Raw genomic sequence first — 115,343 nt, 5'->3', positions numbered from 1 at the left:
TCTCACCTCAGTTATCCACCTGCACTTGTATAACTTCTTAGCATTCGATTCCAATACAGCATACCAAGCAGCAGAAAAGCGGCAGCCGGCAGGAGGGCCCATAATCCACTCCAACCACTTCGCCCAAGCAGCGCTCCTGCAGGAACAAAGGCGATCAGACCAATAGGCAGAACGTAGGTCAAAATATTTTGCAGCGACTTCGAGAAAATTGTCCCCGGGTACATGCCAAAGCTTGTGAAGGCGTCGAAGATATCAAACACGCGGCTGCTTCCCACCCACCGGAACAACATGCCGGACAAGAACAGCGATACAGCGCACAGCATCGTTACCGATGCGAGGAATAACAAGAAGAACTGCAGCCATGCCCCTCCACCTGGCATAGCCATTCCACTAAGTGCGTAAATGAACAGCACCGCACCACTAAACAACCGGCCGAAGTCATCTGGATCAAAGCCCGTAATCATGGCCATCACCATAACTGGACGAGGCCGGAGCAGCAGCAAATCAAACGTTCCTTCCCTTACATGACCAAGCGTTGTACCAACCATCCCGAAAAAGAATGGGAAGGCAATCCCTTTAGACAACGCAAACACCGCTTGAATGAGCAGCGCTTCATGCATCGTCCATCCCGGGAAAGAAGCCCCCGACTTGTACACGAGTAAAGTAACCAATGGAACAACAAGATCGCCTACGATAAGCATAAGGACGCTGATGATAAAATGACTGCGATAAGCCATTTGCTCCGCAAACTTCGTTCGCATGACTGCACCTAGCAAGGTCTCTCTCATACGCCCACCCCCGTGAATCTTCTCATGGCGGCGTTATACATCAGACCCATCGTAAGCGCAGTAATCGCGACGGCGACCACTTGAAGGCCAACGGCTTGAGCAAGGGATAAATGAATGCCTGCAAGCTCATATTCTCCCCCATACACTCTTGTCGGGAGATAGGTAATGAACTGGAATGGCAGGAAGAACAAGATCTTCTGCAGGACTTCTGGGAAAAAGGACAGCGGAATAAACACACCAGCGCATATATCTTTCAATAATAGAAAGACCCGCCGTATGCCCTCCGCACGGACAAGCCAGAAGGCGGTTAATCCAACACAATAATTGACCATGAAATTCATTAAGAAGCTCAGCGCAATAGATAGGATTGCCCAGCCCGGAGCTGCCGGCTGCAGATTAACACCAAAGACAAAGATGAATAGCAAGAGTACTGGCAGCACTTCCACCCATAGTGCTAATGAGCGATGACCAATCTTCTGAGCGAGGGCAAACAGCCAATGCGGCAGCGGCCGAAGTGCGAAGGTGACAAATTTGCCGCTGCGCACAAGCATCTGCAGATTCCAATCTGCAAAATCAAACGAAATATAATGAATGAGGCTGGATACACCATAATAGGTGAGCATCTGTTGATAGGTTAGCCCATTTATCGTGTCATGCCCCTCGTAAATCGCCTTCCAAATAAACACCTGGACGAGAAACATAACAGGACCCACAAGCAGTGAAGCCGCCATATGCGACCGGAACGCCGCCCACTCCTTGTAGGTAGCGAATCCGATCGCTTGAATGACGGCGGTCAGCCGCCTCACAGCCAGCCGGAACCGATAATTGAATTCGTGCCATTAATCGACTCCGGTGACCAATCCATGTTAGAAGGGACAAAGTAAACCACAACGGAATGATGAAGCGGATCAATGAGCAGCTTGCAGCGACCAGCGCCTTCATGACCATAGGAGCCTTCTGGAAGCCATTCATCCTGTCGAATAAGCGACACTCCAAGTCCATAGGTTAAATCCTTGAGCCTGCTGCCCCAGCAAAAGCCTTCAAGATCGCGGCCAAGAACATTTGAAGTCATCTTCTCAACGGACTTGCGGGATAATATCTTCACGCCGTCAAGTGTACCTTTATTCAGCAGCATTTGGCCAAATCGGTACAAATCATCAAGCGTTGAATTCAGACCTCCGCCAGCTCTTGGCGGACTGTATTTCCGGTCCTGCACCTTCGTAATCCGCTCCCGGTCATATTCATTAATCCAGCAAACTTCATCATGAAGCTCCTTCGGAATGTCGAAGAAGGTCCGATTCATTCCAAGTGGCTGAACAATTTTCTCCATAACATACTGTTCGTATGGGATTCCACTCACGCGGGTGACGATTTCACCAAGTATTGCGTAGCCTGCGGAGGAGTAGACCCACTCTTCACCCGGTGCAGACAACGGTTGTCCAGATAACACAGCCCGAATCCACTGGCTGCGCCGCTGCTTGTCGAGTTCTTCCGGGTCGGTTACTGCATCAGGACCCTCATTCTCCGGCTCAAAAGCGAAAAGGAAGTCCCACCAGCCTCTTGCAATAGGCTCATTATAGTAGCCAGGATCTGCTTGAATACCAGAGGTATGCGTCAGCAAATGCCAGATTTGAATCTTATTATAGGTAGGATTCTTGAATTCCTCGATCCAATCAGCGACGGACTGGCGAAGAAACAGCTTGCCTTGCTCAATTAATTGGAAGATCGCCGCCGAAGTAAACAGCTTCGTCACCGATGCTATTTTACGGATCGTATCCTCTCTATACAGTGAACCAGGGTTATCGTATTGCAGTTGGCCAAACGCGCCTTTGGCAAAGACTGCACCGTGGCTGGATATTAAATAAGAGGCACATTGGATTTGTTTCTGTTCAATCAGCTTCTCGAAATGCCGCTCCAGCCGATGCCGCGCATCCGGATCAAATCCGGTCTCCTGCGGCTGTACTTCCGTGTATACACCCGATGTTGTCATGGGCTTCCCTCCATTATATGGATATGATTTATTCCAATCCCGACCACACGATCGCACGCGGCGTGATAACCGATTCATTCGTATATCCTTTTTGACTTAGAACGAAGAAGGCAAACACCAGCTCTTCAACCGGATCTATATATAGCCCGCAGTGGCCAAAGCCTTCATGCGAGAACGTTCCCGGACTTGATAGATCATAATGATCTACCGACCAGCCAAGACCATATTTGAAATCCTTCTGGTGACTTCCCCAGCCTTTATTCGTAATACCATTCAAATGATTCCTGGTCTGCAGCTCAATAGAGCGTTTCGACAGGATGCGGCTGCCATTGCCGATACCGCCATCCAGCATCATCTGACCAAACCTCCATAAATCCTCGAGTGAGGAATACAAGCCGTTGCCAGCCACATTCGGCATATCCGCCTTACGCTCTCGAGGCTTATAGATCTGTTCTTTCTCCCAGACATTCGTGCAGCATACCTCGTCCATTCGTTCTTCCGGTACTTTAAAGAACGTGCTCGTCATGCCAAGCGGCGTTAAAATCTCATCATGTATGTATTGTTCATACGATTTGCCGGATATTCTCGCAATCACTTCACCTAGCAATACATAGCCGCTTGACGAGTAAATCCACTCTTTGCCCGGCATACGCTGCAATGGGCCAGACAATAAGACCTGCAGCCAATTCACATCCGGATATGCCTTCTTAGCTTCACGCGCCATCCACTCATACCACGGGAGTCCATAAGGCTCCTGATAAAAGCCAGGATCACCCTGCAAGCCTGAGGTATGGGTTAGTAATTGAAAGATCGTAATGGCACGATGTTTATCATTATTAAATTCCGGAATAAAACGGCTTACGGAGTCCATTAATGAAAGTTGCCCCCGGTCAATCAGTTGATGAATCGCCACGGCAGTAAACACTTTGGTAATGGAATATACTTTCCGGATGGAATCCGGCAGCAGATCCATACTGTCTGCTTCATTCCGAAGCTTGCCTAGCGAGCGCTGTGCAAATACTTTCCCTTTTCTCGCAATAAGATAGCTTGCTGCTTGTATCGTACCGTTAGAGATAATTGCGGCATAATGGTCATCTAACCGGCGAAGGTTCTGTCTGTCGAAGTTGGCTTCCTCTGGGCTTGCATTCGTCCAGCCTTCATGAATATGAATCGTATTCTGCATTTAATTCGTCATCTCCCTTTATTAGAGATACATGGAAAAATGTAACACTTTCTTATTTTAAGGGTACGAATGTTCGTATGTCTATGCCTTTTTCGTGTAAAACAAAATTATATTTTGCATTTTGTTTAAACCTTTGTATTTCTCTCTAGTCATAAAAAAAATGCAGACCAAAGCACAAAAGTGCCTTGATCTGCATTCCTTTTCCTTATAAACTCTGCTCGATTACTCCAGCCTCTGGATCGAAGGTGAGCATCTTCGTCCCAATCTTATCGATAAAGAATCGATCATGACTCACCGTAATAACCGCACCCGGGAAATGAATTAACGCCTGCTCCATCACCTGAATACTCGTTAAATCCAGATGATTGGTTGGTTCATCTAAAATAATGACTGCAGCACCAGAGAGAAGACATTTGGCCAGTGCCACACGAGCCTTCTGTCCACCAGACAGATTGCCAATAAATTTGCTTAAATCCATCTCCGAGAATTGAAGCATGGACAGGAATTTATTTACCTTTTTCCGTGGTGCATCCAGTCCTAGTCCATACGTGTTCACCGCGTGACTGACCGTATCCTTCGGATCAAGCTCTTCCCACATCCGGTTGAAGTAAGCGTAGCTGACGCCTCTCTCCCAGACAACTTCACCAGACTCCGGCTTTTCCTGTCCTGTCAGTACTTTAATCAGTGTCGATTTTCCGCTGCCGTTAGGACCAACGATGACAAGACGGTCTTCCTTCTGAATATCAAAGCTGACATGCTGGAAAATCTGTCTGCCATCATAGGTCTGACTAATTTGCTTCACTTCACATAATTTATCTGGAAAACGCAGCTTCTCGTAAATATCGGTGATGAGCACATTAACAGGATGCGGCTCGATCTGTTTCTTGTTATCGGCCAGTTGGCGAGAAAGCCGATCTTTCGATTTTGCTTTGCTGCTGCGGCTGTCGATGGCTTCAGACTCCATAAGGAGAAGCTCCTCTTCCCACTCGAACTGGCGGTCCAGCTCCTTCTTGCGCATTTTCTTCTTACGTACATAATCGGTATAATTGCCGTCGTACTCCTGGAAATGATAATTCTCAATTTCAATTGTTTTCGTAACCACTTTGTCGATAAACTCCCGATCATGGGATACCAGAATCATCGCGCCCTTGAATCGGTACAGCCACTGCTCCAGCCACGCAATACCTTCCATATCCAAATAGTTCGTAGGCTCATCGAGCAGAACAACATCCGGCAATTGAATAAGCATTTTGGCCAGCGCCGCGCGGTTTCTCCAGCCTCCAGACAACTCATCTACCGGCTGATTCCGCGAATTATCATTAAAGCCAAGCTTCGTAAGCACCGTGTTAATCTCGACAGACACATTCCAGCCGTCCAAATGATCCATTTGCTCAAACAGCTCAGCCTGCCTCGTCAGCAGCTTGTCCATCTCGCCGTCATCCGTGACCGTCCCCAGCTTCTCTGCCACCTCTTGAAGCTCACGTTCAATAAGGGCTACTTGCTCAAAGCACATCTCCAGCTCCTGCTGGACGGATAAGCTGCCGCTCAGCTCCGAGAACTGCGAGAAGTATCCAATCTTCACCTGAGGATCGATCTCTACTTTCCCGGATGTCGGCTCTTCTTTCCCCATAATGAGCCTGAATACCGTCGATTTACCGGCACCATTCCGTCCGATCAGGCCAACTCGTTCCCCTTGACTTAAGCGAAAATAAATATCGCGGAAGATCATGGCATCTTCATATTTTTTCGTTACATTTTCCAGCCTAATTACGCTCATCGCTATCATCCTTCCGTTCGTCTAACGATTATAACACTATCAGGAGCGATTCCGAGTATAATGGACAAGTATATGTAGAATGTTCGGTGGCAATCTGTATGTATAGATAATACGAAAATCGTGTAGAAGAGGTTGAAAATGACAGCATTTAAAAAATTAAGCAAGGAAATTACGATGGCATTAACTAGCTTGGGCTTCGACACCCCAACAGAGGTACAATCGAAGGTCATTCCGATTGCACTTGAGAAAAAAGATTTGGTCGTCAAATCGCAAACCGGCAGCGGTAAAACAGCCGCCTACGGCATTCCGCTCTGTGAGCTTGTGGAATGGAACGAGAATAAGCCGCAGGCTTTAATCTTAACGCCAACCCGTGAGCTTGCCGTTCAGGTTACGGAAGATATCACGAATATCGGGCGGTTCAAGCGAATTAAAGCAGCAGCCCTATACGGGAAATCCCCTTTTCATATGCAAAAAGCTGAACTGAAGCAAAGAACACATATGGTTGTTGGTACGCCAGGACGTGTTCTCGATCATATCGAGCGTGGTACACTTGCATTAGAACGTCTCGCTTATCTCGTCATTGATGAAGCTGATGAAATGCTGAATATGGGATTCATCGAGCAGGTTCAAGCGATCATTCAAGCCCTGCCAAGTGACCGGGTCACGATGTTATTTTCTGCCACCTTCCCTGAGGATGTAGCCAAGCTGTCACGCCGATATATGGACAACCCTGCTCAGATCGAGATCCAAGCAAGCGGGTTAACGACAGCAACCATTGAACATTCCCTTATTGAAGTAAGAGAAGCGGACAAGCTGGCCTTGCTGCAAGATGTTCTTATTGTGGAGAATCCGGACAGCTGTATTATTTTCTGCCGGACTCAGGAGAATGTCGATAAGCTGTTCCGGGCGATGGCTGAGCTCGACTATCCATGCGACCGTATCCACGGCGGCTTGGAGCAGGAAGAGCGCTTCGAAGTGATGAATGCGTTCAGAAGAGGTCAATTCCGTTATCTGATTGCAACAGATGTTGCGGCAAGAGGTATCGATATTTCGAATATTACCCATGTCATCAACTACGATATCCCGCTTGAGAAGGAAAGCTATGTTCATCGTACAGGCCGTACAGGTCGTGCTGGCAAGAACGGAACGGCAATTACCTTCCTTGCACCTAATGACGGCAGACGTCTCTCCGACATTGAAGACTATATTGGATTTGCGATCCCGAGAGTGAAAGCTCCTTCCGAAGAAGCTGTTGACCGCCGCCGGGAAGATTTTGAACGCAAAATTAATGTTGGGGTTGAGCTTAAAAAAGATCGGCGCGAGCAGCTAAACAAGCAGATTATGAAGCTGAACTTTAATGGCGGGAAGAAAAAGAAATTCAGAGCTGTAGATTTCGTGGGGACCATCGCTAAGCTTGAAGGGGTAACCGCTGACGATATTGGGATTATCACCATTCTTGATCATGTGACCGATGTTGAGATTCTGAACGGCAAAGGATCGCTTGTCCTGGAGCTTATGAAGAATACAACGGTTAAAGGCAAGCAACTAAAGGTTCGCAGAGGAAATAAATAATAAAAAGCCGCTTAAAGCTCTATGTTGAATGACATAGCTCTTAAGCGGCTTTTTTTGTTACATAACGCGAGGACGAAGGGTCTCTCTTTTTTCACCGAATACACGTTGTTCCAGATCTTCAAGGCGGCGTTTAACCATAAAGTAATCGAAAGCTTCTTTGTCCTTCATCAATTCCTTATGTATATTCGCCAGGTCAGCCTCAAATTTCACAATCAGTTCCTGCATACGGCTGTAGTCCTTAATAATCTCATCGAGGAACTCGTCAACCTGCTCTTGGTTGTAGCCTCTCATCTTCTTCTCGAACTGCTTAGCATGTATCGTTTGCGCCGTTAATTGAATACCGTAATGAACCAACTCGCTCATTGTTATGAATGCTCCTCTCAGGCCTTAAAAAATAACATTGAATGATATCTAATCTATATAATACGACGAAATTCGACTTTCTGCAAAGCGGAGCATTGAAGCATGAAAAAAGGACCGCCGTTCGCATCCCGCGTCAGGCCGTCCATATACGTTCTTATTTATTTCAAATAGAAGACTTCCCTCAAAGGTTTGATCGGTTCAGCTTCCTTGAAATCGAAGGAGCCTTCCACCATTTGTGAGGTGATTGCATTCCAACGGTTGCAAGGTTCGCTCTCAGCTATAATGCTGAATGCCTTCTCGACATCATCACATTCAAAGCAGTAGAAAAACTGGTTGCCATTTTGAAAAATCGAATAATTCCGAAATCCTGCACGTGTATGCTCTTCCATAATTTCAGGCCAAGGTGCCAGATGCATGGCTATGTATTCCTCAAGCAGTTCCTCTTTAATCTTCCAAGTCCACGCAAATTTATTGCTGTTTTCCATGTGTTTCCTCCCACTCCTCATGAAGACGTTTTCAAGAAATGCTGACAGGTTCAAATATAAATTATCCAGAGAAAGGTGTAAAGAGAAGATTTTTCACGCGATATTCCGTGCCGCCAGCGGGCAATCTAATCTCGCCACAGGATGTAGGCGCCATTCTATCGCAGGGAGGAATGAATTCCATGTCGCATAATAAACGACGGTCTTTCCAAGGTAAAATGCATGCACTGCAATTCAACTCATTAGAAGCTGAAAATAATGTGGCGGGCTCAACAGACCGAAACCGCAACCAAAAGGGTCATGTTCCGAACAGCCCATCTACAGGCTAGACTTCCGTAATATGAAGCACAAGTGGCCGGAAACATCTTGCTTAGCAAGGTGGCCGGCCATTCCTCTTTTATTGATAATCAATCACTTCGCTCCAATTCATTCTGCCGTAATAATCAGAGGCAACGGTCAGCTTGGGAATCCAAGTTAAGGGACGCCTAGCTCGATCTCTAAAATATTTCACCTCAGCAAAGCCTTGTCCAGCTTGAATCCAAGCGAGCATCCCGTTGTTCACCAATGATGGAGCATAATCCCCATATCCATCAAGCGAACGGGTTATATTTTTTTGTTTTCCAGATTGAAGATTTGCATGTACTAATATAGGAAGCGTTCGATCCTCTTCATCACTGGACCAATTGGATTCTTTCCGTCTGGAGACGATGATGGCTTCATCACGGTCCCATGTAAAATCATTATCTGCATATCCCGCAGGGGTTATGACTCGTTTGTTCAATGAGGCGATATCATCCACAATCGTCAGCTTCTTATTCGAGGTCGCTTCCCTTCCCGTCCCCTCGATGAAGGCTAGTTGTCCACTAGTTGGCGCCCACTCGAACCAGTTCGTATAAGCAAGCATCTGTCCGGCTTTCAGAAAGCTCTTCCCATCTGTAGATAATAAGACCAGCGTATTCGCATCCGCAGACAACGAAGCTGTTGGCTTAGCAATAAAGGCGATCCATCTTCCGTCAGGCGACCATTTGAACGGGCTTGTCTGTACGGCGAACCATTCATCCGATTGAGTTGGCAATCGATAAAACAACTGTTTTACCCAAGCGCCCGAAGCATCTTGTTTCAGGATGTACAGCTCAACAGCTGACCATTGACCGTCAGGCATGAGCTCTGCGGCCGTCGAAACAAGAAGTCCGCTGCCGTCCGGGATCCATGAAAACTCTCCTACATTGTCCATAATTCGATCCTGGGAATGATCTGTTGGCTTTTCTGCCGAAACCACACTAAGGTATCTGCCTGACATTATCGCTAACCGATGACTGTGTGGATCCCATTTTGTATCGCTGCCCTCTTCAATTTTGCGCATACCGCCAGTCGCCGCCTCGTATGTCCAAACTTCAGGACGATTCTCATTCCGAAGGAACGTCAGCCATTTCCCGTCACTCGACCAATTCGGGTATCGAATGAACTCCCCCTTGGTAAGCGGTTTTTGCACCTCCTCGTTTGCAAGCCATAGATCATTATTACGGATAAAAGCAGCCTGCAGCGCTTCCCGCTCGCCTTCTGCCGCCACGTCTGTTGGAGTGAACGCTTGTAAACCAACAACAGTAATGCCAACCAGGAGTCCCAATAACCTTCTTCTCATGGCATAATCCCCATCCCTTCATCTGCAAAACGATCCACATGCTGCAATTTGAATACAATTTCCTCAGGCAGTTTCTTCGACATACTTGGGATAACCCGATGCTTGTACTCAATAAGCTCGGAAGAATAAACGGATACAAAGACGCGTCCACTGCCTGCAAATGCTCGAATAAGAACAGGCTGGTTATATTCATTCCGAAATACGAAATCAGGTCCATCCCAGCTGACGGTTGCATCACGTCCGGGTAACACATAAGGAACATGACGGCTATGAGAATACCGTTGGACAATCTTGAGGCCAGCGCTGTCAATGGCATTAAACAAGGTTGAGGATACTTGGCATATGCCACCGCCTACTCCTTCTGACAGCTCTCCCCTTACAATAATCGGTGCACTCAAGTAGCCTTTTTCCACCGTTCTTGGTCCAACGATTTGATTAAACGAAAAGGTCTCTCCAGGGAACACCACAGCGTTCGAGATAGCCTTAGCAGCAAGTGAAATATTATGGGAGCGGTTCTTATTGTTGCTGTTATAGTAAGTGACGTAATGACCAATCGGCTTCTCTTTAATGCTGGCAAGTAATTCACTGTCCACCTTCGCATGAACTTGGGCAAGAGGGACAACAATGTTAGAGGGCTTATTATTGAAAAAATAAGCGTAAAATAGCTTCGCAAATTGATCATGATCGAGCATATAACCCGGTTTCTCAGGAACGATATTCCCTCGATCAGCGATATAAGCGTTAGCCGGCGGAACGTTCACGATTTTCTCCAGCTTTGTTTGCAGCTGGTTATATTTCGTAATGTTCAGAAATGATGTCCCTGGGAGCCCGTAGTCTTGCCTATCTATAGAAGCAAGCTGCTTCCCTTGATGTTCAATCGTTAATTGGCCAGAAGTAGTTATTGGCGTTACTGGCTGCTGCAGCAGGATAGCAAGGCCAGCTATCCATATTCCGTTCAATCCCATTCCTCACTTCTCCTATCTTCACATAAGCACTATTACAGCCGTGAATAATAATGGACAAGGGATAGTATGGTTCGCTTACGCTTCAATTATTTAGAAATAGGAGGATATTATGTTTATGCGACTTAGCCGCAGCCTATCTGCCGGTCTGATCATGCTCCTCATGAGCCTTGCTTGGTTACCGATGAATGTCCTCCATGCGAGGTCAGCGGTATTGGATGAAGCCAGGAAGGAATCAGGTCTGGTATTATCTGTCCGAACAAGCCCAACAGCCCTCTTCGAAAACCATCAGCTCATCACAGATCCCGATATGATGAACGCTGTTACAAATCCGAAGTGGCAGCAAACAAGTGAGGTGCCACGCTTTAGCGATCTGTACGTGAATGAGCAGCGCTTAAGCGCCCCATTGCTTCGTCTCGATACCAGCGGCCAGTTATGGGACGAAACCCACAAGAAGAGGCTTGAACTGCCCAGCAAGGCAGTTGTGAAGCTAAGACAAGCTGCCGATGCGCTTCATGAGCTTCATTACGGCAAATTACTGGATTGGCAGGAGGCCGAGAAGCTCTTTTCCCGCAAATCAATTTTTGTGATTAAGGATATGGAGACTGGGCTGACGTTTCGGGTGCAGCGCAGAGCCGGACATGATCATGCCGATGTCCAACCAGTTACGAAAGCAGACACAGAAGTGATGAAACAAATTTACAACAAGGGCTGGACCTGGGATCGGAAAGCAATTATTGCCGAGAAAGACGGCAAACAAATTGCTGCCTCAATGAATGGGATGCCCCATGGTGGAGACGGGATTCCGGAGAATGGTTTTTCGGGGCATTTTTGCGTTCATTTCCTGAACAGCTCCACGCATAAATCGGATGCTCCGGATTTGCCGCATCAGCTCATGGTATACAAAGCTGCCGGGATGTTGAGAAGTTATTTTGCAGACTCCTCCCCTCTTCAGTTAGGCCAAAGTCTCATTGAAGCCCTGCATCATGATGATTCGGAGATGGTTCAGATACTGACAGAGGGATTGTCCCAGGAGCAATCTGCAGCGCTGCTCCAGCACAAACAAGATTGGAGCTCCATCAGGCGGAAAGATGGCCGCGAGCTGCCACAAGAGGAATCATTGCTCTCTGATGTTCGGCTCGAAGCAGAAACGATTCATATAGCCCGTGGTAAAAGGCTGCTGCAATTACAATCTCATTTCGTAAGAACAAGTCCAATCAGTCCATGGGAGCTGAAGGAATTAAATCTCTCCTAACAAATAACGACCACCTCCCTTCCCCAAGTAAGAAGGTGGTGGTCGTTATTTGTTTTTTAGTGGCCCATATGCATATTCGGATTAGCCATATTAGGATTAACCATGTTTGGGCTCACCATGTTCGGATTAACCATGTTTGGACCAACACTGTTTGGGCTTACCATGTTGGACTGAACATTTGGGTGTACATTGCTTTGAGCAGTTGATTGGTTAGCAGGCAGATCCATGTACGTTTTGTGGCAATACATATTAGAGATGCGTGGTATAACAACTGTTTCGCCATGTTTAAGTGATTTTGGACTGGAAAGGTGGAGATTAGCTTCTTCTAAGAGTGTGCTTGGAATATTGTACGCATGGGCGATTTGCTCCATCGTATCCCCTGCCTGCACTTGATGATGAGCATAATAGTAGTTACGGTCATCTTCCCGGATGAAGGGAGAGAAGAATGGCGAGAAGAAGAAGAACGGGAATAAGAAACGGCCTGGGAAGAACGGATGGGGGAATGGCCGGAATGGAGGACGGAACCCTCCGTGAAAGCCACCACCAAAGCCACCGCCACCAAAACCTCCGCCACCAAAAGGAACAAATCCACGGTTATCCATCGAGTTACCTCCGTTACATAGTCATTTGACTATATAACTTATTGAATCATGGGCGAAAAGGTTCCTCTCTTCAAGCAAGTTGTTTTTATAACTTCTTATAATCCTTTTTCATAATATTCATCACAAGACTCGCCCACTTTGGATTTGACGGACAATACTTTCTCGCTATCTTATCGATCGTCGTAAATCCTTTGTCTACGTAGTTCTTGGCGAGCAGCTGTCCGAATTTACGGACACTGTCTCCCTTCGTCTCAAAGGAAAAGGCCCTGTTATATTTGTCGCTGTCGATTGCATTGAGACCAAACAGATTGTTTTTCTTCTTCGCGAGTGTACTCTTCCCGTTACCGCTCTCCAGCTTCATAACCGCTATCGTGAAGTACGCGTTAATGCCGTATTCCTGTTCTATATCGAGAACAGCCTTCTCCAATCCGTGGTTGGCAAGAGCTGTTTTCTCAAATAGCTTGGCGATATGTTCTTCCGTTAAGCCGGAATCTGACTCTACAGCAGATGTTGGTTTCTCTGGATCTGACGGTTCTGGTTCTGGAGTCTGTGACGGTCTAATCTTTAACGTATCGTTAAGCGGCACTTCTGCCACTATTGTATTCGCTTTCGCTAAAACTTCCGGTACTGCTGCAGCCTCAGCAGCTACGGCTCCGCTCTCTTCTATCTTTTCCGCATAACGACCGTGGACAAAGCCTTTATCCTTCAACGCAAGCCATCCATTATCTAATGTTTGACCAACCTCGATTGTATCGCCTTGCTTAAGTACTTCGATAATATTGGAGTTTGCATCCGGCTGTTCGCGGACATTGAGATAAAACGCGGTTACTTCATATGTATAGATCGGTGGTTCTTGCACAGAGGGCGGCGCGATCGCGCTATGTATTTCGAGGGAGGAATTCGTAATAGGCTCAGACACTTCTTCTTGCAGGGCAGGCTGGATCAAATCTGTTGTTTCCGGTAATTGCGGTGAGAATAGCTGTAAGGTTTCGCCCATGATAACATTGCCGTCCGTAATGGTCAGAAGACTTGCCGATAAGTTGTCTGTCACGTCAGCTGAGACTTTATTTGAAGGTAGAAAACGCGTGCTCAAGGTCATGAACAAAGCTATACAAAGTACATAGACAAGCACTTGACGATTAAGTTTTGTATGCATCGTTACACCTCTTCCATCGTTTTGTAAATCAGACATACCTGTGTTTCGGTATAGGTTAGATTGTACATAGGAGGAATTGAAAAACGTGTCAAATATCCTGTGCGGGTTTCTTGTTTCTTTGTCGGACAAAAGAGTTGTAATTTGGCTGAAAAAGAGGATTATCGACAAATGCCGTCCGTTCGAATCGTTTGATCAGTAACTTACCCGAAAAAGCTTCGCTAATATGACCCCATACGAGTAAATAAGGTAAATAAAAACAAATGAAAAACAAAAGAACCGCACAACTGTGCGGTTCACTAGCCTTAATTGTATTATTCTTCCGACTTATGTGGTTTGCTGAGGGTCCGAAGATACTCCTCGATCTGCTCAGGAGTCCAAGTTGTACCTTGCAGCAGTTGACCACTTCTTGCTTCTTCGATTAACTCAAGGAGCCATTCCTTTTCTGTCTCGCCAAACTTCATGATCCCGCGGATCATCATGTTAGATCCTCTTGGAAGAATATCCCCTTTGAATGCCAGTACGGCTTCCATTCGTTTAATGCGTTCTTCGCAAGCCTCCAGCTGCTTTTCCAGCAGCTCAATAACCTGTTCCTGATCTCCATGACGAACAAATGGCAAGGTTAGAAATACAGGATGCTGAGGATAAGATACCTCGCTAAACTGATCATACAGCAGTTTATGGAAGGCAGCCTTCCCTTTCTCCGTTATGCGGTAAATCGTTTTGTCTGGGCGATTGTCCCCCGGAACTGTTACGATCTCCGCTGCTTCAATTAATTGCTTATCGCGCATTTGATCAACCGCATAATACAAGGAGCCATCCCGCAGCCTGAAGCATTCGTTCCAGTTCCGCTGCTTAATCGTTTGTCGAATATCATATGGATGTCTGTCTCTTTCCATCAGAAGCCCAAGGATTAACAGCTTCATCGGCATCATCCTTTATCTCCCGGAGTAGGATGGTTCCGGCTTCCCCGCTTCTTCACCAGATGGAGCCGCCTTAGGCTTCGGAGCTAATTCAAGGCGAGCACGACCCATGAGGATCGCGAAAACGAAAGCCAGAATTGGCAGCAGAACGTTCCATTGGAAAATAAACAGGATAGAGTCGGACAGCTTACCGAGCAATACATTTACAAAATCAGCTGGCAGCCCCATTTGCTCTTGTACTTTTGGATTAAGCAATGCCTGCCCACCTTTGATTTGTGCAGCCATGTCAGGGTTGATGTTTGGCATTTCCTGCAGCGAGTTTTGGAAATGAGACTTCTGCATGGTGCCAAATACCGTAATGCCAAGCGCTGAGCCAATCGTACGGAAGAAAGTGATTAGCGACGATGCCGAACCCTTATACTGCGGAGGAACGGAGTTCAACGTCGAGATGTTAAGCAAGGAGAAGGATACACCAATCCCCAGACCAACGATGACCATAAACACAGTAATCAAACCGCGGCTGGACGATGTGTCCATCACATAGCCAAGCAGATAAGTCCCCACCATAAGTATAATGGACGATACGATCATCACATCACGGAACCGGAATTTATTTGCAATCCGGCCGCCAACCTGTGCGCTGACTACAACACCAAGCATCATTGGAGTAAGGACCGTACTTGTGCTAGTCGCAGACAAATGGAATACGCCTTGCATGAACAGTGGAATATAAGTAGCAACAGCGATCATAATACCGCCATACAGAAGGCTGATCATCATGCTGCTTGTAAATAACTGCTTCTTGAACAACGTAAGCGGTATAATCGGATCCTTCGCTGCTTTCTCAACAAAGAGGAATACAACGGCAAGGATAACTGCTCCAGCAAGCAGCGAAATCGTCTTCGCCGAATCCCAAGCCCAGCCATCCGTACCGCCAAGCTCAAGGCCAAACATCAGAAGCAGAACGGCAGCCATCAGAAGAATAGCACCCGCCCAGTCAATGGCTTGCTTCCGATAACTTTTCGATTCCTGATAACCTTTCATAATGAAGATCAACGACAAGATGCCGATCGGTACATTAATGTAGAAAATCCAGCGCCAGCTCATATTATCCGTAATAGCGCCGCCCATAATCGGACCAAATACGCTGGAAATACCAAATACGGCGCCAAACAGACCCATCATTTTGCCACGTTTCTCCGCCGGGAACAAATCGAAGATAATCGTAAATACGATTGGCATAATAGCACCGCCGCCAATACCTTGGATCGCACGGTAAATAATGAGCTGATTCATATCTGTAGCTGTACCACACAAGATCGAACCAATTAAGAAGAAGATTAAACCTGAGATGAAGAAACGTTTGCGTCCGTACATATCGGACAGTTTACCAAAGATTGGTGTTGCCACCACCATCGCGATCATATAAGCGGAATAAACCCATACGAATTTATCCATCCCGCCCAGCTTCTCAATAATATTGGTCATAGCGGTAGATACGATCGTTTGATCCAATGCCGACATGAACAGACCAAGCAGCAGACCCGCGATAACTAATTTAACACTGCTTTTTTTCGCGTCCATAAGAACTTCCCTTCTTTTATCAATTAGCCGTACTCAAATTTGAATACCCTTCGCCTATTATACTCAAATTTGAGTATTAATCAATCTAAAAATGTTTAGAGGTTTTGTAAGTTTTCTGGTGTATAATGGCAAGGAGATCTTAGGATAAGGTGGGATTACATATGTCATATTTATCGTTAAGTACTTGGAGCCTTCACCGAAATTTAGGTCCACTTCGTTGGACCATCTGGAATGAAGAAACACGCCAGCACGACACTTCCGTTCAGGAACAGCCATCGATTCACACGCTGCTTGAGCTCCCTGCAGAAGCTGCCCGACGCGGTTATCAGGCAGTTGAAGTATGCCACTTCCACTTCCCTTCCACGGAACCGGCATACTTGGCGGAAATCAAGCAAGCTTTCGAGACAACTGGCTTGTCCTTCGACACCCTGCTGCTTGACTATGGCGATATCACTTCATCAAATGAAAGCCGTGTAGCCGCCGATCTATCTTTAATTCGAGAATGGATTGATATCGCATCCCTTTGCGGTGCCAAACAGATCCGGGTCGTAGCTGGCGAAGCATTGCCAACGGATGACGAGGCAATCCTGGCTTCAGCCTCAAGATTGTCAGAACTCTCTGCTTATGGACGAACAGTTGGAGTAAAGGTTGTAACGGAAAATTTCAAATCACTGACTTCAACCGGAGCGAGCTGCATGAAGCTGCTCGATGCCTGGGGTGAGCATGCCTCAACCATTACGGACTTCGGTAATTTCCATGGCGCTCATAAATATGAGGAGCTGGCACTCACAACACCATTTAGCGTATCCATTCATGTGAAGCCTCAATATGATGAGAATGGCTATCCGGATGAAACGGAGCTTCGCAAATGTCTAGACGCTGTCTCTTCATCCGGATTTAACGGCGCATTTGTCCTGATCTACGATGGCCCAGGCGATATGTGGGAAGGCCTCGAACGGGTGAAACGAATCGCGGCATCATATGGTTAATTATCAAACTGCGCATTTGAATGTTCTTCCGATCGCCATTGCTCGGGGATTCCTTTGAATTAACGAAATAAGGTTGGATTCCCCGAGCAAAAGCGAACGCTTAAAAGCTTTCTGAAAGAAAGCTACTTCGTAAGCATACTCTTTGCTTCTCCAGAATCATTCAAAATGCTCCGTTTGCCATTAACCTAATCAATAGAAATTTTAAAATAAATGTGGATTTCACAGAACTCTGCTTCAATCTTTTACAAAAACAAGATAGAGATCAAATCACAAAATAGCGGTGCAGGAGTTATTCCTGCACCGCTATTTATGATTACATCGCCAATTTACTTATTTCAGCTTCCGAAGCTTTGCCGCGCGTGTACCAAGCATGCTTGGAAAGAACTTATCATTCTGCTTCCTAAACAGATACTGGCAGTAGTCCATCATAAGAAGATCGGATTTTCGGTGAAGCGGCTTAAGCAACTGATGCTTGAATATATGTCGACCCGGAGCGCTATTCGCTTCGAAAATCCATACACGTCCATCCTTATCGACGCCAAGATCAATGCCTAGATCACCAAGCTCATGCCCATACCCTTTTTCCAGCACATACCCGATTCGTTTCGATACCTTTTTTATTTTATCCTCGATAACGCCAGCTTTCTGCCTGAATACTTCATTTAGCACATAAGGCCCTGTCTTAATCCAACCGCCATGTGTCGTAATTTTGCTGGGATGATTAATATTAGCCCCAATGGCTGCAACCACCCATTCGTTCTTGCCATTCTTATTAAGCTGAACACGCAGATCAAAGAAGTCTGCTCCGTAACGCTTCAGCTCCACACCTTGTTGGACCAAGTAGGATGACAGCTTCGGAATATGATTGTGAATCAATTGTGCCAGGGAAGAATATGGCTTACTGACCTTCGTCTTACCAAATATGGCTTCGCAATAGTACGGCCGTGAGCTTGTTCTTCGACTGATTTTATAGATGCCCTGGCCACCACTTCCTTTAAGTGGCTTGAGAAAGACGGATGTTGATATCTTTAACAGCTCTTCAATTTGATGAATGGACGGCGAAATATACGAGAGCGGCAAATGAGCTTTCAATTCTGTGTCATTCGATATAAACCTATACATGTCGCCTTTATTGAAGTAGTTATGATTAAAGATTGTGCTGCGCGTATGGTGGATATACTCGAATAACCGTTTATACAATGGCGTACTATAGATTTTTCTAGACTTAATTTGGTTGTAGATGACGTTCGGGAATGGAGCGGTTGCCTTGTGCCACCGCATTCCTTTACCAGATCGCTGCAGGAAGCTTCCGTTAACCTTCCGAGTCCTCCACTTAATATCCTCCGGCCTGAATTTATAGAGCAGCATCGGACGTCCCGTTGTATGGGACTGCAGAAAATGATTGCTGACCTCTTCAAATTTCGGGCTGCTGACAACTACGCCAACGACCGGCCCGAGCCGAATAGATTTATGATTATAGTAAGCATAAAGCTTGCAAGGCTTTGGAATGGACAGTTTATCGTTATGGGTCTTGGATAACACGATTTTTGGCGTATTACTATTAATCGGGATCACGTTCGCCAGTATCGCAAGATGCCCGATATTCACTTTTATTGTAGTAGAGGCCATTAATCCCCATTTATTCATAAGACTTCGACTTATGGCCACTTGATTCATGCCTTGCTTGCTGTTACTAGAGACTTCCACAAGGGCTTCATTATACAAAGGCGATCCCCCTCTTCCCCTACTATCATTAAAATATGGGGCAGAAGTCTATCGGACACGGTCAATGCCTATTCGCGCAAACAAAAAAGAGGCCGTACAGGCTTGGTGCCCGTACGGCCTCTTTTTGTAATGAACTACCTTTTCTTAAGTCCAGATGAGTGCGCTGCAATGATAATATCCATTTGCTTATTCCACTCTTCGTCTTCCGTACATCGCTCTGGTCGTGCTTCGAACCAATCGATCGTCCGCTTGATGCCTTCTGCAAAAGGTACCGTAGCCACAAACTCTGGTACCAGCTGCTTGATCTTACTGTTGTCGAACACGGCGCTGACTGCTTTGTCACCAAGTAATCCTCCAACAAGCTCCGGATCATACGAAATAAGAAATTCGGACGAAATATGTACTAGATTGGGCTTTACGCCAGCAGCAGCACCAATCGCATCATAGATCTGATCCCAAGTAAGCACTTCATCTGAAGTAATATGATAAGCTTCACCAATCGCAGACTGCTGGCCAAGCAGGCCAACAAAGCCTTTTGCAAAATCGCTGTTATGCGTCATTGTCCATAATGATTGGCCGTCTCCATGAACGATAATTGGCAGCCCTTTACGCATGCGCGCAGCAAGAGACCATGGATGAGACCAACTGTTCAGTGAGGCAGGAATCATTGTATCGCCGTATGTATACGAAGGGCGGACAATGGTTGCTGGGAAGCCGGCATTCGCATACTCTTTCATCAGCAGCTCTTCACAGGCTATTTTATCTCGAGAGTATTGCCAGTATGGATTTTCAAGCGGCGTATCCTGCTCGGTTATGATATAATGCTTCAGCGGCTTCTGGTAGGCAGATGCAGAACTGATAAAGATATATTGCTTCGTACGCCCCCGGAATAGATCAATGTCGGTCTGTACATGTTCCGGTGTGAAAGCGATCCAGTCCACAACTACATCGAACTCATAACCGTCTAGTGCAGCTGCAGCAGATTCCTTATCGCGGATATCTCCTACGATAATCTCTGCACCTTCCGGGACTAAGCCATCCCGATTACCACGGTTAAACAAATAGAGCTTAATACCTTTCTCAGCAGCAAGCTTCGATACCGCCTGGCTGATTAAGCCAGTGCCTCCGATAAACAATACTTTCATCTGAACATCGCTCCCTTCAATGAACAGTTTAAAGCTTTAAAGCAACAGGAGCAATGTTTACGGTATAATAGAAAGATAGAACAGAAGAATAGGAGACAAGTTATGGACATTGTACAAATTCCCCTAGCCATGATTGACGAGGATACGGACCAGCCGCGTTATCAGTTCGACGAGGAAGCACTTGTAGAGCTGATGCGCAATATTGAAGAAATCGGTCTTCTCTCTCCCATCAAAGTCAGAACCATTGAAGGCGGACGTTATAAGATCATTTATGGCAACCGTCGATATAAAGCATGCAAACGCCTTGACCTGCCAGCTATTCCTTGCATTGTGACGAGCATGACCGATGAGCAGGATATTTATATGGAGCAAATCGCGGAAAATCTCACTCGGCAAGGCTTTTCTCCAATTGAGGAAGCTGAAGCCTTTAATAAGCTGATGACAGATCCGAAGTTTAACCGCTCAGTCAAATTTCTGGCAAGTAAATTCGGTAAACCGGAATCCTACATAAAAAATAAATGTGAGCTTCTGAAATTCAGCAATGCCGTTCGCAAGCTAATTATTGGCGGTACAGAAATTCGCAAGGATCGTTTGACCGAAGATCAATTACTGCCGCTTAAGGATTTACCGATGGAGCATCGTGATCCGCTGGCGCTTATTATGGCCAAGGATGAGATGCCGCCAAGCGACGTGAAAAAGATCGCTAAGCTTTTCAAGGACAAGGATATTTCCGCCTCCACCAAGGACAAGCTGTTATACAAATCTGGCCCGGGACTGCTCGAAACCTGGTCTATCCAACAGAATAATAAAGCTGAGAAAGCTAAACCTGCCGAACCAAAGCCATCAAAAGCAGAAAAGGCGATTAAAATCGATGTCCCAACCGAAACAACGGCTGTCTCAGTAGAAGCTGCTCCAACACCAGAAAATCCTTACGCAGCCATGGATACGAAGCTGAATCAGCTGCTTTCCGCCCTGCCTGCTTTCTCTCCTTTGCCGGATGAAGCAGCTTTATCCTTACAGGAGATGGATGCAGAGCAAAGAGCTGAGCTTATTCGCCGAATGGATGCTCTATTAGAGCAATTGCGCTCCCATACCGAAGAATGGGATAAGCTGAAGTCCATCGCAGCAGCCAATTAACTGGCTGCACTTCGTTTGATCTGCCCCGCAGTCCAAATCAGAATTGGACAGATGATCCCAAAGATCATCGTATAATACGGCCAAATACGGTAGCTTGTAAGTAATACAGCCGTGTTTGGCCATAATACTCCCGCAATTACATACGATATTAACCCCAGCGGTATTAATAGCGTGCGATAATTCTCTAATTGGAATACCGCAGCTAGCCCCCTTACACTTACGTACATCAGCAAAGACAATCGAAAAAAAATCGCAATGAACCAAACGACAGACACTGCAACTTCAAACCGTTCGAAGAAATCGCTGAAGCTTATGGTCCGTACGACAAAATAACTCGAAAAAGTTAAGGTTGATACTACGCCCTGACTAAGAACGGCAATTACGACCAGCGTTACATACATAAATAAGACGCCTGAAAAAAGCGAGCTCTTCATAACAATGTTCCTCCATTTGTCCGGCTGAGTGGTAAAATAGAGGAACAATACACTCTCGATATATGGAAAAGCGATGGTCGTTAATGAGGCATGCACAATTGGCTTCCACCCAAACTCCAATACCGGTAGCAAATTAGAAACCTTTGCGGTCGGAATTAATGATAGGTAGCCTAAAACAAGCAGAGCCATTACAAGGAAAAACAACACTTCAGCCGCACGTCCAATTGTTGTAACACCGCAGTATACGACATAAATCACAGCCCCCAGCATCATGACAAATATAGCTTCCATCGGAGTTTCCGGCATAATGACCGTTGTAATATATTCACCCAGATCTCGTAGGGAAAGGCTCATGATCAGGAAAGGAAACATTAAAGTAAACAACAGCAAAAACAGCTTTCCTAACCATTTGCCGAATAGAGTCTGTATGTACTGCTCAAACGGAACTCCATTAAGGTGCTTTATAATTCCTGCATAGATCATAATCATCAGCATTTGAACAGCCAGAACTAGCAATAAAGAAATCCAGGCATCCTGTTTAGCAATAGAAGCGAGATTGGATGGCAAAACTAGAAATGCGCTGCCGAGCTGATATAAGATAAACCACAATGTCATCTGCCGGATCGTAAGCTTTTCGGAATTCATGCCATCCCACATCTCCCTTCTACGAATCTAGACTAACTAAGCAGCTTGGATACGAAAGTTTCAAAAGGTTTGAACATCGTTTCAATACCTGTCATCGGGCTGGGCAATGTCACCTCGAACTGTTTCAGCAATACAAGGGAGACGCCCACAACCAGAAAACAAGAGCTGATGACAATGTCACGGATAGCCCGCCGCTTCAGCAAGGCACTATATTGCAAATAAGCTCCAATCAGGAATAGCAGCAAAATCATCATGTTCACCACCCGTGCTGCCCCTCTCTTCATTATGGCTGCCTGTGAATGGTATTGATTATTTTACCAGTCTTGTGCAGCTCGCTCTTAACGATAACCTCAACCTTCAGCTCATTCTTAAACACTTCCGGCCATACCATTTTCCACGCTTGCCACTGTCTTGGATATTTCTCATGGAAATACTCCCCAAATCCAAAAATATCCGCTCCAAATTTCTGCTGAACATAAGCAATGCTGTCTTCAAGCGTCTTCTTCTGCTCTTGTCTTGCCGCCTCCTGCAACTGGTTAAATATTTGTTCATCTGCTAAATCAGCTTGGCAGTGATACTCTCCAATGTTTGCCTCACTTCGCAATTCAACCTTAATGAATGGGTTCCCGTTCTTAATAGAAGGAGTTATCTTGGCCTTTGATTTGTATACTTCTATCACAAAATTTTCCTTCGAGTTTGGACAAGATATATGGCTTACGGTGTTATGTACATTGTTCGTGATATAGCTGTAGCCCTTGCTTTTCGATTCATTAAGCCATCCAACTATCCGATCATCTAGCAGAACGCCGATCCCGGTATATTTGTACTCTGCATAAGAAGCTGGCTGCTTGACATTATCCATCTTCATTCCTTTTTTTCGATTGCCAATGAGAGTGATGCCTGTCAGCACGGGATCAATGCCATCCTTTGTCAACTTTTGCATCATATCAACAACGTTAACGGCCGAAGTAGGTGCCCAAGCATGCTCCGATACTTTAAGTGACTTATACAGATCCATTGCAGGCAGCACTTCCATGGGCGTAACAAAAGCAAGTATATCCTTTGCTGAACAGCCTTTCGCAATCGCCATGTAAAAATCCGGGCGGACCTCATGATCCCGAAACAAAAAGTCCAATGGATTACGGATTCCCCTCTCTGCCACAACCTCGTCAATAATGACGATTCGCATATGCGACAGATACATTCTTCTGGAAGCTTTCGTCGTAATTTTGCGTATCGCTTCAAAAATCGTTGGAGCACGCTCCGAGAAATTAATAGCTGGCGAACGCTGACCGGTAGATCGATTTATCGACATCTGTGAGGGATCAGATACTTGGACTGTTATTTCATATTGGTTGTCTACCCAATCTATGCCCATCGCAAGCACAACGGAGATGGCATTAAGTTCCCGTCGATTCCAGCAGCCAGATAAGAACATAATGATAATCAGAATGGCCGTTATTACAGCCCCAATCCGTTTGAAAGCATTCATGATGAGTTATCCTGCTTCGTTTGTCCTTGTGTAGACCTCCAAAACGGCATCCGGAAGATGGCATCGTTCTGATTGTTCGCCTGAAACGGTGCTGCTGGGCTTAAATAAGGAATGCCAAAAGACTGCAGATGGCTAAGATGTACGACAAGTATAATGATGCCGATCATTAGCCCGTAAATGCCAAATGAAGCTGATAAGGCCATAAACAAAAAGCGTATGATCCGAATCGGGATTGACATCGAATAAGCTGGAATGACAAAACTGGATATAGCCGTAATCGCTACAATAATCACCATTGCGGCCGATACAATGCTTGCTTCTACAGCAGCCTGGCCAATTACAATCGTTCCAACAATAGATACAGCTTGCCCAATCGTTCGCGGCATCCGAATGCCCGCTTCCCGTAAGATTTCGAACGTTCCTTCCATCAGCAATGCTTCAATAAAAGCCGGCAGAGGCACGCCCTCCCGCTGAGCCGCAAGACTGAGAAGCAGCTGTGTCGGCAGCATATCCTGATGGAATGTGGTGAGTGCGATATAAGCGGACGGCACAAGTAAACAGATGGCAAGCGCTACATATCGAAGCAACCGAATCAAAGTGCTGTACAGAGGCTGTTGATAATAATCCTCGGCCGATTGAATAAAATCAATGAATATTGCTGGAGTCATTATAACGAACGGTGTACCGTCGACGAACAGCGCAACCTTCCCTTCCATGATGCCGGCAGCTATCGTATCCGGCCGGTCTGTGTTGTAGATCGTAGGGAAGATTGTCCACTGCTTCTTTTCATGCAAAATCTCTTCCAGATACTCGCCTTCGAGCACACGATCCTGCTTGGAGGTTTGCAGACGTCTGATAAGCTGGCGAACCAGCTTATCATTAGCCAAACCATCCATATACATGACGGCCACATCCGTTTTCGTCATTTTGCCGACTTTTAGCGTGATCAGCCTTATTCTCTTGTCTTTCACGCGGCGTCGAACTAATGTCGTATTGGTACGCAACGTCTCTGTGAAGGAATCTTGCGGCCCACGCACAACGGACTGAGTCTTCGATTCTGTAATGGAACGATCTTCCCATCCTGGCATCGCAACGACTAGCCCTTCCGGCTCTCCGTCCAGCATAATCAATAAGCTGCCTGAGAAGATCTGCTCCAAGGCAGCATCAACCGTGTGAATCGGGGTCACCTCACCAGCATCCAAGACATGCTCTCGCAGAACATTGAGATTAACTGAATCCAGCGGTGTTCGATCAAGCAAAGCGGTTATAACACCACTTTGAAGTTCATTCTTGTCAACCATACCATCTAAATAAAAAATCGCAGTCTTCCGATTGTTCGAAATGACCAATTCACGAACGATAAAATCCGAGCTAAAGCCCATAATTAGCTTCATTCTCTCTATATTTGCATGCAAGAGAGGTGAAAATTCACTCGATGCCATTAACAGCCCTCCTTCATTCCTTAACGACGCGATCCGGATCCGTTCCCTTGGTCTCCACTCCAAAGAACAAGACCGTTAGTGCGCCTATAACAATCGCAACAAAGAACACCACAAACACGCTGGTTATAGATGTCCCCTTATCAATTAACATACCGACAAGATAGGGGCCGATGATGCCACCAATACGACCGAAAGCTGCGGCAAAGCCAACTCCTGTAGAACGAACGCTTGTTGGATACAGCTCAGGCGTATAAGCATACATCGCTCCCCATGCTCCAAGGTTAAAGAATGACAAGAAGATGCCTGCAGTCAGCAGCATCCCCGCTGTAGTAGCATTGCCAAACCAAATGGCACAGATAGCAGTCATAAGCAGATAGACAGCTAATACCCCTTTCCGCCCTACCTTCTCGATCAGATAAGCGGCAGTAAAATAACCCGGAAGCTGTGCTAATGTAATGATCAATACGTATTGAAAGCTTTTAACCAGCGTATATCCTTTCATAACCATCACAGTTGGCAGCCATAGAAACATCCCGTAATAGGAGAACACAACCGTAAACCATAAGATCCAGAGCGTAATCGTCGCCCGTTGATATTTGGCAGACCAGATGGATGCCATACGTTCGCTGAAGGTCAGTTTCGTCTTCCCTGCCTGCTCCTTATAACGCGGTGAATCCTCGATGCTTCTCCTTAGAAACAAGGCATATATCGCTGGTACAGCACCAATGACAAGCGCCATCCGCCAGCCAAAGTGCGGAATAAAGAAATAGGAGATTAGCGCTGCTAATATCCAGCCGCCTGCCCAGAAACTTTCTAAAAGAACGATCGCCCTTCCTCTTACTTTCTCCGGCACCGATTCGGATACCAAAGTCGAAGCTACCGGAAGCTCTCCACCTAATCCAAACCCAGCAATAAAACGCAGAATGCTAAGTACGAGTAGATTGGGTGCCAGTGCGGACAATCCGCTTGCCACAGAAAACAAGAGCAATGTCCAAAGCAAGACAGCTTTACGTCCATATCGATCGGCGAGTGATCCGGATACAGCTGCGCCAAATGCCATCCCCGTAGAATTAATTGCAGCAAGCAGTCCGATCTGCTGTGCGTTCAGGTTCCAGTCGACGCTTAATGCTGCTGCGATAAACGAGACCAGCCCCACATCCATGGCATCAAACAGCCAGCTGAATCCGGCGCTTAATAGCAGCTTCCGGTTTTTGGGTTCACGGAATAAAGTAGTCTCGCTCATGTTGATAGTTCCTCCAGCTTTTCATTACCTTCAATGTGCCCTGAATCGAATTCCATTATGTAACAACAGCACAAAAAACGGCCATCTTATCTGAGAATAAGATGACCGTTTCTTATCATGTTAACTAAACAATTCTAGGCAGCCGCCTCTACTTCTGTTTCCTCACGCTTTGTGAGCACTTCCTTCTTCAAGAACCAGCAGAGGACAAATGACACCGCTGCAAACCCCAAGGCAATAACAAAGATATGGTCAAAGGCATTAGCAAATACGGTTTGGATCTTGAACACCAGGTCTGAAGACAACCCAGCCGGTATGCCCCCTGTCTGAATCGTATCTATCGTTTGCGGATCAATTCCACTTGATAAGCTATTTACACCATCTTTAATATTTTTGGCCAGGACACTTCCGAGTACACTTAGTCCAACTGTAGCTCCAAGTGACTGGAACAACTGAACCGTACCAAGCGCTACACCGCTATGCTCCTTCGCTACCGACTCCTGCACGATCAGGTTATCACTGCCGAACAGCGCCCCCATGCCAAGACCCATAATAAAGAAAGCAATAATGATGTAAAGAACGGTTGTACTTACAGCGATCTGTGATAGCAGGTAGATCCCGACTAATGGCAATAAGAAACAAATAATAAATAGATTCCGGTAGGCGACTCGAGTAACTAAGAATCCGATAAGAATACTCGATGGGATCGCTCCAGCCATAAAGGCGAACATCAGATAACCGGCAGCCGTAGGCGTCAGCCCCATTACATTTTGCGCAAAGAACGGGAAGGTCGAAATTCCGCCCATTAATCCCAACATAAGGGTAAATACGAGAAGCGATAAGACAACGACATTCCGGTTACGGAACAGATGAAGTGGAATGATTGGCTCCTTCACCTTGGATTCTATCCGAATAAATAAGGCAATTAATAATGCCGACAGGACTAACAGACTGATAATAATTGGAGAAGACCAGCTCAAACCCTGATTGTCGATCAATACGGGGGCAAGCAGGAACGACAGCAATGCGGCTACAAGTGTGCCAGCGCCAGCCCAGTCAATCGTGTGTTTCTCTTCCCCTCTAGATTCATGCAGCCCCTTGAATAAGAAAGCTACAGCAACAATGGCTACCGGAATATTGATCAGGAATAACCAGTGCCAATTCAAATTACCGACAAAATAACCACCGATCGTAGGTCCGATCAGCTGCGGAAGAATCATCAATGGACCAATAAGGCTTTGCACCTTCGCACGCTGTTCGAGCGGGAAGGTCTCCCCTATAATAACCAGAGCGATTGGCATCAAACCACCTGCTCCAATCCCTTGAACACCTCTACCGATAAGGAGTTGTGCCATTGAGTCAGCAGAGCCGCAAATGATGGAACCTAGACAAAATAGAGCCATACAGCTCATGTATACTTTTTTTCGCCCAAATACATCCGCAAGTCTTCCCAGGATTGGCATAGCTATCGTCATGGTGAGCATATACACGCCAGCAACCCAGCCGTATAGTGATAAGCCGTGCAGTTCCCTGATGATCGTAGGCATAGCAGTTGATACGACCGTCTCATCCATCTCGGCAAAAATAAGACCAAGCAGCAAACCGATCAGGACAAGCGATTTACTATTTTGCTTCACTTTCAGCACCTCATTCGTTCGTTTAACTGGGATCATCATACCCTCCGAATTTAAACGGAATTTAAACGAATGGGACAAAGAGGACCTGAAATAGGATGAGAATTAGAGATTACTATGGTTGGAGGAGCTTTTGATGGGAAATAAACACAATATTGTTGTAGTCGTTATACCGATCGCAGAGGTAAAAAAGTTTATCCTGATTGACATTATTATTAGTACAGCAGCTTATTATACGCTCGTCATCTCCTTCCATTCAATGATAACCGCTAGCGCCGGCAGCATGGCTCTGCCAATGCTTATTCGGCGCTCGCTTAAATTACGTTTTCGCCGCTAGTTGTTCAGCCATTGAGCTAGGGTATGACGAAGCAAATAAACAAAGCTGCTGTTCTTTTGAAGAACCTCCCGGCATCGGTCTGGATAATCGGTATAGATGCCATCTACTCCCCAATTCAAAGCACGATCCATGTTCAGTTGATAATTAACCGTGTACGGGTAAATGCGCAGACCGGATTTTTGAACTTTTTTAACATATGCAGCATTGATCTTTGGAAAATTCGGACTAATCCCTTTTGCGTACTTCTTAATTTTGTGCAGCGAAGCACTGTTAATTCGGGCAGGAGTGTTATACCACATCAGTTGGTATAGCACGATCCGCTCGTTTAATCGATGAATTTTCTTCAAGCTTTTGGAATTAAACGACTGGATAATAACATGGTCTTCAAGGCGGAATTGCTCAATTAAAAGAAGCAGCCTCTCCTCAATTCCCGGATTAAATTCTGTATCTTTGATCTCAAGAATATAACGGGTGTCATGACCAAATGTAGTAAATATATCACGCAGTGACGGAACTTGCTGACTGGTGAACTCATCTCTGGCATACATCGGATGATGCTTATTGAACCAAGAGCCTGCATCAAGCTGCTGGATGGCAGCAAGGGTCATCATGGCTACTTTGCCTTTTGCATTTGTCGTACGATTGACGCTTTCATCATGCATGGCAATGATCTCGCCATCCTTCGTCTGTTGAAGATCTATCTCAATATAATCCGCCCCGGAATCAATTGCATTGCGGTAAGCGGCAATGGTGTGTTCAGGTGCATACCCTGATGCGCCGCGATGAGCAATAATGGACGCAGGTTTCGTGAAACGTTGCCCTGCAACAGCCGGATGTTCCGCTAAAGTCAGGATAAGGATCAGGACGACGGTAATAAGTAAGCCATGCAGCATATAGAAATAAAAGGATGATATCTCTTTCCTTCTCATTTGCATAAGCCTCCCTTCCGTTGCCCTTAACGTTTCACGTCATTTCCCTTTTTATGCGATTTGCAGTTAAAGGCAGGGACTGGAAAATAAAAAAAGCTGCTCCAATAACTTGGAACAGCTTCATCCTATTTAATAAGTTGCACCTTGTAAAAACTTAACTCGCTCGCCCATCGGAGGGATTTCGTTCCCCTCGACATTAATCTCGATAACGATTGGTCCTTGCGATTGATCAAACCACGACTGCGTCAGTTCAGGCTGAAGCTCCGCCAGCGAATTAGCCTGCGCATACCGAATGCCAAGTGCTTTGGCGACATCTGCAATGCTTGTCCTTTGCTGCGAGAAATCGTCCAAGCAGCGTTTGTACTGCATCATATGCCCGTGATACACCATGCCAAGCCGTGCATTATTAATAACAACAAACACAATCGGCAAATGATATTCTTTCGCTGTCAACACTTCGAGTCCATGCATAAAGAAGCAGCCATCGCCTGTAATACAAATCGTTGGACGCTCAGGCTCTGCAAGCTGTGCACCTAACGCTCCGCTAATGCCAGATCCCATCCCGCCAAAGTTGATGTTGATATCAAAGACTTGATCTTCACGGATAACGAGATTCTGAATCGAGTACGTCATAAATTCGCCGATATCTACATAATAACGTGCATGATCAGGAGCAATAAGATTAAGCTGACGGATTGCTGTCCGAGTATTCCAATCCTCTGATCCCAATTCATCTGCTTCAGAAGCTGCTGCAGCCTCCTTGTATGCCAAGGAAATCTCTTGGATCCCCTCTTCGCTCATGCCCATAGTCAATCGATCGATCAACTGCCAGACAACGAGCTCAATATCGCCATGTATCGGGTAGTCTGTCTCGAAGTTTTTGCCAAGCTCACGTTTGTCGTGATCAATGTGGATCAGCTGTTTGCCGTCCACCAGACGCTCATCCCAACTGCTTGTCGCTGACTCCCCTAAGGCTGAGCCAACAATCATTAATAAGTCATGTTGATCACCACGCAAATATTCAACGGCAGAATCATTACTTGCTAGACCATATACGCCAAGTGCAAGCGGATGATTTTCCGGGAAAGCGCCTTTCCCCCGTGGCGTTGTTGCCACATGCCATCCAGTAAGCTCTGCGAACCGCAGCATCGTATCTTTAAACTCCTTGGCGCCATGACCAAGCAATAACACCCCACGGCGGCCTGCTTGGGCAATTGCATCTGCTGCTGCTACAACGTCTTCCTGAGCGGGAGAAACGGGCTGTACCACCGAAGCCGATAACACTTCAGGTGTTCCGATGTCTGTCATTTGCATATTAATCGGAATCGTAATATGTACCGGGCCAGGTATTCCGCTAATTGCCGTATTATAAGCTTCAGCTATAACGCGAGGCAAGTCTTCTGGATTAGTTACGGTCTTGCTTAGTTTAGTTATGGAAGCGAATATTGGGTCAGCATGTAATTCCTGCCCGCCGCCCTTGCCGAATTTTGTCGTTGGAATAGCACCAGTAAGGAAAATAACCGGAAGCTTCTCGCGCCATGCATTAGCAGCAGGGGTTACCAGATTTGTTGCTCCAGGACCGCTGGAACCAACGCAAACGGATGGAATACCTGTAATTCTTGTATAGGCTGCTGCCATATAACCTGAACTTGACTCATGCTTAGCTACAATGGATGTTAATTCTGGAAGTTCATGCAAGCAATCATACAATGCATTAATAGAGCCCGCCGGGACTCCGAAAATATATTTGACTCCTTGATTAACTAAAAATCTTAATCCAGCTTCGATTGCTCTCATCTTACTCTCCTTTTTCTCTCATCGCTTATTTCTTTACCGTAATTTTGAATACTGAGCCTTCCCCTTCGGAAGATTCAAACGATATTTTACCTCCATGCATTTCGATCAGCTGTTTGGAGATAGCTAAGCCAAGCCCAGTTCCATTAATTTGATTATTGACTTGATAGAATTTTGTGAAAATATTTTTCTGCTTTTCGATCGGTATACCAATACCGCTATCGCCAACCTCGATCGTCATGCTGTTGTCTTCCATATACGCTTTAATCGTGATCTTACCCCACTGCGGCGTAAATTTAATGGAGTTTGAGAGTAAATTCAGCAAAATTTGCAGGATCCGCTCACGGTCAGCACGCATTGTTTTATCCCCGCCAGCATGAATCTCTACTACAAGCTCCAGCTTCTTCTTGTTTATGAGAGAGTCCACAATATGGGTAGCTTCACGAATCAGTTCTTCGAAATCAAATTCCGAATAGCTGAGCTCGAATTTGCCATTCTCCATCTTCGCGAAATCAAGCAGCTCATTTACCTGATTGAGCAGGCGTTCGATTGATTTCCCTGCGGTTTCGAGCAAATCCAGCTGGGAGTCATTCAGTTTGCCGAGCACTTCTTTACGCAAAATATCAACCGTGCCTTTTACCGCAGTAATAGGTGTTCGAAGCTCATGGGATAGCGTTGCAATGAAATCGCTCTTCAGCTCATTCAAATATTCCAGCTCTTTTACAAGACCTTCAAGCTTGAAATTTGCCTGCTGCAGCTCCATAGACCGAACATTAACAGAATAATCGAGATTCTCTGTATGAATAGCATTCGCAAGTGCTGTCGCAGTCACATCTGCTATTGATTGGCAAAATTCAATCTCACCCTGCTCATACTCACGGCAAACGCTCATTGTCGGGATGACAACATCACCAAATACGCGATCCTTCGCTACCAATGGGATGATAAGCAGACTCTTGATGTTAAACATCTCACAAGCCCGTTGGTCCGGGCGCGGATCTGCATAGACATCAGGGATAGCTACTGCTTTTTTCTCTGTTACAACCTCATAGAACAGCTTGTCTTTATCGATACTAAGCTTGATCTCTTCGCGATGCCGATTCTTCCATTCCTCTTCCGTTACACTGACAGAGGAAATATGATAAGGCTCAATTGTACGATCCTTTTCGTTGTATAGATGGATACCAACCTCGTCGGAGCCTGTTGCTCGTTTCATATAATGGAAGCAGGTTTTTAATACTTCGCGGACGGACAAAGATTTGGACAATGCTTTTGTCGCATCCAGCAGCAGCTGCTGCTTATCAACGAGATTTTTCGTATTTTCGAACATCTGGATATTATGAATGGCTACACTGACCATATTGACGAACGCTTCCGTTACTTCGATCTGCTCACGCGTCAAATTCATCGGCTTACCGAAATCATGAACAAATACAACGCCAAAGATGGAATCATTCACAATAACCGGAATACCAAGAATGGATTGAATCTTCATAAGCAGCTTCTTATCGTCATCGACCCGCTCATCAATATTTGTATCTCCGATGTATTCACTGGCTCTTCTCTCCAGAATATCTCGTACAAAGGCGTCCTTCTGCGGGTCGATCAAGAGCTCTGTAATATCAATGGACATCTTATTTCCTTTGTAGCCAGTAAAGGTTCCGTCAGGCTGTTTCAAGAAAAATCCGACCAAGTCTGCTTGGGTAATCTCGCTGGCAATCGCATCTACGAACACTTGAAGAATGTCAGAAAGCTCAAATTGTGAATTGATTACTTTCGTCATCAGAAACAATTTCTTGAAGCTCTTTAATTCCATCATAATTATCCACCTATCTGTCCGTTTAATAGATTGTGATTTGATTCTTACCGCCTTGTTTGGATTTCAGCAAAGCTTGATCGGCAAAACCTATCATATGCTCAAAAGAATGCTTATTCACTTTCTTCGTTATTCCGATGCTGACCGATGCATTCGCCCCCTGTTCAACCAGAGAGCCGATGGCCAGCTCATTCACCGTGCGAATAATCTCCTGTGCCATTTCTTCTGCACCTTCTTCTTGCTGCAGCAAGACCAGAAACTCGTCTCCGCCAAACCGGAATGCAAGATCACTCTCCGGCGTTATTGCTTTCTGAATGATGGATGCGATCGCTCTAAGTACCTGATCACCTACGAGATGTCCAAAGGTATCATTAATCGACTTGAAGTTATCCATATCGATCATGAGCATAGCTTGGAAGTCGTTTAACCGAACGGTTGACTCGAGAAGCACCTCATTTAGATACATACGGTTATATAGTCCTGTTAAAGCATCCGTATTCGCTCTCTCGGACAACTTTGCTTTTGCAGTCATCAGCCGATCAAGCTTTTGTTTCTGCTCTATAGCAAAGTTCACCTTCATCTCAAGAAGATCAAGATCATATGGCTTCGTTAAATAATCGAAAGCTCCAAGCTGCAGGCCCTGAAGAATATCTTTCTTCTGTACATTGGCAGACAAGAAGATGATCGGGGTATCAAAGCCCTCTCGGCTCATCCATTGCTTGTAGACATCAAAGCCCGACATATCTGGCATCATCACGTCCAGTAGAACGAGATCCGGACGAATCTCATCAAACATCGCAAGTGCCTCTGTGCCGTTTTCTGCCGTATGTATGCTGTAATTTAGAGAGTTCAAAAATATACGAAGAATTTGTACATTATGCGGTTCGTCGTCAACGATGAGAATTTTTTCACGCAATGACATGTTTCCCTCCGATTTATTCACCATTAATTAAGGTCCTCATCGTCATCTGCTCATCGATGATGTCAAGAAACTGGTGGACGAGCTGTTCGTCAAACTGGGTATTGGCATTCGTCACCAACTGTTTTCTTACTTCTTTTACATGCAGGGAACTACGGTATACACGGGTAGAGGTCATAGCGTCGAAAGCGTCCGCTAAGCTGACAATCCGGACAAGAAACGGAATTTCATCCCCCTTAAGGCCATCAGGATAACCTTTCCCATCTATACGTTCATGGTGCCATCTGACAATTGGAAGAATGTCATTCACTTCAGGCAGATCCTTTAATAATTCATAACCAATAGCAGGATGCTGACGAATCACATCAAACTCCTCATCGGTCAAACGTCCCGGCTTCATTAGAATATGATCGGGGATGGCCAACTTCCCGATATCATGCAGCAAAGCTGCCAGCTTCAGCTGCTCGAGATCTGCAGAGCTTATACCAATCTTCTCCCCTAACAAAGAGGAGTAAAAGGCTACATTATAGCAATGGTCCACTGTAAAGCTGTCTTTCATCCGCAGGGTATTAAACAAGCTTTCGTAGGACTGCTGTCTCAAAAATTGCTTACGGAAATAAATCTTGTCGACGAGCTGATCCATATGCAGTTTGATAATTCGGCAAATTTGTAGCTCTTCAGATGTTAACGATCGCTGTGACTGAAAACAAAGCAGGAGTGTACCATTCGTTGAGTTGCGATTAATATGGAAGGGATATATCGTGTGGAATGACGTTTCCTTCAAACAGGCTCCGTCTAACTTATCGTCTTCGCTAAGAGGTCTTCCATCCGGTATACGCTCAAAAAAATCAGCCTGAACAGCTATCTGCTGAAGCTGATTTATATCAAACTGCAGCATATTATACGAATACGCTGCAGGCTCCTGGCGCTGTGAATCTTCCATTAGAAATAAACAAATTTGCTCGCAGCCGATCGTATCTTTTAAATATTGGCCAAGAAGCCCCATTGAATCAAATAGCGAGTTTGAGTTAATGACACTCTTGAAAAACACCGAATTATGCATGTTCAACCTCTATTTCTCATGAATACATGAAGCTTTAATCTTGTTTTATTCGACATCTATTCATTTTCTCCTCTATTTGAACTATAAAAAATGTCGGTTTTTGCAAATAAAATAATCATTCTCTTTTTTCTTGTCTGAGAGGCATAGCGTCAAGCGGGATATGGCTTAGTGAAATCAGTTGCGCTTCAAAGCTTCATTCATAATGGAAAACAGTTCCAAACAAAGGGTTCGTAACAAGAACATGGATACGGAATTTCTTCCGTTCATCGTCATACCACTCCACAACCTCAGCGGTTCCGGTCAATTGCGGTGGAAAAGTAAATTGAAGGATTCCTTCATAAAAACGCTGATCACCCGACCGGATTCGGATTCCTCCATTGCTTGCTGGCTTTATGTCCAGGTCCACTGCCAAATGCTGCTTATTACCTAGATAATCTACAATCTGCCGTCTCTCCTCGCTGTAGATCATCGTTGCGTCGAAATGACGGATCGCCCGTTTGAATTGAAACTTGCGGATCCAGGTTACCGTCTCTCGTCCGAATTTATCTTGGTAAGCATAGTTCTCAATGGTGAACGGAATATGGCTCCCGCCTTGCGGAAACATGATATGACGTGAGGCGCCTAAGGCGAGTGGCAAAACTGCCCATTTGGCAAACCAGATTCTCTCCATGACACCTTGCCCGATTGAAGCTGCCTGATCTTTACTGCTGAATCCAAACCGCTCCTGAATTCGGGGATGAAGCTTATCAAATTGCGAGCCTAAAGCTTGTTCGTAGATCGATCTGGTCATTGTTCCTGTTCCCCCTTTGTTTTTGTTGGCACAGTCCGAATGCAATGTCCCGCTCTTGGCAAATCACGTATGGTTAAATGAGCAATGATACAAAGACCGATCATTCCGACACTTAAGATCACCGGGTTAAAAGGCTGGACAAACAAGGATGGCGAGCCAGCAATTGCACCCGCGGCAAGTACCAGCAACAAACCGATCTGTAAGTTGAACATGGAGCGCACACGGTGAAAGCCTACAAGGGAGAGACCCAGAATAATCTCAGCTGCTCCAAGCCATTTCAATAGTTCAGGCTCATAGCCTGCGAACACTCCAATACTCTGCATCACGTCCAGCTCACCAGCTCCTGGAAACATCCATTTCGGCACGATACCTTCGTATAACCAGAGGAAGCAAAGCAAGATTACGCTCAAGTAATGGATGATTGCTCGCTGAATGCTAACTGCTGGAGGAATTTGTTTTTCCAGCCACAGTCGCAGCACATCAAAGCTCCACGCGGTCGCCCATCCGAACAGCGGACGGAACAGGATTCGATCAAACCATTGACCAAGCAAGCCAAACCTTGTCTCATAGTTGTATTTGGTAATAAACGATATTGAGTCATCCGGCGGATTCGGACGATACTGCCAATAACCCGCACCATGCCGGATTAAAGAGATTGACTGATCAGAACCAAAGGCAAGCGTCGAGACTCGAACTCCCGTTGCTTCATTGATCGATGACCTGGTGAGTCCAGTTCCACTAATATGAAGTCCAAAACCAATACGAGTCTTATATCGAAAGGATTGTGGACTTGCCTCGGACTTGCGGGTTAGATAAGTAATACTTGAAAATCTTAAATCCCATTGCTGGTGAAGTTCAGCCTTTTGTGTACAAGCCCATATTTTATCCATATCCGTCTTCATTTTTAGTTCCACATAAATCGGTTTTCTTTTCATTGTTTGTTCGCTCCTTTCCCTTTCATTCTAGGGCGTGGAAGCGAGCGCGGTCAGTTCTAAGTTTTTTAGAACCCTTGATTGTTAAAAGTGATTGAGGGTTAAATTACAAACGGAAAATTCGAATGTTCTTCCGATCGCCATTGCTCGTGAATTCCTAGAATCAACGAAATAATGTTGGAATCCCAGAGCAAAAGCGAACATTACAAGCTTTCTGAAAGAAAGCTACTTCGGAAGCATAATCTTCGCTTCTACAGAATTATTCGAATGCTCCGTCATGATTAACCTGTCTATAAATATCCCTAAGAGAATTCAATAAAGGCATATTGGTGAGAACTAAATTTAATCAAAATGGGGATAGCCGACTGAAGAAATAACTCACATAGGCGAATATAGATAAAAATAAACCCAAAAATAGCGATGCAATGGCTATGCCTGCACTGCAATTTTTGGGTTTTGATCAAATGCGACTATACTCTAGTCAGTTAAAGCCTAATTAGTGCTGTGAGTTTGTGTTGTTAATGGTTGTAGCTTCCTCGACAATCACGGGGATAAGATTATACACTTTGTATATTCTATTTACATAAAGAAGCCTCTCCTTTGTTCTGATGTTGGATGGATCCGACATTTCAACAAAGATTGGCTTCTTTTTTGATTTCTTTTATGTAAGTAACAGAACCGGTTAACTGCAAACGGAGCAATTCGAATGATTCTGTAGAAGCGTCAGCGTTCGCTTTTGCTCGGGGATTCCAACCTTACCTCGTTAAATCAAAGGAATCCCCGAGCAATGGCGATCGGAAGAACATTCGAATGTGGAGGTTGCTGATTAACCATATTGGACCCGTTTCACTTTGGAGGAAGCAATCCTCTGCGGCGGACCTTTTCCACCGCTTGCTTCCGGCTGGATACGCCAAGCTTCTTCAGCATTTTGTTCACCTGATTTTTGAGTGTGCTTTCCGTCTTGTACAGCTTCTTCTCCATCTGCGGCTGCGTATAACCCTGCTCAATTAACTCGAACACTTCACGTTCAGCTGAGGTCAGCGCTTTGAGCTGTTCTTCCCGCTTCAGCCTCGCGTAATCCTTCAGCAAAGCGTCCATTGCACGAGGATGCTGGTGAGCGCTGCGGATGGCATGGGGCAAATCCTTATAGTTTGTCTTCTCCACATAGTTAACGGCCCCCGCCGTGAAAGCCTGCATGATGATGGATTCATCTTTCATGGAGGTCAACATAATAATCCTCGCAGGATGAATGTCATTCAATTCGATGGCAGTATAGATGCCTTCCTCGTTATAGTCCGTCAATTGGATATCCAGCAGGACCACATCAAACTCCAACTGATCCGCTTTCTCGATCGCTTCATGGGAGGAAGTCGCAGCACCTACAACTTCAAGATCTGGTTCGCTGTTCAGATAAGCCGTCATTGCTTTAATCCAGTCCGGATCATCCTCGACAAGAAAAATTTTAATTACTGTCATCCCTGATCCTCCTGTTACCTGCAAAATGAAAGACAACGGCAGTTCCTTCATTCACCTTGCTGATCACCTCTACAGAACCGCCGCTCTTCTTCATGACGTTATACACGTATGAGAGTCCAAGCCCAAAATTATCTGAACGGTTCTTCGTGCTGAAGAACGGTTCAAATACCCGCTCCAATTGCTGTGAAGGTATCCCTTTGCCATTATCCTGAATCGAGAGCCGGACTTTTTTCTTCACCTGCAGCAATTCAATGATCAGCTTCCCGCCTTCATGCATCGCTTCCACAGCGTTGGTTAATACATTGCTGATAGCTTCCGATAAATGTACGGGGTCACATTTTACAACGGACTCACCATTATAAATGGTTTGAACCTGGATGCCTTTCCTATTGAGCAGCCCCTGATTCAGACGAAGACAATTGTCGACCAGTTGATCGAGTCTAACAGGCTTTTCTATAAGGATTATATCTTTCATCTGGCTGTGAATCCGGTTCACCATGTCCAGCATATGCTCGGATGCGGCTTCAATGATTTCCAGATGCGATAACGTCCCCGTACCAGGCAGTTGAGCGCTCAGCTCTCTCTTTAAGTTATCTGAGCTAATGGCGATTTTGCCTATTTCGTTCTTAATCGAATGATTAAGCTGAACTGCTCCTGAACTGACTGCCTTCATCGTACCTTCGAGCGGATCCTTCTCAAAACGCAGCTTTACGCCAAGTACACCATAAATGAATGTGCAGATGAGTGCGACAGAAAGCGAATAAATAATAAACAATGAGACGTATCGGAAAGCATCGATATCCGGCGACAGAACAGCTGCTACATTAATGAATAAGAGCGCAGCAAGAATGGTTGGCACAATAATAATGGTGGCAATAAACCGGTTTCGACGTTTGCGGCGGTTCGTTTCTTTCCATAGAGAGATAATCAGAAGCAAACATGAGGCAATGTAATAAGGTGCCGCCCAGCCCAGCAGGAATCGGAAATTCACCGTTATCTCTGGCTGTAAGGGAGTGGTCAGCATCATCCATATAGGCAGAAGCAGCAAAGCCAGCTTAAGATACAGTCTGGCCCTGCTGCTCTTCATGAGCTCCGAATACACCAAGCTAAAGATCAGAATGCCATAAGGTGTTAACGTATGGTTAAGCAGCTGCTCGAGATTCGCCAGCTCTTTATAACCTCGGTCAATCAGTACATCTGTTAATCCACCAATCGCAGCTGAGCTTAAGAAAAAGGCCGCCCATCGGTTCATTTCGCCCCGGGGATTATTCGCAAGCACAATGACCGCAGCCGTCAGCAGCGCAAAGAAGTAATAAATCATACTTTAGGAGACGTTAAGTCCTAAATAAGCGAGCAGCAAGGCTGCCGTATTTACGATGGCCTCCGTATGTGTCCGTTCCATCGCATGAGACGCATGTACACCTGGACCGATGAGTGCCGCGCGAATATTACTTCCTCCCCGCAGCGCAGCAGAAGCATCAGAGCCATATTGCGGATATATATCTACTGCATAACGAAGCTGATGCTGCTTGGCAAGTTCAATCAGCCTTGATGTCATCTCATAATCATAGGGTCCGGACGAATCCTTTGCGCAGATGGAGACATCCCTTTCGGTCGTAGACAAATCGTCACCTATTGTGCCCATATCAACCGCAATAAGTTCCGTAACATCCTCAGGCATATACGAATTACCGTGACCAACTTCCTCATACGTTGAAATGATCAGCTTGAGTGTCCGCTCTGGTTGTTTGCCTGTACGCTTCAGCCATTCCAGAAGACCAAATAAAGCCGCGACACTAGCTTTGTCATCGAGATGACGTGATTTCACCCAGCCGTTAAGCAAAATCCGAACTCGAGGATCCCATGATACGACGTCACCTGGGGCAATACCCAGTCGCTCCGTCTCTTCTTTGCTGGAAGTCAGTTCGTCAATCCGGATCTCCATATTGGCTTCTTCACGCTTCCAGTCTCTAGCATCCGGGTAGACATGAACTGAAGTTTTCGTCGATAGGACAGTCCCCTCATATTGTCGTCCATCTCTTGTATGTACAAGACAATACTCTCCTTCGACCGTATGCATGTTATATCCGCCGATTGGTGTAATACGAAGCATACCATTTGGCTTAATCGAACGAACCATAGCGCCAAGGGTATCGACATGGGCGGTGTATGCTATTGCTTCAGTTGATGGTCCGCTTCCGGGAATAGTAATGATGCCATTGCCTTTCGGTGTTCGTTCCATCGTAAAACCAAACTTCTGTGCCTCCTCTTCGAGGCGTTTCATGATGGCCATACAGTAGCCGCTTGGGCTTGGAATCCGAAGCAATTCATCCAGCAGCCCTATGATATATTTCCGATTTAATGTTGCATTTAATTTGGTATCCATCTGAATGTCCTCCTTAACATGAATGATTCATTTTTTAGAATACGCTTTTTCATGAAAAGCGGTTATGTATCGGAATAGCTTTTTACCGCTTCCGTCTCCAAGCCAATCCATTTCTTGATTCAGCTGTATGTACATCGCGCGATATGGCTCAGGCACCCAAATGTAAGGATGCTCATAATCGGTAATGGTGAATCCATTCCGTTCCCAGAACCGGATACGCTGTTCATTCACTGGTGTCCGCTCGGACTCTACCTCAATCAATAGCCCGTCAAGCTGCTTTTCGTTATGAGCCCAATCTGTAATGGCTTCAATAAGCTGAGAACCAATCCCTTCTCCTCTTCTACGCTCAGACACGGCGATATAATCAACGAGCAGGATTCTCCCGCCGCCTGTTAGCCCGGATATCGCCATCGCCTCTACGGTTCCGCCATCTGTCAGAGTATGAAGAAAACAGGTCAATTTCGTAAACATCCCGGTGATAATGGGATCCGGTTTACGGCCTTCCTTCGGGAAGGAACGGTGGTACAACTCCTTGGCAAGCGGCCACAGCTGAGCATCCAGTTGGTCTAAGGTTGTAAACAACATGGTTCTTGCAGTCTCCTTTATCCACATCATCCAGTCCAGCACTCTTCCTCTAGTGTAACATTTCTTCTGCTTATTGACGTTATTTTCAAAATGTACGATAGTAAGTAAATACTTGTTCTCGGCTATATTCCCTTTAGTAAGGAGATTCACCATTCATGGCAAGCATTCTGAAAATAAACGTCAAACGACTAGCACTCGCTGCCCTCGTTGGAATAGGTACGGGCTCGGCATCCGCCTTATTCCTTACCACCCTCGAATGGGCTACTTCAACTTCGCTCTCGCATACTTGGCTCCTATGGCTCTTACCTTTAGGCGGGGCGCTTGTAAGCTGGCTTTATCTTCAATATGGCAAAGACTCTGCAAAAGGAAACAATCTGCTGCTCGATCGCATTTATGGCGGTGAAACGGCAGTCCCGTTTCGGATGGCACCACTCGTCCTCTTCGGGACCATTGTCACGCATCTGTTCAGTGGTTCGGCTGGGCGGGAAGGAACTGCCGTTCAAATGGGCGGCAGCTTGGCAGAGCTGGTAAGCAAAAGATTCGAACTTAGCTCAGCTGAACGGAAGATCATCCTGCTATGCGGTATAAGCAGCGGCTTTGGCTCTGTATTCGGAACACCTGCTGCAGGAGCGATATTTGCCCTAGAAGTAGCTGCTCTTGGCGCTATCTCACTCGAATCGATCCTGCCAATCTTTCTGGCAAGTTATGTTGGCCACTTCACCACTTTAGCTTGGGGTGTTCATCATCATCATTATTCGATTGGCCATGTCCCGGCTCTAAGTGGCATGCTGCTGCTGAAAATAGCTACCGCATCTGTCCTCTTTGGACTAGCTGCTCTCTTATTCGTAACCTTGACGCATCGTCTGAAAGCCTGGTTCACGAAGAAACTGCCTAATCCTATGATGAAAAGCTTTGTTGGCGGCCTAATCGTTATCGTACTTGTCTATATCATCGGATCCCGTGACTACTTAGGACTTGGCTTGCCGCTGTTAGAACACTCCTTCGAGGAGGCATCATCGCCATTTGCCTTCCTGTGGAAAACCATCTTTACTGCACTTACTCTAGGAACGGGCTTCCAGGGCGGTGAAGTTACTCCATTATTCGTTATTGGCTCCACGCTTGGCAGTGCCTTAGCGCAGCTGCTCTCTGTGTCTGTCCCATTGTTAGCCGGAATCGGTCTGATCTCCGTCTTCAGCGGGGCTACTAACACACCACTTGCAAGCTTTATTCTTGGTATAGAGCTATTTGGCCTGCATGATTACGACTGGCTGTACATGCTGATCGGGTGTGCAGTTGGCTACCTCTGTTCCGGTGTTCCAGCCATCTACTCCGCTCAACGTGCAAGACGATACTTCAAAGAATTAATGGACTAATCACCCTTAGGCAAATACCTTCATAGGATGAAGAAGTATGATGACGAAAAGGGGGCATACGGTTCATGAAACGTAAGGCTTCACCCAAAAAAGCTTCAGTCCGTGGCTTCCAACCGGCCCTTCCGTTGCCAGGCGGCGGAGGAGGTCTTCCTTCATTCCCTCCTATGCAGCCCGGTACAATGCCACCATCCGGAGGCGGCGTCCTACCCCAATTACAAGGAATCAATCTGCAAAATATATTAGTCCAGCGTTCACGTCCAGGGGCGTACTTGATTTTACAATCCTATTTGTATTGTGTTAAAAGAAAAACAGCCGTAAACGTATAACGTTCACGGCTGTCCGTATGTTCTCTTATTTGCCGAACCGCTGGCGGTAACCACACTTGCGGCAAAGCTCTTCAACGGCTTCTCTTCTTGAGAAGCCGTCTACCAGATTATTCGCGCGTTCACCTTCAACAATATCGGAGAAATGCTGATCATTAATGTTGCCCAAATTGATGACGCCTTCTCCATCCAGGCAACATGGCACTACTGTCCCGTCGATTAGAATTCCAGCTTGATTGCGAAGCCCGTAACAGAAGCCTTTGCCGTCATCCTCTTTCGCTCTAAGATCCGGCCATTCGAACTCATAGTCCTGATTCAAGTAGACACGATCGGCGATTTTAACACCGCTGCCTGGAACAACCTTCTCTTCGATGAAATAATCGAGTTCAAATTCCTTCTCAATCATTTCTAATATCTCACGATTCCGCTGCTTCTCTGCATTCGTCATATTATCTTGGGATAAATTCCAGAGACGGAATGAAGCGATCATATTTGTCTGATCCATTGCTTCTCGGACGAAGGATAACACACCGCCGATATACCCTTCTTTGTCTGTTGACCCTTCGTGTCCGTCAAAGCTATGAAGGGAGAAATTCATCTGACGCAGGGCTGGCTTCGACAGAAGCTTATGTTTGTTTTTCTGAAGCAGCGTTCCGTTCGTCGTAATATTCACCTTAAACCCATGTTCATGGCTAATATCGAGGAGCTGGTCAATCTTCGGATGAAGCAGCGGTTCGCCCTTCAGATGAAAATATATATAGTCCGTATGCGGTTTAATTTGCTCTAATCGCTTTGTAAAATCTTCTACGCTAATAAAACCTTTTGCACGCTCAGTCGGCGGGCAGAAAGAACAAGATAAATTACAGATACTCGTAATTTCGATATAAAATTTCTTGAATTTCTTCATCCTTCAAAGCTCCATTCTTCACGATGCTGACAGTCTATCCAACATTATACCATCAAAGTCAATCAGGAGGTTGATTGAAATGTTAATGCCAGGTCAAATGTCCATTCAGCAAAAAGCGATGATGCTGATCGGCCGCCCGGTCGGGATCTCTCTTCGCAACGGGCAAGGCATATCCGGCGTCATCTGTTCGGTGCAAGGCGGAGAGGTCTATATCATGCAATATATGTACGCCACGCAGTTCGCTACTTTCCACTATAGCTTTAATGATATCAATGACATCTTGCCTTATCCGGGTTGTTAGGCAAAACAAAAAAAACCGCGGGATTCGCGGTTTTTTGTTTGTTCCATTAACGAATGACTGCGGCAATAATTTTGTTAATAGCAACATAGATCGTTGCTTTAAATAATTTAAGTACAACGATACCATTTTTCACTTTAACAACTTTGCCAACGATCTCTTCACCAGAAACCGTCTTTAAAACAACAACTTTACCGTGAGCCAGTTTGATTGCTTCAACCATGGAATCCCCCCCTATCAACTCTACTACTCTATTAATATGAGGAGGAGAGAATAGGGTTCGGGCTAATCTAAAAAAACAGCGGTAGAGTCGGACCTTCGTCCAATTCTACCACTGATTACTGCAAATCTATTGTTTAATAACTGACTTGTTGATTGCTGCAATTAGATCCGGTGAATATTGGCGGAACAAGCCTAAGCGCCAAAGTGCTGCACCTTTTAACTGATAACGTTTCACCAGACCAAGTTTATCATCGATAGACTGCGGCGTTTCGGCTCTCAGATCGATACCAAGCAGCAGCTTGGATTTAGGCACACCGGCCTTCAAAGCTTGCTGAATCGCATCATTAACCTTGTTATTAGGCTCTGGCACCTGAGGACCAGTACCTGATGGATTATATTTGTATGCCATTAGAATAAGATCATCAGCAATGGAAGCAAGCGTCTTGTAATCATACCCTTGGTACGCGCTGTTAGGCGCATGAACGACAAGCGATAAAGCTGTACCTTGAGGCAAAGCATCCTTCAACTGCTTCGCATAGGCATTCAGAAGCTTCTGCTGCTCAACCTTATCGAGTTGAAAACCTAACCCTTCGAAGTCTAATACGACTCCGCCAAAGCCATAATCGGCGATTGCTTTCGTAATCCCATTGATGGAATTAGTACGCAGCGTCTCGTTACCCATCATTTTCGTTAATTCATTTTGCCCATCAAGCGAATACACCATCAAGTAAGGCTTAATCGATTTGGATGACGTATCACTGACCAGCGACTGAGGCGTAACATCCCCGCTAGGCTCCGGCACGCGATATTCAGAACCCTCAAGCGTGAAATGACCATCCCGGTCAATACGGCTCCAGCCAAATGCAACGGAGTTAGCGGAATCCACCAGATCCCGTTCTGCAAATGACGATAAAGCATAGAAAGTACGAAGATGGACCGCCTTTTGCGGCGATTTAATCGTTACGGTATTGGTCGCCTGACTCCAGCCTACCTGTGCACCAAACTGTGTACTGAAGAAGCTTAATGGAATGAGAACACGATTATTTTTCATCATAGGTGCTGCTGGCAGCTTAACGTTAGTACCGTTAACAACTGCTGTGCCGCTGCCGATTTTCATAGAAAGCTTAATAGCTTGCCCTTGCTTGGTACCTTCTGCTGTAACCGTCTGAGTAGCATCACTCCATACGACCTTCTGAAGACCAAGTGCCTCACCAATCGTGCGGAACGGTACAAATGTAACGCCCTTTACAATGATAGGCGGTGTGTCAAAAGGCAATTCAATATCATCTAATAGAATCGTCGTTTTTGCTGGAACAGTTGAAGCTGTTGTTGCTGTCGCAGCTGCGGCATTGGCCTGGTCTGTCGTCAAATTACTCGTCAGCAAAGCCAGCGCCAGCAGCGCAGCTGCTGATTTGATTCCCCATTGATTCATTCCTTACAAGCCTCCCATGCTCTATCCTTTATCTACCAACAAGTGGAAGTTTAGCATTTGTCTAGTATATCAACTTCTACTAGAGATCACAAATGATAGAATAATGACAGGGGAATGATAGGATAGCTTGTTTTTCATATTGGTTAAAATAGCAACCTGCGCATTCGAATGTTCTTCCGATCGCCATTGCTCGTGAATTCCTTTGAATGAACGAATTAGAGTTGGAATCCCCGAGCAAAAGCGAACGCTTCAAAGCTTTCTGAAAGAAAGCTACTTCGTAAGCATCAACTACGCTTCTCCAGAATCATTCGAATTGCTCGTAGAATTTTAACCACTAAATTAAAAATAATTATCCAATCATTCTAAAAGAGTGAGACTAATAAAAAAGTGGCCAAGCAGGTTTAAGGTTGCTCGGCCACTATACAATTTAATGATTTTAATTAATTAGAATTCTTTACTTATACCGTTAAATTCCGATGCATACCGTAGTAAATACCTTCCTTTTCCATCAATTCATGATGCGAACCCTGCTCTGCTATGGTTCCCTTGTCGATGACAAGAATGGTATCAGCATTCTGAATTGTTGACAGCCTATGCGCAATAATGAAGCTTGTGCGCCCCTCCATCATTTGCAGCATGGCTGCCTGAATCCGAAGCTCCGTACGGGTATCAATACTGCTTGTTGCTTCATCGAGAATGAGGATAGACGGCTCTGCTAGGATCGCTCTTGCGATGGCGAGAAGTTGACGCTGTCCTTGGCTAAGATTCCCCCCATTTTCCGTCAGTGGAGTATCGTATTGCTGCGACAGGCGGCGAATGAAACCATCTGCTCCCGCCGTGCGAGCTGCCCTTCTGACTTCCTCATCTGTAGCATCTGGCTTACCGTACTTCAAATTCTCTTTCACCGTACCGGAAAATAAATACGTATCCTGCAGCACGATTCCGAAGCTCCGGCGAAGACTATCTCTCGTATAATCCCGGATATCACGGCCATCAATCAAGATACGTCCACCCGTTACATCATAGAAACGACTTAGCATGTTGATAACCGTCGTTTTCCCCGCTCCTGTTGGACCTACGAGTGCTGTGCTGCTGCCAGCCTCTGCTTTGAAGCTGATCCCTTTTAGAATTTGTACATCGCTGCGATAACCAAACTGAACGTTATCAAAGACAACTTCACCCTTCGGATTGGTCAACTCAACTGCATGAGGACGATCTTCAACCTCTTCTTTCTCATCCAATACTTCAAATACCCGTTCAGCCCCTGCGATACCTGACTGCAAAACGTTAAAAGTATTCGCCAGATCCATCATAGGACGGACAAATTGACGGGAATAGCTGAGGAAGCTGGCAATAACGCCAACCGTAATCAACCCTTTTACAGCCAACACGCCACCTACGATTGCTACCGCCGCAAACCCGATATTATTGATAACACTGAGCAGCGGCATCATAAAGCCCGACCAGATTTGAGCCTTTGTGCTTACTTTGCACAGCTCATCATTATCCTTGCGGAAATCAGCAATAGAAGGCTCCTCATAGTTAAATGCTTTTACGACCTGAAAGCCCGTAATGGTCTCTTCAATTTGACCATTCAGCCTGCCAAGCTGAGCTTGCTGGTTCTTGAACAACGCACTCGTACGCTTCGTAATCGTCTTCGCGAGTAAAAATACGAGGGGCACAGTAATCAGGCTGGCAAGCGTCAGCAGCGGACTAAGCACAAGCATCATAATGAGTGAGCCAAGTAAGGCGATGGATCCGCTCATAAGCTGCGCAGCTGTCTGTGAGACGGAAGTACTGACGTTATCGATGTCATTGGACAGCCTGCTCATCAGTTCCCCATGCCTTCGAGTGTCAAAATAGACTAGCGGCAGACGCTGCAGCTTCTGGAATAAGGTTCGGCGAAGCCGACTGACAATCCGCTGGGAGATGCCTGCCATCATCCATCCCTGTAGGAAGGACAAGGATGCATCGGCCATATAAGCAGCTGCCAATGCGATTAGAACGATATGCAGCAGTTTGAAATCAACAGCGTTATTTCCACCTACCATTGCATTAACCGCTACACCAATCAAATATGGACCTAACAGCATAATGGCCGAATCAATAAGGATGAAACCAAATACGATACCCAGCTGTTTGCGTTCGCCGCTTAGATAACCCCATAGCCGAAACAAGGTTCCTTTGAAATTTTTCGGTTTTTGCTTAGGGCCTCCGCGTCCTCCGAAACCAGGACCACCTGGCCCGCCTGGCCGGCCAGCCATCGGCGGGACGTTTACTTCCTGACGAGCTGCTCCACCATTTCCCGCTACATTTGAATTAGGCTGAGGCATGATTGTCCACCTCCTTGCCGATTTGAGAACGATAAATTTCTTGATATACATGACAGGTTTGTAGAAGACTATCATGGCTTCCCATGCCTACAATCTCCCCGTCATCCATAACAAGGATGGTGTTAGCATCCTTTACAGAGGAGATCCGCTGAGCGATTAATAGACAAGTGACATCTTTGGCATATTCATTAATGGCACGTTTGATGGAGGCCTCTGTTGCGCTGTCCAATGCACTTGTACAATCGTCCAGAATGAGAATCTCAGGCTTTCGTATAAGGGCCCTCGCTATCGAGATCCTCTGTTTCTGCCCGCCTGAAAAGTTTACGCCGCCTTGACCGATCAGCGTGTGGTACTGCTCCGGCAATTCAGAAATAAAAGAATGAGCAGAAGCCATTTTGGCCGCTTCAACTACCTCATCTACGGAAGCATCTTGTTTCCCAATTCGGAGATTATCGATGACCGGTCCGGTGAACAAAATGGACTTTTGCGGTACGATCCCGATCTTCTCCCTAAGTTCATGCGTGTCCAGATCGCGAATGTTAACGCCGTTTATTTTCACAGAGCCTTCGGTAACATCATAGAAACGAGGAATCAAGTTCACCAGTGTGCTTTTGCCTGAACCCGTTGAACCGATGATGGCTAAAGTCTCACCAGACTGGCAGGTAAAACTAATGGATTTGAGAACAGGCTCTCCATCCGGCCCTTCATAAGAAAAGCTGACATTGTCAAATTCAATAGCTCCCCTACCCTGTAGAGACTGCACTGGTGTTGGCGTAGAATGACTTTCCATTGTGTTGACTTCAGCAAGCACCTCGACGATACGGCCCGTCGAAGCCTTTGCCCGTACAAACATGTTGAAGATCATCGTCATCGTCGTTAGAGAGAATAAGATCTGTGTCATATAGTTGACGAACGCGATAATATGCCCCACCTGCGTATGGCCGCTATTGACTCGAATGCCTCCCAGCCAGATGACCGCGACAATTCCGATATTCATCGTCAGCGTTACGCCTGGGCTGAACACTGCCATCACCCGTTGTGCGGAAATCGCACGGGATTCATATTGTTTGTTAATGCCATTAAACTTTTCGACTTCCAGATCAAACCGATTAAACGCTTTGACCACTCTTACGCCTGACAAATATTCGCGCATCACACCATTAAGCCGATCAAGCGCATTTTGTACCTTAAGAAATAATGGCAGTCCAACCTTCATATTCAGCACAATCATTAATCCGACAATTGGAATAACAATCATGAGAACAATGGACAAATAAGGATTTAAGCGGAAGGCCATAATAAAGCCCCCGATACAGAGCATAGGCGCTTTGACGAAGATACGCATCATGCCGTTGACGAAGTTCTGCACTTGCGTCACATCATTCGTCAGTCTTGTTACGAGTGAAGCGCGATCATAACGGTCCACACTCTCAAAGCTGAGTCCTTGTATTTTCTCGAATAAATCCTGACGCAGCTCCGCACCAAAACGCTGAGACACGATGCTTGAAACGATATTGCGGCCTGAGGCCGCAAGCGCGCCCCCAAGCGTTATGAGCAGCATCCAGCCGCCAAATCGCAGTACCGTATCCATCTGCTTGTTCGCTACGCCTTCGTCCACGATATGGGACATCATAGTCGGCTGCAGCAAATCCCCCAGCGCTTCGATGCTGACCAGCAATACGGAAACGATGAACAGCAGTCCGTATTTTTTGACATATTTCATCATATGCCGCAAGTGAAGATCCCCTTTCCTCTGACTAGCTCGACTGCTTCTATTTCAATTGGCTTTGCCATAAGACCAGCGATTTTTTATCACTTTCCGCTCCTATTTCCTTCAGCAGCGAACCTTCTTGGGTTAGTGTAACGGCTTCGCCGTTCCATTGTTCAACCACAATCTTAGTGAGATGCTGTCTGTGCAGCAGGGTCTTAAAGATGAACTTCAACTCATCTGCAGCAGGAAGGGCGTCCGAATCGTACGGCTGGATAGAATGGATTCGTTTCCCGTTGTTTTCAATCCAGTATAACCACTGATCCCCACGAATAATAAGAAAATGTCCCGGCTTGCGTGCAAACGTACAGCCCTGACGCTCCGGCCATTCCATCATGAGGCCAAACGGATTTGCTGGATCGACGGCTGATAGCAAAGTAAGTGCAGTATTGCTGCTTGCACCCGCAGGAAGCGGCTTACGAATGGCATCGGCCATATCCGGTGTTGTGAACTGCATCGTGACCGCTCCTTCGATAAATAAGCCGCGTGTCAGTGTCCCCCACTCCTCAAGTCTGCGAAGTACGGGCTGCAGGCGATCCCAGCTGTATGGAGTAACTGATGAAGCAAGCTCCTTGGTCACGATTCCGTACGTATCCAGCAAGTGGCGAATCCAATACATTTCCGGAGGATCCGAATTGTGATTCCCGGGAGCAGTAACCTCTTGCAGCGGCAAATCTTCGATCAAGCTTGCAGCCCGATACCATCTTCCTAGACCTGAGCCTGTTTTTGCCCAATCCTTGCCTTTCTTCAAGGTTAACAATCGAAGCGGCGCGAATTGGTCATTGGATGCCTGACCCTCCCAAGCTAGATCAAGCAAGCTTGATAACAATTCTGTAGGAAGCTGACCTGTTTCCCTTGCAAGGCGTGTCAGGAAGCTGGCCCCGCTGCGCTGCAGCATGTCCAGCAGCTCGGGATGTGAAGACGTTTTTTCTTTACTTTCTGCCAAATAGGGTTCATAGATCGAACGGCTGCCTGTAAGGAAGAAAGCGACCTTCCCTTCCTTCTCCTCCGGCTGCTTTTTGCCAAGCCACAACACCTCACCTGTTGCGCAGAGCAAATCCAATTCTTCCTTCCTATAGTCCGCAACACGAGAAGGGAAAATAATCGACTCCCAATGAGATAACGGCAAATAAATCCCCTGAAGCCGCTCGATCACAAGCCTTAGTCCCTCGCTGCCATGAAGCTGAGCACCCTGCAAAGCATGTTGACGAAGGGCAATCTGAACGCACCATCTTATAGGCGATGCAGGCTGCACCTGCTTGCGGGCTTCGCCAATGGACAAGCGGATCATACGCTCCGCTGCGCGGCGGCTCGACCAGATTCGCTCCTCAGGAGAAGCGGCGAATGGCGCCTGCTCCAAGCTGCCTTCTTCTCGCAGCTTATCGACAAGCCTTCTCGACTCAGCAAGTGTCAGCTTGGGATATCGTTCACACAGCTCTACTTCGGTGAATGAGATACGATTGTCCGCAAAGCGGCGAATAATAAACGCCGAAGCCTCATCAGAAGCAGGGAAGCTCGCATAGATCCCCTGCTCATCCCGGCAAATCCACCGCTGCTCTTCCAGAGGCATATCCTCAGAGGGCAAGTAGCTTGTAAGTTCACCATCCCGCTGCAACTGCTCTGCCCATTGCAAAGCTTCTGATCCAGCCAGCTGAATAAGCTCATCCGCAGCCAAATCACCACGTCGTTTCAGGAGGCTCACGACATCTCCAGCTTCGCGCACCTCAAGCTCCGGCTCCGACAGTCTTTGCCGTTCTGCTTCCAGCACTTGCTGAGGAATAGCGTTACGCACCGCCTCTTCACCGAACAATCGGCCAGCCAGATCCTTGCTTACATTCATAAGCTGCATCTGAATGGCGGGATCAAGCCCATCGCCTTCATAGATCCGCATATTTACATAATCAGCAAGAAACTGCGTTGCCATCGGCGAAGGATATTCTGTCTCTTTTACAACAACTTCAATCTCACCATTTTGAATAGAAGTTAATAGCGAGCGAAGATCCTCAAGCGACAAATAATCATGAAGACATTCCTTCATCGCTTCCGTCAAATAAGGAAAATGCTCAGCATAAGGAAGTGCTTCGCGAAGCAGCTCCTCGCTGCGCAGCCTTTTCTGCCAAAGCGGCGTCCTTCCGAAGCTGCGTGATAACAGCAATGAAGTCTCTGCTATATGCCGGAAAGCAATGGCTAGTAGCGGTGACCCGGTAATCGCTTCGGTCAGCAGTCCCTCTACGTTGGAAGGAGTAACCTGCCAGATCGTCTGCAGCCAGGAGGAATCCCATTCGGGCAGGACGAACTCGATGCCGTTATCCTTCGCATTGCCGTACAGCCGGTATGGAAGAAGCAGCTCGAATTGCCGTTCGATAGCGAGTAGCCACGTTCGATTAAGTCTCCTGCCAAACGGATTATGCATAATAACATGGGTCTGGTTCATGAGATCCCGGTAAGTCTCGATCACAATCCGCTTATCTGTAGGCAGATCACAGAAAGCTTGCTGTGAACGAATAAGCGATAAGAGCTGCTCACCTGTATAGTCATCCATCTGGTAGTTCTCGGTGATCCAAGCCAGAAGCTTATCATCTTCACCTTCAAGTAGTCGCCGCTCTATCTCAGCAATAAACGCTCCAACCTTCTTCCCTAGGGAGTAGGAGCGTCCAAGTCCTTCATTACGCCAAAACGGTATCTCGCTAAAGCGATTGCCCGCCTCAGACACATACACGCGATCCTTATCAATCCGGCGAATCATCCAGCCGTTCATGCCTAGCTGGAACACATCACCCACTCGGCTTTCCTGGACGAACTCTTCATCGAGCTCCCCAAGATGGACGCGGCTGTCCACATGATGTACCGGATAAGCCGAGCTGGAGGGTATCGTTCCTGCGCCAGTCAGGGCGCCGATCATCGTATTCTTCCGCTTCACGAGCGTATCCGTATCGCGGTTCCAATCCAGCCGCGGCCGGGCAAACGGGTAAAAGCCCGCCAGCACCTGGAGCATACCGCGCAGCCGCCCGATCGGGAAGCCGCGGTAGCTGTCACTGCGGGCGATCAGCTGATGCAGATCGCCTACAGTGATGTCCTCCGCAGCGACGATAGAGATCGTCTGCTGCGATAGGACATCAAGCCGATCCCTTGGGATCCGGATCGGCTCAATGTCACGCTCGGCAATTTGCTTGCCGAGCACAGCCATTTCCGGCAGCACGCCACGCTGCCGGGCAACAAGGGCGCCGCGGCTGGCACTGCCGACCGCATGCCCAGCCCTGCCGATCCGTTGAATACCGGATGCGGCTTCAATCGGCGAATCGAGCTGGATGACCAGCTCGATATGCCCAACATCGATGCCAAGTTCCAGCGAGGAGGTGGCCACGATGCAGCGAAGCTCGCCAGCCTTCAGCATCCGCTCAACTTCCAGCCTGCGCTCCTTCGCTATGCTGCCATGATGGGACCTCGCCATCTCATAGCCGGCATGGTCGTTCAGCCGAAGGCATAGTCGTTCACACAGGCGGCGGCTGTTGACGAAGATAATGACCGAACGGCAATCGGTCATCAGCGCAAAGAGCCTGTCCAGAATCGGCAGCCAGACCGCATCACGAGTCTGCATGGGCTGCGATTGATCAGGCATCGTTAATGTGACTTCAAGTTTTTTAACCATATGGCTTTCCACAATCGTCACAGGACGCGGATGGTACCCAAGCGGATGACGGAACAGCTCTAAGTCTCCTTGTTCAGCTGATTGCTCCTCCACGTCGGCAGGCGCTTCCTGCCAGCCTCCTAGAAACCGGGCTACCCGTTCCAATGGCTTTTGCGTAGCCGATACGCCGATCCGTTGTATACGCCGCCCGCACCATAACTCCAGCCGTTCCAGAGATAAAGAAAGATGAGATCCTCTTTTATCTGCTGCCAGATCATGAATCTCATCAATAATAGCGAAGGAGACTGTCTTCAGCATCTGCCTTCCCTTCTCGGAGGTCAGCAGAATATAAAGCGACTCCGGCGTCGTGACCAGAATATCCGGCGGCTTCCGATACATAGTGGATCGAACTGAACTAGTCGTATCCCCTGTCCTGACCCCGCTGCGAAGACCTGGCCAGCTGCTATCCGATGAAGCCGCATGCTTGTCGATCTGCTCGATAAAGGCAACCAGATGATCGTGAATATCGTTGTTTAATGCTTTCAGTGGCGTTATATAAATAAGCCGAACGCCGGCCTCATGCTTCTGTGCTTTAATTCGTGCAATCGCATCAAGGCATGGAAGGACAGCCGCCAATGTTTTGCCCGACCCCGTTGGAGCGGCAATCAGCGTGTTTTCGCCTGCTGCAATCGCTTTCCATGCTTGTTTTTGCACATCGGTCGGATCCCCAAATTTAGCTCCGAACCATTCCGCAAGCGATGGATGAAAGGAAGATAATGGCGAGCTTTGCACGTTTCTCAGCTCCATCCGAGTAGTGTCGAATACATTTCTTTTACCTCCTTATTATACCAGCACAGCTTAGCCAGCGCCAAAACGAAAAACAGCGCACCGAAACCCCCTTAAGAAGGGAATCTCCATGCGCTTGCTTGCTTTGATAAGATACAAAATGTATCATAATTATATAACATTATTTACAAGAACGGGATGTGTTGGAATGTCTGTCATCCATCGGCTGCCGATGCGTGCCATGCTCATGTGGCTCTTCTTTTTCAGCCTTACCGACGCTGTCTTTACCGATATTGGTATTCGATTAAATCTCATTACCGAGATGAATCCATTCGTTTCTTGGCTTTATGATTGGCATTATGCTGCTTATTATGGCATTAAGCTGATCCTGCCGCTTCTCTTTCTCCTGCTCTTTCCCCAATTAAAAAGCCGTCAATGGATGCATTTCTCGGCAGTCATTCTATTCCTGCTGTACTTATTCGTGAATTTGTATCATTTGTTATGGGTCACACTAGCCCTCATTCAAGCCCATTAAGGGTGGAACGCTCGCCAGAAATCGCCCCGCTCATCGATGATGCTCTTAATCTCTTCGAACGGTATCTTAAACGTCGGGAATCCCGCAGCGTAAGGGCCAATATCATAGGGCTGAAAATACAAATGCAGCGCATCCTGCGTAACAAAGAACGGCTGATCCGGCTTTATCCCCTTGTACGTATCCGGGAACACATAGTCATACTGTGGATCTGTCTTAATTTGTTCGCCTACATTATCACTAAGCACTTTTACATAATTACTGCCCGGCTTGAACAAGTCCTTCAAAGCATACATCGCACCATTCGAGACATTAATATGTGAATACACCTGAGTTGGCATGCCATGCGCTGCCCCGGCAGGATAATTGTAACCTGTCATCTCGATTTCAAGCAGGTTCTTCTTGAAGAAGGTAACATCAAAATCTCCCGAATACGTATAACCAAGCTGCTCATCTCCTGAAATCGGCTTCACTTGGGACAGCACTTTAAGTGTTTCGTTCACCCGCTCCTGCGCGGCATGATCGGGAATTCCTTCAACTGCCGGATAATATACGACATAATCCTTGTTTGGTTTATACTTATGCTCCCTCACGTAATAAGGAAGACGAAGCGGAATAACCGTATTAGGTTCCCATACGATGCGTCCATTACGGCTCGCATATTTGATACGTTGGTCAATATTGACCTGTATGAGATCATCCTCCAGCTTCAGCGTGCCGCTTCCCTCAAATTGCGGATAGCCAGGAGCTGGGTTCCCGCTTGTATTAATGAAGAAGGTTGTTTTACCGTTACTGGCGGAAGCGAGTCCTCTCTTGTATTCCATCACATTCGTATAAATAAACTCAGTCAGCCGCTTGCCGTCCGCATCAAATATCGCATATATGGAACCGAGGAACGGCTGAGCTTGATCGATCGCTTTGCCAACCGCATAACGCTGCTGGCCTAAGGCTTGGATATCGTTGTAGATCGTTTGAATAACGACATTACCTCTCGTATCAATCAGGCCGTATTCCGAGCCAAAATCAGCCGCGTTATTCACAATCGCACGCCCGTTCTGGAACGGAAAAGCAGTCGAGTATGCTGGTTGAATTCGTACGTTCCCCTTCTCATTGATATAACCGTATTTCCCGTTAGCTTCCTGCTGGAAAGGCAATAATCCATCTCCAAGCACTCCAACGAATGGAAAATGATACTCCGCTTCAGTCGACCCGTCATGACGAATCAAGGCATAATGATTATCCTTTATCTTCACGATAGCCTTGCGGTTAGCAAAATCGCTGGCATCCTCATAACGAAGTGGAATCACTTCTTTACCAGAACGGTCAACATAACCGTACATCGTTTTCCCATCCGCCTGCTGGTTGTTGACCATCGCTCTGCCGTCATGTATATCAGCCATATAGGAGTAATCTTTGCTCGTAAGGATATCACCTGAATCATTCATTAGTCGATAATGGCCCTTCTCGTCGATCACAACTGCTCTTCCTTCCGAAAAAGGAGCTATATAGCTGTATTTCGGCCTTACAAAATACGCCCCAGTCGTATTAATTAACCCGCTTCCATTGTCCGCTCGTACGATTGCGAGCCCATTTGTCTGGAAATCCTCCGCATAATCGAAACGAGCAGGAATGACCATCGTCCCAATCCCGTTAATGTATCCCCATCTTGTTCCGCTAGTTGTCTTCTCCGATCCCGGATATAGCGATATTGCCCTTGTCTCCAGCTCTTGGTCGTCAGGCACCACATTACGGAAACCAAACGGACTCCATTCATAGACGGCTCTTTTTGTCTGCTCTTCGCCAGTACGCCAATTAATAATTAGATTATTAACCATCCGGGTTGTTACGGGAGCTGCCGTCAGCTCTGCAACGCTATAACCTTCCCCTTTTGCCGCTGCTGCAATCATCCAACCGATATGACGGTATTGCAAAATGTGAACATAAAGCTCGTCTTCCCAGCGATATACGACCGTAAGCTCTGGAACACCATCCCCGCTCAAATCCTGCGGATAGATGGCATATTCATTCGAAGGATGATCCATCATGACAAGCTCCGCACCTTGAGGCAGCGAAGATTGTGCCAATCGAATAATCTGATCGTTTATCCAGTCCATTCGCGTTAAGTCCCCTTTCCCAGTGCTCTACATCAACTCACTATTCGTATGCAGAAAATAAGGGGGAATATGACATGAAGTTAACTGGGCATGGACCATGTCATAAGTATTAGCCCATTTATAATACGGTACCTTGCAATAAATAGTACTGGATGGTATATTGTATTCAACGAATCCATATTCATAAACAGGTACTGTTCAATATATAGTACTAAAGCCATTAACCAAACGAGGTGCTTAAGATTTGAATGTTCAATTTAAAAAAGGAGTTCTAGAGCTGTGTGTGCTTGTCATGCTAGACAAGAAAGACCGATATGGATATGAGCTAGTCCAGAAAATATCCAGTCAAATTGAAATCTCTGAAGGCTCCATCTACCCTATTCTCCGTCGATTAACGAATGAAGAATATTTTACGACTTATCTGCAAGAATCTACAGAAGGACCATCGCGAAAATACTATAGACTTACAGACAAAGGAAGAACCTATCTGTATGAACTTATTACCGAATGGAATGAATTTGCAAGTGGCGTGAATCAATTGATAAAGGAAGGTGTGAACAATGACTAAACATACATTTTTACAGCAATTGGAGCACGAGTTGAAAGGAATTCCCGCTGTAGAGCGTGCGGATGTCCTACACGATTATGAAGAGCACTTTATGTTCGCAATAGAAGCAGGGAAATCAGAAGAAGAAATTGCAAATGCACTTGGCTCACCTTCCCAAATTGCCAAAGAGCTGCTTGCTAACTATCACGTACAACGAGCGACAGTTAGCTCGTCGGCTGGCAGCATTATTCGGGCAACTTGGGCTGTCATTGGATTAAGCTTCTTTAACCTTGTGATTGTTCTAGGCCCTGCTGTAGGAGTTGCAGGAGTCATAGTCGCAGGATGGGCAACAGCCTTAGCATTGGGACTCTCCCCTCTTCTTGTCATCGTTAATGCGGTTGTGCACCCAAGCACTTTCTTACTATTTGATCTCTTCTTCTCCCTTGCAATCTGCGGCTTAGGCATCTTCCTCGGGATGGGAATGCTGTACGTTACTAAGCTTGCGAAAAATGCATCGATTAGTTATTTGAAATATAACGTTTCTTTAGTAAAAGGCGGGTTGAAACATGACTAATAAGAAAAAAGTATCTGCTATTGCGGCAGGATTATTGGTAATTGGCCTTGTTGGAAGCCTAATCACTTACCAGTCTACTAATGATTTCAAAGAGGTCTCTGAACAAAAGAGCATTACCGGATCACAAGTTACTGCCATAGATATTAACTCAGATAATTCCCGTATTGAAATATGGCCAACCACGGAACAGGATGTAGATATTCAATTAAGCGGTAAAACGGCTACTAACGTAAAGCCGCAGCTCACTGCTAACGTTGAAGATTCAACCTTGTTTATCACATTAGATGAAGATCAGAATAAATGGTTTAACTTCAATTTTCATGATTACAAGCTAACCCTTAAAGTTTACTTGCCAGAAAAGCAATACAATGCGTTTAAGATCGCAAATAATAATGGATATATCTTGGCTCAAAAGCTTACAGCCACTTCCATTCAAGCAACAACAGATAATGGACGAATTGAGTTAAACGAAAGTACAGCGCAAGATGTTAAAGTACAAACCGATAACGGAAAAGTGACATTAACTCATGTCACGGGTGTACTAAATGGGAAGGCCAATAATGGTTCCATTACAGTCCTTACCAAAGAGATTAATCAGAATATCACTCTTGAAACAGATAATGGGAGAATCTTGCTTCAAACTGAGACCGAACCAACTGACGTATCCTTTCTCACTCATGTAGACAACGGAAGAGTTAATCTCTTCGACAAGTATAAAGAGGATACGGTTATTGGAGAAGGGAAAACCGTCGTCAAGCTAACCGCCGATAATGGCAGTATAACGGTGGAAAAACAATAAACGAAAGAAAGCCGTCCTATCTAGGGCGGCTTTCTTTCATAGGTATCTCTTTGGTTTATCAGAATTCACAAAACACGATCTTATTGCCAAACGGATCATTAATTTTGCATTCTACACTCTCCCATGGTGTCTTATCCAGACCGGGTCTCGCGTATTTATATTTCTTTTCCATCAGTTCCTTATGCAGCTCACTAATACCCGTCATTTCGATACGTATCGTTGACCCAGGACTGGAATCGCCATAATGCTCACTTAAATGCAGCCTTACATTACCTTTAGAGATCTGCATATATAGCGGCGTGTCTGGTTCGAATTGATGCTCCCAATCCAGCGTAAACCCAAGAAAGTCCAAGTAAAACTCTTTTGCCTTTCCCTCATCAAATATACGAAGGATCGGTACAATTTGCTTAAGCTCCATTGAAATTAACCTCCAAACTCACTTGCAAACCATTAGCAGATTGCCATCAGGATCTTTAAAATTAAACCAATGATCATTTTCGATTCCTGTGGTTAATTCTACATTCTTAGTTTTCATGAAGGCGTAGGCCCTATCAATATCATCCGTATGAAATTGAAAAACAGGTACTGTATACACATTCTCCGGAGAGTAAATCTTGCTATCCAATACAATATCGGGTCCTTCCATCGGCAAAACATAGATGTGACCAAAAAACAATTCACCATCTGCCGGCAGGCCTAAAATATCAGAATACCAATCCCGGGCATTTTCAATATGGCTAACGGGAATAAAGACTCCATTAATTTTATTTGAAATGGGATTCATCACTATTCTCCTTTAAGCTAATCGTTATTTACTTTACGCATCGCGCCAAGAACAATATTGTAGCCATCAGGATCAAGGATATGTACATTCTTGAATTCCCAGCCGCCATGTGACCCTTCAAAATCTTCTGGTCCAAAGATAGCGCCACTTGCACGTATTTCATCGACAAGCAGGTCTATTTCATCCCAACCGATATGCAGGAAGCTATCCCAGCCACGATCCGGACCTTCCCATTCTGTAGGATAATCCATACGTCTAGCAGAAATAGCATTTGGCCTAACATCCTCCAACGAGACTGCTTGCTGGAGAATGAAGCACACTTCATCACGCTCGGCATGTCCCCAGCCATCCACTGAAAATCCAAGGCAGTCACGGTAATACTCCTGTGATCTTTCAAGGTCAGATACTAGGCGAACCTGGATCGCTTTCCCCAGAGTAATTCGAGATTTTTCTTTATGTGCAATCACTTGTTCGCTCATAATTTCCTCCTTTTATCACTCTTTGATTAAGTCGGAGAGTAAGATCCCATTGATCCTCAAGCCGGTGATGTCACAGTCTGTCAACTCCACATTGGATAGATCACAACCATTAAACTGAGTATTAGTTAAGACGCAATTATGGAAACTTATTGGCTTATATTGCCCGTCAGGCTTGTGAAGTCTATCGCCTTCCATTGGAAGAATAACATTATGAAACTCTGTTCCAAATAGATTCACATAGTCTATAACGGCGTGACTTAAGTTAGCATGCTTAATGCTCACACCTGTCAAATTTGCATCCAAGATTGTAATCTCGCTCATATTTACATCATTCAAATTCATTGCATGCATGTTTACATTATTAATTCTCGTCTTCGCCAAGCTGACATTATCAATATCGAGCTCCTCCGCCTTAACTTCCCGCCACTTCGATCCTGATATATCCGCTTGATGCAAATCCAAAGGCTCAATCTTTAAGCTCATGACCTATCTCCTTCGAATTACAAATTTAAGCTGCCTCTATATCTTCTACAAACCTTCTGTGTTTACCTTTATTATCCATTACGTCAGCTTCTCAAATTCAAGCTTTGTGAGGCCATAAATATATTCATCATGTTGCTTACCCATCGTATAAATCATATTCCGAAGTTTGCCTTCCTGGACAAAGCCAAGATGCTCCTGTAAAGCAATAGATCCATCGTTAAAAGCATATACATGAGCATTAACTTTGTGATACCGTAATTCTTCGAAGTAATATTTCAGTATGATCAGGACCGCATCGGTGGCATAGCCATTACGCCAATGCTCGCGGAAGATGGATACTCCATATTTGAATGTCCCATTTCTGGGATTACAGTTATTTGTACATATACTTCCAATGTGCGTGCCATCTAATGTCTCGATTGCGAGGAAAATATTATCCCCATCATAGGTATTCGCAGCTTGGTGCTCCGCCCACTGTCTCGTACCTTCTTCCGATCTTGGAAAATGTATTTCATCGCATAGTCTGGCATTTTCTGAATCCATATCATTATGATGAAACATGTCCCAGTCTGAAGGCTGGACCGGTCGTAGCCTAACCTTCTTGCCTGCCCAAATATAGTTATTAATCATGTGTCCTCCTGATACTATTCTCGTTCGTAATCTCTTGATCTAAAGTACTTTCCCACCAGATTGAACTGTCACCCTCTGTTAATCTTTGTATTAGAGTTCGAAACGGGTAAGGTTGTAGTGAAACCTTATCTAGTTCATTAACTGACACCCATAAAAATTCAATATGAGGCTCTCGTGAGATTGGCATTGTGTCTAAATGAAGATCTGGAATGATCGCACTAAATACCTGATTAACCTCACAATGCAGTTCTTTATTTTTCTCCCATTTGTGTTCAACAGAGCCTAGATAATAACCCCTCGTGCAAGGTGGTGAAAATTCAAAGTCATCTCGTGCTCCCTTTAAATTAAGATTTATTTCCCTTCGCCTTCGAGCTTATAAACCTTCCAGCAATACGTTTATCCGTTGGCAAAACTCCAAACAAAGGTTTGAGCATAGTCTCATACTCTTTCTACACGAGTTTAGTTTTTCAATAACAAACAAAAGCCACACTAGAACCTTTCTAATGTGACTTGTATAGTCTCTATTTCACTGCCTTGATTGACAGCCATTGCGGGATAGCAGCCGACGGATTGATACGCCAATTGGTGTAGCTTGCAACCTCTTCTTCGGTCAATAACTCTCCTTCATCCGTTGATTCATCCACCCAGAACCAACCATTTTCTGCATACATCTCTTCTATATGCTTGATATTTAAATTAGAAGCTATCATAGCATTCATAATATCCTGTACACGCCATTTGAAGGTAGGAACGTCTCCAAATGGACCCGTTTGATCATATGAGTTCTGGATGGTCATCGCTTCTTTCGCCTTAATCCCAAATGGCCGCATAAACGGATGAATATCATACATGAGATAGGTCCCGCTGTTCTTCAGCACTCTATGTATATTGCTGTACATAGAAACCAGATCATTAATCCATACATGAACGCCATTAGATGTATAGACGAAATCATATTCATCGCTTTTCACCTGTGACAATTGCATGGTATCCTCACATAAAAATTCAATATCCCAGCCTTGCTTCTTCGCAATGATCGAAGCGTTCTCTACTTGTTTCTCTGCTATGTCGCAGGAGGTGACTTTCGCTCCCATTAAATGAAAAGCAAAAACAGCGTGGTTATCTCCACTAGAAGGAACCAACACACGTTTACCTGCTAAATCCGGATTAATCATGGCATATGTCGTAGGATGAAAAACAGACGCTGGTGATGCAATAATCTTCGCTATCGCTTCTTCTGTTCTATATTTCAGATACCAGGTATCTGACCATTCGTTCCAGCTGTCTTTGATGATGTCCATGCTTCTCATAGGGGAATTCTCCTTTCTGCATTCGACTAAATCCTATTCCTTCGCTTCTTCGCCAAATAAACCATCCCATTACCTAGTGCGAACCAAAACAAGACTAACGTCAGAGTCATCAGTGGACTAACATAATGATTGTTCTTATCTACTTGCACAAGGTACAAGCTTAAGAACGCAGATAAAACAAATCCAATACCAAGAACAATAGCCATCCTTCCTCTGATTTCCATAGTGATTCCCTTCCTCTCCACTTAACAATTATGCTGCGATGTGGACCTTCGTTGCATACCATCTGCCATGTTTCAGCTTCGTTGTCATCTTGACAACTTCTGTTCCGCCGAATGTAGGGGAAGCATCATGAAACTCAAAGCTTTGCTTGGTCGACGTTTTGGCAATAAAGAAGAAGTGGAACAGGAATACAGGGCCTACGCTGTGATCCCCAGGTTTATAGGTATAAGATAAAGCTGTCATGTGATTGCGCAACGGATTTAGTCGGTTGTAAGCCTGATCACTCATATACTTCTCATAACTGCTATCTGGCTGCATCCCAACGGTCAGGATAGATTTAACATCCTTTGCAATCCAAAATCCATAGCTTACATAAACGATTAAAAATAACGATACAACACTCAATATGGTTATTCTTTTCCTACTCATACACTCTTCCTCTCTCTATCAATTCCATGTTATTTCCAGTAAATACAAGATTATCACATCTCTTGGTCCCATGCACCGAAAACTTAATTTCAACAAGAAATTACATATTATAGGTGATATACTTTTAGACAGGTGTCTGTAAAAGGAGGAAGATCTATTATGAAGACGTCAAAAATAGCCATTTTAGTTGCACTTATTATTCTGATTGGCAGCTCCACTCTTCTCTACCAACAGCATGAAACCTCTAAACAAACCAAGATGAAGCTGAAAAGTGTCCTGGAAAGTTCACTTTATAAGATTTGGCTTAATTATGATGATATTGCTCAGTCTCAAACCAACAAAGTAACCCAAGAGCATGTTGAGCAAATTGCCAAGAAGCTAAACGTCATTGAAGCTTATTCCAGTCTGGTTGATCAGGCTGAGGGGACTTTTCTATTAGTTCCAATTGCTAACCATCTTACTTCTATTACGGAATACTTAAGCAAGCAGCTTCAGCAGAAGCCTGCGCTTTCCGAGGATGATCAGAGCGTATATTTGCACCTTACTCAATTCACAAAAGATTTCGCGCCGAAAATTGGTGATGTCTATTATGTTCCTGGTGCATGGGAAGGACCTAAAGCTGCATTAAAGCCAAATAAGACAGCTGTTCACGAAATGGCTAAATCAAGAGACCAGTTAAAGGCTTATGTCGCAGAGCTCTCAGAAAGGTCGACTAAATGATAGTTCTATCCCATAAACGAAAAAGGCGTGAGAAATGCGAACATTTCCACGCCTTTTTCGTTTATAGGAGAGTCATCAACTCCCCGCCTGCTGCCCCAACCAACACGATGATCCAAGGAGGTAGTTTCCAATACACAAGCATGCCGAAAAGTATTAAGCCCAGTACGAAATCCCTTGGTGTATCAATTGCACTCAACCACAGAGGATTATATAGGGCTGCCAATAAAATACCCACAACTACAGCATTAACGCCGATTAAAGCGCCTTGTACTCTCTCTTGTTGCCTTAACGTGTTCCAAAAAGGCAGCGTACCCGCCATAAGCAGGAACGCTGGCAAAAATATGGCAACGGTTGCCAATATCGCACCTTTCACCCCGTTAATCATAGCACCAAGATAGGCCGCAATCGTAAATAATGGGCCGGGCACAGCCTGCGCCGCACCGTATCCTGTCAAAAAATCGGCTTTACTCATCCAGCCAGTTGGCACAACTTCTCTCTCCAATAGTGGTAATACAACATGGCCTCCACCAAACACCAGCGATCCTGAACGGTAGAAGCTTTCGATTAGCGCTAACCAGTCAGCCTCATAACTATGGCGCAGAATGGGCAAGCCAACAAGTAAAATAAGAAACAGACTTAAACAGACAGCACCAGCACGTCTGCTTATAGGAACTATTAACGAATGGATGGTTGCTCCAGATTTCTGCCGGTACCAGAAATACCCGATTACCCCTCCAGCGACGAGGACTAAAAGCTGACTCACGGCTGTCTGCCATAACAAGGTGACTGCTGCTACAAGTATTGCAATTGTCACTCGATTACGGTCAGGTGTAAGCTTTTGCCCCATACTAAGTACAGCTTGTCCAACAATAGCAACCGCTACGATCTTCAATCCATGAATCCAGCCGGAAGTTCCTAGATCAAAACCCTGCATGAATAGTGCAAAGATCAGCAGTAGAATGACTGATGGCAGTGTAAATCCAATCCAGGCTGCCACTCCCCCTAGCCAACCGGCACGAAGCAAGCCGATACCTATCCCGACTTGGCTGCTTGCAGGTCCAGGAAGAAACTGCGCAAGAGCGACAAGATCAGCATAACTTCGTTCATCTAACCAACGCCGTCGCTTGATATATTCATTATGGAAGTAGCCTAGGTGTGCAATTGGACCGCCAAAGGATGTGCATCCCAGTTTAAAAGATACGATAAGTACTTCTAATAGAGCCTTCAGATGAATTGTTCCTCTCTATCTTTTCCCTTATTATATAAATATAAGAGAAGCTCGTTAATCCCTTTTACAATTACTTAAAGTCCAGGATGAAAGAAGGAATATCCAGTATGGAACTCAAATGGTTAGATTGGGCCAAACAGATGCAAGCAATGGCACAGACGGGACTGACGTATGCGACAGATGTATATGATATCGAGCGTTATGAGGCGTTACGGCAGATGAGTATTGAAATATTGGCTGAGTATACTTCCGTAAGCCATGAGAAAATATCCCTTGCCTTCGCAAGTGATAATGGATACACGACACCAAAGGTCGATATTCGCGCGGTTGTCTTTCAAGATCATAAGATCCTTCTTGTACGAGAAAAAATGGACGGCGCTTGGTCGATGCCTGGCGGTTGGAGTGATATCGGATACTCTCCGAAAGAGATTGCGGTCAAAGAAACGCAAGAAGAATCCGGTTTTGATACAGCTGCGGTTCGTTTACTAGCAGTACTGGACAAGAAGTTCCACAACCACCCGCCAAGCCCTTACCATGTCTATAAAATGTTTATTCTTTGCGAGATCATAGGCGGCAAAGCAATAGCTGGTGTTGAAACCAGTGCTGTTGGGTTTTTCGGATTAGACGAACTGCCTGAGCTATCCGTTGAACGAAATACTGTGGAGCAGGTACAGCTGATGTTTGAATATCTACATAATCCCAATAAAGAAGTCATTGTTGATTAATAACTGAGAATATAAAAAAACGCCGATCTTATGATCGGCGTTTTTTACAAGAAATAAGGATTACAGTTGTGTTGTTTTCTTCCAGTCCGCTGCGAATTTCTCCATACCTTGATCCGTCAATGGATGTTTGGAGATTTGCTCGATAACCGAGAATGGAATCGTCGCGATATGTGCTCCAGCCATAGCTACGCGAGTAACATGGTCCGGGTGGCGAACAGATGCCGCGATGATTTGAGCATCCAGGTTATGAACGCGGAACAGTTCAGCAACTTTCGCTACCAATTGAACGCCGTCTTCCGAGATATCATCAAGACGTCCAAGGAATGGCGATACATAAGTTGCGCCAGCACGAGCAGCAAGAAGAGCTTGGTTAACGGTGAAGATCAGCGTTACGTTTGTTTTCACGCCTTTTTGCGTCAAGTAACGGCAAGCTTCCAGACCAGCCAGTGTCATTGGCAGTTTAATTGTAATGTTTTTATCGTAGTTGTTGATCTTGATCAATTCATCCGCTTGCGCAATCATCTCTTCAGCTGTCAAAGCGTCAGGTGTTACTTCTGCAGATACCGATTCTACTTCTGGTACTGCAAGCAGAATTTCTTCAATACGATCTTCGAATTTCACGCCTTCTTTTGCTACGAGTGAAGGGTTTGTTGTAACACCGGACAATACGCCGACTTTATAAGCTTTTTTAATATCTTCCAAGTTTGCTGTATCGATGAAAAATTTCATTATGAACAACCTCCGAATAATAGTATTAGTTGAATTCTTTTGCCAAGCTTACTACGTTCTTAGTTGTGAAGCCAAAGTATTCAAGTACATCTGCACTTGAACCAGAAGCACCAAACGTTTCAATCGACAACACTTTACCTTGTTTACCTGTGTAACGTTCCCAGCCTAACGAAATACCCGCTTCAATCGCGATTCGGTTCGTTACAGCATCAGGAAGTACGCTTTGCTTGTACTCTTCAGACTGACGCTCGAACAGCTCTCGGCTTGGCATTGCCACGACACGAACGGAGATATTCTCTTGCTCGAGCTCTTTCTTCGCGTTTACAGCGAGTGAAACTTCAGAGCCTGTACCAATCAAAATGACATCTGGCTGGCTGTTTGTTTCCGTCAAGACGTAGGCGCCTTTTGCAACGGCCTCAACGTTAGCCTTTGTTTCTTCATAGATCGGAAGATTTTGTCTACTCAGTACCAAGGCTACAGGACCATCCTGCTGCTGCAGAGCATAAGCCCAAGCGCTAGCTGTTTCATTAGCATCAGATGGACGAATGACAGTAAGACCAGGAATCGTACGTAAAGCAGCAAGCTGCTCAACTGGCTCATGGGTAGGTCCGTCTTCTCCTACTGCAATGGAGTCATGTGTGAAGACATAAATAACAGGAAGCTTTTGCAGGGCAGCAAGACGAATCGATGGACGCAAGTAATCGCTGAATACGAAGAACGTGCTGACGAAAGGTTTTACGCCGCCATGCAGTGCCATACCGTTACCTGCAGCGCCCATTGCATGCTCACGAACGCCGAAGTAAACGTTACGTCCTGCATAGGAATCAACTGCGAACTTGCCTTCTCCACGGATATCCGTCATTGTCGAATGCGAGAGATCGGCACTGCCGCCGAAGATGGAAGGATCAATTTTCACAAAATGATTAATCGATTCACCACTCGCTACACGAGTCGAGATTTGCTTCGAAGTATCAAACGTAAGAATGTCTGCTGCTTCAAGGGTTAATGAACCATCCAGCACTTTCTCGAATTCACTGCCTTGCAAAGGATATTGCGCTTTGAACGAAGCAACCAGGTCATTCCATGCTGCTTCTTTCTCGCCGCCATTTTGTTTCAATTGAGCAAAATGAGCTTTTACCTCTTCAGGAACAGTAAATTCTTCTTCATACTGCCAGCCATAAACGGCTTTCGTAGCGATCGCTTCTTCCTTGCCAAGTGGATTGCCATGCACCTTGTGAGTGCCGGCTCCCTTGCTGCCGTAACCAATGATCGTACGAACCTCGATGAGTGTAGGCTGAGACTTATTCTGCTTCGCTTTGGAGATTGCATCCGTAATCGCAGCAAGATCATTGCCATCCTCTACACGTAAGTATTCCCATTGTGCAGATTCTGTTCTCTTCCGTACATTCTCACCGAAGGACAAGTTAAGATCACCATCGAGCGAAATATCGTTCGAATCATACAGGACAACTAATTTACCAAGCTTCATGTGTCCAGCCATGGACATCGCCTCGTAAGAGATTCCTTCCATCAAGCAGCCGTCTCCAACAAGCGCATACGTATAATGGTCAACAACCGGGAAACCTTCCTGGTTATATTTCGCCGCCAAGTGAGCTTCCGCCATCGCCATACCAACCGCATTCGCAATCCCTTGACCCAGCGGTCCAGTTGTTGCATCAACGCCATCTGTGTGGCCAAATTCCGGATGTCCCGGCGTCTTGCTGTTCAGCTTACGGAATTGCTTCAAGTCATCAATAGATACTTGGTAACCCGACAAGTGCAGAAGGCTGTAAAGCAAGGCCGAACCGTGACCTGCAGATAATACAAACCGGTCGCGGTTGAACCATTTGGCATTCGCTGGATTGTGGGAGAGTAATTTGCCCCACAGTGCATAAGCCATCGGAGCGGCCCCCATCGGGAGACCAGGGTGACCGGAGTTTGCAGCGTTAATCGCATCGATCGATAAAGTACGAATCGTATCGACGGATAGTTGATCAATGTCCAATTTAGTAAGCATATTCTTCATCCTTCCGTTTCGTTTGTTGCTCTTCCTTCGATTCATCCTTCGTATCAAACCACCAATGGAAGCCATCTTCTGCTAATAAAGCATCAGCTTCAGCTGGACCATTAGAACCTGCTTCATAGGAGTGAAGCGGAACCTGGTTATCATGGAAAGCATCCAGTATCGGCTGCACCCAAGCCCAGGCGAGTTCCACCTCATCCCAATGCGCGAAGAACGTAGGGTTGCCCACAAGCGCATCATAAATCAGGTTTTCATAAGCTTCCGGGATCTCCTTGCTGCTTTCATGCAGCTGGATTTGAACCGGCTTCAGCTCGCCGTTCTCCTTCGTATTGAGCTGAAGCATAATCCCTTCATTCGGGCTGATCTCAATATGAAGAAGATTCGGCGCTCCGCCGTTAATAACTGAGGAGGCTTGGTTTAAAGCTTCCTTAAATTCGACTACAATTCGTGTTGATTTCTCCTTCAGCCGTTTCCCGGTCCGGATATAGAACGGTACTCCCCGCCAAAAGAAATCATCAATTTGAATCTTAGCCGCAATGTAAGTGTCATTCATCGAGGAAGCTGCAATACCCGGCTCGGAACGATATCCTTTCACCGGATTGCCTTCAAGGGAACCTTCTGCGTATTGAGCGCGAATGACATTCGTACGCACATCCGATTGCGATAAAGGAATGAGTGCCTCCATGACTTGTTTCTTATGCTTCCGTACTTCTTGAGCGTTGCTGTTATGAGGCAGGTGAATCGCGAGCATCATAAGCATTTGAAGCATATGATTCTGGAACATATCCCTCACAGCACCAACATGATCGTAGTAGCCAGCCCGTTCTTCAACGCCAACGGTCTCGCTTGCTGTAATCTGTACATTAGCTATATATCGATTGCTCCACAGAGCTTGAATGATCGGGTTCGCACGTTCCAACACTTCAAGATTCTGAACCATTGGTTTACCAAGATAATGATCAATTCGGAATATTTCGTCTTCAGTGAACGATTTGCTAAGCTGCTCATTCAATTCCCGGGCTGACTGCAAATCATGACCAAATGGCTTTTCAATAACGAGACGTTTCCAGCCTGTTGTGGAACCAAGTCCACTTTCGGCAATATTTGAAGCAATCGTTGTGAAGTACTCTGGACCAACTGACAAATAAAAGAGGCGGTTTGGCGTAAGCTGAAGCTTGCTCTCGCGTTCTTCAATTATTCCGAGCAATTTCTTATAGTCTTCTGTACGGCCGATATCAAGAACCGAGTAGCGGAATTTACTGATGAATGATTGTACAAGTTCCGGATTCACAAGTTCACGTCTAGAGAAATTCCGGAGCGACTGCTCCACACTAGTCTGGAAATACTCATCCGACCAGTCTCTTCTTCCAAGACCTATTAGAGAAAAAGAATCCGGAAGCTTTCCATCAACGAATAAATTGTATAATGCAGGATATATTTTTCTTTTGGCTAAGTCGCCAGTTGCACCAAATAACACATACGTTACGGGTTCCATCGTTTCTTCTCCCTCCAGCAGAACGAAAAGTTCTGTTTTTTTTCTGTAATTCCACTATAATACGTTTATGAGCCATACAAGTAATTAATATATTTTACAGGAGCTATCGACCACGTCTATGACCAATAACTATGAATTATACAAAGTGTTCTATTGGGCAGCCAAAACAGGAAGTTTGACCCAGGCTGCCAAGATGCTGTACCTTACTCAGCCAAGCGTTAGTCATGCCATTAAACAGCTCGAGGAAAGCTTTGGGCTGACGCTGTTTTATCGGACCTCAAAAGGCGTCTCCCTTACCCAAGAAGGGACCATTCTGTACTCCTATATCGAGCAGTCGCAGATTCTGATCAATTCTGCTGAGGAGAAAATGATCGCCCTTAAAAATTTGGACAATGGTGAGCTTCGAATTGGAGGCAGCGACTCCTTGTTCAAGCATTATCTGCTGCCTTATCTTGAGGATTTTATCAAGAAATATCCCGGAATTAAGCTCCATCTGAATCATGGCACTACACCAGAGGTTATTACTTTCCTGAAAGAGGGCAAAATAGATCTTGGGGTCGTTCGTATGCCAATCGTCGATCCGCAGCTTGAAGTAAAAGAAAGCATCCAGCTGCAGGACTGTTTCGTTGCGGGGGCTGTATACAGTGACTTGAAAGATAAAGTGCTGTCGCTCAGCATGCTTCTGCAATATCCCATTATCCTGTTCTCCCGTAACAGCCGAGCTCGGATGGCGATAACAGAGATTTTTAATCACTATGGATATATGATCAAACCGGAGATTGAGGTCGGAAGCGTCGATTTGCTGATCGAATTTGCACGAAGAGGCCTTGGCATTTCGTATGTAACGCGTGATTTTATAGCGAAGGAGCTTGCGGAAGGCTCCCTGTTCGAGATTCACCTGGATATCCCTCTCCCTCCTTCACACATCGGTATGATGAATATGCGGAATATGCCGCTTTCAAGTGCCGCCACGAAGTTTATTGCCCAGTTCAGGTAATGGAAAGGGGCTTGTCCATAAGTCATTCATATGACGATGGATGGCCCCAAATTAACCATTTTCCCCACTCCCACTATACTTACACCGATAAGAATAAAATAGGATCAAATTGGTAAAACAAGTAATGAAATTCTCTACCAATGCATCTACGGAGTTGATCTTATCCTAAATTTTGTTCCTTATCTCATACTAATCGCTGTTACATTCAAGATATTACTAGGTTTTCTATGAGGAAAATTACGGTCTATCAGTTATTTGCAATCACTTTTATTTTTCAATTAGGTACTACAATTATATTCGGCTTTGGCGGTCATGCCGGAAAGGATGCATGGATTGGAGAATTAATATCCTGTTTCCTTGGGGTTTTTTTGATCCTGATCTTCATCGCCTTAATGCATATGAATCCGGGGCTAACTCTTGTCCAATGGTTTCCCGCACAGTTTGGGCGCTGGATCGGAACACCAATTGCCTTTCTTTACCCCCTTTTGTTTATGTATATTGTTGGACGGGTTGTTGCGGATATCAGGGATATGGTTTCAACAACCATCTTATCTAATACACCTCTTATCATCATCTCAGGAGTTTTTGTCTTTATTATTGCTTATTGCGTATATGGCGGACTTGAACGCGTTTCCCGGCTGGGGGAAGTGTTTCTCCCCATCGTATTGCTCATGTTTTGTATTGAAGTCATTCTTCTTTTAGGCTCCAAAGTTATGGATTTCCATAATTTACTTCCTGTTTTTGAAAATGGGTGGGCGCCTGTCTTTAAGACCGTTTATCCATCTGGAATCACTCAATCCTTTGGAGAAACCATTATATTTGCTATGTTTTGGACGGAGATCAAAGAGACTAATAAAGTAATGAAAATTACGATTCTCGCTACTTTACTATCCGGAATTATGGTTACTCTATTGGATGTGATGGCTATATCCGTTTTTGGAGATATGTTTTCGGGTTTCCTGTACCCTCTTTACACCCTGCTTAGTTTGATCAGTATCGGAAAATTTATTGAAAACTTACAAATGTTCGGCGTACTCTATTTATTAATGACGGCGCTCTTAAAATGCGTTGTCTTAATGTTCGCAGCGGTCAAAGGCATTAAACAATTAACGAATATGAAGGGTTACCGTGTACTTGTCATCCCGTCATGCGCCATCTCCCTCATTCTTGGAATGACAATGTCCAAAAATATTGCGGAGCACATTTACCGCCAACACTTTGAAATATTAGTTCCTTATGTGTGGGTGCCGATGTACATAGTATTGCCTGCGATTCTTCTCATTGTTACTTGGCTGCGGCAATCCATGAAATGAACATCTTCATTTCTCAATCTCGTTTGCTTTTAATTGCAATGCTGGTCCAGTTACACCAATCCGTCGAACCGTTATGTTCGCATTTACAGAAATCTCAGCTTCCCGGAACTCTTCTTCCCAGTCATTCCTTATCGATTTCCATAATGTAAGGTTTTTCCTTTTAATAACATCGCTGAATCCGAACACATCTGTCCCGTACTTTTTTTGCACTTTGGTAATCGTCCGTAATACGGTTTCTTCGACATGATTTTCTAATGCATTTTGTACCAGGCTAATATTATTAGTCTGTGTCAAGTCGAGCCTAGTGTTATTTTCACGAATAGCGCCTTTCCCTGTTAACGTAACAAGAATTTTAAGCCTGCCACTTTGGATAGCCGGCTGAATCTTACTGTGCATTCTATTGAGAATAATACTGACATTACCTCCATCATGAGCTATTGTTGCAGGAACCGTCAGCTTATTTAAATTCCCGGTTACCCATCGCATTGCCTGGCTTTCCTCAGCATTCAAATAACCAACCAATTTCAAATCTTTATTAAATATCCCTGCTCCTGCAAGCCGGAATCCTTCATTGTCCGAATTGGTCTGCTCATTCTGGTTGTCTTGATCTTGAGACTTAGTGTCCATACCAATGGCAATTGCAGGTACGGCTGGACAAGCTCCATCACTGGTTGCAGCATGTAAAAAGTTCAACAATCCCATTTCTACAGGTGTTCCCATCTGACCATATTCTCCCAAAACCCCAAGAGCAGAGATGTTTTCTAATGGGTATGATTTTTCCAAAAAATTCTTTGCAGTGCCTCCCCTGACAATAAATATATCGGTTCGGAGTTTAAGGTTCGGATCGCGCGTATAGGTATCGAACACCTCCTTAACCCCCTGTCTTGCCATAGATTCGCCTATCACAATGACCCGACGGTGACCGCGAAACACTTGCCTGGACAACTTTGTCTGCATCTGCTGCACTGCATCGAGTGTATTCATCCCATTACCCGAGACGACAAAGAACGGCTTATTCTTGCTTTCTCCGCTTATGCTGTTCTGTCCACCACTAATTCTCGTCGGGAGGATGGCTTGAGCACTGATCATGATTTTCTTGTTATCGGCTTTGTCAATCCCCCACGCAAGTTCAATCGCAATCTCGTTCACTTCCGAATTATCCCAACAGCCAGAAACGAATGTGAGAGAAAGAATTAGAACGAACAAGCTGGTCCTATGTAACTTTTTCATTCGTCTGTCTTCCCTTGTTTTGAACTTGGTTGTTGACCTTCGGGGATGCGAGTTTTATTTGTCCCTGAGAAAAGTGCGGAACGCCGGGTCATACTCCACCTAGGTGCACGTATGAATATATCCTTCAGGCCTTGAGGTACACTCGGGACTACCGGATTCATATACGGAACTCCAAACGATTGCAGGCCAAGAAGATGTATCATCAACAAAAATACTCCGCTTATTATTCCGTATAAGCCCAGCATTCCCGCTAATATCAACATCGGGAAACGAAGAAGACGATAAGCGGTCCCGAAATTATATCGCGGGATGGCAAACGATGCGATTCCGGTCGTAGCCACAACAATAACAACAGGGGCGGATACTATACCTGCTTGTACGGCAGCTTGTCCAATGACAAGCGCTCCCACAATACTGACGGCCGAGCCCATGGCTTTAGGCATGCGAATTCCTGCCTCTCGAAGCCCCTCGAACATAAACTCCATCAACAATGCCTCGACAAACGTCGGAAATGGGACTCCTTCTCTGGAATTAGAAATGCTGATGAGCAGGTTCGTTGGGATAAGCTGTTGATGAAAGGTTGAGAGTGCCACGTACAAGGACGGGAGCAGCAGTGCGATATTAAATAACGAGTATCGGACGAATCGAATAAATGTCGTATAGATTGATCGTTCGTAATAATCTTCTACTGCCTGTAAACCAGTCCAAAAAGTCATCGGAACAATCAGCACAAATGGGGTATTATCGACAAGGATCGCGACTTTCCCTTCAAGCAAACTTGCGCAAACGATATCAGGCCGCTCGGTATTTTGAATTTGTGGGAATGGAGACCAAGGAGCATCTTCAATAAACTCTTCGATAAATCCTGATTCCAGTACCCCGTCCATCTCGATTCGACTAATTCTATCACGGACTTCCTTCAGGACCGTATTTGAGACAATTCCATCAATATATACAATAACTACATCGGTCTGGGAGACTTGACCAATCGTAATGGACTCCATTTTCAGCTTTGGACTACGGATTCGTCTACGGATTAAGCTTGTATTGATTCGTAACGTTTCCGTAAATCCGTCCCTCGGACCGCGGATAGAAACTTCGGCGGCCGGCTCCTCAATTCCGCGTTTCTCGAATCCTTTAAGATCAGCTGCAATAGCCTTGTTTTCTCCGTCCACCAGAAGAACGATATTCGCCTTCAGAATTCCATCGGTTACCTCATTGATTGTAGAAACCGTTTTAATCGGGGAGATGGCTAACAGTTTCTTTTGAATGATCTGCCCTGAAATAGGAGTCGCATTCAACCCGCTGGGCGTTTCTTCAAATAGGTTTGGCGTTAACATAACTTTATCCAGCGTTGTTGTGTCAATTAAACCATCAATATATATAATAAGTACTTCGGGATTGCTGCTGATTGAACGAAAAATGATATCGGAACTATTGAGAAAAATTTCTCTGAGCATCTTCTCGTTTATAGTGAGCTTTGTGCTTAATTCTGCATTTTGATCGGGAGAAAGGGAAGGAAATGACGATCCAAACCGGTTAGAGTTATGGTTACGAATTGATTTTTTTCGACTTCTTGTCCAAAGCACGCGCATATCCCTCCTCAAAACGTTTAAGCAAGCGTCCAGTTGTGTATTATATCCAATAGTTCCAAAGTTTATCGTGATGATATTCGAAATCGCTTTCAATAATCATTAAGTTGTAAACCTTTAGTCGTAAACACAAATAAAAGAGAAACCCTCAGGCTTCTCTTTTATAATCATGGTGATATTTTCTTTATGCCAATTCTTTTCCCATACACACGCTTTCTTCACTACCAATATAAGGATCATAATTGGCAATTTGTTCATACCCTAATTTCTTATACAGCGATATGGCCTCAGGCTGATTAGTCCCCGTTTCTAGTAGTGCCTGCTGCTTTCCTTCCTCTACCGCCCACTTTTCAAGCTCTCTAACAATGGATTGAGCTATGCCTTTGCCTCTTGCTGTTTCTTTCACAAACATCCGCTTGATCTCAACGGTCTGTTCATCTCTTGTCTCGCGGTAACATCCGCATCCGACAGGCTTTCCATCTACATAGGCAACAACCGCTTTTGCATCAAGACTGACCTTATTATGTACATCAAAAAACTGCTGCGTATCCGGATATCTGCTCCAAAGGTCTTTGTCCAGCAGCGTTATTAATTGCTGAAAATCTTCATGATCAGCAGATACTCTTTCTAAATGAATCATGTATATCGTCCTTTCTTATCCATTCTAATATCCCGAATCAGCGATAACTTTTCCGTTCTCATCAAGGGCTTCCGCTTTAATACTCCACGAATATGAAGAATTCTGAAAATCCAATTCTGGATAATAGATAAAAGCTTGATTATGAACAGGAATCTTAAATTTAATCTCATTGCTGTCATCATTTCTTGGTATGCACGTAACCGCGATTTCTTTCACCGTCACATTGGAGCGTATCGCTCCCCAAATCACATTATCCGTTTTCTTGTCTCCACCGTTCCATTTGAATAAAAAAGGGATTAGATCGCCTTGAACGCTAAATGACGTACCATATTCCGGGTCCGTTGAATACCGGTAAGCATGCCTGCTTTTCTCGAATGTACTGTACACATATACGCTATGGTTTGGGTTATCTTGCGAAGGATCAAGAAAAATGACACTTTGATGTTCCTCGTCAATGTACAGTACTTCAATAGGGTCATCCCATTTCTTTTGAATGGCTTCCTCTAGTGTTGAGTAACTGCATCCTGATAATACAGTTAGGGCAAGCAATAACAATATTATAATCCGGATCATCTGTCACCTCATAATCAAATGGTTTATACCTCCTACATTTTACCAAACTGTTTTCAATACGGATACACACACTTAAGAAGAACAAAAAACCAAGAAGAGCACTAGGCTCTTCTTGGTAACTTTAAGTTAAATTTGGTTTACATCCTCGATGGAAACGCCAGCGGGCAATACGCCCAGCACCTGCTTATGCACGGCCTCGTCCTTCAGTTCATGTCCGAAAATCACAATCGAGCCGCGATCATCACGCGCCCTTATGAGACGACCTATTCCCTGTCTTAAGCGCAGCAGCATATACGGCATATCCACATCCGCGAACGGATTCGCAGCATCGCTGCGTCTAGCTTGGAAGACCGGATCATTCGGCGGGAATGGCAGCGACCACATGATGACTTGCGATAAGGATGGTCCTGGAATGTCCAGCCCCTCCCACAAGGTCACAGCGCACAGCACGCTTGTCTCGTCGTGCTGGAATTCTGCGATCAGATGGCTGATCTCAGCAGCCCCCTCGAACAAGAAGCGGTAACCGTTCGTCAAACCAAGCTCAGATGCCTGATCGCGGAACTTCACCAGCTCCTCCATCGATGGGAAGAGGAACAAGGTACGTCCGCCCTTTTGCTCCAGCAGCTTCGTTGCCGTACTCATCTTCTCTGCCCATGTCATCTCGGCTTCAGACTTATGCGGCATCAAGACCTTCATCTGCTCATCGTAGTCGTACGGAGAAGGCACCGAGAACGACATAGCCTGATCAATCCCTAGACTGTCCTTGATATAATCAAATGCACCTCCGACAGATAAAGTAGCAGATGAGAAGACGATAGGCATTTTCTTCGCAAAGACCTGCTCCTTCAACACTTCCTTCACCCATCTTGGCATGATGACAAGAGTAAAACCATCTTTGTCCTCTGAAGCCCAGCTGATCGGTTTCTCATCTCTCTTGAACAGGGATAAAGCGAATTGAATCATTTCGATATGCTCTTCAACAATCTTAAGCTGATAATCGTCGATCGTGAACAGACCACTCTCAAATACAAGCTCCTCTTCGATCGAGCTAAGTATGTCCTGCAGACGATTCACTTCACGGACTAATTGATCATTCCAGAGTACTTCCTTGCGGTTAGAGGCCGGTACAGCCTTACTCTGGCGAGCAATTAATGCGAATAAATGATCACTTTGAACAATGGCTTCTTCAACAGCCAGCGCCAGAGATTCGCGGATTTCATCCTGGAGAAGTCGAGTGATGATACTCTCGAACACACCATGGTTCAGCTTATAGGTCAGCGCCTTCTGCGCCGCCGTCTCAAGCAGATGTCCTTCGTCAAATACAACCGAGCTATGTTCAGGCAGCAGTGGAAGCTGTCCCTCACGTTTGCGTGCTTCATACGTCCACACATGCTCCATATAGAAATCATGCGAACAAATAATGAGGTCGGCAGCCTTGCGGTAATGATCACGTGACAACGTCTGGCCGCAGCGATGTCTTCTGCTGCAGACGAGACAATCCTGGAATACATCCCAACCCAGCTTGGCCCATTGCCCATCATTTAACTCCGGATATTGTTTACGGTTGCCGTAAGGATGGAAGCTCTGCATCGTTACTGGAGCATGAACGAAAGACGGCAGCCCACGGAATATTTCATCGAAAGCTTCAACATCTTCATCGAACGCGGCTCTCGCATCATCCAGTTTATTTAAACAAATATATTGATCAGGTGATTTTCCAAGCCTTGCATCGATCGTAAAATCCAAATAACGAGCCAGCTTCGCGATATCCCCTTCGGGCTTCACAAGCTGCTCAATTAATGACTCATCGGCACAAGCGATTATGGCCGGTTTTCTTGTATAACGGGCATAGCTGATGGCATACAGCAAATAAGCAAGTGTTTTCCCCGTGCCTACTCCAGCTTCTGCGAAGATCGTCTGTTTCTCGGCATAGGCTCTCTCGAGCTGGAATGCCATATAGATCTGTTCATCGCGAACCTCGAATCCCGCTTCCGGCAATTGTTCATAAAAGACGTCCGCAATCCAATCACTTGCCTGCTGAATGAACGGCAGCTTCGGATCAAACTCAAATGGATAATGACTACTCACTAATCGTTCCTCCATAACGCACAAACGGCTGCGTCTCGAACGCAGCCGTTTGGCTATTCCCCCATAGTTGAAAGCTTAAAATTCCGACTTTGGCTTACGCGGCTTTGGCTTTGCTTTCTTTTGTAGAGCCGGCAAGTGTTTCATGCTTCTGGCCATTGGACCTTTGCACATCGGGCACAATGCATCTCCCGCTGCCATTTCGTCCCTGATCCATGCTTTACAGTCAGGATTTTTGCATTTTAAAATTTTTGTAGGTATTAATTTCGGTTTCGTGATGTCTTCGCTTGTGGTCACTCGTTTTGCATCCCTTTCCTTAACACGTAAAAACAAACTCCGCTAAATATATCACTTTAAAGGCGCTTAAGTCAAAGGATCTAGCAGGAAAAACATAAACGACTGCACCGTTTATAATAGCAGCCGCAAACAGCTCAAATAAAGAAAGGACTCACCTTTTTATAAGGTGAATCCCCTTGTCATTTAATCGAGATTATGCTTGTTTTCCGACTTCGATTTCGATCGAAATTTTCACTTCGTCGCCAATCAGTACCCCGCCTGCTTCCAGTGCTGCATTATAAGTCAGGCCATAATCGCTGCGTTTGATGGAGCCCTTACCGCTGAAGCCGGCTTTTTCATTGCCCCAAGGATCTTTGCCTGCACCTTCAAAGGTTACTGAGAATGTCTCCGAGCGCGTAACGCCATGTAAGCTCACTTCGCCTGTTACATCATATTCATCATCATCGGTCTTTACGATGTTCGTTGATTTGAAGGTCAATGCAGGGAACTGGGCAATATCGAAAAAGTCGCCCGTGCGAAGATGATTATCACGGTCTGCATTACGGATATCAATGCTGCTAAGATCGATGCTGAAGCTAAGCTCTGCCGTAGTCAAATCCGCAGGATCGGCATCTATTTCGGCTTCAAATTTGTGGAACGTGCCTTTATATACCCATTGTCAATGACTTCCTATACTTCCAATTCAGACACGATTGACCATACACCGAATAACAACAGAACTATACCGGACAAAATACTAATCCCTCTCATCACTGTCTGATTTAGAGCTTGTCTGATCGCCCCTATAACAACAGCAAGCTGCAGCCACCACAGCAAGGAGCCAAAGAAAATGCCTAGGACAAGCAGCAGCGAGTCACCCGTTGTCGCTTCCGTCGAGTGCTGGATTCCAGCAAAAATAGCTACAAACGATAGAATGGTCATAGGATTCGTTAGGGTTAGGAAAAATGTCGTTAAATAAGCTCGGAGCAGACCACTGTTTAGCGGAATCTCCTGATTACCTATCGGCAATGCCTTTACCGATTGATACCCTAAATAACAAAGGAATAGACCGCCTATCAAGCTTATCCACATCTGTTGTTCCACTAGCAAGTTCGTTAATGTTGTAAATCCAATCGCTGCAATCAAGCCATATACGGCATCTGCAGAAGCAGCTCCAAGCCCCGATAAGAAGCCATACCGCCTGCCTTGATTAATCGTTCTCTTCATACACAACACGCCAATCGGCCCTACAGGTGCTGCGATTGACAATCCTACGACTACCCCACTCCACATACTCATGCTGAATTCTCCGCTCCATACAAAGTAAAATCATATTCAATATTTATAATAGTCATTTCATATCCTCCTATAAGATGTTCGTACAATGAACTGGAAAAGCTTTCACTTTTCATGCTATATTGCTTAAGGCTATAGATTTTGAGGAAGGAGAGGATCTTTACATGATCGATCGCACTATTTTAGTAAAATTCGGCGAGCAAACAACCCTCACACAGCTGGAGGAAATCGTTGCGCGTTTCAAAGCATTGAAACAACACTTGACTGGTGTCGTAGAAGTAAACGCAGGTATTAATTTCTCTGACAACAACAAAGGCTACCAACTTGTGCTACGTGTCAGATTCGAAGACCAAGCAGCGCTTGAGGCATACGGCCCGAACCCGCATCACCAAGAGGTTGCGGCACTCATTCGTGAGTACGGCCGAGAAGACAGCATTGCTGCCAATATCGAAGTGTAACACAAAAAAAAGCGATGCGCTTTACGAAGCGTTCGCTGTTTTTTTTATGTGCAGGGTTTCACCTGCCGATTTATAGCTTTTTCACCTTAGCAATTATAGGGTTTTCCAGAAAATCTTGAAATCTTATAACTGCAACCCTATCATAAAAGAAATAAAACATAACAACCGGTCACAGAGTTTCATAAGATTATGACCAAGCTATATTCTGTTCCTTTAACAATTGTTTGATCGCTCTTGTTGCAACAATGAATAATTCTGCTTTGTTAAGCCCGGCAAACTTACCACTGGCTTGCAAATGCGGTTCCAATGACATGAATCCATGGTAGCCTTTGTGATCCAGCGCCTGAAGCAGCTGCCTTATCTGTCCGTCCCCATCACCCGATGGGACAACAGAGCCGTTCTCCGATTTAGCGTCTTTAATATGAATATAAGTAATATATTCATCCAATAACGGATATGCCTCAGACACGGGCTTTACCTTGCATTGCACAAAGTTAGCCGGATCAAAAGCCGCTTTCAAATTATGTGAAGCAATGGATTCCAACAGGTCACGGCAACGTTCTCCGGTATCTCCATAAATATGGCTTTCATTCTCATGCAGCAGTACGATGCCCGCTCTCTCCGCCAGTTGTACAAGACTCTGCATGCGGGAAATGACTTCCGATCGATAGTGGACATGTTCACCTGCAGGAATATAGAAAGAAAAAATACGGATGTATTGGGCTTTAAAAAAAGCAGCCAGTCGAATTGCCTTCTTAGCCTCTTCATAATGCGGCTCAAAATTATCCGTTATGCTCATTTTTCCAATAGGAGAGCCGATAGAGGATACTTTAAATCCCCTCTCCTGCAATATTGCCTTTACTTTGATGGCTTCCTCATCCGTAAGCTGCAATATGTTTTTACCCCATACTCCTCTAAGCTCAAGATGACGGATTTGTTCCGATTCGAGAACATCTAGCTGTATTTTCAAATCAGTTGATATTTCATCAGCAAAACCAGTTAGTGTTATCATACGAATGATCTCCCTTTCATTGTAGACAGTATGCTTAACTTGCATAGGAGGCTAAACATGATGGAACTAGAGTATCATCCCTATCTTGTCCCCAATATCTTTTTATTTGTTGACAGAAGATGTTTTCCGAGTTGGACGATACAAAAAGCAAAGATTAGTTTCCATGATCTAACCTTTGTTATCGAGGGAAAGTCTAATTATTACATAGACGGAGAGAAATTTACCGCTGAAGCAGGTGATCTCATCTATGTGCCAGGGGGAAGCATCCGCGAGGCTCATACTTTTAATGAATCTCCAATGCATTCCTATCCCTTTAATTTCTATTGGGCAGATCCTCATAATCATGTTCAGCTCCCCTTCAGAGGATTAACAAAAAGAGCTGTCACGAAAGAAATCCTAAGCTATTTACATGAATTTAATCATGTGTGGATGAATAAGCAACCCTATTATCAAATTCAAGCACGTGCATTATTTGAATTAATCCTCCACCGTCTATTGTGCAATTTTTACCGAAATATTCCTAATACTATTGATCCTCGGATAAAGAAGCTAACAACATATATAACGGAGAATTATTCAGAAAATATTGCTATTAACGATCTGGCGGGAGGTTTAGGACTTCACCCCGTTTACTTTGGTAAGTTATTTAAGCAAAATACCGGGCTGTCGTTTAAGGAGTATGTCAATCGCATCCGGATCAATAATGCAGAGATGATGCTGTCTTCCGGTGATTTCACTGTAAAGGAAGCGGCAGAGCGCTGCGGAATCCTTGATATCTATTATTTCAGCAAGATATTCAAGGAGTTAAAAGGATATTCACCGTCTAGTGCCAAAAAAATGAACTTTTCACTTGAGCGCTACCAGTAATACAGGTCCCCATTAGCTGTAAAGGGGACCTGTTTTTTTGTCGTCCTAACTTTCATTATTTTTTCCATACCTCATCAATAGATGATTGAAATGGGACTTTATACTTGTCAATTACGGTAGATACCGATTCACCTTCCAGAATTTCACCAACTAATTCATAATAAGGCATATTGGGGTATCCGTCCTTACCATCTACTCTATTAATTATCTCCCCTGCTGTCTTGGCATTATTGATATCATCCTCGTTACTGAATAATGTTTCCAGTGATGCTTGCTTCGGATAATCATAAATCGAATCGATATCATTAATTTTCTCGTAAATATAAACCAGTTGTTCCGGATGATCGACCACATTTGGAATGGTCAAGTAGTTCGGAATCGTCAGATGAGAATAATATTCCAATGCACTAGGTCCTTTGGGAAATGGAACGAAGCCGATATCCAAATCTGGCATATCCTTTTTGAAGGAATCCATCTCATAATCACTTCCCGCGTACATCAAAGTATTGCCTTGACGGAAGAACTGTCCAGGTTCTGTCCAATCTCCGCCTTCAGTTGGTCTCGCAATATTCTCCGTTGCTAGCTTAGATATAAATTCTAAGGTTTCTTTTGTTTTAGGATCCTCCAGATTCTGTTTATCGTCAGCAACTAGATTGACGTCATTAGAAGCCAGCGCCTGCACCAATATAGAAGCTGTACTTAGACCCCATGTATCCAGCTTGCCGTTATTATCCGTATCTTTATTTGCCTCTTTGGCAACCTGGGAGAAAGTATCCCAGTTCCAGTCATTATCATTCACATAATCCTGCAGCGGTTTCATCCCTAATTTATTCATTAGAGTGCGGTTATAGAAAATTCCTGATGCTGCACCATTAATTCCAGATCGGAATCCATAACCTCTTCCTTCATATTGCGAATAATCGTTTGTATATTGCTGAATAAAGACCTTATCATTCTTTGTATATTCATCTACGGGGTGGAACAGATCCTGCTTCACGAGCGATGGGATCATCCAAGGCCTTGCCATACGAATAATGTCACCAATCGGCTCTCCTGCTAAAAGGGAAGCCGTAACCTTACTCGCGTATTCCGCATAATCAACCGTGACATATTCAATCTTAAAATTATGTTTTTTCATAAGTTCATCTAGATTCTGCTTTCTCTGAATGTTATCCGGATTATCTTCCTTAATGGATTCATCATACCAGGAAACCCATTTAATCGTTTTCCCACCCATATCGAAATCCATCTCAGGGGTTCCGCTCTCCTCCTTAATTGCTTCAGGGGTAGACTCGTTGGCTGCCGATTCCGAAGGTGCAGGTGTACTGTTAACTCCTGTATTGTTATTATTCTTACTACCACCATTGTTACTGCATGCTGAAGTAAATAGCAGAATCAGAATAAAAGACAGGAGAAGAATTTTACTTTTCCGCATATGTAACATCCCCCCTTAAAATTTGGCTGTCTCGGCTAAAGTACAGCGCTTACATTTAGAATGTTATCTGCTTTGCGGTAAACAAACCATGGAGAATTTAAATTGAATTTGTAAGTTTTAAACATTAGTTCCATTTTCAGATCTGAAAATCAGCAAATAGTCTCCTTCATATGGACTTACAAATATAAAATAAGCCCGTTCCAAAGGAACAGGCTTATTTTATATCCAATAGATATAAGTAACTACCGCCGGTAGCTTTCCATCTTCTACCCATTTAGCGTAGTATCCCTAGCATGCTTTCCTTTACTGAAAATTCTCCACTGCTCCATAAGGATTAAAGTCATGTAGAGCCTGCATACATACATTCAATGTGATGGTGCCGAGTAACTCTCCGTTCTCCTCATACTTGTTTATTGTATAATTCATTATTTTCCCAAATCAGAATTCCATTCTTTTGTAATGTCATTTGATTTATGTCCTGTTCAGTAGGATACGTATTTACGATTTCACTTGGATTCATGATTCGATAAACTACTGTTGTATCCTTCTCATTTTTTAGTATCAAATCATACATTCTAAACTCTGTTTTCTTAGGCATGTCTTCTACCATATGCTCTTCAAAACTTCTTAAATCCATCCATGAAATCTGAGACCTATGCATACCTGAACCAAATGAATAGGCATAAATCATATCCGTTATTCCATCCTTATTGACATCGTAAGGCACGGCACTGGTAACGCCATTCCCACCAAAGCCATTACCTATATGAATAACTTTTTGATTTTTTATGATAAATGTTTCCTCAGCAATCCTAAACAGTTGACACTTTGTTTTATCCCAAATATCAGCGGAAGTAATTTCTTTAATCTCAGCGTTCTTATCGCTCGACTGAGCCACATTTTGACTTGCTGCTATAAGTTTTTCTGCTTCCTCAATGGATAACTTTTCATGTATAACATCATCTTTTTCAAATGAAATAGGATTAAATAAATACTGTTGACGAATATACAAACCAGCAGAAAGAATGACTATAATACTTATTCCGATTAATAGAATTAGCTTTTTCGACGCAAACACCTCCATATATTAACAGTATATCCTCTATTTATGACTGCGACTAGTTTAGTCGAATAAAGAAAGGAGTAGCTGCCGCAGCAAACTACTCCTTATTCGTGCAAGCTTTACCAGTTAGGTTAAACTCTAATTAGCTGACCCATGTCATTTTGACATCTTTAGTTGTCCAACGTTTATTTTTATAATGTACAGTTACTTTTACTCCAACTGCACCTAATCCAGAATGATTTTTGGATCCTACAAATACGATATTGTTATTTAATTTATAATTAACTTTCTCTTTTCTCAGAAGTATGCCATCCAAAGCTCTGGCTTCAAAATTGTATAATCTCATTTCTTTCAGTTGTTCAAAAGAAGCATTCATTACAGGGTAAAAAATAATTCCAATTTCAATTTTATCCCCCTTAAGAATGGAGCTATTTCACTCCATCTTGTCTTTTTCCCTTTGATTATTAATTATAATTTCAAGCCGTTCAATAATGCGTTCATCATTATCTATACGTTTCTTCAACTTCCCATCAATACTAATTATGCCTAAAGTGATAACAACAACCGCAATAATAAGAATGATACTCATGAAATCCTCCTATCCAATCATCATCTCCAATTTACAATACCATATTAATCCAGCAGAACGCGCAGCTACTTGAGAGTTTTCCAATCCCGCCATTCTCCAGGTTCGTTTACTTCATAGATATCATTATTTCGATTCACAAATCTGTGAATAAAAAGTTCCCTGCGGATCGTAGCGAAGTCTTCATTCAAAGGCCTAATGAATTCGTTTATTTCTTTTTCAGTGTACTTAATGTTGGAATTAAGCTGGTTGGCAAGATGCTCGAGTACAATTAACCTTTTTTTCAATTGTGCTGGAAGCTGCTTGATGCTGCCTTCCTCGGTGAAAAAATTCCGAAGAACAGCGTTCTTCAACTTTTCATCTTTTGACCATTCGCTCTTAACTTGTTCCGACATATAATGTCCCCTCCAACTAATTTAATCAGCATCTAATTAGATGATAATTAAATTAGTTCCTGTTGTCAAGATTTCAAATGCTGCTCGCCGTATTTCAGCTTGTCTATCCACACAAAAAAAGGGCTGTCTCATAAGGGGTTTTGCTCGCAACAGAAATCGCTCGCATCAGTGTAATTTTTATAAAAATAGCAGTGCAAGGGTTATCCCTGCACTGCTATTTTTGTTTTTAGATCTCTCGCTGCTTTCCTCAGCAAATTGTGGGCAAGTGAATACCACCCGACCTCTAGGCTGACTTTCGGCAAGCCTCGAAAGAACATTTAAATGTGGAGTTTGCTGGTTAACCCAAATACAAAGGGGTGCCCCCTCGTCATATTAATGACACTGATGAGACACCCCTTGCAGTATTCACACTACTCTTCGTAAATCTTGGTCAACATAGCGCCCAGCACGCTAAGCGCCTCTTCCTCACGCTCTCCGTCGACTTCCAGCGTAACCTCGTCGCCGTTTGCCAGACCCAAAGTCAATAAGCCAAGCGAGCTTTTACCATTCACTTTTTTTGTGCCTTTAATCAGCTTGACGCTGCAAGGGAACTCCGTTGCCGCTTGAACAAAAAGCTTCGACGGACGGGCATGGAACCCGGACGGATGAATGACGGTATACGTTTGCGATTGCATTATAGTGATCTCCTTTGCATTACAAATTGTTGTACTTCTTCCTGGGTGCTCATAGCGAGAGCTTCCTCCGACAGCGATGCCCATTCCTGCCTGGACAACAGGCCAACGAGCTCGCGTGCAGGCAATATGGATCCGGCACTCATGCTGAACTCGTTTAATCCCATCCCGAGTAGAAGCGGAATCGCCGTTTGTTCGCCTGCCATTTCTCCGCACATGCCAGTCCAAATGCCCGCCCGATCGGCTGCTTTAATGACCATATTCACAAGTCTCAAGATGGAAGGATGATACGGCTGATACAGGTAAGCCACCGATTCATTCATCCTGTCTGCCGCCATCGTGTACTGAATCAGGTCGTTTGTGCCAATGCTGAAGAAATCCACTTCCTTCGCGAAATGATCGGCACCAATTGCAGCGGCCGGAATCTCGATCATCATGCCTACCTCGATAGAGCTGGACACTTGTACCCCTTCCTGCGCCAGCTTCGCCCGCTCTTCCTCAAGAATACGTTTCGCTTCGCGAAGCTCACTCAGTACCGCAATCATCGGGAACATGATATTCAGCTTGCCGAATACGCTTGCCCTCAGCAATGCCCGAAGCTGAGTACGGAACAAGTCTTCCCGCGTGAGGCATAGCCGCAGCGCACGAAGTCCAAGGAACGGATTGCTTTCCTTCGGCAGCTCCAGGTAAGGAAGCTCCTTGTCTCCACCGATATCAAGCGTACGAATAACGACACGTTTGCCGTTTAATTTCTCAAGCACATGCTTATAAATTTGGAATTGCTCTTCTTCGGTCGGGAAGGAGCTTCGTCCCATATAGAGAAACTCCGTGCGGAACAAACCAACGCCGTCAGCACCGTTCTCCAGCACTTTGTCCAGGTCTTCAATACTGCCAATGTTAGCTGCAAGCTCAAGATGCTCCCCATCCGCCGTGACGGAAGGCTGCTGCGCCAGACGTTTCAACTGTATTCTGCGCTCATCATATTGCTGCTTTTTCTCCTGGTATTGGGCCAGCACTTCCTCCGAAGGATCGACGATCACTTTCCCTTCCGTTGCATCCATAATGACCAAGGCTCCATCCGCAACCGCTGCGGATGCTGCTCCTGCGCCAACAATCGCAGGGATCTCAAGGGACCGGGCCATAATCGCGGAATGTGAGGTGCGGCTTCCGATTTCCGTTACAAAACCGCGGATATAATTCAGATCCAACTGCGCGGTATCCGAAGGCGTCAAGTCCTCGGCCAGAATGATGGTCTCCTCGGAAATACCGGTCAACGAGGCATACGGTTTGCCGATCAAGTGACTCATCAGTCGCCCGGATACATCTTTCACATCGGCCGCACGCTCGCGAACCATCTCATTGTCCAGCTCAAGAAGCATCGCCACAACGCCTGCTGTCACTTCGTATAATGCGTATTCCACGCTCGATTTTTCATCAGCAATTTTATCGAGTACAGAATCCACTAGGTCAGGGTCTTCCAGCAAAAAAAGATGCGCTTCAAAAATTTCCGCTTTTTGCGCGCCTAATCTTTGCTCAGTTAATGAGCGGATCTCTTCAATCTCGCTTTTAGCTTTCTCGATCGCCTGCCTGAAGCGGCCCGCTTCTGATTCAACGTCCGTTATGTTTTGCTGTTGCGGGATATAGGGTATATTGGTGTACCGGAATGCCCTAGCGATTGCTATTCCGGGTGATGCAGCAACACCGGTAATTAGATTTGCCATACGATATACCTCTCTACTGTTTGTTTTTCTCACGCCTGGTCTGCAAGGGCATGGTAGCTTTTCAGGATCAATTCATAGACCGGATGTCCCTCCGGAATAGAAGTATAGTCCGAAACGGTTTGCCCGACACCCTTCTCCTTAATCGAATGCTGCAGCTCAGCAGCTTCCGGATCATCGGCGTTATGGAAGCAAAGCGCCGCCGCCATTACTTTTGCCAATTGTACCGGCATCATTCCTTGCTCATGGGCCTGTAAAGCAGGCTTCACAAGACGGTCATTGGGCGACAGCTTGCGGATAGGCGACCGTCCGACGCGAGTAACCTCATCAGTCAGCTGATCATTACGGAATCGTCCGATAATTTTCTCGATATATTGGTCATGCTCTGTTTGATCAAAACCATATTGGGCAATAAGAACAGCGCCCGTTTCCTTAAGCGTCGCCTTCACTTCGCCTGTGATGACCTCATCGGCCATTGCCTGCTGAATCGTCTCATAACCTTGAAGGCTCCCCAAGTAGGCTGCAGCGCAGTGTCCCGTGTTTACGGTGAACAATTTGCGCTCGATGTAAGGCATGAGATTGCTGACGTAATGGACGCCTTCCACCGGTTTGTACCCATCGAACATCGCCGATTCGTCTACAACCCACTCATAGAACGGCTCAACCGTTACCTCAAGAAGGTCCTCATGATGCTGGATCGGAACAATCCGGTCTACAGCCGCATCGGGAAAAGCAATCCATTCGGACGCTTTCGCTTGTGTCTCTGCATCCAGATGCCCGTATACATGCTCTTTCAATTGCGTGCTGCCGCCTATCGCATTCTCGCAAGCGATGATATGCAGCCGGCCCTTTCCGCTTTCCAATCGCTTCTCGATACCACGGGCGATACCCGCGGCAATATGCTTTAAGATATTGACGCCTACGGCTGTGGTCACCAAATCGGCTTCTGCCACTGCTTCCGCCACCTCGTCAATTCTCGTCCCATCAATGGCCGTTACGCCCTTAACGTGCAGCTGATCCTTTGCTTCGTTAGCCAGTGTCACCGTATAGGCTCCGCGCTTCTGAAGTTCGGCGACAAGCGCCTGGTTCACGTCGGAGAAAATCACTTCATATCCCGACTGCGACAGAAGCAATCCGATAAATCCGCGTCCAATGTTACCCGCTCCAAAATGCAATGCTTTCATTATTCCATCCCGCTTTCGAAGATTTCGATCATTTCTTCAGCTGTGGAAGCTTTCAAAATCCGTTCCAGACTGTCATCATCGGAGCAAATCATCGCTACGTTCGTAAGAATATCCAGATGATCGTCGCCTGAAGCCGCAATTCCAATAATCAGATGCGCGATGTTTCCTTCGCCGAAGTCCACTCCTTCCGGGATTTGAACGATGGACAAGCCCGTCGACTTAATCAAGCCCTTCGATTCGTTTGTCCCGTGAGGAATAGCAAGGCCGCCGCCCATATAAGTAGAGAGAGATTGCTCACGGGCAACCATGCTTTCAACATAACTTGGATCAGCATGGCCCGCATTGACCAGCAATTGACCTGCCAGACGAACAGCTTCATATTTATCCTTTACCGCTGCATTCAATTTCACTTTATCTGTAGATAAAATACTCATTTTACTTCACTCGCTTCCACTTTTATATTGAAAAATAGTCTAAGATGTATCGTTAAATAATTACGAATTTCAGCTTCATTGCCTGCCTCAAGCAAATCAATCATGACCGTATCAAGCAGCATGGCGCTTATTTCGCTTAAAACCTCGAGCACTTCCTTGGATAAGGTTCGAGGTGCCAGCATTAACAAAAAGTGACTTAACCGCGACTGCGATGCCGCATCAACAGTAAACGGTCTTTCCAATTGGTATAACGTCAGCGAAGAACGCAAAATCTCTTCACCTCGTGTATGAAATAAGGCAACCGCCGTTCCCGGTATCATCTGACTGCCGCTTTGTTCGCGCTGTATAAGCCGCTGCGCTACCAAGCCAGCATCTGCAAGCACGCCTTTGGCTTCTTCATGTGAGCAGGCTTTCTGCAGAATAACGGGCAAATCTCCACTCTGTTCCTTGATTTGCACAACCTCAAAGCGCCCGATCAGACTCACCATCTCGTCTAGCGTGGTCTTAAGACTGACCAATTGCTCGAAGGTCGAGGCTTCTGCCCCGATCTTCTCTTCCCTGACAAGAATACCTTCTCGAGGATGGCCCAGTCCGATTTGGATAAAAGACCGCAGCCTGTCCGCTTCTGCCTGCGTCAAGAGTGGGCTGACCTTGATATACTGCTCGCTGGCAAGAGGCAGATCCACCGTGGAAATAATCAGATCGTATTTTTCTTTCTCCGTCCGTGAAGCTTCATACCAAGACACGCGGTCGACGATATGAATCTCCGGCAGTTCCTTCTGCAGACGGATCTGCAGAAGCTTGGAAGATCCGATTCCGCTGGAGCAGACCAAAATGGCACGAACATTGTGCCGCAGCTGCTTCAGCCGCTCCAGCGATGCTCCGAAATGCATGACCAGGAAGCCGACTTCCGAATCCGGCACAACAACATCCGAGAGAACATCATTTGCCGCTTTGCGAACAATGTCAAACAGCGATTTGTAATCCTTCTTTATTTGATCAAGAAGCGGATTGCGAATATTCGTTCCTTCGTCGAGCCGCTGCAAGGCATCCTTCAAATGAAGGATCAGTCCATCCCGCAGAGAACGATCCTTGATATAATCGGCCCCGACTGCGTTCTGGACGTGCTCGATAAGAGAACGCACCATCTCGGTTAAGACCAGGTCATCCGCTGGCAGCACCGAGAGATCCTCTGTTTGCGCTGAACGAAGCAGCCTGCCGATATAAGCCGTCTCCTCCGGCGTAAACTCTTGTTCCGTCAGCTCCGCTAACAGATTCGTGAGGTACACCGCATCAGACTCATGAGGTACGACCAAGCTGTTGCCCTGATAGACGACGGAAAATGCCTTAACGGTTTTTCCCGCCTGGAGTCGCTGCAGGGCAATAGACAGCCTGATCAGCAAATTTGTATACGCATCCTCGCTTAAGTGGCTGCCCCCATGCTCTTCCCAGCTCCATAAGATCTTCTCGACGGCTTCTATTTTCGATTGCCCCGCAATGGCAAACAATCGACGTTCAAGCGGATGAGCCGGAGGCTCGTTACGGCTTGAGATCAGCTCCGTATCATCAAATCGTGATTTGATGACTTGACGAATCATCTCTCGTTGTTGCTCTTCCTCGCCGGAAAGCTCTATGCCATATCCCCTTCTCCGGGTCAAGGTAACCTCGAATTTCCGCACCCATCCGCTAAGATCATCCAGATCATGCGCTACGGTAGGCATCGTCACCTTCAATTCATGCGCTAAAGTGAATAGTTTGACTGGTTCGGCGCTCTCGAGAAGTAAACATAACAGGTAAATTTGTCTTTCCTCTTGAGACAGTTCGATATCCTCCGACACGGTGACTAGCTGAGCTAATCTGTTAAGCGCAGCCTTGTCACCCTGCAGCCGTATGCCTGAACCCGATTTCTTGACCAGTTCAACACCTTCCGTGCGCAGAATATCCTCGACCGCTTCCAATTCACGATGAACTGTTCTTGAACTAACCTGAATCTCTACCGCAATTTGAGCCGCTGTCAGATCTTGATCATTCCGAAGCAGCAGCTCTAGAATATGGCGCGACCGGCTGGATATACGCATTCACAAAACCTTCCTATAACGATAGAATGGCCCCGGCGCCGGAAAATAATCTCCAGCGCAGGCAGCCTTGATGAGAAAGGATCCATTACGAAAGCCGGTCTACGAGCTTGTCATACTCCGGGCTCTTTAAGAAATTATCAATCGAGATATGCTCAGCATTTGGTGCTTGGATTTTAGCACGCTCTGTCAGTGTTTTGTGCGTGATAACGATGTCGGCATCTCCGGGAATATCGCTGATAGCCGTATTGATGACAGTCACGTCCGAACCTGCAGCTTTCATCTTCTTGCGAAGAATCGATGCCCCCATTGCACTCGAGCCCATGCCTGCATCGCACGAGAAGACGATTTTTTGAACATCCACTTTGGCTTTGTGCGTATCATTCGCAGCCTCAGTAGGCTGAATGTCTTGTTCGCCCGCTTCCGAAGGTACATTTACGGCAACCACATTTGCTGCGTTGCCAGCCGCCTTCATTTGTTTCATTTTTGCCGAAGCCTCTTCCAGCCCGTCCTCATCCTCAACTTCTTTCTTGGACGTCTTGAGCAGCAGAGCCGCAACAACAAACGAAACAATGGCGGCTGTTACTACACCGCTCAAGGCTGCAAGAAGGCCGCCTTTTGGAGCCATGGCGACGTAAGCGAAGATACTGCCCGGCGATGGTGGTGCAACAAGACCTGCGCCAAACATCGAGAACGTCAAGGTACCGGTTACGCCGCCGGCAATCACAGCCAAAATCAAACGTGGATTCATCAGAATATACGGGAAGTAAATCTCATGAATCCCGCCGAAGAAATGAATGATCGCAGCGCCGGAAGCGGATTGCTTCGCTGTACCTCGGCCTGCAATCATGTAGGCAAGCAGGATGCCAAGACCCGGGCCTGGATTGGACTCGAGCATGAAGAGAATGGACTTGCCTGTACGTGAAGCTTCTTCTAAGGCAATTGGACTCAGCACGCCATGGTTAATGGCATTGTTGAGGAACAGAATTTTTGCAGGTTCAATAATAATGTTGGCCAGCGGAATCAAGTTATGATTAACCAGGAATTCCACGCCGTCCGATAAAATCTTGGTTAGTTGTTCGATTACGGGTCCTATACCCGAATAAGAAATTAAAGTAAGTATGGCGCCGATAATGCCAAGCGAGAAGTTGTTCACCAGCATTTCAAAGCCGGACTTGATTTTCCCCTCGATCGATTTATCGAATTGCTTCAGCACCCAAGCGGCGAGCGGACCACAAATCATAGCTCCAAGGAACATCGGGATATCCGTGCCGACGATAATGCCCATTGTCATTAGAGCACCAATTACACCGCCGCGCTGCTTATGAACCATCGTACCGCCGGTATACCCGATCAAGAGCGGAAGCAGATATTTGATAATCGGATCAACAAGCTTTGCAAGAGTTTCATTCGGCAGCCATCCCGTAGGAATGAACAACGCCGTAATAATTCCCCATGCTATAAAAGCGCCAATATTGGGCATAACCATGCCGCTTAGAAAACGTCCAAATTTCTGTACTCCCACCCGAATACCCCCGGTTGGAGAGTTATTTTGCGCTTGCTGCATATTGGAGTTCCTCCTCTATAAAATCGCTTTCTTTTTGTCGGGCCGATAGTACCGCCTGACCACACTATCATCGTAAAACAAGCGTGCCGCTAGAACAACAAAAGGAAAAAGAGGTTTTGTCAATCATACTGTTGACAAGATTTAAGAAGTTTATGAAAGAAAGCTAAAAGGCCACTCCTTTATATAAGGAATGGCCTCAGGTTCAAAAAAAAGTGCAGGCTTTGCTTTCATGCAAATTTCACTAAACAAATAAAGATACTCAGTTAAACAACAGACTCCATGTTTCTTTTATTTCCATCAAGATGAGAACTATTCCAGCTAGCCAAAAAAGAACGCAACCTAATAGACTAGGACGGAGTAAGGAACCCCAAACAGCTTCCAAAACCATAAAAACCCAATCCAAATACCACCATCGAAGCCGACGGTCGGCCTTTTCACTCTTATAGTTCCTCACATGCCCTGCAATTTCTTTCAAATATCCTAATAAGAAATATCCACAGCCAAAAAACAAACCTATGCCTATTAACCAGCCAATCGTTAGATCCTTCAATACTATACTCCTATACGCTATCGAACTTGATTCCCATGAAAGATTCGTAATATAAATTCCCGCTCCGGGACATCGAGTTTGGCATACGATGCCAAAAATGCGGAATTATCGTATTCCGCTTCCATCAGTTGTACTTCAATCCCCTGATTGCTAAGGGTTACGATCGCATACCTTGCGGTTGATTTATCATTACATCCCAAAGAACCCGGATTCACAAATACTTGTTTATCGCTTCGGAAAAAATGTACGGGATGATGATGGCCAAAAGCTATTAATTGTTCCTGACATCCCTCAAAGAGCAATTCTAGATTTCGCAAACTTGGTTCAACGATTGGGCTGAACGGATCGGCACTGATGGGATCCTTAAACTTATCACTATTGATATGATAATGGGTGAACAGCTGACTTTGTCCCTCTTCAGCTGTTCTGATCACTCGAGGCAGCCCATCCAGCAGTGGAACAAATGACTTGTCCATTCTTTCCGCGATCCACTCATGATGCCGCTTGGAATGAAAATGACTTTCCGGGTAAGCTTCCCCCCTGATAATGGCAAGAACAGCCTCGTCATGATTACCGGACACATAGGACATATCCTCTCTCGAGAACAAGGCCTGCAGCACCTCGTTCGTATCTGGCCCTATGCCGATCATGTCCCCCAAACAATAAATATGCTGAACCTTATGCACAGAATCAATTTCATAGAATGCAGCTCTTAATGCAGGCCAATTACCGTGAATATCCGTTATAATTGCTATCTTTGTGCTCATCAATCCGTACCCTCCCATCTTATTGGCGGGTTTTGCTCCGTATCTCACCATCTGCGGAACCAATAATAACAAGATTAGCCATATGAATAAATAGTCCATTATCCACGACGCCAGGAATTCGGTTCAGATCATCATGCAGAGCTGCAGGGTCTGTAATGGCACCAAATTCACAGTCAGCAATATAATTACCATTGTCCGTTACAAATAACTCTTCACCGTTTAGACGAAGCTTCAGATCACAGCCCAATTGCTGTAATTTCTTCACTGTTAGTTCATAAGCGAACGGTACAATTTCGACTGGAAGCGGAAACTTGCCCAGCTGCTGAACGTCCTTGCTCTCATCGACAATAATAATCAGCTGCTTACTGGCAGACGCAACAATCTTCTCACGCAGCAGAGCGCCGCCTCCGCCTTTGATCAAGTTAAGCTCAGCATCCACCTCATCCGCTCCATCAATCGTAAGATCCAGCATATCCACTTCTGCAAAAGGCATCATCGGGATGCCCCATTCCTTTGCAAGCTGCTCCGATTGTACGGAAGTAGCGACGGCCTGTATGCCCAGCCCCTCTTCTTTTACTAAACGCCCAATAGCTTGGATTGCCCAATAGGCGGTCGAACCGGTCCCTAGTCCAATCTTCATGCCATCCTTCACAAGCTCAACCGCTTTTTCTGCTGCAATACGTTTTGATTCCATATGATCACCTTTTATAGTTTGTTTAAATGATTTAATTTTTAGTATAACAAAGCAGAGAATAATAGGAAATACAATAACAAAAAGCACATTACCACTCCATGAGCGGCAATGTGCTTTAATATTTCACATAAACCAAGCCGAGCTAGGGCAACCTTCATACATAGCCCCGAATTTGTCTACTTACACTGCAAAGATGTGATTGCCGATCTGTACGGTTTGCTTACGCGACCAAATCCACTGCGAAGTAGCCGTCTTCGGATTAAAGTAATACAGCGCGCCTTGCGTTGGATCATTGCCCTCGAGCGCTTCTAATGCTGCCTTATAAGCTGTTGCATTAGGCTTCATGTAATACTGTCCGTCATCAACTGCTGTGAAAGCTCCAGATTGTTCGATAACACCTTTTAAGGTTTTCGGGAACTGGTCAGATGCAAGACGATTAAGCACTACGGCCGCAACAGCCACTTGGCCTTTGTACGACTCACCGCGTGCCTCCGCATAAATAATCCGTGCCAGCAAATCAAGCTCTTCCTGGTTAACGGATACTTTCTTCAGTTCCGTCCATGTTTTCTTGCCTGCAACGCCATCCGGCTGCAATCCGTAATCCGCTTGGAAGTTACGAACAGCTTCTTCTGTCATTTTACCATAAAACGTCGTGATCGCTGTGTTATCGAAATAACCAAGCGTCTTCAGACGGAACTGCAAATCCGGTACGTCTGCCCCGTAATTGCCATAGCCTAATGTAGCTGGCTCAGCGGCTTGAGCCGCTTGAAGCGGAAGCCCTACCGTCATAATAAATGCTAGAATAATGGTAATACTATATTTATAAATTTGATTATTAATCAATATTAATGCTCCTCTCATTTTATTAATAATTGTATGAAATCATTAATTGGAATTATTTTATTGTGTAACGGCTGGTTTCAAACGAGTTTAACATAGATAATCAGGAATAGTAACCCGAATACATTAATTACATTTATTTGCTAAACTAACTTTTTTCGCACTTTCCTATCGCCTGCATTGTTCCGTTTAGCTTGAATTGGTACAATATAGGAAGAAAGATAGCGAGGTGAACAGCATTGAATGTGATCAAAATCAAGGATCGGCAGGAGCTTGACCGCCGGGTTCCATTGATGCCCTGGTATGTGGAGAAATTTATTAACTTTAAGCTTCCGGACTTGTCTCCCTCTTCTTTGCTGGAGTATGTAAGAGATTACGAGACGTTCATGGGCTGGCTTATTGCAGAGGGATTATCTGACGCAGACAAGGTGAAGGATGTTCAACTCATTGAGCTGGAGAGGCTTCATATGGACAGCATAGACAGCTTCAGGATGTTTCTTGCGACCAATCCAAACCACAACAATACAAGAACCACCATTACGCGCAAGCTATCCTCTCTCCGATCACTCTTTCATTATTTAAGCCAGATTGCGGAGGACGAAGAGTTCTATCCGCTTCTGAAGCGGAATGTTATGGCCAAAGTCTCAATTAAACGGACGCATAAGCCAAAGGATACAGCAGCCAAGTTAGAGGGAAAACTGTTGCAGGAAGAGGAAATATCCGAGTTTCTCGCTTATATCCATGCTGATTACGAGAAAGATATTGCTTCTAATAAACAAGCCCTTTATTCTTACAAGCTGAATCAGACGAGGGACTGCTGTATTATCAGCCTGATTCTGCATTCTGGTCTTCGGGTATCGGAGGTTGTGAATCTGAACGCAGATGATATTGATGTAAAAAAGAAGCTCGCCTACGTATATCGCAAAGGTAAGAACGATGATACCTTCAAGACACCTGTCTATTTCCGTCAAGAAGCCGTAGAAGCTCTTACTGCTTATCTGCAAATGCGTGATTCTCATTACAAAGCGCCCAAACGTGAAAAAGCCCTCTTCCTTGCCATCGCGAATGGCAAAAAAGAAGGCTCTCGAATGACGAAACGCGCCATTCAGGAAATGGTGATCAAATATGCGAAGCGATTCGGCAAACCTTACTTAAGCGTACATAAGCTTCGCCATTCTTTTGCAACCGATTATTATTTGCGTAACGATATTTATATGACACAGGAGCAGCTTGGGCACGCCTCTCCCGAGACGACCCAAATCTATGCTCACCTTACGGATAAAACAATGGCTGAGGCGATCGACCGGATCAAGCAAGCAAGTGAAGCAGCCAATGCCAACTAAGTCTGCACCTGCGATAATACCGCCTCTTGCATGTTAAGCTGTGTGTTCACAAGCTTCGCATAGATACCGCCATGTCTCATTAATTCATTGTGCGAGCCCTGCTCAGCAATTCGTCCATCTTCTACAACTAGGATGAGATCTGCATCGCGTACTGTCGACAGACGGTGCGCGATAATAAAGGCGGTTCTGCCATTCAGCAGAGTCTCAAGCGCTTCTTGAATATGCTGCTCCGTTTCCGTATCGACACTTGAAGTGGCTTCATCCAAAATAAGAATTCGTGGATCCGACAGCAGTACCCTACCGAAGGCTAGTAGCTGCCTCTGACCTACCGACAGCTTCGAACCACGTTCCTCCACCTCGGTCTCATATCCCTCATTCATATGTGCAACAACCCGGTCCAGCCTTACACTTTCAGCTGCCTGCTGCATTTGCTCCCTTGTTGCCCCGTCATTGCCGTAACGTAAATTTTCCTCAATCGTCCCGGAGAAAATAAACGAGTCTTGGAGCACGATACCCATCTGTCTACGTAAGGATTCCAACGTAACGTCTTTCACATCTAACCCGTCGATTTTCACCTTACCGCCAGTTGAGTCATAGAATCGCATTAACAGATTGACGATTGTACTTTTCCCCGCTCCGGTTGGACCAACTAACGCCACTCGTTGTCCCGGTCGGACGGTAAAGCTGACCCCATGAAGCACATCCGGTTTCGTCTCTTCGTATCGGAATGATACGTTCTCGAATACCACTTCACCACGAATCGCCGGCATACGGCGAGCGTCTGCCGCGTCCGTCACCTCCGGTTCGGTATCGAGTATTTCGAAGATTCGTTCTGCAGAAGCCATTGCCGAGAGTACTTGACTGTAAACCTTGGACAATGCGCTTAGTGGTCCCCAGAAACGCCATAAGTAATTGATAAAGGCCATAACGAAGCCAATCGTTAGCGCATTATCCATCACTTGCTGCGCTCCAAACCAGATCACGATACATGTACCAATCATTCCGACTAACTCAACGAGCGGGTATACGGTTGATTCGAGCATGATTGCCCTCATAAATGCCTGCTTGTTGCGGAGGTTAATCCCTTCGAAACGCATACTGTTCTTTTGCCCGCGAGAGAACGCTTGCACAACACGAATACCTTGAATCGTTTCGTTCAGATGCCCGTTAATGGCTGACATCGTCCTGCGTGAACGAGTCCAAGCTCCCTCAATCCGAGGACGTAACCGATTCACAATCAGATACAGCAGCGGCATCATTATAAAGGATAACAAGGCCAGCTTCCAATCCATCCAGAGCAAGATTGCAACAATCCCTACCAGATGCGTGACTTCCATAACTGTGGTGATCAGACCGCCATTAATAAGCTCGCCGATGGCATTCGTATCGTTTGTGATACGAGACATGATCTTACCAGCTGGACGTCCGTCGAAGAATCGGAATGACAGCTTTTGCAGATGATTAAACAGCTGCTGGCGCAGATCGTACAAGATACGTTGGCCTGTAAAGTTAATATATTTCGTATGCGCCCAGCCGCAGGCCCAGCCGATCAGCTTGATACCAAGCAAGGATATGCCGAATAGATGAATAGCTGTAAAATCCCCTTTTGTAATGCCTTCATCGATCAAATACCCAAGCAGCAAAGGCTCCGCAAGGCTTAAGATCATATTAATAAGGACAACGCCGATAATGATGCTGAGCAGCCTCCGATATGGCTTCAAATATCCAAGCAGCCTTCGCATATAGACGAGATTAAACGGTTTCTCCTCAATCTCGCTGTCGTCATCCCATTCCACTTGACTCATGTATTCCCCTCCTGTCCTTTAACGTCCGGCTGCAAGCTTCTGACGCTCAAATAATTGGCGGAAGAACCCATTCCGCTCGCTTAATTCCTTATGAGTACCTTGCTCGATTAGCTGTCCTTGCTCCAGAACAAGGATACGGTCAGCATGCTGAATCGAAGATAAACGCTGTGCGATAATAAAGGTTGTTCTGCCCTTCATGACTTCGAGCAGCGCTTCATGTATGGCAGACTCCGTCGCAGTATCAACACTTGCGGTTGCTTCATCGAGTACCAGAATCGGCGGATTCATTAAGATCGCCCGAGCAAGTGCCACACGTTGTCTTTGTCCACCGGATAGTCCAACTCCACGCTCACCAATTAATGTATCGTAACCATGAAGCATCGTAATGATAAAATCATGAATTTGTGCTTTCCTAGCCGCAAGCTCGATTTGCTCCATTGTTGCATCTGGATACCCGTATGCAATATTGTCTCGGATCGACGCGGAGAACAAGAAGGTCTCCTGCGGTACGATGCCGACACTGCGGCGCAAGCCGTCGAGCTCATACTCTCGTACATCTACACCGTCAATCAACACCCGGCCTGATGACACTTCATAGAACCGCGAGAGCAAAGCGATCAAGCTGCTTTTACCCGAACCGGTTGCTCCCAGCACGGCGATAACTTCACCTTGCTTAACTTCGAAGTTAATCTCGTCAAGAATAGGATTGTCCTTCGAGGGATCTTGATCGTTGAAGTAAAAGGTCACGTCTTGGAAGGAGACCTTCCCGCGCATGTTGTCCGTCGTTACACCAGCCTCTGGCGATACAATATCGCAAGGGGTATCCAACACTTCGAAAACACGTGGTGCCGCCTTAATCGCCTGCTGCATAATATTGATCTGCCAGCCTAGCATATTGAGCGGCCAAATAATACCCCATGTATACCATTGGAATGCCATGAATGTACCAAGTGTCATCTCACCGCGAGCGACATAAACGGCTCCCAGCCAGATCATCAGAACGAATGTCAGGCCGCCGAACAAGCCCATTAATGGGAAGGCTTTCGCTTCCAGCTTTGCGCGTTCCATATTGGTGTCAAAGTTCTGCTTGTTCCGTTCAGCAAATTTCTTCTGCTCGGCTTCTTCTGTTGCGAACGATTTCACAACACGGATGCCTGCGATATTTTCCTGCAGCGTAGTCGTCAGTCGTCCGGTCTGTTCCCGTATACTTGACCATGCCGGCCCTACCTTGTTACTGAACCACCACAGTACAAGCAGAATAAGCGGAATCGTCACCGTGCTGATCAGTGTAACCTGCCAGTTCATCCATAACATAAAGATCATCGTACCAACAAAGGTTAACAATCCTGTCAGCAGCCCCATTGCACCAAAGCCTACAAAGTTCTTAACCGCATCAATATCACCAGTCATACGGGACATTAACTGCCCAGTCTGCGCTTTGTCATAATAGGAGAAAGATAATCGCTGCAGCTGTGCATACATCTGCTCCCTCAGCTTGAGCACCACATTTTGTCCAACAAGCTCTTGGGAATAACCTTGCAGGAACATCCCTGCACTTTTGAGCGCTTGGACGCCAACAAGCAGTAATGTCAGCCACATAATGAGAGATACATTGCTCTTCTTAATTCCCTCATCGAAGATTTCCCGTAATATCCATGGCGCTACCAGGTCAAACATCGTGGCGAAAATCATAATGACGATCGCTGCTGCCGCCCATTTTGCGCTAGGTCTTACATAAGCCAGTACCCGCAATAATACTTTCACTTGTATTTCTGCCTCCCCTCTCAGCTTAAAAAAGAACAAAAAAAGACCTCGAGCCGTAAATAGGCTCGAGATCCTCATACCGATCGAACATCAATAAGCATAAGTAACCCGCTTAAAGTGGTCGTATCGCGAAGGCGGCCTGTACGGCATGCTTGGAAGAATGAACATAAACAATCATTGCCTGTTGTTGTTGATTCCACATGCCGGACACCTCTTTCCCTCGGAAAATTTTTCATATAATCTGTTCGTATCGTAACAGACCAACTCTTACTTACGCAATAGCTGATTTTGTCGAATCGCTATCTATTTTACAAATCGCCCAATTGACTTGCATCCTTCATGGAGATGCCTTCCTCCACCGCAAACTCGAAGTCTTCGATATCATAGATCTGGACAGGGACTCTTGCTTCGAGCAGCTTATCTTGAAAATCGAATTGATCAGACAAGAGCGGGATTTGCAGCTTCGAACTAGTCAGAAGCAGCTCTGTCTCAATCGGATCAAAATATTCTCCATAATGTGCGTTATCTACAGCATGCACAATCGTGAAATGAATCATATCATTCAAGATCAGCGGAGAGCTTTCGCGCCAAGGCACCTGCATGGAGCGCTCGATTTTTTTCCGATTCAAAGGATCTTCGAAAAAGGTAATAAGCTCCCCAATTTTACTTTTCACATGCGCATCGTCATCCAAGTCATCCATAACGGGTTCCGCCCCGTCTCTCATATCGTAAAGCTCAAGTATCGATGAATAAGGCACGACGTAATCAACTGGACGGCTCGGAATGAGAAGATGTCCATACGTTGCAACCATTACTGCTTCTATAACAAATCGCCGTCGCATGTTTGACCCCTCCTTCTGCTAACCACGGTTCCACATTATTATACAATATTCCAATCCCTGTACAAGATAGCCATTCGCCAAATTTGCATTAAATCCGCAGGTAGCGGTACAATGAACGTTACTATGTTTACGAAGTATGAATAATTACTTATAGCTCAAACAGATATCTGTGTAGTTATTCCTTTTAGGAGGTTTCACGCGTGATAAAAGAAGACGCAATCATAATTGGGGCAGGCCCATGCGGCCTCGCTGCTGCTATCGAGCTTGAACGGATCGGACTTCATCCCGTTATTATTGAGAAGAGTAATATTGCCCATTCTATCTCCATGTATCCTACTTATATGCATTTCTTCAGCACGCCGGAAAAGCTGGAAATCGGGGATATCCCCTTCACAACACCAAATGATAAACCATCCCGCCTCGAAGCGATCAATTACTATCGGACGGCTGCGCTGCGCAACAATGTTCGAGTGAATGCATATGAGACCGTACTTCGGGTAGAACGTCAGGAAGACGGCCTATTCCACTTAACTAGCACTGATCGATACGGCGTAGAGAAGCAATATGAGGCACGTTACGTCGTTGTCGCAACCGGATATTTCGATCATCCGAATTATCTCGGCATCCCGGGCGAACAAATGGATAAGGTGACGCATTTCTTCCGTGAAGCTCATCCCTATACCGGCATGGAAGTTGCAATCATCGGCGGAAGCAACTCGGCCATTGACGCTGCACTTGAGCTTGAACGTGTTGGAGCTAAGGTGACTGTTATTTATCGCGGTGGGGACTACTCACGCAGCATTAAGCCTTGGGTAAGACCAGGCTTCGAAGGTAAAGTCAGCAACGGTATCATTCGTATACTTTTTAACTCTCGTGTCGTTGAAATCGACAGCCATCATGTTATCGTGGAAAATCCGGAAGGTAATCATACTGTAGCCAATGATTTTGTACTTGCCCTTACAGGCTTCCATCCTGACCGTGATTTCCTGACAAGCACAGGCGTGAAGATTGAGGAAGAAGGCTTCCCTTACTTTCATGAAACAACAATGGAGACGAACGTCCCTGGCCTGTTTCTGGCTGGTGTCGTCGCCTCCAAGCATGAAGCGAATGAAATTTTCATTGAATCCGGACGCTTCCATGGTACGAAGATCGCCCAATATATCGCATCGCTCAAATAAGTTACTTCCTTTGCTCGCCCAGTCTCTTTCTCAGGGATTGGACGAGTTCTTCGTTTGGCTCCTGTCCCCCGTACCGAACTTCGTCATATAGACGAGTCAGCTGCTCAACATCTGCATTGGTCTGAGGCTTATTACGCCAAGCAAGAATATCTGAGCCCGTTTCTTTAACGGTAAAATGCGGCTTAAACGAGTATCCCTTCCCCGTCGCACCAGCAACGAACCAACGGTATAGATAACGAACCTTATCTCCCGTAGTACGCAGTTCCTCCCAGCGGGCTTCCTTCTTCTTGCCAGGTTTAAGGAACCTGTCACTCCATTTGGACTGTGACACGAGACTTTCCACCTCATCGGTATACCCTTCAGCACTGTCCTTCCTGTCACTTGCACGCTCCCATATCCGGCCTAATGCTTTGTTAAGGAGCTGATAGAGCTTACGCCCAATAAAGTATAAGAGGACCACGATGCCAATGATCAACAAAGTAATGCCGATGTATTTAGCAAGATGCTCCAGCCATACCAACCAATGTGGAGGATGATTAGCTTCTACCGGAGGCAGACCACTTTGCTCTGGAGGTGTATCTGCTGGCTGTTCCTGGACCGGATCTTTTGATCTGTTCATCCAACCCATGATTCGATTCATGACAGCGTGAAAGAACGCTTCAATAGAACTCTGGAGCTGACGGAACAATCCTGCAATAAGCAGTAATACAGCTACGATACTAAGCATAAACCGGTTTTGTCGTTTGAACACTTTAGTCGTAGCAGATTGGATGGCTCCGCCGGAATGAGTCTCGTAAGTAAGTAATCGTTCATTAATGATATAAAGTAAAAGAACGAGTGCTGCGATCCCGCATATGGTCAGGAAGATAAAATACGGCTCAAACTGCTCACGTAGATGAGCTGCGATCGTTAGAATCACGTACAATATGACACTTACAAACATAAGCGTATTCGGGAAAGCTGCATACCAGCCTTTTGTAGCTGCTCTCATCCCATTTGTAGAAATGAATGCTCCTAGCAGCCCTAGAATAAGAACCGTTATGCCTGGAAGTTCTGCATTAAATGCTATTAATACAGCTAATAATAGAATCGTCTGCCCAGCACCGAGCAGGGTGGCAATAAGAATACGGTAAATCCTTCGATTTACTTTCAGTTTGCGAATCCATAACGCTCCTAACGTATATACGATTGGAAGCGTAAGCAGCCATGAAACCATAAAACTGCTCGTTGAAGCATAGAAAGCAGCTATAAATAGAATCGGCAAGTAGAATAAGGTCTCCATACTTCCCTGAAGCAGCCGCACCCAGATCAGATTACGCGAATTAGATTGGTTCATCCCGCTTCACCTGCCTGCTGCTCTGCTTTTGGCTGTTCGGTAAGGGTCCAATGAACGACTGCATTGCCATTACGCCGCAGTCTGTCAGCTTGATATTCCAGCTGATCGTTCCAGAAGGTCGAGATCACCAGAACATCACGCTGCGCATATCCGCTATCTGCTTCCCGATTCAGCAGATCGATAAACGGCTCTGTCCGGAGCAGCTCCAGCTTCGCCATCGCTTCGAATATTTCAGACAAATGTCCGCCGCCGCTGCGTGGTTCGATGAGTGTGCTGCCAAACTCACCGATAATCGGCATGTTCGTGCAGAAGCCTGCTTCCATCCCACTTTGAATAACCGATTGAGCAGCTCCAGCTGCCCATTCAATCCCATGTTCGATTAGTTCTTCATCATTAACAGTTCGCCACATGTTCTCATTGTCTTCCACGTTCAAATAAATCATAAGCTTGCGATCAGCCGTGTAATCATATTGATGCACCTGCAGCTTGCCCGCTCTAGCCGTCGCTTTCCAATTCACCATCTTATGAGTATCGCCTGAACGATAATCCCGTGTTCCCATCACAACAAACGGATCCTCAACAATCCATCTCCTGACGGATAGTTCCCCTTGCCAACTATGTGATGGAAGCTCGTGAACGGGTACATCAGCTGGAGTAGGATATACGATCAGCTCGCCATTAAGAGCAATCTGCTTCGTTTGATGAATGAAGCCTAGAAGATCACCGGCTGTCATTGTAACCGATTGCAGCTTATACCAGCCGCGCTTGGTACATACAATGCGATGTCTTCTTGTAATCTTTGTATTTGGCATTAAGGTAAAGAAGCTTTTATGATTTTGAGACAGCGTACCGCTGCTCACTTCGAGATTATCTTGACGATGGAATAATAAGTCCGACGATAACTGCGACTCTACCCTCATCCATGGGACAGGCAGCCATTTGGCATTCGTCAGCTGCTCGACTAGTTCAATGGTTTCGCCGCGGTAGCTGACTCTCTTTTGAAATTTTCGTTCATAGCCAATTTGCTTTAGGCCATAACGGTGAAATAATTTTGCCTGCAGAAAAAACACAAGAATAGCTGCGAATGCGACCCAGAATATAATCATCCGCTCACCACTATCGGGAGGCGATCCCAGCTTCCGCAGGTACTGCGGTTTGCCGGATAATATCTTCAATGATGACTTCGGCCTGCTTATGAGATCTATGCATCCCTTTAAGGGACAAACGATGGGCAAGAACCGGCTTTGCCATTGCTTTCACATCATCCGGAGTGACGTAATCCCTGCCTCGTAAGATTGCATGCACCTGTGATGCTCGAAGTAAAGCTTGACTGCCACGCGGACTGACACCGATGTTAACATCTTCTCTGGAACGAGTACGTTCAATTAATTGTAAGAGATATTGCAGCACTTCATCGGATACTCGAACCTCCGCGTAAACACGCTGCGCCTCCGCAATATCTGCTGCTGTCGCTACTGGCTCAAGCTGACCCAGAGGATCGGCATTATTAAACCGTTTAAGAATTTGAAGCGCTTCTTCCGTTGTGGGATAACCCATCTGGATCTTGAATAAGAAGCGGTCCAATTGAGCTTCCGGCAGTGGGAATGTCCCTTGATGCTCGACTGGGTTTTGAGTAGCAATAACCATAAATGGCTTGTCCAATCGTTTGGTCTCACCATCCACACTGATCTGGCGCTCCTCCATACATTCGAGGAGACTGGATTGCGTACGAGGTGTCGCTCGGTTGATCTCATCTGCAAGCAGCAGATTAGTGAAGAGCGGCCCCGGACGAAACTCGAAGCCGCCATCTTTCTGATTATAATATTGAATACCGCTAAGGTCGGATGGAAGCAAATCCGGCGTAAATTGTACCCTGCGGAATTGAAGCTTAAGAGATTGTGCTAGTGATTTGGCGAGCAGGGTTTTTCCCGTGCCAGGAACGTCTTCGAGCAGGACATGGCCAGAAGTAATTAATGCGATAAACAACAGCTCGGTGACACTATCTTTGCCGACAATAACCCGGCCAATATTCGTATTCAGCTTCTCTGCTAATTGGTTGATCGATTGGAATGACATGTGCAAGACTCCTTTTTCGTTATCGAATGACTCCCGTTATTATTACGCCCTGCCGTAAATTGTCTTCTGTAATTGCTGAAGATCTCTCCAATGAATAACCCGAATCCCTTCCGTTTTCAACGTCTGCTGGATTTCCGGGTCTCGGAACAATTGAAACTCCATTCCCCGCTTCTCAGGCTGACCATGGAAAGCAAGCAGCTCGTCAGTTACGAGCGATGGATGGAATAACAGCTCCGTAACGCCCGGCTGAAGATGGTGAATCAGCTGCTTGAGATCCGTTTTGACAGATTGATACGTCTCACCTGGCTTCATCGGGAATGGCAATCCGAGCAAATAGTCAAGGACGACAACGCCCATCGCATGTGCTAATAAGCCAAGCTGCCTTGCCTGCTCCACAAGCTCCTGTGGGACCATCTGTTCATTAGCTGCAGCAACCTTACGAGGCAACCGGAAAGGCAAGCCGTAAGCCGCACACACTTCAAACGCTTCTTTCAGAAAATGTCTGCCTGTTTCAAGTCCATACAAGCTTCCCATGTGATTATCAGCATGAGTAGGCTTTATCCCGAGAGCAAGAGCAGCTTCGATCTGGGCAATCATTTCGTCTTTTACCTGCCGCGGATCAGCTTGCAGCTCGAAGGTTTTACAATCTTTTGGAAAATAGCCGTCACTAGTAATAAGCGACTGCGTATCACTGCCTTTATTAACTGGCCCCCACCGGTAAGCATCCCACTCACTCGTGAAGGTAAAATGAATGCCGACATCGTAACCCGGATGCTTGGCACTCCAAAGAGCCGCTTCCTTAGAGGACTTGCAAGGCATCATAATCGTTGCCGAACTTACCACATTCTCTTGAAGCAGCTGCTCAATTCCTTTATTCGTGGACGGACATAATCCAAAATCATCTGCATTAATAATTAACAATCGTTCCTGGCTGCCATATCCAAGCGATGCTGCGACGTTCATATCGACTCATCCTCTCTACAATTAGCAACATTAACGAACTATGCCTGACTTGATCTGCCCTACATTAGCTTACTTTGAAACAGCTCTAATAGCTGCTTTTCATTACTGTCTACCCAATCGCATATTCGGCAAGTCTGATCGATGAAACCTGCTAGAATGTCTGCCTCATCTAGTCCTTCTTTGTACCGGTTCGTGAAATGAAGAAATACATCCAGCACACGAAGCTTAATGAGAAGCGGTAACGCTTCCAACTCTTCCTGTGTCAGACTGCCTTCTGGGCCATACCCTTCACAGAATAGCTGAATCGAATTCCAAATGTCTGAATCCTCACCTTTGAAAAAGTCAATGAGAGCAACAACCAGCTCCATTGGTCTTACATCAATCGTGCAAAACTCAAAATCCAGAACACCAATAATGGAATCACCCTCAGCAACTGTATTGCTAAAATTTAGATCCCCATGAATCCATTGATGTGGCAATCCTCGCAATTCTCTCATTTTGACCGAAAGACCTTTTAATTGCGTCATGATTACAGCAGCTTTGTCCGCCCGCTTCACAAACTTCTCAGACGACTGAATAATCATTGGAAGCTCTTGGATAAGGGAAGAGTAAGTCTCTTCAATCAAGTAATACGGGTCATAAATAGGAGCTTGCTGAATCGATAATTTCCCAAGAGCTTTAGACAATCTAGCAGCGATCTGACCAAGCGATTGAATATGGGCCTTGTGAACAGCTTGCGGCCGTTCTCCCGGTATATATCGATACATGGCTGCAAGTGCCCCGTCTTCACATTGGGAAATTGTCTCACCCGAATGGTTCCACACGGGAACCGGGATTTGAAATCCAAGCTCCTGCTCTTGAAGGGCATGTAAGACATGATGTTCCAGCTTAACAATGTCCCGATTCCGATGATTGTTGTAAATGCGAAGCACGTAACGTTCAACGCCTGCCTTGATCATTCGAGTTGTATTGTTCATCCCGCTTTCTCCCGGCACAATCATCCAATCGGAATCGAGCTGGTACTGCTCAATCAGCGCTGCGATTGCGTACTCTTTCAATCCGTGCTTCCTCCTTACATTTGCTGCAGCCGCTCCACACGACTCATTAACGTTTGCTTCCAGCTGTCTGACAGCTCCTCTACCGCAAGCAAAGCAGTCATGCCCTCGAGGTCAGTCTTTCCTTCGTACATGACGCGATTAGCTTCCGCCAGAGAGATCGCTGCAGGATGCCGCTTAACCATCTTGAGGTCTTCGCCTGCACCAACTTCCCCTTCTTGCAGCACTCGGAAATAAAAGCCCGTAAATCCGGTCTGTTGAACATGTGCTGTCAGCTCTGGCCGCTTATGACGAATACCAAGCTTGAAGCATGGCTGTCTAGGCTGGCTGACTTGCACGACAACATTCCCTGCCTGAAGGACGTCTCCGATGCACAAATCCTGCTCTGACCATTCCGATAAAGTCCAGTTCTCTCCGAAAGCACCATAGCTCAGTTTATTGCCCAGCCACTCTTCCCAATAGGGGAAATGACGCACGAAATAGACGCAAACGGCTTTGTCCGGCCCGCCGTGATGAACAAGATCTGCCTGCCCGTCTCCGGACAATCCGGCAGTGCTTAAATAATGCTTGTCGTTCGATGCCGACTTGAAAATGCCGGTCTGTATGGGCTTTGTGCCATGCATGGCTGCTACAGGTATTCCGACGTTTAGAGATACAATACGGCTGTTTTTTATTTCCCAAGACATTTGCTTCTCTTAGCCTCCTGTCCTAATCTACTCTCCCACTATTATAATCTTATTAGGGAGAAGATGGCAAAAACATCTTTTGCCTGTCTATTATTAATGCCGTTAATCAGCCTAAAACACCTATAAAACCAGCCTTTTCAGCCATGAATAACTAGTCTTTCAAGACTACTCTTCGACACCTTTTGTAGCATTCGAGCCTGTCGTGTCGAAAACGTTTTTATTGTGTTGTTTTATGCGGTTCCCCGGGAAATAACAGGCGCAATATTTCCTCATTTCCCAAAGTTTTCAGTGAATATGGAATTTTCGCTCAATTCGGATGATTTCACCTCTTGGCCGCTTTAACCGGCTTTGAAGCTTCGCCAGATGCTGCTTCCGGTATTTTCGATCCATGACCATGATGAGCACAAGCAGCACCCCCGTTCCAACCGCTCCCCATATCCCAAGCGCAAAGACAGACAGTACTCCAGAGACGATCAGCCATACAAACGCCGTCCAATTGACGAATGTACTGTATACACCTAAATGCCAGGGAGCATCCTCCAGCAAGCGATGCCTTCCGTGCAGTCTCAGCTTCATCCCAATTGGAATCGCATAGGCCAGCTGCAAGCATAATACTCCTAATCCAAGTAAGCTGGAGATATCCACCTCTCCCCCATCGACCAGTCTCCCTACTCCAAACAAAATAACGGAGATGACAGAAACAGCTAGTATGGCTGGTAGAGGGGTCTGTAGTTTCCTTGTTACTTGAGACAATATTCTGCTGAATGGCAGTGCCTGATCTCTTGCCAAACAGAAGACAGCCCGCGAGCAGACAAGCATCTCGCTGTTCCCACTCCCCCATATAGCAGCAGCGATAACGAGAACAATAAGTGAATTGCCCTGCCAGCCATCGAGCGCAGCAGCCGCGAACAGGTTGTCACTACTGCTGAATAAGGTTGTGCCCACGATCGCAGGAAGAACTAGCGTAACGCACATCAAGAGAACGAATCCTCCAATCATGGTGTACACCGATGATAAATAGATCGCCCAAGGAACACGAACTCTTGGATCACTAATTTCCTCAGACGCCTGGGCGGCTCCATCCATCCCTAGAAACAGCTTCTGCAGCACAAATACGCCAGCGATAAAAGCCCACGGCGTTACATGACCATCCAACGAGGAATTTTGAAAGGTATATAGCAGCTCTGGCGAATACACGCTTTGCCCGAAAGTAATATAGATCCCGCCAATTATGGCAGCAAGAATCGCAGCCTGCAGCAATATCCCGGCTTCCAGCATAGAGCCCAGACGGCCTGTTCCCCAATGGTTCACTGCAGCTTGCAAAGCAGTAATCCCGATTAGAAGCAATCCCGTCGATAGCCACGAGGAAGAATAGCCAAGCCATACAGCCAGCATTTTATCCAATATATATGCACATGCCCCATTCATAACCGTCATAATTGCAACATGTCCGGCGAGATGGAACCATCCGGCATACCAGCCCCACCGCCTTGTTCCAAGTGCCGACGACCAATGATAGACACCGCCAGCTGTCGGCACGGCTGATGACAGCTCCGCAAGTGAAGCACTTACGAGAAGTCCAAACAACGCAAGGATTGGTAACCCAATACTGACGACAGAGGGTCCCCCCTGATTCAGTGCAGGTCCAGCTAACAAAAATATGGCTCCAATGAAGCCCATGGATTGAAACGAAAGGCCAAATGACGCGGCGGCGCCTAACCGCCTCCGCAGCTGCTGGGCGAGCCCAAATAAATTAAGATCATGCTTATCCTGCTGCGACTGGGCATATTCGCCATATGCAATCATACTTATGTGCTTCGAAGCACGAATACTATTCTGTGCCCTCGCCGTAATCAACAAGGCACAGACACAAACAATGGCAAACAGCACCAGACCAATCCAAACGGCGACCATCATGGAACCCCTCCCTACTACGATAATGTATGAGGGAGAAAGATCGGTCATGTCAGGCAACAAGAAGAGGGCTGCCCATAAGGACAGCCCTCCATGCCGGCAAGCAGCCGGACTTTTATAATTCCGAGAATCGCAGCATTGCGAATGATGCGATAACAGCCGCCGCCCATGCCAAAGCATGAATGATCAGCCATCGCCATCTTGCCTGAAAATCCAGCCTTCCAAGTGTCCAAACATTAATTCCGATGAGGAGTAAAATGTAGACCGAAACGATAACGAAACCATATGCCTTTTGGGATCCGGTTGATGGCGCCATAAATCCATAGAGTAGTACAATACCGCCAATGAGTACGTAGGGAAACAAAGCGCCAAGCACAAGATGTGCGATAAAGCCAAGCCATTTCTTTTTGGCCATTCGGACCAGCTCCTTCTGGCAACTCCCCTAGCATGTCCATTGCCGTCTCTGCTTTAGTTGTTTGGTACCATAACACCTAATGGCCCGCTCTCACTCACGATATCCTGAAGATCATAGGCCGAAATCGGAAAATACGGAAACCCATAAGCATAAGGGGTCAACTCGTACAACGAAAAATAAATGACGATCGAACGGTCCGCAATATAATAATCCTGATCAGGCCGGATCGATTGGAACGGCTCCAATGTACTTATGTCCCGATCCTTAATCTGCTTGTCGACTATCTCGGATATCCGGTGAATGTAGGCACTCCCCGGTTTGAACAGCTGCGGAAGACTGTAAGCGTGTCCAGTCGATACACGAAAAGTGAGCGATACCTGCAGCGTTAATCCATGCGTGCCCCCCGAATAGGTGTAATTAAATAATGATAGGCTGAGAATATCTCTCTCGTTGGTCTTCACTTCATAATACCCGGTCATTTCAGCCCGGGGATCGTCCAGCGAGCCCTGCTCGTCTACCAGCTGTTGAGCCGCTTTACGAATGGATTCATTGATTCGCTTGATCGCATCATCATTCGGACCGCCGCTTACATAAGGAATCCATAGCTCCGCTTTGGGGGAAGCCGCTCTTGCCGATTGGACAATAACTGGAGACTGAAATGCCATTTCGAAGACACCTACCTATTTGGTCAGATGCTCCATTATATGCAGGGTACGTCTCATTTCATGCCACTCTATCCCGCCATGTGACGATGAAGATACTCCAATGTAGGCAAAACCAGCCTGCTCATAGAATCGGATGAGATGAGGCTCGCACATGAGAATAATCGCGTCATGTCCTGCCGCATCACATTCCTTAACCAGCTTGTTCAACAGCATGGCTCCAATCCCCTGCCGTCTTGCTTCATCCGCTACTGCGACGGTCAGGATACAGAAATTATTCCCTTCTTCATCATCCTGCTGGTCGCCCTTCATTTCATCGCCACAGGAAAGTGCCGAAGTACGAATGCCGTTCGTAATCCCAAGCAGTTTATCTCCCGACCATGCCGACCAGAAATAACCCGGGTAATGATCGAAGCGATAACGAAACCCTTCCCGCGTGGCCGCAGCATCCGGTACATAACAGCGCTGCTCCAGATGCAGCGCTTCTTCCAGTTCGTCTTTCTTAATCAGTCTAAGCTCGATATTGCTCACAGCAGCATTTTCTCCCGTTCAGTCAATCTTCTGCCTTTTACATCAAGAACAAGCTCGCCATTATTTAAGCCAATGATCCGGTCGGCAAACCGCTCCGCCCAATCCCCTTGGTCGAGCACGGCAATAACGGTCACTCCCTGCTCCTGGCTAAGTCTCTTCAGATCAGATAACACTCGGTCAGCTGTATGCGGATCCAGGCCGGCTACGGGCTCATCTGCCGCAATTACCTTCGCGCCATGCACCAATGCCCGGGCAATAGCAATACGCTGCCGTTCGCCGCCGCTCATTGTGCTAGCTTTCTGATGTGCTTTGTCGATCAAGCCTAATTTTTCAATCGTATCCATTGCACCCATATAATCATCACTGCGCAGCATGCCTGTCCATCTGCGCCATGCCGGAGTTTGAGTAACCGCCCCGATGCTGACATTCTTAAGGCCAGTCTTATTCTGATGAAGCGAAGGCTTCTCTTCCAGATAAGCAACTGCCCGGCGGATCTTCAGCTTACCTGAAAGGCCCGACTTGAATATATCTTCCCCTTCAAAGAAGTAACTTCCACCAGACCACTTTTGCTGCAGTGCCAGACATTTGAGCAGCATCGACTTCCCGCTTCCGCTAGCCCCTTTTATTGCAATGAATTGGCCGGGCAATACTTCAAAGCTGATGTTCTTCAGAATGGTAGGCCCGCCGGGAATTTGCTGTGTCAGATTCATTATTTTCAACATTAGTCCATGCCCCTTTTTGTAAACGCTTCGCAACTCTATAAATCTAGTTTACGAGAAACAAAAAATAGTTTCCACGCGAACAAATGTTTGCTATAATAAAAACAGAACAAGTGTTCTTAATATCCTTCATCCCATAATCATTTAAAGGAGGCTGAATCACCATGAATAAGAGCTGCGAAAACTTTCGTTATTTAGAGAAAGGATGGCCGCGCCGGGACTTAACGTTTAAATTTTACACGGACGGAACATTAAAGATTATCGATAATCTTGCAGAGGAGGTGATTTCGCCAAATGATTTGAAGGGAGACAGCATGGACTTTTATGTTCGGCGTCGTATCGCCTTTATTAAGAATAAATTGACCAACGCTCAGATGAAGTATGCTTAACCTACTTAAATACAATGATGTAAAACGGAATGCAAGATGACCTTAAGTGGCATCCTGCATTCCGTTTGCCTTCGTTACGGCAGTTGTTTATTAATTCCATTCAAACTTGAAGGGCGGTTTGCAACTTTGTTCAGCTTGAGGCCAATGGCTTCAGACTTGCTGCTGGATTGGTTTTGGCGGTTCTGCGTTTTATCAGCTTTATTAAACGGCATGCTCATCACCTCCCTGCTCTTTATGAGAATGATTAGCATAATTCATCTGAAATAAACATCCCATTTGCCCCTTCGTTGACGTAGGGCTTCTAATGAGGTAGATTGTTCATACGATGAACTTCACCAAAGGAGCCGTGCTTTATATGAAGCAAAATCTTTTTTTCGACCTGGATGACACTCTAATCCATTGCAATAAATATTTCTATTTCGTTATCGAGCAGTTTGTTGATGCGATGACGACATGGTTTGCCGGTTATGAAGGCGTTAGTGCCGAAGCCGTGCGTAATAAACAGACAGAAATTGATATTGCAGGTGTAGCTGTGCTCGGATTTAAGAGCGAGCATTTCCCGCAGTCTTTTATCGATACATATAACTATTACAGTGACCTGACCGGCCGCAAGCGCTCCTCCACGGAGCAAGACCTTTTGTGGAAGCTTGGTCTTAGCGTCTACGAGCATGAGACAGAGCCTTATCCCAATATGGAATCTACGCTTGATAAGCTAGCTGGAGATGGCCATATCCTCCATCTTTATACTGGTGGTGAGCTGACGATCCAGCGCCGTAAGATTGAACGTATGCATCTGGAACGCTACTTCAATAATCGGGTTTATATCCGCCGCCATAAGAACAGCGAGGCACTGGAGCAAATTTTGGCTCAAGGCGGTTACGACCGCGGCTTAACCTGGATGATTGGCAACTCTATCCGCACGGATGTTGTTCCGGCGTTAACTGCTGGCATTCACGCCATCCATATGAGGGCGGAATCGGAATGGCAGTATAATGTGATCAATATCGAAGTAGAGCCAAAAGGCGCCTTCTTCACCTTAAATAACCTGCTGGAGGTCCCTCCTGCAATCCATGACTACATTAATCGCAGATAACAATAAGAAAAGGAGTAAAGCGGCCTTTAAACTGGTACCCACAGACTAGACACTTAAAAAAAGGTGTTTGGGCTGTGGGTGCCTTTTTTGTATACTAGGAAAAGCAACTGGGGGGAACAAACATGAGTAAGAAACGCTTTAGCAAAATAGAATGCGAAGGTCTTTCGAAAAACAA

The 115,343-nt window shown here is 45.7% G+C and carries 109 protein-coding genes and 2 pseudogenes; 22 read left to right on the top strand and 89 right to left on the bottom strand.

Annotation, left to right across the window (positions count from 1 at the left end; translation table 11 throughout):
- Positions 1-11 precede the first annotated feature (11 nt).
- The 5 genes from AB4Y93_RS00555 to AB4Y93_RS00535 all read right to left on the bottom strand — a co-directional run bounded on the left by AB4Y93_RS00555 (position 12) and on the right by AB4Y93_RS00535 (position 5,738).
- Positions 12-788 (bottom strand): ABC transporter permease, encoded by a 777-nt coding sequence (locus AB4Y93_RS00555; protein ID WP_441888084.1) that lies wholly within the window; start codon positions 786-788, stop codon positions 12-14.
- A complete protein-coding gene (locus AB4Y93_RS00550) occupies positions 785-1,594 on the bottom strand; it encodes an ABC transporter permease (protein WP_441888083.1) in 810 nt (269 codons plus the stop codon). The genes AB4Y93_RS00555 and AB4Y93_RS00550 overlap by 4 nt, the downstream gene beginning before the upstream one ends.
- A complete protein-coding gene (locus tag AB4Y93_RS00545; protein ID WP_441888082.1) occupies positions 1,591-2,778 on the bottom strand; it encodes a serine hydrolase domain-containing protein in 1,188 nt (395 codons plus the stop codon). The genes AB4Y93_RS00550 and AB4Y93_RS00545 overlap by 4 nt, the downstream gene beginning before the upstream one ends.
- Before the next feature lie 28 nt (positions 2,779-2,806).
- On the bottom strand, positions 2,807-3,961 hold the full coding sequence (locus AB4Y93_RS00540; RefSeq protein ID WP_441888081.1) for a serine hydrolase domain-containing protein: 1,155 nt from the start codon (positions 3,959-3,961) through the stop codon (positions 2,807-2,809).
- A 205-nt stretch (positions 3,962-4,166) separates the two neighbouring features.
- Positions 4,167-5,738 carry an ABC-F family ATP-binding cassette domain-containing protein gene (locus AB4Y93_RS00535; protein WP_441888080.1) on the bottom strand — a complete coding sequence of 524 codons (1,572 nt, stop codon included), beginning with the start codon at positions 5,736-5,738 and terminating at the stop codon, positions 4,167-4,169.
- 138 nt (positions 5,739-5,876) lie between these two features.
- Here AB4Y93_RS00535 and AB4Y93_RS00530 point away from each other — a divergent pair, with 138 nt between their 5' ends.
- The gene (locus AB4Y93_RS00530) at positions 5,877-7,310 is read left to right on the top strand and encodes a DEAD/DEAH box helicase (protein ID WP_441888079.1); all 1,434 of its coding nucleotides are present in this window, start codon (positions 5,877-5,879) and stop codon (positions 7,308-7,310) included.
- Positions 7,311-7,367: 57 nt separating this feature from the next.
- On the opposite strand, the gene AB4Y93_RS00525 is transcribed toward AB4Y93_RS00530, so the two are convergent.
- Together AB4Y93_RS00525 and AB4Y93_RS00520 are read right to left on the bottom strand one after the other, a co-directional pair.
- Positions 7,368-7,673 (bottom strand): DivIVA domain-containing protein, encoded by a 306-nt coding sequence (locus tag AB4Y93_RS00525; protein ID WP_167274183.1) that lies wholly within the window; start codon positions 7,671-7,673, stop codon positions 7,368-7,370.
- Positions 7,674-7,831: 158 nt separating this feature from the next.
- Positions 7,832-8,158 carry an L-rhamnose mutarotase gene (locus tag AB4Y93_RS00520; protein ID WP_167274178.1) on the bottom strand — a complete coding sequence of 109 codons (327 nt, stop codon included), beginning with the start codon at positions 8,156-8,158 and terminating at the stop codon, positions 7,832-7,834.
- A gap of 179 nt (positions 8,159-8,337) precedes the next feature.
- Between AB4Y93_RS00520 and AB4Y93_RS00515 the strand changes: the two genes are divergently transcribed.
- On the top strand, positions 8,338-8,484 hold the full coding sequence (locus AB4Y93_RS00515) for a hypothetical protein (RefSeq protein ID WP_165930719.1): 147 nt from the start codon (positions 8,338-8,340) through the stop codon (positions 8,482-8,484).
- Between the two features lie 68 nt (positions 8,485-8,552).
- Here AB4Y93_RS00515 and AB4Y93_RS00510 read toward each other — a convergent pair whose 3' ends face one another.
- Both AB4Y93_RS00510 and AB4Y93_RS00505 read right to left on the bottom strand, forming a co-directional pair.
- Entirely contained in the window at positions 8,553-9,797 is a 1,245-nt protein-coding gene (locus AB4Y93_RS00510; protein ID WP_441888078.1) for a TolB family protein, read from the bottom strand.
- Entirely contained in the window at positions 9,794-10,762 is a 969-nt protein-coding gene (locus AB4Y93_RS00505) for a VanW family protein (RefSeq protein WP_441888077.1), read from the bottom strand. Before AB4Y93_RS00505 ends, AB4Y93_RS00510 begins: the two co-directional genes overlap by 4 nt.
- Positions 10,763-10,871: 109 nt before the next feature.
- Between AB4Y93_RS00505 and AB4Y93_RS00500 the strand changes: the two genes are divergently transcribed.
- Positions 10,872-12,014 (top strand): hypothetical protein, encoded by a 1,143-nt coding sequence (locus AB4Y93_RS00500; protein ID WP_441888076.1) that lies wholly within the window; start codon positions 10,872-10,874, stop codon positions 12,012-12,014.
- Positions 12,015-12,070: 56 nt separating this feature from the next.
- Here AB4Y93_RS00500 and AB4Y93_RS00495 read toward each other — a convergent pair whose 3' ends face one another.
- From AB4Y93_RS00495 to AB4Y93_RS00480, 4 genes are all read right to left on the bottom strand, one after another.
- The gene (locus tag AB4Y93_RS00495; RefSeq protein ID WP_441888075.1) at positions 12,071-12,616 is read right to left on the bottom strand and encodes a LysM peptidoglycan-binding domain-containing protein; all 546 of its coding nucleotides are present in this window, start codon (positions 12,614-12,616) and stop codon (positions 12,071-12,073) included.
- An 85-nt stretch (positions 12,617-12,701) separates the two neighbouring features.
- Positions 12,702-13,772 (bottom strand): glucosaminidase domain-containing protein, encoded by a 1,071-nt coding sequence (locus AB4Y93_RS00490; protein ID WP_441888074.1) that lies wholly within the window; start codon positions 13,770-13,772, stop codon positions 12,702-12,704.
- A gap of 311 nt (positions 13,773-14,083) precedes the next feature.
- Complete coding sequence (locus tag AB4Y93_RS00485) at positions 14,084-14,695, bottom strand: PadR family transcriptional regulator (RefSeq protein ID WP_441888073.1); 612 nt, start codon at positions 14,693-14,695, stop codon at positions 14,084-14,086.
- A 12-nt stretch (positions 14,696-14,707) separates the two neighbouring features.
- Positions 14,708-16,276 (bottom strand): MDR family MFS transporter, encoded by a 1,569-nt coding sequence (locus AB4Y93_RS00480; protein ID WP_441888072.1) that lies wholly within the window; start codon positions 16,274-16,276, stop codon positions 14,708-14,710.
- A 161-nt stretch (positions 16,277-16,437) separates the two neighbouring features.
- Between AB4Y93_RS00480 and AB4Y93_RS00475 the strand changes: the two genes are divergently transcribed.
- Positions 16,438-17,265 carry a sugar phosphate isomerase/epimerase family protein gene (locus AB4Y93_RS00475; protein WP_441888071.1) on the top strand — a complete coding sequence of 276 codons (828 nt, stop codon included), beginning with the start codon at positions 16,438-16,440 and terminating at the stop codon, positions 17,263-17,265.
- A 330-nt stretch (positions 17,266-17,595) separates the two neighbouring features.
- Here the strand turns inward: AB4Y93_RS00475 and AB4Y93_RS00470 are convergent, their stop codons facing one another.
- Positions 17,596-18,990, bottom strand: coding sequence for a YheC/YheD family endospore coat-associated protein (locus AB4Y93_RS00470; protein WP_441888070.1), 1,395 nt, complete (start codon positions 18,988-18,990; stop codon positions 17,596-17,598).
- A 134-nt stretch (positions 18,991-19,124) separates the two neighbouring features.
- A complete protein-coding gene (locus AB4Y93_RS00465; RefSeq protein WP_441888069.1) occupies positions 19,125-20,135 on the bottom strand; it encodes an SDR family oxidoreductase in 1,011 nt (336 codons plus the stop codon).
- Between the two features lie 102 nt (positions 20,136-20,237).
- Here AB4Y93_RS00465 and AB4Y93_RS00460 point away from each other — a divergent pair, with 102 nt between their 5' ends.
- Positions 20,238-21,272 carry a ParB/RepB/Spo0J family partition protein gene (locus AB4Y93_RS00460; protein ID WP_441888068.1) on the top strand — a complete coding sequence of 345 codons (1,035 nt, stop codon included), beginning with the start codon at positions 20,238-20,240 and terminating at the stop codon, positions 21,270-21,272.
- Here AB4Y93_RS00460 and AB4Y93_RS00455 read toward each other — a convergent pair.
- From AB4Y93_RS00455 to AB4Y93_RS00430, 6 genes are all read right to left on the bottom strand, one after another.
- Positions 21,269-22,351 (bottom strand): GerAB/ArcD/ProY family transporter, encoded by a 1,083-nt coding sequence (locus AB4Y93_RS00455; RefSeq protein WP_441888067.1) that lies wholly within the window; start codon positions 22,349-22,351, stop codon positions 21,269-21,271. The two genes, AB4Y93_RS00460 and AB4Y93_RS00455, sit on opposite strands and share 4 nt — an antisense overlap.
- 32 nt (positions 22,352-22,383) lie before the next feature.
- A complete protein-coding gene (locus AB4Y93_RS00450; RefSeq protein ID WP_441888066.1) occupies positions 22,384-22,614 on the bottom strand; it encodes a hypothetical protein in 231 nt (76 codons plus the stop codon).
- 20 nt (positions 22,615-22,634) lie between these two features.
- On the bottom strand, positions 22,635-23,843 hold the full coding sequence (locus AB4Y93_RS00445; protein WP_441888065.1) for a Ger(x)C family spore germination protein: 1,209 nt from the start codon (positions 23,841-23,843) through the stop codon (positions 22,635-22,637).
- Positions 23,840-25,285 carry a spore germination protein gene (locus tag AB4Y93_RS00440; RefSeq protein ID WP_441888064.1) on the bottom strand — a complete coding sequence of 482 codons (1,446 nt, stop codon included), beginning with the start codon at positions 25,283-25,285 and terminating at the stop codon, positions 23,840-23,842. The genes AB4Y93_RS00445 and AB4Y93_RS00440 overlap by 4 nt, the downstream gene beginning before the upstream one ends.
- A gap of 13 nt (positions 25,286-25,298) precedes the next feature.
- Positions 25,299-26,528: an MFS transporter gene (locus tag AB4Y93_RS00435; protein WP_441888063.1), complete on the bottom strand. Its 1,230-nt coding sequence runs from the start codon at positions 26,526-26,528 to the stop codon at positions 25,299-25,301.
- 134 nt (positions 26,529-26,662) lie between these two features.
- Positions 26,663-28,201, bottom strand: a complete 1,539-nt coding sequence (locus tag AB4Y93_RS00430) for an MDR family MFS transporter (RefSeq protein WP_441888062.1) — start codon at positions 28,199-28,201, stop codon at positions 26,663-26,665.
- Positions 28,202-28,295: 94 nt separating this feature from the next.
- On the opposite strand from AB4Y93_RS00430, the gene AB4Y93_RS00425 reads away from it, so the two are divergent.
- Entirely contained in the window at positions 28,296-28,496 is a 201-nt protein-coding gene (locus AB4Y93_RS00425; RefSeq protein WP_441888061.1) for a hypothetical protein, read from the top strand.
- On the opposite strand, the gene AB4Y93_RS00420 is transcribed toward AB4Y93_RS00425, so the two are convergent.
- From AB4Y93_RS00420 to AB4Y93_RS00370, 11 genes and pseudogenes are all read right to left on the bottom strand, one after another.
- Entirely contained in the window at positions 28,493-29,425 is a 933-nt protein-coding gene (locus AB4Y93_RS00420) for a glycerophosphodiester phosphodiesterase (RefSeq protein ID WP_441888060.1), read from the bottom strand. The genes AB4Y93_RS00425 and AB4Y93_RS00420 overlap by 4 nt on opposite strands.
- A gap of 129 nt (positions 29,426-29,554) precedes the next feature.
- Positions 29,555-31,222 (bottom strand): thiamine pyrophosphate-binding protein, encoded by a 1,668-nt coding sequence (locus tag AB4Y93_RS00415; RefSeq protein WP_441888059.1) that lies wholly within the window; start codon positions 31,220-31,222, stop codon positions 29,555-29,557.
- Between the two features lie 25 nt (positions 31,223-31,247).
- The gene (locus AB4Y93_RS00410) at positions 31,248-33,038 is read right to left on the bottom strand and encodes an ATP-binding protein (RefSeq protein ID WP_441888058.1); all 1,791 of its coding nucleotides are present in this window, start codon (positions 33,036-33,038) and stop codon (positions 31,248-31,250) included.
- 22 nt (positions 33,039-33,060) lie between these two features.
- Positions 33,061-33,957 (bottom strand): GGDEF domain-containing response regulator, encoded by an 897-nt coding sequence (locus AB4Y93_RS00405; RefSeq protein WP_441888057.1) that lies wholly within the window; start codon positions 33,955-33,957, stop codon positions 33,061-33,063.
- Positions 33,958-33,970: 13 nt separating this feature from the next.
- Positions 33,971-35,017, bottom strand: a complete 1,047-nt coding sequence (locus AB4Y93_RS00400; protein WP_441888056.1) for an HD-GYP domain-containing protein — start codon at positions 35,015-35,017, stop codon at positions 33,971-33,973.
- A 115-nt stretch (positions 35,018-35,132) separates the two neighbouring features.
- Positions 35,133-35,807: pseudogene (locus tag AB4Y93_RS00395) on the bottom strand (DUF4166 domain-containing protein).
- The gene (locus AB4Y93_RS00390; RefSeq protein WP_441888055.1) at positions 35,804-36,742 is read right to left on the bottom strand and encodes a DoxX-like family protein; all 939 of its coding nucleotides are present in this window, start codon (positions 36,740-36,742) and stop codon (positions 35,804-35,806) included. The pseudogene AB4Y93_RS00395 and the gene AB4Y93_RS00390 overlap by 4 nt, the downstream one beginning before the upstream one ends.
- Positions 36,743-37,585: 843 nt before the next feature.
- The gene (locus AB4Y93_RS00385; protein ID WP_441888054.1) at positions 37,586-38,215 is read right to left on the bottom strand and encodes a response regulator transcription factor; all 630 of its coding nucleotides are present in this window, start codon (positions 38,213-38,215) and stop codon (positions 37,586-37,588) included.
- Positions 38,202-39,536: a sensor histidine kinase gene (locus AB4Y93_RS00380; RefSeq protein WP_441888053.1), complete on the bottom strand. Its 1,335-nt coding sequence runs from the start codon at positions 39,534-39,536 to the stop codon at positions 38,202-38,204. Before AB4Y93_RS00380 ends, AB4Y93_RS00385 begins: the two co-directional genes overlap by 14 nt.
- Before the next feature lie 3 nt (positions 39,537-39,539).
- Entirely contained in the window at positions 39,540-40,601 is a 1,062-nt protein-coding gene (locus AB4Y93_RS00375; protein WP_441888052.1) for a M42 family metallopeptidase, read from the bottom strand.
- A 27-nt stretch (positions 40,602-40,628) separates the two neighbouring features.
- Positions 40,629-41,186 (bottom strand): GNAT family N-acetyltransferase, encoded by a 558-nt coding sequence (locus AB4Y93_RS00370; RefSeq protein WP_441888051.1) that lies wholly within the window; start codon positions 41,184-41,186, stop codon positions 40,629-40,631.
- Positions 41,187-41,341: 155 nt separating this feature from the next.
- Between AB4Y93_RS00370 and AB4Y93_RS00365 the strand changes: the two genes are divergently transcribed.
- Positions 41,342-42,559 (top strand): chloride channel protein, encoded by a 1,218-nt coding sequence (locus AB4Y93_RS00365; protein ID WP_441888050.1) that lies wholly within the window; start codon positions 41,342-41,344, stop codon positions 42,557-42,559.
- Between the two features lie 351 nt (positions 42,560-42,910).
- Here AB4Y93_RS00365 and AB4Y93_RS00360 read toward each other — a convergent pair whose 3' ends face one another.
- Positions 42,911-43,789 carry a radical SAM/SPASM domain-containing protein gene (locus AB4Y93_RS00360; protein ID WP_441888049.1) on the bottom strand — a complete coding sequence of 293 codons (879 nt, stop codon included), beginning with the start codon at positions 43,787-43,789 and terminating at the stop codon, positions 42,911-42,913.
- A 97-nt stretch (positions 43,790-43,886) separates the two neighbouring features.
- Here AB4Y93_RS00360 and AB4Y93_RS00355 point away from each other — a divergent pair, with 97 nt between their 5' ends.
- On the top strand, positions 43,887-44,090 hold the full coding sequence (locus AB4Y93_RS00355) for a hypothetical protein (RefSeq protein ID WP_441889197.1): 204 nt from the start codon (positions 43,887-43,889) through the stop codon (positions 44,088-44,090).
- A gap of 46 nt (positions 44,091-44,136) precedes the next feature.
- Here AB4Y93_RS00355 and AB4Y93_RS00350 read toward each other — a convergent pair whose 3' ends face one another.
- The 5 genes from AB4Y93_RS00350 to AB4Y93_RS00330 all read right to left on the bottom strand — a co-directional run bounded on the left by AB4Y93_RS00350 (position 44,137) and on the right by AB4Y93_RS00330 (position 54,262).
- The gene (locus AB4Y93_RS00350; protein WP_167274066.1) at positions 44,137-44,310 is read right to left on the bottom strand and encodes a DUF2642 domain-containing protein; all 174 of its coding nucleotides are present in this window, start codon (positions 44,308-44,310) and stop codon (positions 44,137-44,139) included.
- A 126-nt stretch (positions 44,311-44,436) separates the two neighbouring features.
- On the bottom strand, positions 44,437-45,741 hold the full coding sequence (locus tag AB4Y93_RS00345; RefSeq protein ID WP_441888048.1) for a stalk domain-containing protein: 1,305 nt from the start codon (positions 45,739-45,741) through the stop codon (positions 44,437-44,439).
- A 458-nt stretch (positions 45,742-46,199) separates the two neighbouring features.
- The gene (locus AB4Y93_RS00340; RefSeq protein ID WP_441888047.1) at positions 46,200-48,074 is read right to left on the bottom strand and encodes an ABC transporter ATP-binding protein; all 1,875 of its coding nucleotides are present in this window, start codon (positions 48,072-48,074) and stop codon (positions 46,200-46,202) included.
- Positions 48,061-49,809 (bottom strand): ABC transporter ATP-binding protein, encoded by a 1,749-nt coding sequence (locus tag AB4Y93_RS00335; protein ID WP_441888046.1) that lies wholly within the window; start codon positions 49,807-49,809, stop codon positions 48,061-48,063. Before AB4Y93_RS00335 ends, AB4Y93_RS00340 begins: the two co-directional genes overlap by 14 nt.
- Positions 49,810-49,846: 37 nt before the next feature.
- Positions 49,847-54,262 (bottom strand): DEAD/DEAH box helicase, encoded by a 4,416-nt coding sequence (locus AB4Y93_RS00330; protein ID WP_441888045.1) that lies wholly within the window; start codon positions 54,260-54,262, stop codon positions 49,847-49,849.
- Between the two features lie 202 nt (positions 54,263-54,464).
- Here AB4Y93_RS00330 and AB4Y93_RS00325 point away from each other — a divergent pair, with 202 nt between their 5' ends.
- The gene (locus AB4Y93_RS00325; RefSeq protein ID WP_441888044.1) at positions 54,465-54,791 is read left to right on the top strand and encodes a DUF5658 family protein; all 327 of its coding nucleotides are present in this window, start codon (positions 54,465-54,467) and stop codon (positions 54,789-54,791) included.
- Here AB4Y93_RS00325 and AB4Y93_RS00320 read toward each other — a convergent pair.
- Entirely contained in the window at positions 54,788-56,902 is a 2,115-nt protein-coding gene (locus tag AB4Y93_RS00320; RefSeq protein ID WP_441888043.1) for a WG repeat-containing protein, read from the bottom strand. The two genes, AB4Y93_RS00325 and AB4Y93_RS00320, sit on opposite strands and share 4 nt — an antisense overlap.
- A 244-nt stretch (positions 56,903-57,146) precedes the next feature.
- Here AB4Y93_RS00320 and AB4Y93_RS00315 point away from each other — a divergent pair, with 244 nt between their 5' ends.
- Genes AB4Y93_RS00315 through AB4Y93_RS00305 form a run of 3 tightly spaced genes read left to right on the top strand, consistent with a single transcriptional unit; the run spans position 57,147 to position 58,822 of the window.
- The gene (locus tag AB4Y93_RS00315) at positions 57,147-57,470 is read left to right on the top strand and encodes a PadR family transcriptional regulator (protein ID WP_441888042.1); all 324 of its coding nucleotides are present in this window, start codon (positions 57,147-57,149) and stop codon (positions 57,468-57,470) included.
- Positions 57,463-58,023, top strand: a complete 561-nt coding sequence (locus AB4Y93_RS00310; protein WP_441888041.1) for an HAAS signaling domain-containing protein — start codon at positions 57,463-57,465, stop codon at positions 58,021-58,023. Before AB4Y93_RS00315 ends, AB4Y93_RS00310 begins: the two co-directional genes overlap by 8 nt.
- Positions 58,016-58,822 carry a DUF4097 family beta strand repeat-containing protein gene (locus AB4Y93_RS00305; RefSeq protein WP_441888040.1) on the top strand — a complete coding sequence of 269 codons (807 nt, stop codon included), beginning with the start codon at positions 58,016-58,018 and terminating at the stop codon, positions 58,820-58,822. The genes AB4Y93_RS00310 and AB4Y93_RS00305 overlap by 8 nt, the downstream gene beginning before the upstream one ends.
- Before the next feature lie 58 nt (positions 58,823-58,880).
- On the opposite strand, the gene AB4Y93_RS00300 is transcribed toward AB4Y93_RS00305, so the two are convergent.
- The 8 genes from AB4Y93_RS00300 to AB4Y93_RS00265 all read right to left on the bottom strand — a co-directional run bounded on the left by AB4Y93_RS00300 (position 58,881) and on the right by AB4Y93_RS00265 (position 63,159).
- Positions 58,881-59,240 (bottom strand): glyoxalase superfamily protein, encoded by a 360-nt coding sequence (locus AB4Y93_RS00300; RefSeq protein ID WP_441888039.1) that lies wholly within the window; start codon positions 59,238-59,240, stop codon positions 58,881-58,883.
- A gap of 18 nt (positions 59,241-59,258) precedes the next feature.
- Positions 59,259-59,606 carry a VOC family protein gene (locus tag AB4Y93_RS00295; protein ID WP_441888038.1) on the bottom strand — a complete coding sequence of 116 codons (348 nt, stop codon included), beginning with the start codon at positions 59,604-59,606 and terminating at the stop codon, positions 59,259-59,261.
- Positions 59,607-59,623: 17 nt separating this feature from the next.
- Positions 59,624-60,085: a VOC family protein gene (locus AB4Y93_RS00290; protein ID WP_441888037.1), complete on the bottom strand. Its 462-nt coding sequence runs from the start codon at positions 60,083-60,085 to the stop codon at positions 59,624-59,626.
- A 15-nt stretch (positions 60,086-60,100) separates the two neighbouring features.
- Positions 60,101-60,568, bottom strand: a complete 468-nt coding sequence (locus AB4Y93_RS00285; RefSeq protein ID WP_441888036.1) for a pentapeptide repeat-containing protein — start codon at positions 60,566-60,568, stop codon at positions 60,101-60,103.
- 78 nt (positions 60,569-60,646) lie between these two features.
- Positions 60,647-61,198: a GNAT family N-acetyltransferase gene (locus tag AB4Y93_RS00280; RefSeq protein WP_441888035.1), complete on the bottom strand. Its 552-nt coding sequence runs from the start codon at positions 61,196-61,198 to the stop codon at positions 60,647-60,649.
- 521 nt (positions 61,199-61,719) lie between these two features.
- A complete protein-coding gene (locus AB4Y93_RS00275) occupies positions 61,720-62,508 on the bottom strand; it encodes a class I SAM-dependent methyltransferase (RefSeq protein WP_441888034.1) in 789 nt (262 codons plus the stop codon).
- A gap of 26 nt (positions 62,509-62,534) precedes the next feature.
- Entirely contained in the window at positions 62,535-62,732 is a 198-nt protein-coding gene (locus AB4Y93_RS00270; protein WP_441888033.1) for a hypothetical protein, read from the bottom strand.
- Between the two features lie 28 nt (positions 62,733-62,760).
- On the bottom strand, positions 62,761-63,159 hold the full coding sequence (locus AB4Y93_RS00265; RefSeq protein ID WP_441888032.1) for a hypothetical protein: 399 nt from the start codon (positions 63,157-63,159) through the stop codon (positions 62,761-62,763).
- A 159-nt stretch (positions 63,160-63,318) separates the two neighbouring features.
- Between AB4Y93_RS00265 and AB4Y93_RS00260 the strand changes: the two genes are divergently transcribed.
- Complete coding sequence (locus tag AB4Y93_RS00260; protein WP_441888031.1) at positions 63,319-63,879, top strand: hypothetical protein; 561 nt, start codon at positions 63,319-63,321, stop codon at positions 63,877-63,879.
- A 61-nt stretch (positions 63,880-63,940) separates the two neighbouring features.
- On the opposite strand, the gene AB4Y93_RS00255 is transcribed toward AB4Y93_RS00260, so the two are convergent.
- Positions 63,941-65,107 (bottom strand): chromate transporter, encoded by a 1,167-nt coding sequence (locus tag AB4Y93_RS00255; protein WP_441889195.1) that lies wholly within the window; start codon positions 65,105-65,107, stop codon positions 63,941-63,943.
- Positions 65,108-65,214: 107 nt separating this feature from the next.
- Between AB4Y93_RS00255 and AB4Y93_RS00250 the strand changes: the two genes are divergently transcribed.
- On the top strand, positions 65,215-65,832 hold the full coding sequence (locus AB4Y93_RS00250) for an NUDIX hydrolase (RefSeq protein ID WP_441888030.1): 618 nt from the start codon (positions 65,215-65,217) through the stop codon (positions 65,830-65,832).
- A 60-nt stretch (positions 65,833-65,892) separates the two neighbouring features.
- Here AB4Y93_RS00250 and fsa read toward each other — a convergent pair whose 3' ends face one another.
- Genes fsa through zwf form a run of 3 tightly spaced genes read right to left on the bottom strand, consistent with a single transcriptional unit; the run spans position 65,893 to position 70,079 of the window.
- Positions 65,893-66,561: a fructose-6-phosphate aldolase gene (fsa, locus tag AB4Y93_RS00245; protein WP_441888029.1), complete on the bottom strand. Its 669-nt coding sequence runs from the start codon at positions 66,559-66,561 to the stop codon at positions 65,893-65,895.
- Positions 66,562-66,586: 25 nt separating this feature from the next.
- The gene (gene tkt / locus AB4Y93_RS00240; RefSeq protein WP_441888028.1) at positions 66,587-68,587 is read right to left on the bottom strand and encodes a transketolase; all 2,001 of its coding nucleotides are present in this window, start codon (positions 68,585-68,587) and stop codon (positions 66,587-66,589) included.
- The gene (gene zwf, locus AB4Y93_RS00235) at positions 68,568-70,079 is read right to left on the bottom strand and encodes a glucose-6-phosphate dehydrogenase (RefSeq protein ID WP_441888027.1); all 1,512 of its coding nucleotides are present in this window, start codon (positions 70,077-70,079) and stop codon (positions 68,568-68,570) included. Before zwf ends, tkt begins: the two co-directional genes overlap by 20 nt.
- Before the next feature lie 118 nt (positions 70,080-70,197).
- Here zwf and AB4Y93_RS00230 point away from each other — a divergent pair, with 118 nt between their 5' ends.
- Together AB4Y93_RS00230 and AB4Y93_RS00225 are read left to right on the top strand one after the other, a co-directional pair.
- On the top strand, positions 70,198-71,076 hold the full coding sequence (locus tag AB4Y93_RS00230; RefSeq protein WP_441888026.1) for a LysR family transcriptional regulator: 879 nt from the start codon (positions 70,198-70,200) through the stop codon (positions 71,074-71,076).
- Between the two features lie 227 nt (positions 71,077-71,303).
- A complete protein-coding gene (locus AB4Y93_RS00225) occupies positions 71,304-72,389 on the top strand; it encodes a GerAB/ArcD/ProY family transporter (protein WP_441888025.1) in 1,086 nt (361 codons plus the stop codon).
- A 6-nt stretch (positions 72,390-72,395) separates the two neighbouring features.
- Here AB4Y93_RS00225 and AB4Y93_RS00220 read toward each other — a convergent pair whose 3' ends face one another.
- The 8 genes and pseudogenes from AB4Y93_RS00220 to AB4Y93_RS00185 form a co-directional block, all read right to left on the bottom strand.
- Positions 72,396-73,619: a Ger(x)C family spore germination protein gene (locus AB4Y93_RS00220; protein WP_441888024.1), complete on the bottom strand. Its 1,224-nt coding sequence runs from the start codon at positions 73,617-73,619 to the stop codon at positions 72,396-72,398.
- On the bottom strand, positions 73,616-75,178 hold the full coding sequence (locus tag AB4Y93_RS00215; RefSeq protein WP_441889193.1) for a spore germination protein: 1,563 nt from the start codon (positions 75,176-75,178) through the stop codon (positions 73,616-73,618). Before AB4Y93_RS00215 ends, AB4Y93_RS00220 begins: the two co-directional genes overlap by 4 nt.
- Before the next feature lie 217 nt (positions 75,179-75,395).
- Positions 75,396-75,851, bottom strand: a complete 456-nt coding sequence (locus AB4Y93_RS00210; protein ID WP_441888023.1) for a GNAT family N-acetyltransferase — start codon at positions 75,849-75,851, stop codon at positions 75,396-75,398.
- A gap of 24 nt (positions 75,852-75,875) precedes the next feature.
- The gene (locus tag AB4Y93_RS00205) at positions 75,876-76,424 is read right to left on the bottom strand and encodes a hypothetical protein (RefSeq protein WP_441888022.1); all 549 of its coding nucleotides are present in this window, start codon (positions 76,422-76,424) and stop codon (positions 75,876-75,878) included.
- Positions 76,425-76,550: 126 nt separating this feature from the next.
- Complete coding sequence (locus tag AB4Y93_RS00200; protein WP_441888021.1) at positions 76,551-78,512, bottom strand: ATP-dependent DNA helicase; 1,962 nt, start codon at positions 78,510-78,512, stop codon at positions 76,551-76,553.
- 75 nt (positions 78,513-78,587) lie between these two features.
- Positions 78,588-78,806 carry a cold-inducible protein YdjO-related protein gene (locus AB4Y93_RS00195; protein WP_441888020.1) on the bottom strand — a complete coding sequence of 73 codons (219 nt, stop codon included), beginning with the start codon at positions 78,804-78,806 and terminating at the stop codon, positions 78,588-78,590.
- A gap of 193 nt (positions 78,807-78,999) precedes the next feature.
- Positions 79,000-79,452: pseudogene (locus tag AB4Y93_RS00190) on the bottom strand (YceI family protein); the annotation flags it as partial.
- Between the two features lie 23 nt (positions 79,453-79,475).
- Positions 79,476-80,084 (bottom strand): LysE family translocator, encoded by a 609-nt coding sequence (locus AB4Y93_RS00185; protein WP_441888019.1) that lies wholly within the window; start codon positions 80,082-80,084, stop codon positions 79,476-79,478.
- Between the two features lie 161 nt (positions 80,085-80,245).
- On the opposite strand from AB4Y93_RS00185, the gene AB4Y93_RS00180 reads away from it, so the two are divergent.
- Positions 80,246-80,539, top strand: coding sequence for a Dabb family protein (locus tag AB4Y93_RS00180; RefSeq protein ID WP_441888018.1), 294 nt, complete (start codon positions 80,246-80,248; stop codon positions 80,537-80,539).
- Positions 80,540-80,726: 187 nt separating this feature from the next.
- On the opposite strand, the gene AB4Y93_RS00175 is transcribed toward AB4Y93_RS00180, so the two are convergent.
- On the bottom strand, positions 80,727-81,551 hold the full coding sequence (locus tag AB4Y93_RS00175) for a sugar phosphate isomerase/epimerase family protein (protein ID WP_441888017.1): 825 nt from the start codon (positions 81,549-81,551) through the stop codon (positions 80,727-80,729).
- 60 nt (positions 81,552-81,611) lie between these two features.
- Between AB4Y93_RS00175 and AB4Y93_RS00170 the strand changes: the two genes are divergently transcribed.
- Positions 81,612-82,418, top strand: coding sequence for an AraC family transcriptional regulator (locus tag AB4Y93_RS00170; protein ID WP_441889191.1), 807 nt, complete (start codon positions 81,612-81,614; stop codon positions 82,416-82,418).
- A 55-nt stretch (positions 82,419-82,473) separates the two neighbouring features.
- On the opposite strand, the gene AB4Y93_RS00165 is transcribed toward AB4Y93_RS00170, so the two are convergent.
- The 14 genes from AB4Y93_RS00165 to AB4Y93_RS00100 form a co-directional block, all read right to left on the bottom strand.
- Positions 82,474-83,853, bottom strand: a complete 1,380-nt coding sequence (locus AB4Y93_RS00165) for an ABC transporter substrate-binding protein (RefSeq protein WP_441888016.1) — start codon at positions 83,851-83,853, stop codon at positions 82,474-82,476.
- 400 nt (positions 83,854-84,253) lie between these two features.
- The gene (locus tag AB4Y93_RS00160; RefSeq protein ID WP_441888015.1) at positions 84,254-84,937 is read right to left on the bottom strand and encodes a hypothetical protein; all 684 of its coding nucleotides are present in this window, start codon (positions 84,935-84,937) and stop codon (positions 84,254-84,256) included.
- A 412-nt stretch (positions 84,938-85,349) separates the two neighbouring features.
- A complete protein-coding gene (locus tag AB4Y93_RS00155; RefSeq protein WP_441888014.1) occupies positions 85,350-85,505 on the bottom strand; it encodes a hypothetical protein in 156 nt (51 codons plus the stop codon).
- A gap of 65 nt (positions 85,506-85,570) precedes the next feature.
- Positions 85,571-85,897, bottom strand: a complete 327-nt coding sequence (locus tag AB4Y93_RS00150; RefSeq protein WP_441888013.1) for a DUF2087 domain-containing protein — start codon at positions 85,895-85,897, stop codon at positions 85,571-85,573.
- A 410-nt stretch (positions 85,898-86,307) separates the two neighbouring features.
- Positions 86,308-86,571, bottom strand: a complete 264-nt coding sequence (locus AB4Y93_RS00145) for an HPr family phosphocarrier protein (RefSeq protein WP_441888012.1) — start codon at positions 86,569-86,571, stop codon at positions 86,308-86,310.
- A complete protein-coding gene (gene ptsP / locus AB4Y93_RS00140; protein WP_441888011.1) occupies positions 86,571-88,289 on the bottom strand; it encodes a phosphoenolpyruvate--protein phosphotransferase in 1,719 nt (572 codons plus the stop codon). The genes AB4Y93_RS00145 and ptsP overlap by 1 nt, the downstream gene beginning before the upstream one ends.
- Positions 88,290-88,318: 29 nt before the next feature.
- Positions 88,319-89,470, bottom strand: a complete 1,152-nt coding sequence (locus tag AB4Y93_RS00135) for a mannitol-1-phosphate 5-dehydrogenase (RefSeq protein WP_441888010.1) — start codon at positions 89,468-89,470, stop codon at positions 88,319-88,321.
- Positions 89,470-89,904 carry a PTS sugar transporter subunit IIA gene (locus AB4Y93_RS00130; protein WP_441888009.1) on the bottom strand — a complete coding sequence of 145 codons (435 nt, stop codon included), beginning with the start codon at positions 89,902-89,904 and terminating at the stop codon, positions 89,470-89,472. Before AB4Y93_RS00130 ends, AB4Y93_RS00135 begins: the two co-directional genes overlap by 1 nt.
- The gene (locus AB4Y93_RS00125) at positions 89,901-91,982 is read right to left on the bottom strand and encodes a BglG family transcription antiterminator (RefSeq protein ID WP_441888008.1); all 2,082 of its coding nucleotides are present in this window, start codon (positions 91,980-91,982) and stop codon (positions 89,901-89,903) included. Before AB4Y93_RS00125 ends, AB4Y93_RS00130 begins: the two co-directional genes overlap by 4 nt.
- Before the next feature lie 85 nt (positions 91,983-92,067).
- Positions 92,068-93,546, bottom strand: a complete 1,479-nt coding sequence (locus tag AB4Y93_RS00120) for a PTS mannitol transporter subunit IICB (protein WP_441888007.1) — start codon at positions 93,544-93,546, stop codon at positions 92,068-92,070.
- 259 nt (positions 93,547-93,805) lie between these two features.
- Positions 93,806-94,096, bottom strand: coding sequence for a hypothetical protein (locus AB4Y93_RS00115; protein WP_441888006.1), 291 nt, complete (start codon positions 94,094-94,096; stop codon positions 93,806-93,808).
- A 17-nt stretch (positions 94,097-94,113) separates the two neighbouring features.
- Positions 94,114-94,863 carry a metallophosphoesterase family protein gene (locus tag AB4Y93_RS00110; protein ID WP_441888005.1) on the bottom strand — a complete coding sequence of 250 codons (750 nt, stop codon included), beginning with the start codon at positions 94,861-94,863 and terminating at the stop codon, positions 94,114-94,116.
- Between the two features lie 19 nt (positions 94,864-94,882).
- A complete protein-coding gene (gene rpiA / locus AB4Y93_RS00105) occupies positions 94,883-95,557 on the bottom strand; it encodes a ribose-5-phosphate isomerase RpiA (protein WP_441888004.1) in 675 nt (224 codons plus the stop codon).
- Positions 95,558-95,737: 180 nt separating this feature from the next.
- Positions 95,738-96,418: a cell wall hydrolase gene (locus AB4Y93_RS00100; RefSeq protein WP_441888003.1), complete on the bottom strand. Its 681-nt coding sequence runs from the start codon at positions 96,416-96,418 to the stop codon at positions 95,738-95,740.
- A 218-nt stretch (positions 96,419-96,636) separates the two neighbouring features.
- On the opposite strand from AB4Y93_RS00100, the gene xerS reads away from it, so the two are divergent.
- Positions 96,637-97,740, top strand: a complete 1,104-nt coding sequence (gene xerS / locus AB4Y93_RS00095) for a tyrosine recombinase XerS (protein WP_441888002.1) — start codon at positions 96,637-96,639, stop codon at positions 97,738-97,740.
- Here xerS and AB4Y93_RS00090 read toward each other — a convergent pair.
- The 3 genes from AB4Y93_RS00090 to AB4Y93_RS00080 form a co-directional block, all read right to left on the bottom strand.
- Positions 97,737-99,545, bottom strand: a complete 1,809-nt coding sequence (locus AB4Y93_RS00090) for an ABC transporter ATP-binding protein (protein ID WP_441888001.1) — start codon at positions 99,543-99,545, stop codon at positions 97,737-97,739. The two genes, xerS and AB4Y93_RS00090, sit on opposite strands and share 4 nt — an antisense overlap.
- A gap of 18 nt (positions 99,546-99,563) precedes the next feature.
- Positions 99,564-101,309, bottom strand: coding sequence for an ABC transporter ATP-binding protein (locus tag AB4Y93_RS00085; RefSeq protein ID WP_441888000.1), 1,746 nt, complete (start codon positions 101,307-101,309; stop codon positions 99,564-99,566).
- 308 nt (positions 101,310-101,617) lie between these two features.
- On the bottom strand, positions 101,618-102,151 hold the full coding sequence (locus tag AB4Y93_RS00080) for an ADP-heptose synthase (protein ID WP_441887999.1): 534 nt from the start codon (positions 102,149-102,151) through the stop codon (positions 101,618-101,620).
- Between the two features lie 200 nt (positions 102,152-102,351).
- Between AB4Y93_RS00080 and AB4Y93_RS00075 the strand changes: the two genes are divergently transcribed.
- Complete coding sequence (locus AB4Y93_RS00075; RefSeq protein WP_441887998.1) at positions 102,352-103,329, top strand: YpdA family putative bacillithiol disulfide reductase; 978 nt, start codon at positions 102,352-102,354, stop codon at positions 103,327-103,329.
- A gap of 1 nt (position 103,330) precedes the next feature.
- Here the strand turns inward: AB4Y93_RS00075 and AB4Y93_RS00070 are convergent, their stop codons facing one another.
- The 11 genes from AB4Y93_RS00070 to AB4Y93_RS00020 form a co-directional block, all read right to left on the bottom strand.
- The gene (locus AB4Y93_RS00070) at positions 103,331-104,665 is read right to left on the bottom strand and encodes a DUF4129 domain-containing protein (RefSeq protein WP_441887997.1); all 1,335 of its coding nucleotides are present in this window, start codon (positions 104,663-104,665) and stop codon (positions 103,331-103,333) included.
- Positions 104,662-105,840, bottom strand: coding sequence for a DUF58 domain-containing protein (locus tag AB4Y93_RS00065; RefSeq protein WP_441887996.1), 1,179 nt, complete (start codon positions 105,838-105,840; stop codon positions 104,662-104,664). The genes AB4Y93_RS00070 and AB4Y93_RS00065 overlap by 4 nt, the downstream gene beginning before the upstream one ends.
- Entirely contained in the window at positions 105,782-106,741 is a 960-nt protein-coding gene (locus AB4Y93_RS00060; protein WP_441887995.1) for an AAA family ATPase, read from the bottom strand. The genes AB4Y93_RS00065 and AB4Y93_RS00060 overlap by 59 nt, the downstream gene beginning before the upstream one ends.
- 42 nt (positions 106,742-106,783) lie before the next feature.
- Complete coding sequence (locus AB4Y93_RS00055; protein WP_441887994.1) at positions 106,784-107,704, bottom strand: polysaccharide deacetylase family protein; 921 nt, start codon at positions 107,702-107,704, stop codon at positions 106,784-106,786.
- A 59-nt stretch (positions 107,705-107,763) separates the two neighbouring features.
- Complete coding sequence (locus tag AB4Y93_RS00050) at positions 107,764-108,762, bottom strand: phosphotransferase (protein WP_441887993.1); 999 nt, start codon at positions 108,760-108,762, stop codon at positions 107,764-107,766.
- Between the two features lie 14 nt (positions 108,763-108,776).
- Entirely contained in the window at positions 108,777-109,445 is a 669-nt protein-coding gene (locus AB4Y93_RS00045; RefSeq protein WP_441887992.1) for an MOSC domain-containing protein, read from the bottom strand.
- Between the two features lie 285 nt (positions 109,446-109,730).
- Entirely contained in the window at positions 109,731-111,362 is a 1,632-nt protein-coding gene (locus AB4Y93_RS00040) for an amino acid permease (protein ID WP_441887991.1), read from the bottom strand.
- A gap of 112 nt (positions 111,363-111,474) precedes the next feature.
- On the bottom strand, positions 111,475-111,774 hold the full coding sequence (locus AB4Y93_RS00035; RefSeq protein WP_441887990.1) for a hypothetical protein: 300 nt from the start codon (positions 111,772-111,774) through the stop codon (positions 111,475-111,477).
- 53 nt (positions 111,775-111,827) lie between these two features.
- Entirely contained in the window at positions 111,828-112,439 is a 612-nt protein-coding gene (locus AB4Y93_RS00030) for a DUF3298 and DUF4163 domain-containing protein (RefSeq protein WP_441887989.1), read from the bottom strand.
- A 15-nt stretch (positions 112,440-112,454) separates the two neighbouring features.
- The gene (locus AB4Y93_RS00025; protein WP_441887988.1) at positions 112,455-112,967 is read right to left on the bottom strand and encodes a GNAT family N-acetyltransferase; all 513 of its coding nucleotides are present in this window, start codon (positions 112,965-112,967) and stop codon (positions 112,455-112,457) included.
- The gene (locus AB4Y93_RS00020; RefSeq protein ID WP_441887987.1) at positions 112,964-113,689 is read right to left on the bottom strand and encodes a phosphonate ABC transporter ATP-binding protein; all 726 of its coding nucleotides are present in this window, start codon (positions 113,687-113,689) and stop codon (positions 112,964-112,966) included. Before AB4Y93_RS00020 ends, AB4Y93_RS00025 begins: the two co-directional genes overlap by 4 nt.
- A gap of 161 nt (positions 113,690-113,850) precedes the next feature.
- On the opposite strand from AB4Y93_RS00020, the gene AB4Y93_RS00015 reads away from it, so the two are divergent.
- Positions 113,851-114,075, top strand: coding sequence for a hypothetical protein (locus AB4Y93_RS00015; RefSeq protein WP_167273811.1), 225 nt, complete (start codon positions 113,851-113,853; stop codon positions 114,073-114,075).
- Positions 114,076-114,149: 74 nt separating this feature from the next.
- Here AB4Y93_RS00015 and AB4Y93_RS00010 read toward each other — a convergent pair whose 3' ends face one another.
- Positions 114,150-114,287, bottom strand: coding sequence for a hypothetical protein (locus tag AB4Y93_RS00010; RefSeq protein ID WP_441887986.1), 138 nt, complete (start codon positions 114,285-114,287; stop codon positions 114,150-114,152).
- 143 nt (positions 114,288-114,430) lie between these two features.
- Here AB4Y93_RS00010 and AB4Y93_RS00005 point away from each other — a divergent pair, with 143 nt between their 5' ends.
- The gene (locus tag AB4Y93_RS00005) at positions 114,431-115,168 is read left to right on the top strand and encodes an HAD family hydrolase (RefSeq protein ID WP_441887985.1); all 738 of its coding nucleotides are present in this window, start codon (positions 114,431-114,433) and stop codon (positions 115,166-115,168) included.
- Positions 115,169-115,343: the final 175 nt, after the last annotated feature.

Origin of the sequence: Paenibacillus sp. YAF4_2 (assembly GCF_052113225.1) — a bacterium.
Taxonomy (GTDB): Bacteria; Bacillota; Bacilli; order Paenibacillales; family Paenibacillaceae; genus Pristimantibacillus.
This window is presented reverse-complemented; position numbering and strand designations above follow the sequence as displayed.

Excerpts from the sequence above, each read along its gene's own strand:
- AB4Y93_RS00555 (WP_441888084.1), bottom strand. The coding sequence starts at position 788 with ATGAGAGAGACCTTGCTAGGTGCAGTCATGCGAACGAAGTTTGCGGAG.
- AB4Y93_RS00545 (WP_441888082.1), bottom strand. The coding sequence starts at position 2,778 with ATGACAACATCGGGTGTATACACGGAAGTACAGCCGCAGGAGACCGGA.
- AB4Y93_RS00540 (WP_441888081.1), bottom strand. The coding sequence starts at position 3,961 with ATGCAGAATACGATTCATATTCATGAAGGCTGGACGAATGCAAGCCCA.
- AB4Y93_RS00535 (WP_441888080.1), bottom strand. The coding sequence starts at position 5,738 with ATGAGCGTAATTAGGCTGGAAAATGTAACGAAAAAATATGAAGATGCC.
- AB4Y93_RS00530 (WP_441888079.1), top strand. The coding sequence starts at position 5,877 with ATGACAGCATTTAAAAAATTAAGCAAGGAAATTACGATGGCATTAACT.
- AB4Y93_RS00525 (WP_167274183.1), bottom strand. The coding sequence starts at position 7,673 with ATGAGCGAGTTGGTTCATTACGGTATTCAATTAACGGCGCAAACGATA.
- AB4Y93_RS00520 (WP_167274178.1), bottom strand. The coding sequence starts at position 8,158 with ATGGAAAACAGCAATAAATTTGCGTGGACTTGGAAGATTAAAGAGGAA.
- AB4Y93_RS00515 (WP_165930719.1), top strand. The coding sequence starts at position 8,338 with ATGTCGCATAATAAACGACGGTCTTTCCAAGGTAAAATGCATGCACTG.
- AB4Y93_RS00510 (WP_441888078.1), bottom strand. The coding sequence starts at position 9,797 with ATGAGAAGAAGGTTATTGGGACTCCTGGTTGGCATTACTGTTGTTGGT.
- AB4Y93_RS00505 (WP_441888077.1), bottom strand. The coding sequence starts at position 10,762 with ATGGGATTGAACGGAATATGGATAGCTGGCCTTGCTATCCTGCTGCAG.
- AB4Y93_RS00500 (WP_441888076.1), top strand. The coding sequence starts at position 10,872 with ATGTTTATGCGACTTAGCCGCAGCCTATCTGCCGGTCTGATCATGCTC.
- AB4Y93_RS00495 (WP_441888075.1), bottom strand. The coding sequence starts at position 12,616 with ATGGATAACCGTGGATTTGTTCCTTTTGGTGGCGGAGGTTTTGGTGGC.
- AB4Y93_RS00490 (WP_441888074.1), bottom strand. The coding sequence starts at position 13,772 with ATGCATACAAAACTTAATCGTCAAGTGCTTGTCTATGTACTTTGTATA.
- AB4Y93_RS00485 (WP_441888073.1), bottom strand. The coding sequence starts at position 14,695 with ATGAAGCTGTTAATCCTTGGGCTTCTGATGGAAAGAGACAGACATCCA.
- AB4Y93_RS00480 (WP_441888072.1), bottom strand. The coding sequence starts at position 16,276 with ATGGACGCGAAAAAAAGCAGTGTTAAATTAGTTATCGCGGGTCTGCTG.
- AB4Y93_RS00475 (WP_441888071.1), top strand. The coding sequence starts at position 16,438 with ATGTCATATTTATCGTTAAGTACTTGGAGCCTTCACCGAAATTTAGGT.
- AB4Y93_RS00465 (WP_441888069.1), bottom strand. The coding sequence starts at position 20,135 with ATGAAAGTATTGTTTATCGGAGGCACTGGCTTAATCAGCCAGGCGGTA.
- AB4Y93_RS00460 (WP_441888068.1), top strand. The coding sequence starts at position 20,238 with ATGGACATTGTACAAATTCCCCTAGCCATGATTGACGAGGATACGGAC.
- AB4Y93_RS00455 (WP_441888067.1), bottom strand. The coding sequence starts at position 22,351 with ATGAATTCCGAAAAGCTTACGATCCGGCAGATGACATTGTGGTTTATC.
- AB4Y93_RS00445 (WP_441888065.1), bottom strand. The coding sequence starts at position 23,843 with ATGAATGCTTTCAAACGGATTGGGGCTGTAATAACGGCCATTCTGATT.
- AB4Y93_RS00440 (WP_441888064.1), bottom strand. The coding sequence starts at position 25,285 with ATGGCATCGAGTGAATTTTCACCTCTCTTGCATGCAAATATAGAGAGA.
- AB4Y93_RS00435 (WP_441888063.1), bottom strand. The coding sequence starts at position 26,528 with ATGAGCGAGACTACTTTATTCCGTGAACCCAAAAACCGGAAGCTGCTA.
- AB4Y93_RS00430 (WP_441888062.1), bottom strand. The coding sequence starts at position 28,201 with ATGATGATCCCAGTTAAACGAACGAATGAGGTGCTGAAAGTGAAGCAA.
- AB4Y93_RS00425 (WP_441888061.1), top strand. The coding sequence starts at position 28,296 with ATGGGAAATAAACACAATATTGTTGTAGTCGTTATACCGATCGCAGAG.
- AB4Y93_RS00420 (WP_441888060.1), bottom strand. The coding sequence starts at position 29,425 with ATGAGAAGGAAAGAGATATCATCCTTTTATTTCTATATGCTGCATGGC.
- AB4Y93_RS00415 (WP_441888059.1), bottom strand. The coding sequence starts at position 31,222 with ATGAGAGCAATCGAAGCTGGATTAAGATTTTTAGTTAATCAAGGAGTC.
- AB4Y93_RS00410 (WP_441888058.1), bottom strand. The coding sequence starts at position 33,038 with ATGATGGAATTAAAGAGCTTCAAGAAATTGTTTCTGATGACGAAAGTA.
- AB4Y93_RS00405 (WP_441888057.1), bottom strand. The coding sequence starts at position 33,957 with ATGTCATTGCGTGAAAAAATTCTCATCGTTGACGACGAACCGCATAAT.
- AB4Y93_RS00400 (WP_441888056.1), bottom strand. The coding sequence starts at position 35,017 with ATGCATAATTCGGTGTTTTTCAAGAGTGTCATTAACTCAAACTCGCTA.
- AB4Y93_RS00390 (WP_441888055.1), bottom strand. The coding sequence starts at position 36,742 with ATGAAAAGAAAACCGATTTATGTGGAACTAAAAATGAAGACGGATATG.
- AB4Y93_RS00385 (WP_441888054.1), bottom strand. The coding sequence starts at position 38,215 with ATGACAGTAATTAAAATTTTTCTTGTCGAGGATGATCCGGACTGGATT.
- AB4Y93_RS00380 (WP_441888053.1), bottom strand. The coding sequence starts at position 39,536 with ATGATTTATTACTTCTTTGCGCTGCTGACGGCTGCGGTCATTGTGCTT.
- AB4Y93_RS00375 (WP_441888052.1), bottom strand. The coding sequence starts at position 40,601 with ATGGATACCAAATTAAATGCAACATTAAATCGGAAATATATCATAGGG.
- AB4Y93_RS00370 (WP_441888051.1), bottom strand. The coding sequence starts at position 41,186 with ATGTTGTTTACAACCTTAGACCAACTGGATGCTCAGCTGTGGCCGCTT.
- AB4Y93_RS00365 (WP_441888050.1), top strand. The coding sequence starts at position 41,342 with ATGGCAAGCATTCTGAAAATAAACGTCAAACGACTAGCACTCGCTGCC.
- AB4Y93_RS00360 (WP_441888049.1), bottom strand. The coding sequence starts at position 43,789 with ATGAAGAAATTCAAGAAATTTTATATCGAAATTACGAGTATCTGTAAT.
- AB4Y93_RS00355 (WP_441889197.1), top strand. The coding sequence starts at position 43,887 with ATGTCCATTCAGCAAAAAGCGATGATGCTGATCGGCCGCCCGGTCGGG.
- AB4Y93_RS00350 (WP_167274066.1), bottom strand. The coding sequence starts at position 44,310 with ATGGTTGAAGCAATCAAACTGGCTCACGGTAAAGTTGTTGTTTTAAAG.
- AB4Y93_RS00345 (WP_441888048.1), bottom strand. The coding sequence starts at position 45,741 with ATGAATCAATGGGGAATCAAATCAGCAGCTGCGCTGCTGGCGCTGGCT.
- AB4Y93_RS00340 (WP_441888047.1), bottom strand. The coding sequence starts at position 48,074 with ATGCCTCAGCCTAATTCAAATGTAGCGGGAAATGGTGGAGCAGCTCGT.
- AB4Y93_RS00325 (WP_441888044.1), top strand. The coding sequence starts at position 54,465 with ATGTCTGTCATCCATCGGCTGCCGATGCGTGCCATGCTCATGTGGCTC.
- AB4Y93_RS00320 (WP_441888043.1), bottom strand. The coding sequence starts at position 56,902 with ATGGACTGGATAAACGATCAGATTATTCGATTGGCACAATCTTCGCTG.
- AB4Y93_RS00310 (WP_441888041.1), top strand. The coding sequence starts at position 57,463 with ATGACTAAACATACATTTTTACAGCAATTGGAGCACGAGTTGAAAGGA.
- AB4Y93_RS00305 (WP_441888040.1), top strand. The coding sequence starts at position 58,016 with ATGACTAATAAGAAAAAAGTATCTGCTATTGCGGCAGGATTATTGGTA.
- AB4Y93_RS00300 (WP_441888039.1), bottom strand. The coding sequence starts at position 59,240 with ATGGAGCTTAAGCAAATTGTACCGATCCTTCGTATATTTGATGAGGGA.
- AB4Y93_RS00295 (WP_441888038.1), bottom strand. The coding sequence starts at position 59,606 with ATGAATCCCATTTCAAATAAAATTAATGGAGTCTTTATTCCCGTTAGC.
- AB4Y93_RS00290 (WP_441888037.1), bottom strand. The coding sequence starts at position 60,085 with ATGAGCGAACAAGTGATTGCACATAAAGAAAAATCTCGAATTACTCTG.
- AB4Y93_RS00285 (WP_441888036.1), bottom strand. The coding sequence starts at position 60,568 with ATGAGCTTAAAGATTGAGCCTTTGGATTTGCATCAAGCGGATATATCA.
- AB4Y93_RS00280 (WP_441888035.1), bottom strand. The coding sequence starts at position 61,198 with ATGATTAATAACTATATTTGGGCAGGCAAGAAGGTTAGGCTACGACCG.
- AB4Y93_RS00275 (WP_441888034.1), bottom strand. The coding sequence starts at position 62,508 with ATGAGAAGCATGGACATCATCAAAGACAGCTGGAACGAATGGTCAGAT.
- AB4Y93_RS00270 (WP_441888033.1), bottom strand. The coding sequence starts at position 62,732 with ATGGAAATCAGAGGAAGGATGGCTATTGTTCTTGGTATTGGATTTGTT.
- AB4Y93_RS00265 (WP_441888032.1), bottom strand. The coding sequence starts at position 63,159 with ATGAGTAGGAAAAGAATAACCATATTGAGTGTTGTATCGTTATTTTTA.
- AB4Y93_RS00260 (WP_441888031.1), top strand. The coding sequence starts at position 63,319 with ATGAAGACGTCAAAAATAGCCATTTTAGTTGCACTTATTATTCTGATT.
- AB4Y93_RS00250 (WP_441888030.1), top strand. The coding sequence starts at position 65,215 with ATGGAACTCAAATGGTTAGATTGGGCCAAACAGATGCAAGCAATGGCA.
- fsa (WP_441888029.1), bottom strand. The coding sequence starts at position 66,561 with ATGAAATTTTTCATCGATACAGCAAACTTGGAAGATATTAAAAAAGCT.
- tkt (WP_441888028.1), bottom strand. The coding sequence starts at position 68,587 with ATGAAGAATATGCTTACTAAATTGGACATTGATCAACTATCCGTCGAT.
- zwf (WP_441888027.1), bottom strand. The coding sequence starts at position 70,079 with ATGGAACCCGTAACGTATGTGTTATTTGGTGCAACTGGCGACTTAGCC.
- AB4Y93_RS00230 (WP_441888026.1), top strand. The coding sequence starts at position 70,198 with ATGACCAATAACTATGAATTATACAAAGTGTTCTATTGGGCAGCCAAA.
- AB4Y93_RS00225 (WP_441888025.1), top strand. The coding sequence starts at position 71,304 with ATGAGGAAAATTACGGTCTATCAGTTATTTGCAATCACTTTTATTTTT.
- AB4Y93_RS00220 (WP_441888024.1), bottom strand. The coding sequence starts at position 73,619 with ATGAAAAAGTTACATAGGACCAGCTTGTTCGTTCTAATTCTTTCTCTC.
- AB4Y93_RS00210 (WP_441888023.1), bottom strand. The coding sequence starts at position 75,851 with ATGATTCATTTAGAAAGAGTATCTGCTGATCATGAAGATTTTCAGCAA.
- AB4Y93_RS00205 (WP_441888022.1), bottom strand. The coding sequence starts at position 76,424 with ATGATCCGGATTATAATATTGTTATTGCTTGCCCTAACTGTATTATCA.
- AB4Y93_RS00185 (WP_441888019.1), bottom strand. The coding sequence starts at position 80,084 with ATGAGTATGTGGAGTGGGGTAGTCGTAGGATTGTCAATCGCAGCACCT.
- AB4Y93_RS00180 (WP_441888018.1), top strand. The coding sequence starts at position 80,246 with ATGATCGATCGCACTATTTTAGTAAAATTCGGCGAGCAAACAACCCTC.
- AB4Y93_RS00175 (WP_441888017.1), bottom strand. The coding sequence starts at position 81,551 with ATGATAACACTAACTGGTTTTGCTGATGAAATATCAACTGATTTGAAA.
- AB4Y93_RS00170 (WP_441889191.1), top strand. The coding sequence starts at position 81,612 with ATGGAACTAGAGTATCATCCCTATCTTGTCCCCAATATCTTTTTATTT.
- AB4Y93_RS00165 (WP_441888016.1), bottom strand. The coding sequence starts at position 83,853 with ATGCGGAAAAGTAAAATTCTTCTCCTGTCTTTTATTCTGATTCTGCTA.
- AB4Y93_RS00160 (WP_441888015.1), bottom strand. The coding sequence starts at position 84,937 with ATGGAGGTGTTTGCGTCGAAAAAGCTAATTCTATTAATCGGAATAAGT.
- AB4Y93_RS00155 (WP_441888014.1), bottom strand. The coding sequence starts at position 85,505 with ATGAGTATCATTCTTATTATTGCGGTTGTTGTTATCACTTTAGGCATA.
- AB4Y93_RS00150 (WP_441888013.1), bottom strand. The coding sequence starts at position 85,897 with ATGTCGGAACAAGTTAAGAGCGAATGGTCAAAAGATGAAAAGTTGAAG.
- AB4Y93_RS00145 (WP_441888012.1), bottom strand. The coding sequence starts at position 86,571 with ATGCAATCGCAAACGTATACCGTCATTCATCCGTCCGGGTTCCATGCC.
- ptsP (WP_441888011.1), bottom strand. The coding sequence starts at position 88,289 with ATGGCAAATCTAATTACCGGTGTTGCTGCATCACCCGGAATAGCAATC.
- AB4Y93_RS00135 (WP_441888010.1), bottom strand. The coding sequence starts at position 89,470 with ATGAAAGCATTGCATTTTGGAGCGGGTAACATTGGACGCGGATTTATC.
- AB4Y93_RS00130 (WP_441888009.1), bottom strand. The coding sequence starts at position 89,904 with ATGAGTATTTTATCTACAGATAAAGTGAAATTGAATGCAGCGGTAAAG.
- AB4Y93_RS00125 (WP_441888008.1), bottom strand. The coding sequence starts at position 91,982 with ATGCGTATATCCAGCCGGTCGCGCCATATTCTAGAGCTGCTGCTTCGG.
- AB4Y93_RS00120 (WP_441888007.1), bottom strand. The coding sequence starts at position 93,546 with ATGCAGCAAGCGCAAAATAACTCTCCAACCGGGGGTATTCGGGTGGGA.
- AB4Y93_RS00110 (WP_441888005.1), bottom strand. The coding sequence starts at position 94,863 with ATGAGCACAAAGATAGCAATTATAACGGATATTCACGGTAATTGGCCT.
- rpiA (WP_441888004.1), bottom strand. The coding sequence starts at position 95,557 with ATGGAATCAAAACGTATTGCAGCAGAAAAAGCGGTTGAGCTTGTGAAG.
- AB4Y93_RS00100 (WP_441888003.1), bottom strand. The coding sequence starts at position 96,418 with ATGAGAGGAGCATTAATATTGATTAATAATCAAATTTATAAATATAGT.
- AB4Y93_RS00090 (WP_441888001.1), bottom strand. The coding sequence starts at position 99,545 with ATGAGTCAAGTGGAATGGGATGACGACAGCGAGATTGAGGAGAAACCG.
- AB4Y93_RS00080 (WP_441887999.1), bottom strand. The coding sequence starts at position 102,151 with ATGCGACGGCGATTTGTTATAGAAGCAGTAATGGTTGCAACGTATGGA.
- AB4Y93_RS00070 (WP_441887997.1), bottom strand. The coding sequence starts at position 104,665 with ATGAACCAATCTAATTCGCGTAATCTGATCTGGGTGCGGCTGCTTCAG.
- AB4Y93_RS00060 (WP_441887995.1), bottom strand. The coding sequence starts at position 106,741 with ATGTCATTCCAATCGATCAACCAATTAGCAGAGAAGCTGAATACGAAT.
- AB4Y93_RS00055 (WP_441887994.1), bottom strand. The coding sequence starts at position 107,704 with ATGAACGTCGCAGCATCGCTTGGATATGGCAGCCAGGAACGATTGTTA.
- AB4Y93_RS00045 (WP_441887992.1), bottom strand. The coding sequence starts at position 109,445 with ATGTCTTGGGAAATAAAAAACAGCCGTATTGTATCTCTAAACGTCGGA.
- AB4Y93_RS00040 (WP_441887991.1), bottom strand. The coding sequence starts at position 111,362 with ATGATGGTCGCCGTTTGGATTGGTCTGGTGCTGTTTGCCATTGTTTGT.
- AB4Y93_RS00035 (WP_441887990.1), bottom strand. The coding sequence starts at position 111,774 with ATGGCCAAAAAGAAATGGCTTGGCTTTATCGCACATCTTGTGCTTGGC.
- AB4Y93_RS00030 (WP_441887989.1), bottom strand. The coding sequence starts at position 112,439 with ATGGCATTTCAGTCTCCAGTTATTGTCCAATCGGCAAGAGCGGCTTCC.
- AB4Y93_RS00020 (WP_441887987.1), bottom strand. The coding sequence starts at position 113,689 with ATGTTGAAAATAATGAATCTGACACAGCAAATTCCCGGCGGGCCTACC.
- AB4Y93_RS00015 (WP_167273811.1), top strand. The coding sequence starts at position 113,851 with ATGAATAAGAGCTGCGAAAACTTTCGTTATTTAGAGAAAGGATGGCCG.
- AB4Y93_RS00010 (WP_441887986.1), bottom strand. The coding sequence starts at position 114,287 with ATGCCGTTTAATAAAGCTGATAAAACGCAGAACCGCCAAAACCAATCC.
- AB4Y93_RS00005 (WP_441887985.1), top strand. The coding sequence starts at position 114,431 with ATGAAGCAAAATCTTTTTTTCGACCTGGATGACACTCTAATCCATTGC.